At 41.6% G+C, this 115,343-nt stretch carries 93 protein-coding genes, 1 tRNA gene, 1 pseudogene and 2 riboswitches (2 of these 97 only partly in view); of the genes and pseudogenes, 74 read left to right on the plus strand and 21 right to left on the minus strand.

The window, feature by feature from the left end:
* From hrcA to HXT38_RS02110, 7 genes are all read left to right on the plus strand, one after another.
* Positions 1 to 68, plus strand: the final stretch of a protein-coding gene (gene hrcA, locus HXT38_RS02080; RefSeq protein WP_004106356.1) for a heat-inducible transcriptional repressor HrcA. Its footprint begins 949 nt before the window's first position; the window shows 68 of its 1,017 coding nt (coding positions 950–1,017); its start codon lies beyond the left edge, outside the window; its stop codon occupies positions 66 to 68.
* A gap of 91 nt (positions 69 to 159) precedes the next feature.
* The gene (dnaJ, locus tag HXT38_RS02085) at positions 160 to 1,311 is read left to right on the plus strand and encodes a molecular chaperone DnaJ (RefSeq protein WP_004106355.1); all 1,152 of its coding nucleotides are present in this window, start codon (positions 160 to 162) and stop codon (positions 1,309 to 1,311) included.
* A gap of 69 nt (positions 1,312 to 1,380) precedes the next feature.
* The gene (gene fmt, locus HXT38_RS02090) at positions 1,381 to 2,364 is read left to right on the plus strand and encodes a methionyl-tRNA formyltransferase (protein WP_004106353.1); all 984 of its coding nucleotides are present in this window, start codon (positions 1,381 to 1,383) and stop codon (positions 2,362 to 2,364) included.
* Positions 2,365 to 2,389: 25 nt separating this feature from the next.
* Complete coding sequence (serB, locus tag HXT38_RS02095; protein ID WP_004106352.1) at positions 2,390 to 3,043, plus strand: phosphoserine phosphatase SerB; 654 nt, start codon at positions 2,390 to 2,392, stop codon at positions 3,041 to 3,043.
* Between the two features lie 242 nt (positions 3,044 to 3,285).
* Complete coding sequence (locus HXT38_RS02100; protein WP_004106351.1) at positions 3,286 to 4,116, plus strand: inositol monophosphatase family protein; 831 nt, start codon at positions 3,286 to 3,288, stop codon at positions 4,114 to 4,116.
* 474 nt (positions 4,117 to 4,590) lie between these two features.
* Positions 4,591 to 10,716, plus strand: a complete 6,126-nt coding sequence (locus tag HXT38_RS02105; RefSeq protein ID WP_421791984.1) for a hypothetical protein — start codon at positions 4,591 to 4,593, stop codon at positions 10,714 to 10,716.
* Between the two features lie 236 nt (positions 10,717 to 10,952).
* Positions 10,953 to 11,489: a peptidylprolyl isomerase gene (locus tag HXT38_RS02110; RefSeq protein WP_004106348.1), complete on the plus strand. Its 537-nt coding sequence runs from the start codon at positions 10,953 to 10,955 to the stop codon at positions 11,487 to 11,489.
* Between the two features lie 363 nt (positions 11,490 to 11,852).
* Here HXT38_RS02110 and thiC read toward each other — a convergent pair whose 3' ends face one another.
* From thiC to HXT38_RS02130, 4 genes are all read right to left on the minus strand, one after another.
* Positions 11,853 to 14,510, minus strand: coding sequence for a phosphomethylpyrimidine synthase ThiC (thiC, locus tag HXT38_RS02115; RefSeq protein WP_004119078.1), 2,658 nt, complete (start codon positions 14,508 to 14,510; stop codon positions 11,853 to 11,855).
* Positions 14,508 to 14,613: riboswitch (TPP riboswitch) on the minus strand. Its footprint overlaps the gene before it by 3 nt.
* Positions 14,614 to 14,677: 64 nt before the next feature.
* Entirely contained in the window at positions 14,678 to 15,358 is a 681-nt protein-coding gene (locus tag HXT38_RS02120; protein WP_004119079.1) for a methionine ABC transporter permease, read from the minus strand.
* Between the two features lie 2 nt (positions 15,359 to 15,360).
* Positions 15,361 to 16,185: a methionine ABC transporter ATP-binding protein gene (locus HXT38_RS02125; protein WP_004119080.1), complete on the minus strand. Its 825-nt coding sequence runs from the start codon at positions 16,183 to 16,185 to the stop codon at positions 15,361 to 15,363.
* 192 nt (positions 16,186 to 16,377) lie between these two features.
* Positions 16,378 to 17,211, minus strand: coding sequence for a MetQ/NlpA family ABC transporter substrate-binding protein (locus HXT38_RS02130; protein ID WP_004106340.1), 834 nt, complete (start codon positions 17,209 to 17,211; stop codon positions 16,378 to 16,380).
* Positions 17,212 to 17,432: 221 nt separating this feature from the next.
* Here HXT38_RS02130 and HXT38_RS02135 point away from each other — a divergent pair, with 221 nt between their 5' ends.
* The 7 genes from HXT38_RS02135 (at position 17,433) to HXT38_RS02165 (ending at position 27,658) form a co-directional block, all read left to right on the plus strand.
* Positions 17,433 to 19,130: an NAD+ synthase gene (locus tag HXT38_RS02135; protein WP_410297575.1), complete on the plus strand. Its 1,698-nt coding sequence runs from the start codon at positions 17,433 to 17,435 to the stop codon at positions 19,128 to 19,130.
* A 117-nt stretch (positions 19,131 to 19,247) separates the two neighbouring features.
* On the plus strand, positions 19,248 to 21,623 hold the full coding sequence (pflB, locus tag HXT38_RS02140; protein WP_116971069.1) for a formate C-acetyltransferase: 2,376 nt from the start codon (positions 19,248 to 19,250) through the stop codon (positions 21,621 to 21,623).
* 110 nt (positions 21,624 to 21,733) lie between these two features.
* On the plus strand, positions 21,734 to 22,615 hold the full coding sequence (gene pflA / locus HXT38_RS02145) for a pyruvate formate-lyase-activating protein (protein ID WP_004106335.1): 882 nt from the start codon (positions 21,734 to 21,736) through the stop codon (positions 22,613 to 22,615).
* 106 nt (positions 22,616 to 22,721) lie between these two features.
* Positions 22,722 to 23,069 carry a hypothetical protein gene (locus HXT38_RS02150; protein ID WP_004106331.1) on the plus strand — a complete coding sequence of 116 codons (348 nt, stop codon included), beginning with the start codon at positions 22,722 to 22,724 and terminating at the stop codon, positions 23,067 to 23,069.
* A 206-nt stretch (positions 23,070 to 23,275) separates the two neighbouring features.
* Positions 23,276 to 24,706 (plus strand): HRDC domain-containing protein, encoded by a 1,431-nt coding sequence (locus HXT38_RS02155; RefSeq protein WP_421776971.1) that lies wholly within the window; start codon positions 23,276 to 23,278, stop codon positions 24,704 to 24,706.
* A 53-nt stretch (positions 24,707 to 24,759) separates the two neighbouring features.
* Positions 24,760 to 26,109 carry a trigger factor gene (tig, locus tag HXT38_RS02160; RefSeq protein ID WP_012914242.1) on the plus strand — a complete coding sequence of 450 codons (1,350 nt, stop codon included), beginning with the start codon at positions 24,760 to 24,762 and terminating at the stop codon, positions 26,107 to 26,109.
* 151 nt (positions 26,110 to 26,260) lie between these two features.
* Positions 26,261 to 27,658, plus strand: coding sequence for a chloride channel protein (locus HXT38_RS02165; protein WP_421776968.1), 1,398 nt, complete (start codon positions 26,261 to 26,263; stop codon positions 27,656 to 27,658).
* 133 nt (positions 27,659 to 27,791) lie between these two features.
* Here HXT38_RS02165 and HXT38_RS02170 read toward each other — a convergent pair whose 3' ends face one another.
* Complete coding sequence (locus HXT38_RS02170; RefSeq protein WP_064340609.1) at positions 27,792 to 28,562, minus strand: hypothetical protein; 771 nt, start codon at positions 28,560 to 28,562, stop codon at positions 27,792 to 27,794.
* 214 nt (positions 28,563 to 28,776) lie between these two features.
* Here HXT38_RS02170 and HXT38_RS02175 point away from each other — a divergent pair, with 214 nt between their 5' ends.
* From HXT38_RS02175 to HXT38_RS02195, 5 genes and pseudogenes are all read left to right on the plus strand, one after another.
* On the plus strand, positions 28,777 to 29,388 hold the full coding sequence (locus tag HXT38_RS02175) for an ATP-dependent Clp protease proteolytic subunit (protein WP_004106325.1): 612 nt from the start codon (positions 28,777 to 28,779) through the stop codon (positions 29,386 to 29,388).
* Between the two features lie 2 nt (positions 29,389 to 29,390).
* A complete protein-coding gene (locus HXT38_RS02180) occupies positions 29,391 to 30,065 on the plus strand; it encodes an ATP-dependent Clp protease proteolytic subunit (RefSeq protein WP_004106323.1) in 675 nt (224 codons plus the stop codon).
* 153 nt (positions 30,066 to 30,218) lie between these two features.
* Positions 30,219 to 30,292, plus strand: a tRNA-Arg gene (locus HXT38_RS02185).
* Positions 30,293 to 30,453: 161 nt separating this feature from the next.
* Positions 30,454 to 31,692: pseudogene (locus HXT38_RS02190) on the plus strand (Na+/H+ antiporter NhaA); the annotation flags it as partial.
* Between the two features lie 71 nt (positions 31,693 to 31,763).
* On the plus strand, positions 31,764 to 32,570 hold the full coding sequence (locus HXT38_RS02195) for a TIGR00730 family Rossman fold protein (protein ID WP_004119089.1): 807 nt from the start codon (positions 31,764 to 31,766) through the stop codon (positions 32,568 to 32,570).
* Between the two features lies 1 nt (position 32,571).
* Here the strand turns inward: HXT38_RS02195 and HXT38_RS02200 are convergent, their stop codons facing one another.
* The gene (locus tag HXT38_RS02200; RefSeq protein ID WP_421791985.1) at positions 32,572 to 33,657 is read right to left on the minus strand and encodes a succinate dehydrogenase/fumarate reductase iron-sulfur subunit; all 1,086 of its coding nucleotides are present in this window, start codon (positions 33,655 to 33,657) and stop codon (positions 32,572 to 32,574) included.
* A 94-nt stretch (positions 33,658 to 33,751) separates the two neighbouring features.
* Here HXT38_RS02200 and HXT38_RS02205 point away from each other — a divergent pair, with 94 nt between their 5' ends.
* From HXT38_RS02205 to era, 6 genes are all read left to right on the plus strand, one after another.
* The gene (locus HXT38_RS02205) at positions 33,752 to 34,549 is read left to right on the plus strand and encodes a 16S rRNA (uracil(1498)-N(3))-methyltransferase (protein ID WP_004106319.1); all 798 of its coding nucleotides are present in this window, start codon (positions 33,752 to 33,754) and stop codon (positions 34,547 to 34,549) included.
* A gap of 112 nt (positions 34,550 to 34,661) precedes the next feature.
* Positions 34,662 to 35,024 carry a histidine triad nucleotide-binding protein gene (locus HXT38_RS02210; protein ID WP_004106318.1) on the plus strand — a complete coding sequence of 121 codons (363 nt, stop codon included), beginning with the start codon at positions 34,662 to 34,664 and terminating at the stop codon, positions 35,022 to 35,024.
* 3 nt (positions 35,025 to 35,027) lie between these two features.
* Positions 35,028 to 36,221, plus strand: a complete 1,194-nt coding sequence (locus tag HXT38_RS02215; RefSeq protein ID WP_174163857.1) for a PhoH family protein — start codon at positions 35,028 to 35,030, stop codon at positions 36,219 to 36,221.
* 3 nt (positions 36,222 to 36,224) lie between these two features.
* Positions 36,225 to 36,785 carry an rRNA maturation RNase YbeY gene (gene ybeY, locus HXT38_RS02220; protein ID WP_421791986.1) on the plus strand — a complete coding sequence of 187 codons (561 nt, stop codon included), beginning with the start codon at positions 36,225 to 36,227 and terminating at the stop codon, positions 36,783 to 36,785.
* Positions 36,786 to 36,805: 20 nt separating this feature from the next.
* Positions 36,806 to 38,314 carry a hemolysin family protein gene (locus HXT38_RS02225; protein ID WP_004106315.1) on the plus strand — a complete coding sequence of 503 codons (1,509 nt, stop codon included), beginning with the start codon at positions 36,806 to 36,808 and terminating at the stop codon, positions 38,312 to 38,314.
* Between the two features lie 70 nt (positions 38,315 to 38,384).
* A complete protein-coding gene (gene era, locus HXT38_RS02230; RefSeq protein WP_004119093.1) occupies positions 38,385 to 39,380 on the plus strand; it encodes a GTPase Era in 996 nt (331 codons plus the stop codon).
* Between the two features lie 190 nt (positions 39,381 to 39,570).
* On the opposite strand, the gene HXT38_RS02235 is transcribed toward era, so the two are convergent.
* On the minus strand, positions 39,571 to 41,415 hold the full coding sequence (locus HXT38_RS02235; protein WP_421791987.1) for a CAP domain-containing protein: 1,845 nt from the start codon (positions 41,413 to 41,415) through the stop codon (positions 39,571 to 39,573).
* A 175-nt stretch (positions 41,416 to 41,590) separates the two neighbouring features.
* Positions 41,591 to 43,639, minus strand: coding sequence for an AMP-dependent synthetase/ligase (locus HXT38_RS02240; RefSeq protein ID WP_004106511.1), 2,049 nt, complete (start codon positions 43,637 to 43,639; stop codon positions 41,591 to 41,593).
* Between the two features lie 337 nt (positions 43,640 to 43,976).
* Between HXT38_RS02240 and HXT38_RS02245 the strand changes: the two genes are divergently transcribed.
* The 3 genes from HXT38_RS02245 (at position 43,977) to HXT38_RS02255 (ending at position 46,908) form a co-directional block, all read left to right on the plus strand.
* Entirely contained in the window at positions 43,977 to 44,603 is a 627-nt protein-coding gene (locus HXT38_RS02245; protein WP_004106514.1) for a 50S ribosomal protein L25/general stress protein Ctc, read from the plus strand.
* Between the two features lie 279 nt (positions 44,604 to 44,882).
* Entirely contained in the window at positions 44,883 to 46,052 is a 1,170-nt protein-coding gene (locus HXT38_RS02250) for a branched-chain amino acid aminotransferase (RefSeq protein WP_174143335.1), read from the plus strand.
* A 142-nt stretch (positions 46,053 to 46,194) separates the two neighbouring features.
* Entirely contained in the window at positions 46,195 to 46,908 is a 714-nt protein-coding gene (locus HXT38_RS02255) for a trimeric intracellular cation channel family protein (protein ID WP_032842495.1), read from the plus strand.
* A gap of 91 nt (positions 46,909 to 46,999) precedes the next feature.
* Here HXT38_RS02255 and rpsT read toward each other — a convergent pair whose 3' ends face one another.
* Entirely contained in the window at positions 47,000 to 47,260 is a 261-nt protein-coding gene (gene rpsT, locus HXT38_RS02260; RefSeq protein ID WP_004106518.1) for a 30S ribosomal protein S20, read from the minus strand.
* 722 nt (positions 47,261 to 47,982) lie between these two features.
* On the opposite strand from rpsT, the gene lepA reads away from it, so the two are divergent.
* From lepA to HXT38_RS02275, 3 genes are read left to right on the plus strand one after another with little or no spacing between them, the layout of a single operon-like run.
* A complete protein-coding gene (gene lepA / locus HXT38_RS02265) occupies positions 47,983 to 49,863 on the plus strand; it encodes a translation elongation factor 4 (protein ID WP_032842496.1) in 1,881 nt (626 codons plus the stop codon).
* The gene (gene hemW / locus HXT38_RS02270; protein ID WP_004119123.1) at positions 49,860 to 51,182 is read left to right on the plus strand and encodes a radical SAM family heme chaperone HemW; all 1,323 of its coding nucleotides are present in this window, start codon (positions 49,860 to 49,862) and stop codon (positions 51,180 to 51,182) included. Before lepA ends, hemW begins: the two co-directional genes overlap by 4 nt.
* A gap of 57 nt (positions 51,183 to 51,239) precedes the next feature.
* Entirely contained in the window at positions 51,240 to 51,695 is a 456-nt protein-coding gene (locus HXT38_RS02275) for a hypothetical protein (protein WP_004106523.1), read from the plus strand.
* 380 nt (positions 51,696 to 52,075) lie between these two features.
* Here the strand turns inward: HXT38_RS02275 and HXT38_RS02280 are convergent, their stop codons facing one another.
* The 4 genes from HXT38_RS02280 to HXT38_RS02295 all read right to left on the minus strand — a co-directional run bounded on the left by HXT38_RS02280 (position 52,076) and on the right by HXT38_RS02295 (position 55,620).
* Positions 52,076 to 52,525 (minus strand): Panacea domain-containing protein, encoded by a 450-nt coding sequence (locus HXT38_RS02280; RefSeq protein WP_064340324.1) that lies wholly within the window; start codon positions 52,523 to 52,525, stop codon positions 52,076 to 52,078.
* Positions 52,526 to 52,643: 118 nt separating this feature from the next.
* A complete protein-coding gene (locus HXT38_RS02285; protein WP_101886060.1) occupies positions 52,644 to 53,576 on the minus strand; it encodes a LysR family transcriptional regulator in 933 nt (310 codons plus the stop codon).
* 182 nt (positions 53,577 to 53,758) lie between these two features.
* Positions 53,759 to 54,409, minus strand: a complete 651-nt coding sequence (locus HXT38_RS02290) for an HAD family hydrolase (protein ID WP_004119121.1) — start codon at positions 54,407 to 54,409, stop codon at positions 53,759 to 53,761.
* A 98-nt stretch (positions 54,410 to 54,507) separates the two neighbouring features.
* Entirely contained in the window at positions 54,508 to 55,620 is a 1,113-nt protein-coding gene (locus HXT38_RS02295) for an ADP-dependent NAD(P)H-hydrate dehydratase (protein WP_421791988.1), read from the minus strand.
* A gap of 472 nt (positions 55,621 to 56,092) precedes the next feature.
* On the opposite strand from HXT38_RS02295, the gene HXT38_RS02300 reads away from it, so the two are divergent.
* From HXT38_RS02300 to HXT38_RS02370, 15 genes are all read left to right on the plus strand, one after another.
* Positions 56,093 to 57,274: a metal ABC transporter substrate-binding protein gene (locus tag HXT38_RS02300; protein WP_004106533.1), complete on the plus strand. Its 1,182-nt coding sequence runs from the start codon at positions 56,093 to 56,095 to the stop codon at positions 57,272 to 57,274.
* A gap of 144 nt (positions 57,275 to 57,418) precedes the next feature.
* Complete coding sequence (locus tag HXT38_RS02305; protein ID WP_004574322.1) at positions 57,419 to 58,141, plus strand: metal ABC transporter ATP-binding protein; 723 nt, start codon at positions 57,419 to 57,421, stop codon at positions 58,139 to 58,141.
* Between the two features lie 6 nt (positions 58,142 to 58,147).
* Complete coding sequence (locus HXT38_RS02310; protein ID WP_004574321.1) at positions 58,148 to 59,104, plus strand: metal ABC transporter permease; 957 nt, start codon at positions 58,148 to 58,150, stop codon at positions 59,102 to 59,104.
* Complete coding sequence (locus tag HXT38_RS02315) at positions 59,105 to 59,998, plus strand: metal ABC transporter permease (RefSeq protein ID WP_004574320.1); 894 nt, start codon at positions 59,105 to 59,107, stop codon at positions 59,996 to 59,998.
* A 183-nt stretch (positions 59,999 to 60,181) separates the two neighbouring features.
* Positions 60,182 to 62,212, plus strand: a complete 2,031-nt coding sequence (gene thrS, locus HXT38_RS02320; protein ID WP_421791989.1) for a threonine--tRNA ligase — start codon at positions 60,182 to 60,184, stop codon at positions 62,210 to 62,212.
* Between the two features lie 201 nt (positions 62,213 to 62,413).
* Complete coding sequence (locus HXT38_RS02325) at positions 62,414 to 63,070, plus strand: CDP-alcohol phosphatidyltransferase family protein (protein WP_116971060.1); 657 nt, start codon at positions 62,414 to 62,416, stop codon at positions 63,068 to 63,070.
* Between the two features lie 62 nt (positions 63,071 to 63,132).
* Complete coding sequence (locus HXT38_RS02330; protein ID WP_004106544.1) at positions 63,133 to 63,891, plus strand: YebC/PmpR family DNA-binding transcriptional regulator; 759 nt, start codon at positions 63,133 to 63,135, stop codon at positions 63,889 to 63,891.
* Between the two features lie 6 nt (positions 63,892 to 63,897).
* Positions 63,898 to 64,479, plus strand: coding sequence for a crossover junction endodeoxyribonuclease RuvC (ruvC, locus tag HXT38_RS02335; protein ID WP_004106546.1), 582 nt, complete (start codon positions 63,898 to 63,900; stop codon positions 64,477 to 64,479).
* Between the two features lie 87 nt (positions 64,480 to 64,566).
* Positions 64,567 to 65,196, plus strand: a complete 630-nt coding sequence (gene ruvA / locus HXT38_RS02340; protein WP_421791991.1) for a Holliday junction branch migration protein RuvA — start codon at positions 64,567 to 64,569, stop codon at positions 65,194 to 65,196.
* A gap of 94 nt (positions 65,197 to 65,290) precedes the next feature.
* Positions 65,291 to 66,295, plus strand: a complete 1,005-nt coding sequence (ruvB, locus tag HXT38_RS02345; RefSeq protein ID WP_217428681.1) for a Holliday junction branch migration DNA helicase RuvB — start codon at positions 65,291 to 65,293, stop codon at positions 66,293 to 66,295.
* A 59-nt stretch (positions 66,296 to 66,354) separates the two neighbouring features.
* Complete coding sequence (gene yajC / locus HXT38_RS02350) at positions 66,355 to 66,753, plus strand: preprotein translocase subunit YajC (RefSeq protein ID WP_004574313.1); 399 nt, start codon at positions 66,355 to 66,357, stop codon at positions 66,751 to 66,753.
* A gap of 140 nt (positions 66,754 to 66,893) precedes the next feature.
* Positions 66,894 to 67,475 (plus strand): adenine phosphoribosyltransferase, encoded by a 582-nt coding sequence (locus tag HXT38_RS02355; protein WP_116971059.1) that lies wholly within the window; start codon positions 66,894 to 66,896, stop codon positions 67,473 to 67,475.
* An 89-nt stretch (positions 67,476 to 67,564) separates the two neighbouring features.
* Positions 67,565 to 68,938, plus strand: coding sequence for a DUF6350 family protein (locus HXT38_RS02360; protein ID WP_064340529.1), 1,374 nt, complete (start codon positions 67,565 to 67,567; stop codon positions 68,936 to 68,938).
* 33 nt (positions 68,939 to 68,971) lie between these two features.
* Positions 68,972 to 70,642, plus strand: coding sequence for a bifunctional phosphoribosylaminoimidazolecarboxamide formyltransferase/IMP cyclohydrolase (gene purH / locus HXT38_RS02365; RefSeq protein WP_101886055.1), 1,671 nt, complete (start codon positions 68,972 to 68,974; stop codon positions 70,640 to 70,642).
* Between the two features lie 141 nt (positions 70,643 to 70,783).
* Positions 70,784 to 71,101, plus strand: coding sequence for a hypothetical protein (locus HXT38_RS02370; protein WP_004574306.1), 318 nt, complete (start codon positions 70,784 to 70,786; stop codon positions 71,099 to 71,101).
* Between the two features lie 8 nt (positions 71,102 to 71,109).
* On the opposite strand, the gene HXT38_RS02375 is transcribed toward HXT38_RS02370, so the two are convergent.
* Positions 71,110 to 72,081: an MIP/aquaporin family protein gene (locus HXT38_RS02375; RefSeq protein ID WP_004106561.1), complete on the minus strand. Its 972-nt coding sequence runs from the start codon at positions 72,079 to 72,081 to the stop codon at positions 71,110 to 71,112.
* Between the two features lie 246 nt (positions 72,082 to 72,327).
* On the opposite strand from HXT38_RS02375, the gene HXT38_RS02380 reads away from it, so the two are divergent.
* From HXT38_RS02380 to HXT38_RS02400, 5 genes are all read left to right on the plus strand, one after another.
* Positions 72,328 to 73,101: a pseudouridine synthase gene (locus HXT38_RS02380; protein ID WP_004106562.1), complete on the plus strand. Its 774-nt coding sequence runs from the start codon at positions 72,328 to 72,330 to the stop codon at positions 73,099 to 73,101.
* Positions 73,098 to 75,302 (plus strand): bifunctional cytidylate kinase/GTPase Der, encoded by a 2,205-nt coding sequence (gene der, locus HXT38_RS02385; protein ID WP_421791992.1) that lies wholly within the window; start codon positions 73,098 to 73,100, stop codon positions 75,300 to 75,302. The genes HXT38_RS02380 and der overlap by 4 nt, the downstream gene beginning before the upstream one ends.
* A gap of 62 nt (positions 75,303 to 75,364) precedes the next feature.
* Positions 75,365 to 77,893, plus strand: coding sequence for a DEAD/DEAH box helicase (locus HXT38_RS02390; protein ID WP_421791993.1), 2,529 nt, complete (start codon positions 75,365 to 75,367; stop codon positions 77,891 to 77,893).
* An 87-nt stretch (positions 77,894 to 77,980) separates the two neighbouring features.
* Complete coding sequence (locus tag HXT38_RS02395; RefSeq protein WP_421791994.1) at positions 77,981 to 79,348, plus strand: replication-associated recombination protein A; 1,368 nt, start codon at positions 77,981 to 77,983, stop codon at positions 79,346 to 79,348.
* 135 nt (positions 79,349 to 79,483) lie between these two features.
* Positions 79,484 to 81,196: a PASTA domain-containing protein gene (locus HXT38_RS02400; protein ID WP_421788892.1), complete on the plus strand. Its 1,713-nt coding sequence runs from the start codon at positions 79,484 to 79,486 to the stop codon at positions 81,194 to 81,196.
* Positions 81,197 to 81,384: 188 nt separating this feature from the next.
* Here HXT38_RS02400 and HXT38_RS02405 read toward each other — a convergent pair whose 3' ends face one another.
* The 5 genes from HXT38_RS02405 to HXT38_RS02425 all read right to left on the minus strand — a co-directional run bounded on the left by HXT38_RS02405 (position 81,385) and on the right by HXT38_RS02425 (position 86,748).
* Positions 81,385 to 82,512, minus strand: a complete 1,128-nt coding sequence (locus HXT38_RS02405) for a hypothetical protein (protein ID WP_421791995.1) — start codon at positions 82,510 to 82,512, stop codon at positions 81,385 to 81,387.
* 74 nt (positions 82,513 to 82,586) lie between these two features.
* The gene (locus tag HXT38_RS02410) at positions 82,587 to 83,084 is read right to left on the minus strand and encodes a hypothetical protein (protein ID WP_116442733.1); all 498 of its coding nucleotides are present in this window, start codon (positions 83,082 to 83,084) and stop codon (positions 82,587 to 82,589) included.
* 248 nt (positions 83,085 to 83,332) lie between these two features.
* Positions 83,333 to 83,638, minus strand: a complete 306-nt coding sequence (locus tag HXT38_RS02415) for a YhbY family RNA-binding protein (RefSeq protein ID WP_012914205.1) — start codon at positions 83,636 to 83,638, stop codon at positions 83,333 to 83,335.
* A gap of 168 nt (positions 83,639 to 83,806) precedes the next feature.
* On the minus strand, positions 83,807 to 86,131 hold the full coding sequence (locus HXT38_RS02420; protein ID WP_421792031.1) for an energy-coupling factor transporter ATPase: 2,325 nt from the start codon (positions 86,129 to 86,131) through the stop codon (positions 83,807 to 83,809).
* A gap of 47 nt (positions 86,132 to 86,178) precedes the next feature.
* Positions 86,179 to 86,748 (minus strand): ECF transporter S component, encoded by a 570-nt coding sequence (locus HXT38_RS02425; protein ID WP_004574293.1) that lies wholly within the window; start codon positions 86,746 to 86,748, stop codon positions 86,179 to 86,181.
* A gap of 6 nt (positions 86,749 to 86,754) precedes the next feature.
* A riboswitch (FMN riboswitch) is annotated at positions 86,755 to 86,901 on the minus strand.
* A 72-nt stretch (positions 86,902 to 86,973) separates the two neighbouring features.
* Between HXT38_RS02425 and HXT38_RS02430 the strand changes: the two genes are divergently transcribed.
* The 3 genes from HXT38_RS02430 (at position 86,974) to HXT38_RS02440 (ending at position 90,156) form a co-directional block, all read left to right on the plus strand.
* A complete protein-coding gene (locus HXT38_RS02430; RefSeq protein WP_004106577.1) occupies positions 86,974 to 88,008 on the plus strand; it encodes a glycosyltransferase family 2 protein in 1,035 nt (344 codons plus the stop codon).
* A 93-nt stretch (positions 88,009 to 88,101) separates the two neighbouring features.
* Positions 88,102 to 88,875, plus strand: coding sequence for a polyphosphate--glucose phosphotransferase (gene ppgK, locus HXT38_RS02435; RefSeq protein ID WP_004108876.1), 774 nt, complete (start codon positions 88,102 to 88,104; stop codon positions 88,873 to 88,875).
* Positions 88,876 to 88,968: 93 nt separating this feature from the next.
* Positions 88,969 to 90,156, plus strand: a complete 1,188-nt coding sequence (locus HXT38_RS02440; RefSeq protein WP_410297063.1) for a pyridoxal phosphate-dependent aminotransferase — start codon at positions 88,969 to 88,971, stop codon at positions 90,154 to 90,156.
* Between the two features lie 19 nt (positions 90,157 to 90,175).
* Here the strand turns inward: HXT38_RS02440 and HXT38_RS02445 are convergent, their stop codons facing one another.
* Positions 90,176 to 92,392 carry a beta-carotene 15,15'-monooxygenase gene (locus HXT38_RS02445; protein WP_421791998.1) on the minus strand — a complete coding sequence of 739 codons (2,217 nt, stop codon included), beginning with the start codon at positions 92,390 to 92,392 and terminating at the stop codon, positions 90,176 to 90,178.
* A 46-nt stretch (positions 92,393 to 92,438) separates the two neighbouring features.
* Entirely contained in the window at positions 92,439 to 94,040 is a 1,602-nt protein-coding gene (locus HXT38_RS02450) for an ABC-F family ATP-binding cassette domain-containing protein (protein ID WP_012914200.1), read from the minus strand.
* A gap of 284 nt (positions 94,041 to 94,324) precedes the next feature.
* On the opposite strand from HXT38_RS02450, the gene uvrA reads away from it, so the two are divergent.
* The 20 genes from uvrA to HXT38_RS02550 all read left to right on the plus strand — a co-directional run.
* A complete protein-coding gene (gene uvrA, locus HXT38_RS02455; RefSeq protein ID WP_223293644.1) occupies positions 94,325 to 97,216 on the plus strand; it encodes an excinuclease ABC subunit UvrA in 2,892 nt (963 codons plus the stop codon).
* A 102-nt stretch (positions 97,217 to 97,318) separates the two neighbouring features.
* The gene (gene uvrC, locus HXT38_RS02460; protein WP_004106589.1) at positions 97,319 to 99,661 is read left to right on the plus strand and encodes an excinuclease ABC subunit UvrC; all 2,343 of its coding nucleotides are present in this window, start codon (positions 97,319 to 97,321) and stop codon (positions 99,659 to 99,661) included.
* Positions 99,662 to 99,728: 67 nt separating this feature from the next.
* Positions 99,729 to 100,859: a GuaB3 family IMP dehydrogenase-related protein gene (locus HXT38_RS02465; protein WP_004106592.1), complete on the plus strand. Its 1,131-nt coding sequence runs from the start codon at positions 99,729 to 99,731 to the stop codon at positions 100,857 to 100,859.
* Positions 100,860 to 101,225: 366 nt separating this feature from the next.
* Positions 101,226 to 101,816: a hypothetical protein gene (locus HXT38_RS02470; protein WP_004106594.1), complete on the plus strand. Its 591-nt coding sequence runs from the start codon at positions 101,226 to 101,228 to the stop codon at positions 101,814 to 101,816.
* A gap of 287 nt (positions 101,817 to 102,103) precedes the next feature.
* Complete coding sequence (locus HXT38_RS02475) at positions 102,104 to 104,143, plus strand: AMP-dependent synthetase/ligase (protein ID WP_004106596.1); 2,040 nt, start codon at positions 102,104 to 102,106, stop codon at positions 104,141 to 104,143.
* A 64-nt stretch (positions 104,144 to 104,207) separates the two neighbouring features.
* Entirely contained in the window at positions 104,208 to 104,696 is a 489-nt protein-coding gene (locus tag HXT38_RS02480; protein ID WP_004106598.1) for a peptide deformylase, read from the plus strand.
* 309 nt (positions 104,697 to 105,005) lie between these two features.
* Complete coding sequence (gene rpsB / locus HXT38_RS02485; RefSeq protein ID WP_032842488.1) at positions 105,006 to 105,824, plus strand: 30S ribosomal protein S2; 819 nt, start codon at positions 105,006 to 105,008, stop codon at positions 105,822 to 105,824.
* A gap of 100 nt (positions 105,825 to 105,924) precedes the next feature.
* Positions 105,925 to 106,776 carry a translation elongation factor Ts gene (gene tsf, locus HXT38_RS02490; protein ID WP_004106601.1) on the plus strand — a complete coding sequence of 284 codons (852 nt, stop codon included), beginning with the start codon at positions 105,925 to 105,927 and terminating at the stop codon, positions 106,774 to 106,776.
* 175 nt (positions 106,777 to 106,951) lie between these two features.
* Positions 106,952 to 107,701, plus strand: a complete 750-nt coding sequence (gene pyrH, locus HXT38_RS02495) for a UMP kinase (RefSeq protein WP_004106602.1) — start codon at positions 106,952 to 106,954, stop codon at positions 107,699 to 107,701.
* A gap of 19 nt (positions 107,702 to 107,720) precedes the next feature.
* Entirely contained in the window at positions 107,721 to 108,275 is a 555-nt protein-coding gene (gene frr, locus HXT38_RS02500) for a ribosome recycling factor (protein WP_004106603.1), read from the plus strand.
* Between the two features lie 33 nt (positions 108,276 to 108,308).
* Positions 108,309 to 109,340 (plus strand): phosphatidate cytidylyltransferase, encoded by a 1,032-nt coding sequence (locus tag HXT38_RS02505; protein WP_004574271.1) that lies wholly within the window; start codon positions 108,309 to 108,311, stop codon positions 109,338 to 109,340.
* Positions 109,341 to 109,382: 42 nt separating this feature from the next.
* Entirely contained in the window at positions 109,383 to 110,300 is a 918-nt protein-coding gene (gene lgt, locus HXT38_RS02510; protein WP_004106607.1) for a prolipoprotein diacylglyceryl transferase, read from the plus strand.
* Positions 110,301 to 110,379: 79 nt separating this feature from the next.
* On the plus strand, positions 110,380 to 111,045 hold the full coding sequence (gene rpe, locus HXT38_RS02515) for a ribulose-phosphate 3-epimerase (protein WP_004574269.1): 666 nt from the start codon (positions 110,380 to 110,382) through the stop codon (positions 111,043 to 111,045).
* A 125-nt stretch (positions 111,046 to 111,170) separates the two neighbouring features.
* Positions 111,171 to 111,776, plus strand: a complete 606-nt coding sequence (locus tag HXT38_RS02520) for a CDP-alcohol phosphatidyltransferase family protein (protein ID WP_064340298.1) — start codon at positions 111,171 to 111,173, stop codon at positions 111,774 to 111,776.
* 19 nt (positions 111,777 to 111,795) lie between these two features.
* Positions 111,796 to 112,845 carry a DUF881 domain-containing protein gene (locus HXT38_RS02525; protein ID WP_004106613.1) on the plus strand — a complete coding sequence of 350 codons (1,050 nt, stop codon included), beginning with the start codon at positions 111,796 to 111,798 and terminating at the stop codon, positions 112,843 to 112,845.
* A gap of 2 nt (positions 112,846 to 112,847) precedes the next feature.
* Positions 112,848 to 113,180, plus strand: coding sequence for a small basic family protein (locus tag HXT38_RS02530; RefSeq protein WP_004106615.1), 333 nt, complete (start codon positions 112,848 to 112,850; stop codon positions 113,178 to 113,180).
* 3 nt (positions 113,181 to 113,183) lie between these two features.
* Positions 113,184 to 114,020: a DUF881 domain-containing protein gene (locus HXT38_RS02535; RefSeq protein ID WP_004574263.1), complete on the plus strand. Its 837-nt coding sequence runs from the start codon at positions 113,184 to 113,186 to the stop codon at positions 114,018 to 114,020.
* An 18-nt stretch (positions 114,021 to 114,038) separates the two neighbouring features.
* Positions 114,039 to 114,479 (plus strand): FHA domain-containing protein, encoded by a 441-nt coding sequence (locus HXT38_RS02540; protein ID WP_004106618.1) that lies wholly within the window; start codon positions 114,039 to 114,041, stop codon positions 114,477 to 114,479.
* On the plus strand, positions 114,457 to 115,062 hold the full coding sequence (locus HXT38_RS02545; protein WP_064340297.1) for a MerR family transcriptional regulator: 606 nt from the start codon (positions 114,457 to 114,459) through the stop codon (positions 115,060 to 115,062). The genes HXT38_RS02540 and HXT38_RS02545 overlap by 23 nt, the downstream gene beginning before the upstream one ends.
* A 118-nt stretch (positions 115,063 to 115,180) precedes the next feature.
* Positions 115,181 to 115,343, plus strand: the 5' portion of a protein-coding gene (locus tag HXT38_RS02550; protein WP_421792000.1) for a hypothetical protein. 107 nt of this gene lie beyond the right edge of the window; 163 of the gene's 270 nt are visible here — the first part of the coding sequence; its start codon is at positions 115,181 to 115,183; its stop codon lies beyond the right edge, outside the window.

The raw sequence follows: 115,343 nt of genomic DNA on the forward strand, positions 1-115,343 counted from the left end.
CTGCAACGATGACTGCTGTTAAGGCTGTTGCGCGCTACCTTAATTCGTTTATATCCGAAAATTCATAAAAACATGGCTGGTTTATGGCTGGTTATTCGGCTTATGTCTGGCTGTGCCTTATGCAAAAATGATTTTAGAAAAAGGTAAAAGGGGAATTAATTGACTGATTACTACAAAGTTCTAGGCGTTGATCACAATGCTAGCGACGACGAAATTCGCAAAGCCTACCGCAAGATGAGCCGCAAATATCATCCTGATATTGCAGGCGCTGAGTTTGAAGAAAAGTTTAAGGAAGTAAATGCTGCCTATGACGTGCTTTCTAATCCTGAAAAGCGTCGAATGGTAGACATGGGTGTTGATCCTAACGATCCTTCTGCAGGAAGTGCCGGAGCTTCAGGCGCTGGTTTTGCAGACATGGGAATGGGCGACATTTTCAGCCAATTCTTTGGTGGCTCTTTCGGCAATTCGCAAGGACCAATTTCGCGTGTGCAGCCTGGTGACGATGCGTTAGCTGAGGCTCGTATTGATTTGAAAACCGCTATTTTTGGCGGAAACGTTAGCGTACGGTTAACTACTTTTGGTGTTTGTAAGGATTGCTCTGGTTCCGGTTCTGCCGACAATTCCGCTCCAGAACAGTGCTCAGCATGTCACGGTTCCGGCTTCTGTCAAAAAGTTGTGCGCACTATGCTCGGTCAAATGATGTCTTCGATGCCTTGTGAGCATTGCGAAGGTCATGGCACGATTATTAAGAATCTTTGCCAAAACTGCCACGGTCATGGTCGCGTGCGTTCAATTCGTGAAGTTGGCGTGAACGTACCGGCTGGAATTCGTGATGGCAGTCGTTTGCGCTTAGCTTCTCAAGGAAGCGTTGGTGAGTGTGGCGGTCCTGCTGGCGATTTGTACGTTGATATTCATATTCGTGCAGATAAGCAATTTACTCGCAACGAGGATGATTTGCATTGCTGGATTACAGTTCCTATGAGCTGGGCTGTTCTTGGTCGCAGTCTTGAAATCGACACTTTTGATGGTACTCAAAAAATAACTATTCCTGCAGGCTGCCAAAACGAAGACACTATTACTTTGCCAAATCTTGGTGTAACGAAGCTTCGTTCTAAAGATCGCGGAAATATCGTGGTTCATGTGCTAGTGCAAACGCCTTCTAAGTTGAATGATGAAGAGCGTTCTTTGATTGAAAAATTTGCTAAGTTGCATGATAGTTCTGTGAAACAAGTGCAGCAACATTCGTTAAGTGAGCAGTCGAGTGAGCGTAAAGGTTTCTTTAGTAAATTAAAGGAAGCTTTTGCCGGCTGATTTTACGGATTTAATTTACTGCTTTAAACGGATTTAATTTACTGCTTTAATTTAAAATAGTGGGGAAATATGGCATTACCAATATTGTTTGCTGGAACTCCGGAAGTTGCGGTTCCATCTCTTCGCGAGTTAGCTAAAGATAGTGAGCATTTTGATGTTCGCGCTGTTCTTACGCGACCGGACGCTCCGACTGGTCGTGGCAGAAAGCTTGTGCCAAGCCCTGTGAAACAGGCTGCTCTTGAGCTCGGCTTGCCAGTGCTTGAGTCGGATCCTAAAGATGAAAATGTGTTTCTTGAACAGCTTGCGGCAACCGGTGCAAAAGCTGCAGCAGTTGTAGCATACGGTAAGATTTTGCGCCAGAATGTTTTAGACGCGTTGCCACTCGGTTGGTATAATCTTCATTTTTCGCTTCTTCCGCAATGGCGAGGTGCAGCTCCTGTGCAGCGCGCCATTTGGGCTGGAGATGACATTACAGGTGCTACTGTTTTTCGCATTACGCGCGGCATGGATTGCGGGCCTATTTTGGCGCAGTTTACTACAAAAATTGAGCCTCACGAAAATTCTGGCGATCTTCTTGCGCGACTTGCAAACGACGGCGCTCCGCTTCTTGCAGCATCTCTTCGTGGCATGGAAACTGGTGAAATTGTGCCGGTTGATCAAGATCAAACTCCTCAAGAAGTTGCGCAAAAAATCACTGTTGAAGATGCTCACATTGATTTTCATGCGCCAGCTTTTGCTGTTGATCGTCAAATTCGCGCTTGTACGCCGAATCCAGGTGCGTGGTGCGAACTTCACGCGGACGATGAGAATAACGCAGAGCCGATTACTTTGCATGTTTTGCGCGCAGTTCCTGCAGATGCTAACAATCCACATGGTGAGGAATTGATGAAGCTTGATCCTGGAAAATTACTTGCTGGTAAGAAGCAAGTTTGGGTCGGTACTTTAAGCGGCGCACTTGAGCTTTTGGAAGTAAAAGCGCAAGGTAAGAAAGCTATGAAAGCGGCAGACTGGGCGCGCGGAGCCAGGCTTTCGGCAGCAGCTTACTGCGCATAAAATTATGAGTATGAACTTTTCTTCGATGTTGCCAACTTTGTCTAAACCTGGGCTTTTGGTTATGGATGTTGATGCAACGCTTATTGAAGAAGAAGTTATCGATTTGCTCGGTGCAGAAGCTGGATGCGGAGATGAGCTTTCTGAGATTACAGCGCGAGCAATGCGTGGCGAAATTACTTTCGATACTTCCTTGCGTTCGCGCGTGTGTATGCTTCGCGATTTGAATCTTGACGAGTGCAAAAAGCGTATTATTTCTAAAATTCATGTAACTAAAGGCGCGAATGTTTTAATTGACACGCTTCATACACATGGTTGGAAAGTTGGCGCAGTTTCTGGCGGTTTTCACGAGATTTTGGACGAATTTTTGCCGAGTTTGAATATTGATTTTTGGGCGGCTCACCATTTAGAGTCTATTGATGGAAAGCTTACTGGCAACGTACTTGGAAATATTGTTAATGCTAATGCAAAAGTTGAAGCGCTTAGAACTTGGGCAACTAATCTTGGAATTGATCCCGAACAAACTGTGTCAGTGGGGGATGGAGCGAACGATATTTCAATGATTAAATTCGCTGGATTAGGCGTAGCTTTTTGCGCAAAACCAGCAGTTCAAGCGGCCACTTCTTACCGCATTCTTACTCGCGATTTAAGCGTTGTCTTGCGTTTTTTGAATGCGAATTAATAAGAGGATTTCTTGCATTTATAGAACGAAAAGTTGATGAATGTACATAAGCAATGTAAAATAATGAAGCAATGATTAAAGATTAATGATTAAATTTTTTTGTGAAAGTTCTGTATCTTTTAACCACAGAGCTTAAATGTGTTGGTGAATCTTTCTATTAAGTGAGTAAAATAAAGTTAATTTATAGGAGAGAGAGTGTGCATAAATGCGGGAATTTATGCATTTAGGGTAGGGAGTGTAAGTTGAATTTACGAGAAGTTGCGCTTGAAGTTGCGCGTATTTTGGAAGATGTTGGTAAACATGCGTATCAGGATCAATTAAGCCCTCAAGATATGACGTCGATTGCGTTGGGTGATCCTAATAAATCTGAATCTGGTTTTGGTGATAAGCTCGTGCGTTTTATTCAAAATCGTTTGACTTATGTGAATCCTTTCCAAGGTTTTTGGCAAACTAGGCCGGAGCAGTGCAATCCGGGAGACCGTTTTTGGTGTGTTGGAAACGTTGACGGCGCTATTAATTTTAATCGCGATATGGCTGAGTGGACTCTTACGGTTTCGCTTTTTGAGTTTAACGATGAAGGCTCCGCTCGTCCGGTTCTTGGCGTTGTGCACGCTCCTGCGTTGGGATTGACTTATTTGGCTGCAAAGGGTCAGGGTGCTATTCGTATTCGTAGGACTCCGCAAGGAGAGAAGCGCGAGAAGATTACGCCTTCCACAACTTCTACTTTGCAAGGATCTGTGGTTTGTTACGGAATGTCTTATATACCTGGTGAATCTAAGCGCGCACTTGGCGTAGTTGCTTCTGTTGAAGAAGGATGCCCTGCGGATATTAAGCGTATTGGGCCTGCGTCGCTCGACTTGTGCAAGGTGGCAGATGGCACTTATGACGCTTATTTTGAGCCTCACTTGCATTATTGGGATATTCCAGCTGTTTCTGCTGGTGCTGTGGTTGTGGAAGAGGCGCAGTGCCAGATGTGCCAGTGGGATGGAAGCCCTATTCATTGGCGCAAGGAAAATGATGTGGTTGCTTCTAATGGCTTGCTTATTAAAGAGTTAAAGCCGTATCTTAAGTAACTAATAATCTCGTGTGTGTCGTAATTTTTAATAAATATTATGACGTCGTAATATGCAATTCATGTGGGATTCATGCGGTAGTGAAATACAAATTACGAAATTATAGCATAAAACTACTTGCAATGTATGAACATGTGAGTATCATACAACCTGTATGAGTGTCAGTTTGCACATTTTTATGCATATTGAAACGTATTAAGAGAGTATGAAGCGTTGTGTAAATAGCAAATTGGTATGAAACAAAGAAGCGAATGCTAATTTATTGGCTGCCGCATGATTGCATATTACAAATTATGTATAAGCAGAAACATAAAGAAGACACATTATTGAAGTGAGGAATAATGACGAAGAAGATCATGAGTGCAAAGCATCTTGCTGATTTGCAAAAGTCTATGAAAAAATCTAGTAACAGCGTTATTTACGCGCCACTTTCTAAGAGCGTGTGCGCAGCTATGCTCGCAGGTGCTATGGTGATTGGGGGGGGGGGTATTCGTTTCTACTCCTTTGCCTGCGTATGCTGACGGCTATGTAAGTGGTGATGGTGCTCGCGTTTATTACGGCTACAAAGCTGACGCTGATTACAGTAAAGAGCGTTTGCTGATTAAAGTAACATATTATAAAACTAAGGCTGACGCGCTTAAAGGTGGAAACGATGGTGTTGATCCGCTTGGTAAGTTTGTGCGCGTTGAATATACTTCTAATAATCCTGAGGATGCCAATAAACAACCAGATAAGTGGGATTTAAGACCAACTTGGTGGTTTGGTGTGCCAAATGGTTTGAAAGCAGATACGATTTCCCAAATCCGCTTGGTAAGGAATGAGCGAGGAACTCAAGAGGCTTCTAGTCCATCTACTCCTGGCGCTAAAAAGTTGAAAAATGCTTCAAGGCAAGGCTATGTTGTAGCAAGTGACCACACGTATAACAGCATAGATCAGTGGAAACACAGTGTTTCACGCGATTATTACTCTGGTAGCGACAAGACCATCGATGGCAAGGGTTGGCAGCGTATGGTCGGTATTGGTGGTAAATCAGGAGATTACGATAATTCTGGTAATACCAGAGATCAGTGGAATATTTACAAGGATGGTAATGCTAACGGTCTTCAAGGTATTTTTGCTGACTGGGAGTCTGCTGGTCAACGCTACTACGAAATGTCGTATGTAGCAGAAATGACAGATGATGCTTGGAAGCAGCGCGATCAGAAGCCGCTATTGTTTGTTGCAGGCATTTACCGCGGTGTTGGTAATTGGCGTTACGTTGCAGGCAGCACGATGCGTGCACCAAAGATTGCGGATCATTTGGAATTGAAATATCCTAAGCTGACGCCTGTAAAGAATCTTGACTCGCTTGATGATAATGAACAGAAAGCAGTAAAAACTGCTATTAATGATGCTAATAAGAGTAACGATAAAGACCATCCAAATCTGTTTGATCAACTGGTAGCAGAAAACGGCATTAGTGTTGATGCTAAAGGTAATGCGACTATTACTTTTACAGACGGCACTAAGCGTGTTATGCCGGCTAGCTTATTGGTATTAAAGAACGAAACAGATAAAGACAAGTATAAGCCAACGCTTCCAGCTCGTACGCCTGTAGTGAAGTTGTCGAAGCTCACGTCTGATGAAAAGACTGCGGTAACTCAGGCAATTATTAATGCTAATGGTGGTTCTACGCCTAATGCCTTCTTGCAGAATGTGAAGAAAACTAACAACCATTATGAAATTCGCGTTCAAGAAGACGGCAGTGCAAAAGTTACTTATGCTGATGGATCAGAGCTTACTATTCCTTCTACAGATTTGGTGTATCAAGGCGCAACTATCGCCGATTGGGCACCGTATCGCGTTCCAGTTCCTACGGAAGTAGATGACCCATCTAAGTCATTAACTCAAGATCAAAAGACTACTATTGCGTCGGCATTTGATGAAGCAAATAAGAGTTTCCCTGTTTATCAAGCTGCTAAAAAGCATAACAAGAATACGTCTCCTGTAACGTTTGATAACAAAAACAATGCTGTAATTACCTGGGCAGATGGTTCACAAACTACCATTCCTGCTTGGATGTTCTTGAAGAAGAAGCCGACGCAAGCTACAAAGCCTGAGCAAAAGCAAACTACCAAAGAGTTTACGGTTGATTTGCCGGCAACACCTACGGAAGTTAATTTCGATCCATTTGATAAGAATGCAACAGTTGGTCAGGATCAACTTAACAACCTTGAAGCTTCATTGCAAGCTTTAACAGCTAAGGACGCAAGCGATAGTAATAAGACTGTAACTCTTACTTCTGCAAAGATTGATATTGCAACTGGTACGGTAACTTTTAAAGCTAAAGGATATGAAGATAGAAAGTATCCAATCGGCATCTTCTATAAGAAGAAGTCAACTGGAACTGGTACTCAGAATCCTACGCAGCAGACGCCTACGAGCAAGACCGATACTGACACAGATAATCCAAAGAATACGTTTACATATAACGTTAGAAAAATTGAGATTGATGGAGATAAGCCAAATGCTCAAGATGCCATTAAGGCACTAAAGCAGTTTGTAACAGACAATTACGATAATGTATCTGAAGCTGATCTATCTTCTATTAGTGATAGCATTACTGTTAAAAAGACTTGGACTCCAAAAAATGGTACTCACAATATGGGTGCGTATGAAGCTTCAGGTAGTAATTATGGACCAATGAGTTCGTTTAGTATAGTAGGCAATGACTTTGGCATCCAGGTGATTGGCCACCCATGGGCTGACAACGATGATAATGGTGACTGGGATTCCGCTCAGACAATGCCGTTGTTTACCATCAAACCCAGCGATTTGTATGTTAAAAAGGGTAATACTCAGCAGACTCCTACGGATAACACTATTGATCAGCTGAAGGCTCTTGCTAAGCAGCTTTTGGATGAGAAGAAAAATCTTACTAAATCTGACTTTACAAGAGCTGGTTTAGATAAAGATAAAATAACTGATAATGCTATTGATAAAATGAATGATGCCGGAGAGCTTCGTGATCTTATTAAGAAGCTGAGTGAAGCAAAGCATGCTGATCGTATGTACAACTCTGCTGGTGACGTTGTAGTTGATGATCCAAACAAGCTTACTGAAGATGATTTCAAGAAGGCTGTGGAAGCGTTCGTAAAAGCTAACTACGATAAGAGCGACAATTTCCATGCTAATACTGTTACTACAGCTTTGCCTACTGATTTAACTCCAAAGTCTGGCACTATTGATATGGAGATTGCTGACGATAATATTAAGTCAGTTACTTCCAGTAAGACTGGCGATGCCGCTGATTATAAGTCAATGGTATTTAAGGATGCCAAGGGTACTCAGCTTTTCACTGTTGCTATTAGCTACAAGAAGAAGGAAGAAACTCCAAAGCTTAGCGACGATGCTCTTAACGAGATGAAGAAGCAAGCTAAGGAGACTATCGATCATAATCCAAATCTGACTAAGACAGATAAGGATGGTTTTGATAAGCGTATTGATGCAGCAACTACTGCTGAGCAGATTCAAAACATTTTGAAGGAAGCTGCAGAGAAAGCAAATCAGAACTCAACTTCTAATGATCCTAAGATTAAGGGTGAAATAAGCGGCAATCAGAATGGTGCTGACGCTGAGAACCAGCAGAAACTCGATGCTGCTAAAGAAGCTGCTAAGAAAGCAATCGATGCTCTTACTCATTTGTCAACTGAAGAAAAGACGGAGTTTAAGAATAAGCTTAATGGTGTAGATGTTAAGGCTCCTGCAGACGTTCAAAAGATTGTTGATGCTGCAAAGCTAGCAGATGAGCTTAAGGGCGTTAAGGAAGAAGCACAAAAAGAAAAGTTTGTGTTCCTCGATCACGGTAAGGGTGGAAAAGATGATTCGTCTGATCCAAACCACGTTGAGGATGCTGCTCTTAACAGCGTACTTGGCTCTACGCCAGAAGAAGATTCTACGCTTAAGACTTTGGCTGAGAAGTTGCAAGCAAATCCTGCATCTGCATCTGAGATTCGTGATGCTCTCGAAGCTGCAAAGCTACAGAATACAAGTAATGAGCAGAATGCCAGGAATGCTGGTATTGCGAAGCTTGAAACTAAGAAAGCAGAGCTTGTTGCAGCATATAATGCTTTAAGTGCTGATCAACAGACGAAAGCTAAAGATAAGTATAATGCTGCTATTAAAGCTATTGATGATGCTGAATCTGCTGTTAACAAAGCAACTAAGCCTTCTGAAATCAAGAAGGCTGTTGATGGCGTAGATACTTCGCTTAATGCTGCTAAGGAAGATATCAAGAATAATACGCCTAAGCGCGATACTTCTAGTATCACCAACGATCAAGATTCTGCACTTGCCGAAGAGAAGAAAGCTCAGATTGCACGTATTAATGCAAGTAATCTTTCTGCTGCTGACAAGGAAAAAGCTACGAAAGAAATCAATGCTGCAACTAAGCTTGGTGATCCAACCGGTATTGCTAATCGTTACTTGAAAGCTCAAAAGATTGAGGATGCTAAGAAGCAGATTGCTGATCTTAAGTATTTGAACAAGGCTCAAAAGCAGTATTATGAGGATCTTCTTGATAGCACTGATGCTTCTGATCATGCTGACGGCAAGGATGACATCGATGATGCTCTTGAGCAAGCGTTGAACTTGAACGGTGTGATGAAGCGTTTGGCTGATCTTGCTACGAGTGCAGACGCGCTTAAGAAAGATGATAAAGATAAAAAGTATTCTTCTGCTGAGCAAACTAAGAAGGATGCTTTCGATGCTGCTTTGAAGGCTGCAAACACTCAACTAGATAAGGTTGATGGCGCAGACAGCGACAATATTAACGCTGACGGTGCTAACGCTTTGTACAACGATTTGCTTACAGCTATGCAAGGCCTTGATAGCACTGTTAAGGGTGTTGGTTTGTACACTGACGACTTGCAAAAAGAATACGATGCTGATGTTGCTTTGAAGGATAATCCTGTATACAAGAATGCAACTAAGAATGTGAAGGAAGTATTCGACAAAGCTCTTGAAGCTGCAAAAGCTGCTCTTGAAAATGCAACAAAGAATCCAACTGCGCTTGGTGCTGATGCTGCAGTTCAGCAGAATGCAATCGGTGCTGCTCTTGCTAACTTAGTGAATGCTCGCAAGGCTCTTGACGGCATTGATACAACTGCATTGCAAGCTGAAGTCGACAAAGATAAGCCTTTGAAGAATGATGTGAAGTATAAGAATGCTTCTGATGATAAGAAAAAGGCTTTCGATAAGGCGCTTACGGCGGCTGAAGATGCAATTGCGGATGCTGAGGGCAGGAAACAGTTGGCTGCCGGCGAGGATCCAAAGACTCAAGAACAGAAGCAAAAAGCTGTTAATGATGCATTGGCTGCATTGCAGAATGCTGCTAAGGATCTTGATGGTAAGGAACAAAAGCCAACCCCGGCTCCTTCTGTTGATAAGAGTGATTTGAAGGCTCTTGTTGATGCTGCTGGGCAGGTGAAGGATTCTGACGCGTATAAGTATGCTGATGCTGATAAGCAGGGTGCTTACGATAAGGCTATTAGTGATGGTCAAAGCGTGTTAGCTAAGACTGATGCTACGGCTGATGAGGTTGCTAACGCTGTTCAGGCTATTACTACTGCTAAGACTGCGTTGGATGGTAAGAAGCCAGAACCAACCCCGGCTCCTTCGGTTGATAAGAGTGGTTTGCAGCATGAGATTGCGAATAGTGGTGATGTGAAGAAGTCTGATGATTATACGAATGCTCCTTCGGATAAGAAGCAGGCTTATGATCATGCTTTGGATCACGCTAACGAAGTGAACAATAATCCGAATGCTACACAGGATCAGGTGAATCAGGCTACTGAGGATTTGAAGAAGGCTGAGAATGATTTGAAGCCAACTCCAAACCCGATTCCAACTCCTGGTGCCGGAACTGATAATACTGGAACTGGTGCTGGAACTGGAACTGGTAATGCTGGTTCTGGTTCTGAAGCTGGTTATGGTGTGAATGATAATGCGCCTACTACTGTGGATAAGGGTGAGTTGAATGTTCAGATTCAGGGTGCTGAGTCTGATTTGCAGCCTGGAAATGCTGGTAACGGTAACGCTGGTGCTGGTGCTAATACTGGTAATTCTGCCAACGTAGCTGGTAACGCTGGTGCTGGCGTAAACTCTGGTAATGCAGGTAACACTGCTAACACCAATGCTGCCAACGCTAACGCTAATAATGCTAATGGCGTAAATTCTGCTGCTCTTGATGCTGCTGTTGAGAATAATCCGGCTGTGAAGCAGGTGGATGCTCAAGTTGCTAAGGCTCAGGCTGCTCTTGATGCTGCTTTGGCTGAGGCTAAGAAGGTTGCTGTTGATCCTAACGCTACTCAGGCTCAGGTTGATGCTGCGGTTCAGAATCTTTCTGCTGCTCGTAAGGCTTTGGCTGCTGCTAAGGCTCATGCGGCTGATGTTCGTGCTTCTGTGCGCGCTCAGGTGTTGAAGAGTGGTAGTGTTGCTCAGCTTAGTAAGACTGGTAGTGACGTGTCTGTGTTTGGCTTGTTTGCTGCAACTCTTAGTGCTGCTGGTGCTGCGCTTTTCTCGGCTAAGCGTCGTGGTACTTCTCGTCATAGTAATAAGTAGGATATTTGCTAGCTGGTCTGGTTATTGCAGATCAGCTAGTTTTAGAGCTGCTTAATGTTTGCTTAATTGTATTCAGTAAGTTTGCTGAGTATTGGGTTAATTAGCATAATGAAGTTAATGTAAAATGTGCCTCACTTTGCGTCTTTCTTTACTACGCAAAGTGAGGCATTTTTGTATGCGAATATTTTTATCTAACACGAATTGAAACAGTCTTGAAAATATGGGAGAATTACCACATGACTACAGTTATTATGCATACTTCTGAAGGCGATATAAAAATCAATTTGTTTGACAGTAACGCGCCTGAAACCGTCAAAAATTTTGTTGGCTTAGCTACCGGCGAGCGTGAGTGGCTTGACCCATTCAGTGGAAAACCTTCGCATGAGCCATTTTACGATGGTTTAACTTTCCACCGCATTATTAAGGACTTCATGATTCAGGGTGGCTGCCCACTTGGTAACGGAACTGGCGGTCCTGGATACGAGTTTGACGATGAAATTGACGCATCCTTGAAGTTTGATAAGCCTTATTTGCTCGCTATGGCAAATGCTGGAAAGCGTCGCGGTCGTGACGGTCGTTTGCATGGCACTAACGGTTCGCAGTTCTTCATTACAACTGTGCCAACTCCATGGCTTGACGGTCACCATACAATTTTCGGCGAAGTTGCTGACGATGAATCGAAGGCGGTTGTCGATAAGCTCGAGGCTGTCGCAACTGATCGATCTGATGCTCCTCTTGAGCCTGTAGGTATTATTTCTATTGAAGTTTTGTGATTAAACATTATGTGATTTAATATTCTTTAATACTACAGTTCTCAATTACTAATCCGACATTTTCTATACGCTTGTGTACAGAAAAGGTCGGATTTTTGCTGTAAGGCGGCAGAAACTTTACAAGCGTGCAACGAAAAGGTCGGATTTTTGCTGTAAGGCGGCAGAAACTTTACAAGCGTGCAACGAAAAGTTCGGATTAATAGAATCTAAATGCGAATATAAAGAAAGCGAGTCTTATAGCAAGCGTAATAGCTCACTATAAAACTCGCTTTGGTTTATATCAACCTTCTTCTATTGTTATCCGTTGTAAGTATTGTTATTGAAGCACTTGCAATTCAGTTTTTGCTTCCGTACTTCTGCATTTTATGCTTTCACGCTTTGATACAGCGATGAGCCGGATTCTTGGAACTTTTTGCTCATCTCTTTCATACCATCGGCAATTGCCTGACTGCGTGCTTCTTCAACGAGCTGCTCCTGCTGAGCTGCTCCGCCAAAACGCTTACGAATATTTTGCGAAATAGCCATCGAGCAGAACTTTGGTCCGCACATCGAGCAGAAGTGCGCCATTTTTGCCGGTTCTGCAGGAAGCGTTTCGTCGTGGAAGGCGATTGCGGTATCCGGATCGTAGCTTAAGTTGAACTGATCCAACCAGCGGAACTCAAAGCGAGCCTTACTGATTGCGTTGTCGCGATCCATAGCATGTGGATGGTGCTTAGCAAGATCAGCTGCGTGGCAAGCAATCTTATACGCAATCACGCCTTGCTTCACGTCATCCTTGTTAGGCAACCCCAAATGCTCCTTAGGAGTCACATAGCAAAGCATTGCAGTGCCGTATCGTGCAATCTCCACGCCACCAATTGCGGAAGTAATGTGGTCATAGCCCGGTGCGGTATCCGTAGTCAAAGGACCAAGCGTATAGAATGGAGCATTCTGGCAAATCGCCTTCTCCATCTCAATATTCATACGCACAGTGTCGAATGGCACGTGACCAGGGCCTTCAATCATCACCTGCACGTCATGCTTCCAAGCGATCTTCGTAAGCTCGCCAAGTGTCATAAGTTCGGAAAGCTGAGCCGCATCGTTAGCATCAGCCAAGCTACCTGGACGCAAACCATCGCCCAAAGAGAATGCAACATCATACTTTGCGAAAATCTCGCATAATTCTTCAAAATGCGTATACAAGAAGCTCTCTTGATGATGTTGCAAGCACCATTCAGCCATAATTGAGCCACCACGAGAAACAATACCGGTTACGCGGTTTGCAGTAAGCGGCACGTAGCGAAGAAGCACGCCAGCGTGAATAGTCATGTAGTCAACGCCCTGCTCGCACTGCTCAATAACAGTGTCGCGGAAAAGCTCCCAGCTGAGCTTAGAAGCGTCATCCTCAACTTTTTCCAAAGCCTGATACATTGGCACTGTTCCAATTGGCACAGGGGAGTTGCGCAAAATCCATTCGCGCGTTGTGTGAATATCGTTACCGGTGGAAAGATCCATAACGGTATCCGCACCCCACTTCGTAGCCCACGTAAGCTTTTCTACTTCTTCGTCGATAGATGACGTAACAGCAGAATTACCCATGTTTGCGTTGAGCTTAGTTAAGAAGCGCGAGCCAATAATCATAGGCTCAGCTTCAGGATGGTTAATATTGCAAGGAATTACAGCGCGTCCTGCTGCAATTTCTTCGCGAACTAGCTCCACATCGCAATTTTCGCGCGTTGCAACATATTGCATTTCCGGAGTAGTAATTCCGTGACGAGCGTACCACATTTGCGTAATCGGATGATCTGCGCCCTTCATTGGCTTATGCGTGCGACCACGCCATTCTTTAGAAGCTTTGCCTCGCTTAATTGCGCGCTTGCCGTCGTCTTGAAGATTGCGCCTGCGACCCTCATATTCCACAACGTCACCGCGGTCGCGAATCCAGTCAAGTCGAAGCGGAGCCAAGCCTTCCTTCGGATCGCACTTTGGACCTTCAGTATTGTAATCCTTAAAAGGCGGGTTAGGACCTACGCCAGGAGTATCCGAAAGCTTAATTTCCGTATAAGGAACTTCCAAATCGTAAGAACCATATTCATACTCAAAATGAACTGGAGTTGTTTTGCGAATATGAGCTTTATCGCGCTGAGTGCAACCACGAGCTGCAATGTCAACTCGCTGTTGTTTAGCTAATTTCGCAGCATCCTTTGCTTCTTTAGCGTTAATAAAAGTTGGTTTCTTTTCTTGAGTTTCTGAAGATTTTGATTCAGAATTTTCTGCAACTATTACTCGCTTAGCGTAGCCGTGCTTTTCTTCGCCTCGCACAGCTTTCCAATGTTCAACAAACTCACGCATAGTTGATTCTGGTGTTTCTGAAGAATACAGTGCTTCAGAAACGAACCATCCTGCAGCCTTAGTGTGAGCGATTGTATCGATATCGTCGAGCGCAGTTCTTCCGCCAACTAGAACTGGGAAATCACTTGCGGAACAAATCGTATTAATTTTCGCTTCGTCCAGCGTTGTGTGGTTTGCTTCCAATTCGTAAGCGGCAGTAGTGCTTTCGCATCCTTCTTCAGGATTGTGCATTGCTGTTACGCAAATGTAATCAATGCATCCATCTGGCAGTTCGTTTATTACTTTAACTAAGCTTTCGGTTTCAACAGATAAGCCGATTACAGCATCTTCGCCAAGAAGTGCGCGAGCCTCTCTAGGCTCCATGTCGCTTTGTGCTAAATGCACTCCGTCAACTTTGATGCTTTGATTGCGAGCTTGCCAAACGACATCAACACGTTCATCGATAACAAAAGTTACAGAATCGCATTTGTTATTGTCTTCGATGATTTGTGCAATATCGCGTGCAATAGTAGTGATTTCTTTAGCGTTTTCATTGTTGCAATGAAGACGAATAAAAGTCGCTCCAGCGCGCAAAGCATCATCGACAATATCTGTAAGTGGACGATTATTACAAGCTTGTGGGTCTGCAATAAAGCAGGCACTTAGATTAAATTGATTACGCATTGATGCGTACGGATAATTCGATGTCATACTAAAATCGTTGCTCCCTACGTTGTATTAACTAACAGGTTCGAAGGGTTAGGCAAATTAATACCATCTCAGCCTTCTTTCGAAAGCACCCCTGCAAAATGTCGAATTACCAGTAAGTTTACACGATTATGTGCATTTAATTGGTGGTGGGTATGTTGCGAAATTCTTTAGCGTTCGTGATGATTGATTGCGCGTGAAATAAAATCTCCCAAGCTTTGCACAATCTGCACGAGGATAATGCAAAGAATAACAGCCACTGCCATCACATCGTATTGATAGCGCTGGTATCCGTATCGTATTGCAATATCTCCGAGTCCGCCTGCGCCAACTGTTCCAGCCATTGCGGAGAATCCAAAAAGCGTAATAAATGTAAGCGCAGCTCCGCGAATTAGCGAAGGTAAAGCTTCCCACAGCAACACTTTGCAAACAATTTGCAATTTGCTTGCTCCAAAGCTTTGTGCTGCTTCAATTAAGCTTCCGTCAACTTCGGCTAAAGATTGTTCAACTACTCTAGCAACGAATGGTGCAGCAGTAATTACCAGTGGCACAATAGCTCCAGGAACTCCCAAAGAAGTGCCAACTATGAGACGAGTAAAAGGAATTATTGCAACTAATAAAATAATAAACGGCACAGAACGCACGATGTTAACAATCCAGCCTAGAACTGCGTTAATTGGCGCGTTAGGGCAAATACCTTTTTTGTTTGATGTAATGAGAAGTACGCCAACTGGAAGTCCAATAAGGTATGCAAAAAGTGTTGCAACTGATGTCATTACGAGTGTGTCTTGCACGCCTTCAATAAGTAAGTCACCGTAGTCGTTAAAAAATTGTGTAGCAGCTTCTAACATTGTTATTTCACCTCATTGGTAAGCGCGTTTGTTTGTGCGTCTGTTGCCTCGTTTGCAAGCGTGTTTGTAGTTTTAGCACGATGATTTTCTTGTTTTTCATCTGCAATAAGAGTTCGCAAAATATCGCTTTGTGGATTTGCAAAAAGCGTATCCGTGTCACCTAATTCCACAATGCGTCCGCCATCAATCATTGCAACTCGGTCGCAAATATTTCGTGCTACAGCCAGCGAATGTGTAATAATAACAAGTGTTACGTTGAGTTCGCGGTTAATTCGGCGCAATAAATCAAGGATTTGCGCAGTAGTTGTGGAGTCCAGTGCGCTTGTTGCTTCATCGCAAAGCATAATCGACGGATTATTCGCCAATGCTCGTGCAATTGCTACGCGCTGCTGCTGTCCGCCTGAAAGTTGGCTAGGGTAGCGGTTTGCAAAATCTTTTAAACCAACTAAGTCAAGCAAGTAGTTTGCGCGTTCTTCTCGTTCCTTTTTTGCAGTGTGATTTAACTCTAATGGGAAAGTGACGTTTCGCAATACTGTACGTTGCTGGAAAAGGCTAAAATTCTGGAAAATCATGCCAATATTAGTGCGTACTTTTGCAAGTTCTTTATCTTTTACTTCGCTAATATCATTTCCGTCAACAATAATTTTGCCAGAAGTTGGTCGCTCAAGCAGATTCATGCAACGAACTAGCGAAGACTTTCCTGCACCAGAAGAACCAAGGATTCCGAATACTTCTCCCGATTCAATAGTCAGATTAATGTCGTGTAATGCTTCATTCGCTTTGCTACCTTTGCCGTAGCTTTTGTGAAGATGTTCGATCTGAATCATGCTTTTCCTTAACAGATTATTGCTTTCTGTGTGAAATATACTTCGTTACTAACTAGAGTTACTAACTAGCGTCATTAACTAGATTATTGACTAGCACGCACATTACGTATATTACACGCTTATAAAATAATGCCGCAAAGCATACACGAAGCATACACATGCGGCATTAGGTGGCTACATTGTGAGTATTATTTAGAAAACAGGAAGCACAGCGCCTTTGTAAGTTTTAGTAATATAGTCGCGCACTTCGCTTGTCTTCAAAGCTTTGAGTAAGGCTTTGATTTTTGCAAACTTTTCAGAGCCCTTCTTTACTACAATAATATTTTCATAAGTTTTAGCCGCAATGCCACCAACTTTTTCTGAAGTAAGTGGGTCTTTAGTTGGGTTAAAACCAGCTTGAATAGCGTAATTGCCATTCATGGCAGCAAGATCCACATCCTTAATGGCAGTAGGAACTGTTGCCGCTTCAAGTTCTTTAAACTTCAAATTCTTAGGATTCTCAGTAATATCTTTTGTAGTAGCGTTAATATCCTTTGGATTCTTCAACTTAATCAATCCAGCATCTTGCAAAAGAAGCAATGCGCGAGCCTCATTAGTAGGATCATTTGGAACTGCAACAGTTGCGCCATTTGCTAATGCTTTAATCGTCTTGGTTTTTCCTGGATACAATCCAAATGGTTCAAAATGAATTCCACCTACTGAAACAAGGTGAGTTCCCTTTTCCTTATTAAAGTTGTCAAGATAAGGCAAATGCTGATAGTAGTTTGCGTCAACTTCGCCTTCTTCAGTAGCTGTATTTGGCTGCACGTAGTCAGTAAATTCCTTTACTACTAGCTTGTAGCCTTCTTTTTGCAAGATTGGCTTTACAACCTTATTTAAGATTTCAGAATGCGGAGTAGGCGAAGCAGCAACAGTAATAGTTTTGTCATCCTTCGCGCCTGCTTTTGAGCTACCGCAGCCACTTAAAGTGAAAGTCGCTAATGCTGCCAGTGCTGTAATTGATGCAATAACTTTAATTTTTCGCATATTTCCTGCTCCTTGTTCGGTGAAATTCGTTTAAAGTTAAATCCCCTTCGCGAGTAACGAATTATCAATATAGGCGAGAAAAATCAATAATTCTATACTTTGCTTATTAGTATTATTTATGACGTGTTAATAATTCGCATACTTGCAGTGTGGAAAGAGAAAAAATAAGTTTTTCAACACGTCGCTTACTTGCAATGAAGCTATCTACTAGACTGTAATGTATGAGTTTTTTGCGATTGGCGTTAGCGCAGATAGATACCTGCGTTGGGAATATTGATAGCAACGTTGAAAAAGTTTTGAAGTATGCTGCGCGCGCAAAGCAGTCGGGTGCTCGCATGGTTGTATTTCCTGAGATGACTTTGACTGGGTATCCTATTGAAGATCTCGCCTTGCGTGCCACGTTCCGCACAGCTGCACAAAAAGCTGCAGACTTGCTTGCATCAAAACTTTCAGAAGAAGGCTTGGGGGAGCTTTACGTAGTAGTTGGAACTGTTGGCTTTGACGAGTCTGCTGGAAAGCCTCGAAACAGGCTTCTCGTATTGCATGAAGGCAAATCTGTGTTGCAATACGACAAGCATTTCTTGCCAAATTATGGTGTTTTTGACGAGTTTCGTATTTTCTCTTCTGGCAATAAGTGTGAGCTGCTGGAAGTAGATGGAATGTGTCTAGGTTTTGCTATTTGCGAAGATATTTGGCAAGATGGCGGTCCTGTTGCGCGTTTGGCAAAACTTGGTATCGATGCGCTAGTAACTATGAACGGTTCTCCATATGAGGAAGGTAAAACTCATGTGCGTTTGAGTTTGGCTCAAAAGCGCGCTGTTGAAGTCAATGCGCCGGTTGTGTATGTGAACCAGGTCGGTGGTCAAGATGATTTGGTTTTTGACGGTGGAAGTTTTGTTGTTGATTCTGACGGAACTTTGCTTGAACGCTCGGCAATGTTTGCTGAAGATTTGTCGTTTGTTGATTTTGATAACTCGCTGAAAAAGCAGAAAGTTTCAAGCATTGCTCCAAAACTTGACGCAGATGAAGAAGTGTATTGTGCGTGTGTTGTAGGTCTTAGAGATTACATGCGTAAGAATGGTTTTAAGGGCGTGTGCTTAGGACTTTCTGGAGGAATTGATTCTGCCTTAGTAGCTACTATGGCTGCCGATGCTTGCGGTGGAGCAAATGTGTATGGCATTTCTATGCCAAGCATGTACTCTTCGGACGGTTCTAAAGACGATGCGCGCGATTTAGCAGAGCGAATTGGCGCTCACTACGATGTGCAACCAATTGAACCGCTTTTTAAAGCTTTCCAATCACAACTTTCCTTAGAAGGAGTTGCTGCGGAAAACTTGCAAGCTCGCGTTCGTGGCGTAATCGTAATGGCATATTCAAATTCGCGCGGTGTTTTGGCGCTCGCAACTGGTAATAAATCGGAGCTTGCTTGCGGATATTCTACTATCTATGGCGATGCGGTAGGAGGGTATGCTCCTATTAAGGATTTGCTTAAGACGCGCGTTTGGGCACTTTCTCGTTGGAGGAATCGCGCTGCGAATGCTGGAGTAGGTATTGGTATGCTGCCAATTGTTGGATATGAGGATTCTCAGAAAGCGAAAGCTCCGCAAGATGGCGTGCTTATTCCTGTTAATTCTATTATTAAGCCTCCGAGTGCAGAGTTGCGTCCAGGGCAAAAGGATTCTGATTCTTTACCTGAGTACGATTTGCTCGATCGCGTTTTAGAGGCTCATATTGAGCTTGCTCATGGTAGAGCAGATTTGCTTGCAGATGGTTTTGACGAGCATACTGTTGACACGGTTATGCGTTTAGTTGATCGCGCAGAATGGAAGCGCAGGCAGTATCCGCTTGGACCAAAAGTAAGCGCTATTGCTTTTGGCAGGGATCGCAGAATGCCTGTTACCACAGCTTTTCGTGAATAAATGTGATATATTTCACTAGATTTTTTGCAAAACTACTCGTGTATGCGTTTACATATGCCCTAACATTGTTATTAGGGCAGCGTGAAGATGCGTTGCGGGTACAAAAGGAGTCTAAACATGACATCAGTTGATGCACCAGTTCTCAGTGAAGAGGATCTTCGTACCGAAGCGTGGAATGGTTTTACTGACGGAAATTGGAAAAAAGACATTGACGTACGCGACTTTATATTAAAGAACTATACGCCATATGAAGGTGACGAAAGCTTCTTGGCAAATGCCACTGAAAAAACGAAGCACATGTGGAAGTATCTCGACGACAACTACTTGGCTGTTGAACGTGAACGTCGTGTTTATGATGTTGAAACTCATATCCCAGCAGGCATTGACGCAATGCCAGCAGGTTACATTGAAAGCCCAGAAGTAGATAACGTAATCGTCGGTTTGCAAACTGATGAGCCTTGCAAGCGCGCTATGATGCCAAACGGCGGTTGGCGCATGGTTGAGCAGGCTATTAAAGAAGCTGGCAAGGAAGTAGATCCTCAAATCAAGAAGATCTTCACCGTCTACCGCAAGACTCATAACGATGGTGTATTTGGCGTTTACACCAAGAATATTAAGATTGCTCGCCACAACAAGATTTTGACCGGTTTGCCAGATGCTTACGGCCGCGGTCGTATTATTGGCGATTATCGTCGTGTGGCTCTTTACGGCGTGAACATGCTTATTGAGTTCAAGAAGCGCGACAAGGATTCGATTCCATACCGTAACGATTTTACCGAGACTGAAATTGAGCATTGGATTCGCTTCCGCGAAGAGCATGACGAGCAGATTAAGGCTTTGAAGCAGCTTATTAACTTGGGTAACGAGTACGGTTTGGATTTGACTCGTCCAGCTAAGACCGCTAAGGAAGCTGTTCAGTGGACTTACATGGGCTATCTTGCTTCTGTTAAGAGCCAGGATGGCGCTGCAATGAGCTTTGGTCGCGTTTCTGCATTTTTTGATTGCTACTTTGAGCGCGATTTGAAGGCAGGTTTAATTAACGAAACCGACGCTCAGGAAATTATTGATGCTCTTGTTATGAAGCTTCGTATTGTGCGCTTCTTGCGTACTAAGGATTACGACGCAATCTTCTCTGGTGATCCTTACTGGGCAACTTGGTCCGATGCAGGCTTCAGCGAGGATGGTCGCACTTTCGTAACCAAGACTTCGTTCCGTTTGCTCAACACTTTGACTCTTGAGCATTTGGGACCTGGTCCTGAGCCAAATATCACTATTTTCTGGGATCCAAAGCTTCCAGAAGCTTATAAGCGTTTCTGCGCACGAATTTCTATCGACACTTCTGCAATCCAGTACGAGTCCGATAAAGACATTCGTGAGCACTGGGGTGACGACGCTGCTATTGCTTGCTGCGTTTCTCCAATGCGCGTCGGTAAGCAAATGCAGTTCTTCGCTGCTCGCGTGAACTCTGCAAAAGCTTTGCTTTACGCAATCAACGGCGGTCGCGATGAAATGACCGGTATGCAGGTTATTGATAAGGGTGTTATTGACCCAATCAAGCCAGAAGCTGACGGTACTCTCGACTACGAGAAAGTTAAGGCTAACTACGAGAAGGCTTTGGAATGGCTTTCCGAAACCTATATTGAGGCTTTGAATATCATCCACTACATGCACGATAAGTACGCTTACGAGTCCATCGAAATGGCTTTGCATGATAGGGAAGTCTATCGTACGCTTGGTTGCGGCATGTCCGGTTTGTCTATTGCTGCAGATTCCTTGGCTGCTTTGAAGTATGCAAAGGTTTACCCAATCTACAACAAGGATGCTAAGACCACTGAAGGCCACGAGTACGAGTACATTGAGGGCGGCGACGACGACTTAATCGTTGGCTACAAGACTGTTGGAGAGTTCCCAATTTACGGTAACGACGACGATCGTGCAGACGACTTAGCTAAGTGGGTTGTGAGCACTGTTATGGGTCAGGTAAAGCGTTTGCCTGTGTACCGTAATGCTGTACCAACTCAGTCCATTTTGACTATCACTTCTAACGTTGAGTATGGTAAGAACACTGGTTCCTTCCCATCCGGTCACAAGAAGGGTACTCCGTACGCTCCAGGCGCAAACCCAGAAAACGGCATGGATTCGCACGGCATGCTTCCTTCGATGTTCTCCGTTGGAAAGATTGATTACGATGATGCTCTTGACGGCATTTCGCTTACGAACACCATTACTCCTGATGGTTTAGGTCGTGACGAAGACGAGCGCATCAGCAATTTGGTTGGCATTTTGGATGCTGGCAACGGTCACGGCTTGTACCACGCAAACATCAATGTTTTGCGTAAGGAACAGCTTGAAGATGCTGTTGAGCACCCAGAAAAGTATCCGCATTTGACGGTTCGAGTTTCCGGCTACGCAGTGAACTTCGTGAAGCTCACTAAGGAGCAGCAGCTCGACGTTATTTCTCGTACATTCCACCAGGGTTCAGTTACTGACTGATTTGGTCGATTGCTAAACACCGCCGGGAGCGAGGCTAGTTTCGCTCCCGGCTTTTGTTAATTGAGTATATTATTTATTATTTATTTATAAATAGTTTGGAGGGCAGTTAGATGGCTGAAAACACAGCGTTTCGTACTACTACTCAGCATATGCTCAAAGAGTCAAAAGAGTATGCTCGTCAAACTTTAATGGGTGGACTTTCCGGCTTTGAATCCCCAATTGGGCTAGATCGAAAAGATCGCCTTGTTGCTCTTAAAACAGGCGATATTGGGTTTGTGCATTCGTGGGATATTAACACTTCTGTTGATGGCCCGGGAACTCGTATGACAGTGTTTATGAGCGGTTGCCCGCTTCGCTGCCAGTACTGCCAAAATCCTGATACTTGGAAAATGCGCGACGGCAAGCCAGTCTACTTAGATGCGATGATTAAAAAAGTTGACCGTTATCAAAGTCTTTTTAAGGCAACAGGCGGCGGAATCACTTTTTCTGGCGGCGAGTCCATGATGCAACCAGCTTTTGTATCTAGAGTTTTTCGTGCTGCAAAAGAAATGGGCGTGCATACTTGCTTAGATACTTCGGGATTTTTGAATCGTAATTACACGGACGAAATGATTGAAGACATTGATCTTTGCCTTCTTGACGTTAAATCAGGAACTGAAGAAACGTATAAAAAAGTAACTGGCGGCTTGCTTCAGCCAACTATTGACTTTGGTCAGCGCTTGGCAAAGGCTGGTAAGAAGATTTGGGTGCGTTTTGTGCTTGTTCCAGGTTTGACTGACAGCGAAGAAAACGTTGAAAAAGTTGCTGAGATTTGCGATTCGTTTGGGGATGCTGTTGAGCATATTGACGTGCTTGGCTTCCATCAACTAGGTCGCCCAAAGTGGCATGAGCTTCGAATACCGTACCCTCTTGAGAATCAAAAAGGACCTTCTAGGGCACTAAAAGAGCGAGTTGTAAACCAGTTCAAAGACCACGGTTTTGTTGTGTACTAGACTGAACCTCGATGCGTTTTAGGCAATTTTTGCGTATTGTATTGTTTTTTTTTTGAAGGATTTTTGTATAATTACACAAACACCCTTTTTAGAGAAAGGATACGCAATGAAGCGCAGAATAGGTTGTTGGATTGCATTAGCTTTTGCATTAGCGTTAGCTATTTTTGCACGGTGTAACGATCAGTTTGGCTTTGGCACAGCGCTTATTATTTTAATTGTTTTGCCGATAATTTTGTTGCCGATAAATATCGTTGCGGCTTTCGATAAGAAACTTCTTATTGAAGTGCCAATAATATCTATTGCTATAACCATTGCTACAGAACTTGCCACTTTCCCAATAAGAGATTTAGGTTTACATACTGTCTACGTTATCCCAACAGTTTTAGTTTCGGCAGTCGCATTTACTCTTACTAGATTCCTTAAAACCAAGCTTGTTAAGAGCATAACTCAATAAGATCAAACAATAAAACAGATTGATTATTTAATTGATTATTTATTTTTTGAATAGTCGTAGTTGTGTGCGAAAGTTGAAGCCGTGTTACAAGATGCATAATCTTTAACACGGCTTAAATATATCTTGCGCAATATTTTGCAAAAAGTACAGAATAAGTTGCAAAAAACGTAAGAATTTGACTAAAGCATTCAAATCGGGAGGCGTACTTGTTCGAGGAACCAAAGCTTTTAAAAGAGCCTAGGGAAGGAGTTCCAGAAGTCATTGATACGCTTGAAGCATATAAAGAATATTGTAGCTTATTGGCAGCAGGTTCCGGTTCTTTAGCTGCAGATGCTGAGCGAGCTTCCGGTTTTAGATATGGTCATGAAGATTGGTTGATTCAGTTTAAACGCAAAGGTGCAGGAATAGGGTTACTGGATCCAATAGAACTTACAAAACTTGGAGCTGATTGGAACGAATTTAACAAGGCTGTAGGAGATGCGCCTTGGATTATTCACGATTCGATGCAAGATTTGCCAGGATTTTTCGATATTGGTTTGCGTCCTCGTGCTTTATTCGATACCGAGATTGCAGCTAAATTACTTGGAAGAAAGCGCTTTGGTTTAAGTTCTGTAACCGAATATTATTTGGGTTTGACGCTCGCAAAAGAACATTCTGCAGCGGATTGGTCTTACCGCCCACTTCCTAGAGATTGGCGAAATTACGCGGCTTTAGACGTTGAATTGCTAATCGAATTAGAAGAAGTAATGCGTGGCGAGCTAAAAAAGCAAGGTAAGCTTTCCTGGGCGGAAGAAGAATTTAAATACTTACTTAATAAGGGTGCACAAAAGAAAGCTCCGCATCCGCGTCCATGGCTTAAAATATCGCATATAAGTGTGCTTATGCACGATCGTGTTGGTTTAGTTATTGCGAAAGCATTGTGGCAAAAGCGAGATGCTTTAGCGCGTGAATATGATATTGCGCCAACTCTGCTACTTTCTGATGCTGCGATTATTGAAGCTGGTAAGCGTAAACCTAGTAATGCGCGCGCGTTTCGTGCTATTCGTTCTTTGAATGAGCGAGTGCGAGTACACACTGGCAGTGAGCAAGACAAAATGTTCGAGCGTTACGCTCCAATTCAGCGCAAAATTAAACCATCTATTTGGAAAAACGTTATAGAGAATGCTATTTTGCGCGCTAAATCTGGTGAAACAGCTATGGATGATGTGCATCCAGTATTACCGAATGGAGCTATTCAACTTAATTCGCGCGAATCTCGTAAAACGAGCGTACTTAAATCAACAGATACTGACGAGTCACAAGGTTCTAACGATTGTCAGGATTGCCATGATTTATCAGATTCGCAGTATTTACAGGATATGCAAGATTCCCAAAGCGCTCCTAGATCTATGAAATATTGGCGAGAACATCACCCTAAGCGTTATGAGCGTTTACAAAGAGTAAAAGCTGAGTTAAATCAAATTTCTGAATACACTCATACTCCTGCAGAAATTATTATCAAACCACAGATTATTCGTAATCTTTGCTGGCGTGATGATGCGCAAGATATTGATGTTAAAACATTCTTAAGTGAGCATGGTGCTCGCGAATGGCAAACCCGATTGGTAGCTGAGTCCGTAACTCGCGCTATCATGTAACGGTTGTGCCATACGGCAGAAGCTAGAAAAAACGTAATTTCAGGAGCGCAAGCGTGAAAATCAGCGTCAGGAATCTTGAGCCAACTAAAGTTAAGCTCACCATTACCGCAGATCTCGAAGACTTCAAACCATTCTTGGAAGAAGCTCGTAAGGAGATTGCTAAGCAAATTAACGTGCCAGGTTTCCGTAAGGGACATGTGCCAGGCAAGATTGTAGATCAGCGCGTCGGTTTCGCAGCTGTTGCCGGCGAAGCCGTAAATTCCGCTGTACCAGAGCTTTATTCTAAGGCTTTGGAAGAAAAGAAGATTCGCCCAATGGATCAGCCAGAATTTGACGTTCAGGAAGTTCCAACGTCGACTGATGCAGATGCAAGTCTTAAGTTTGTAGCAACAGTTGAGCGTCGTCCAGATTTCAAGTTGAACAAGTTCAAGGGCGTTGAGATTGAAGTTGAGAAGCCAAAGGTTTCCGACAAGGATGTCAAGGAGCGCTTGGAAAGCCTCCGTCAGCGTTTTGCTACTTTGGTTGGTGTTGACCGTCCTGCAGCTAAGGGTGATTACACTAACATTGATTTGGAAGCTCGTATCGATGACGAAGTAGTTGATGCGCAAGAGGGCGTAAGCTACGAAATCGGTTCCGGTGTGTTGCTTGACGGTTTGGATGAGGCTTTGGATAGCCTTTCTGCCGGTGAAGAAACCACCTTTGAGGGTACTCTCGAGTCCGGTAAGCATAAGGGCGAGAAGGCTCAGATCAAGGTTAAGGTTAATTCCGTAAAGACTCAGGAATTGCCAGAGCTTGATGATGATTTTGCTCAGGAAGCTTCTGAGTTTGATACTTTGAAGGATTTGAAGGCAGATATTCGCAAGGCTTGCGAGCAGGCTGCTGAAGGTCGTCAGGCAACTAATGCCCGTGACGCATTCCTTGTTAAGCTTCAGGAAGAAGTTGAAATTCCTGTGCCAAAGGGCGTTTTGGACAAGGCTGTTTCAGAGCATTTGAAGGGCATGACCCCTGATCCTGAAAAAGCTACCAAGAAGCAGAAGGACGAAGCTCAGCAGGCTGCTGAGAAGGAACTTCGCGACCAGATGGTTCTTGACGCTTTGGCTGAACAGATGGATGTGACTGTTTCCCAGGCTGACGTCACCAACTTCTTGGTTTCTGTTGCTCAGCAGTACGGCATGGATCCAAACCAGTTCATTAACGCAATCGTTAACAACGGTCAGCTTGGTTCCGCTGTGCAGGAAGTTGCTCGTTCTAAGGGCTTGCTTGCTGGTATGCGTGCTGTAAAGTTCGTTTCCGGCGGAGAAGCTCTTGACTTGAGTGCATTCTTGTCTGAGGATGATGACGAAGACGAAAGCGTGAAGGCTGCTTCTGCTGCTGCAGAAGTTGCTGACGAACTTTCTAAGTAGTATTTTTCAAGCAAGAAAAAAAGTTTATACTTTCTCATATTTGCTAAAAACCCAGGGCTTTTGCTCTGGGTTTTTGTGTTGTTGTTATACTTTAAAGAAAGTGAAAAACAAATAAAATGAAAAACAAATAACATAAGGAAGGCTGCTGCTAATGGAAAAACGCAATTTGCAAATGGTAGACAGTAAAAAACCTGGTAAGTGTTTGAACTATGTTTTTACATGTTTACGATTAAGTCTTATTGCTTTTTTTGTTGCAGTTATGGCTGGAGTTGGTGCAGTATTATTAACTCTGTTACTACATGCTGTGCAAAATGTAATGTTCGGATTTTCAGAATCTGCTCTTAAACCTTCGCCAGTTGGATTGCCAGTATTGCATTATGTTGCTGTTGTATTAATTGTGATGTCTGTTGCTGCAATTATTTGGATGTGGTTATGGACAAAATCTTCTAATCGTATTGTCGATATAGCTCATGCTGTTAGTGGCCAATCGATGCCATTTAATACGACGATTATCCATGTATGTTTACAAATTTTTATAGTTGCTTCTGGCGCAAGTTTAGGTAGAGAAGTTGCGCCTCGAGAATTGGCTGCAATGCTTACTCAGAAGTTACTCTGCTTTATTCGAGTCAGTGAATTTCAAGCTCGCGTTTTGGTTGCAAGTGCTGCTGGTGCTGGTTTAGCTGGAGTTTATCGCGCTCCAATAGCGGGTGCGATTATGGCACTAGGTTTGGTTGCAATTCCACGTTTTTCTCACGAATCGAAATCTTCTTTAAAGCGTTTGAAATGGTATTGGCTTATACAAAAATTTGGTATTTTTGCTATTGCGTTATGTATAAGTGAAATTGCATCATTGACTACTATTTTTGTGCTTGGGGATGAACCTTACTATTGTTTGCCAAGTCTTAATGACATCCATATTGTCAACACTACTGTGTTGCTGCTTGCAATTATAGTTGGCATTGCTTGCGGTATTGTGGGTATTCTTTTCCATAAGATGATTCGTTGGGCTCGCTCTAAGTGTGCTCACAATTACCAAATCTTATATTTTTTGCCATTAATGGGCTTAGTAACGGGATTAGTTGCATCGTGGAATCCAGCAATTATGGGCAATGGCAGAGCTTTAGCACAATACGCATATAATATTGCAAAAACAAGTATTGCAATTGACAAAAACTCTTTGGTAACTTTGCTTCTACTATTTGTTGCAAAAATAATTTTAACAAGTTGCACTCTTCGAGCTGGCGCAAGTGGTGGTGTGCTTCAGCCGAGTATGTCGTCTGGGGCTTGCGTAGGGCTGATCGTAGGTTTTATAAGTATGAACATTCCAGTTGTTGGTGGCATGTTATCAAGTCAGCCAAAATTATTGATAATAGCTGCTATTTTTGGCGCTGCAAGTCTGCTAACTGCAAGCCGAAAGTCATTGTGGTTTGCGCTTTTTTTGGTAGCGCAATTAGTGAATGTGCCTATGATTATGATTATTCCGATGGCTGTTTCTTGTGCTGTATCTAGAAGCATAGCGATAATACCAAAAATTTTTATGCGCAAATAATGTTTGAATTTTTAGTATGGAAAATACAATATGTGCAAAATAAATGCGCCTATGCTAGTTCAGTATTAGCAAAGGCGCATTTGTTATTAGTAAATATTTTTTAGTTATGTTGGTTATTTTAGTTATTTTTTAATTAATTATTAGAACTGAATTCTTTATCTGCGATAAAAGTTCCATCATCGTTTGAGAAGGAGAAATGTATGCGTATTGGTGCAATAATTTTTTCTTTCATTTCATCCGATGCTGATTGTGGCATCAAGTTCGAGAGGCTATCGCCGTATGTTTGCATTCCAGTCTTTAACGCTGTAATTTCTAAATCAGATAGGTGCCTTTTGAACTTTGCATTTATATTGAGCTGATCACCTTTAGTGTCAAACGTTATGTTGAATGGTGAGCTGCTAGTGGCATCATTAAATCCATTAGTGAGTTTTTTAGCTTCTTCTGGATGGCAATGTACGTATTCTTCAATATTTGCGCTTTTTGGTGCAGCGCAATTGTAATGCGGTTTAAGATTAGTTGAAATTACGTAGCCACCTACTGCAACTATTGCTACTACTATGACAACAATAAGCCAAATGTATTTTGACTTATGAGCACTTGTATTTGTTGCATTTGGATAAGCGTTTGCAGGATAGTTGTTGACTGGTTGTTGATTATTCTGATATAAGTTTGGTTGGTAACCATTATTTGGATTTACATTATTAGGGTAATTGTTGTTCTGGTATCCGTTATTTGGGTATCCGTTGTTCTGGTACCCATTGTTTCCATAACCATTGTTTGGGTATCCGTTATTTGGATTTACATTATTTGGGTATGTATTATTTTGGTAACCATTATTTGGATACTCGTTATTTGGCATCGGAGCAGGCGAGTAGTTGTTGTCTGGCAATTGGTTAGGATCCATAATTACTCCTTATAATGAATTGATAATCCAATAAAAATATACTCAATAATGCATACTAACGTGAGGTAATAAGTAAAAATTACATCTGTTGATATGAATAAAATTTTAGAAATTTGGCGTAAAACATTCAATTCAAATCATATTCGCAATATTTTCTATGCGGTCATGCGCACAAGGTAGTGTAGAAATAATTACGTGGTAACAAGGAGATATAGTGACTGAGCTTTTTACAGCTTCTCCTGTGATGGAACAGGCTGAAGCGCCTACATCAACTGATTCTATTTTTAATCGGTTGCTAAAAGATCGCATTATTTGGTTGGGATCTGAAGTAAAAGACGAGAATGCCAATGTTATTTGCGCGCAAATGTTAATGCTTGCTGCGGAAGATCCTAAGAAGGATATTTGGTTGTATATTAATTCGCCTGGAGGTTCAATTACTGCTGGTATGGCAATTTACGATACTATGCAATTAATTGAGCCAGATGTTGCAACTATTGCTGTTGGCATGGCTGCATCTATGGGTCAGTTCTTGCTTAGTTCTGGCACTCCTGGTAAGCGTTATATTACCTCACATGCTCGTGTGCTTATGCATCAACCTTCTGGCGGTGTCGGTGGCACTGCTACGGATGTGCGAATTAACGCAGAGCTTATTATGGATATGAAAAAAACGCTTTCTGAATTGACTGCAAAGCAGACTGGTCATACGGTAGAGGAAATTTACCGAGATAACGAATACGATCACTGGTTTACAGCTCAGCAAGCTTTGGAGTATGGTTTCGTAGATAAAATTGTGACCACTCCTGCTTCTATGCGCGGTGAGGAGTAATTATGGCAAGTGAAGAAGCAAAGTTTGTTGCGCGTGCTGAGCGTTTAGCTGGTTTTGGCGGCGTTACTTCTGCTCAGCGCATTACTAATCGTTACGTGTTGCCTCAATTTGGCGAGCAAACTCCATATGGCATGAAAACGCAAGATCCTTACACTAAGCTGTTTGAAGATCGCATTATTTTCATGGGTGTGCAAGTAGATGACACTTCTGCTGACGACATTATGGCTCAGTTGCTTGTTTTAGAAAGCATGGATTCTGATCGCGATGTGATGATGTACATTAATTCACCTGGCGGTTCGATGACTGCTATGACTGCGATTTATGACACAATGCAATACATTAATCCAGATGTTCAAACTGTTTGCTTAGGTCAGGCTGCTTCTGCTGCTGCTATTATTCTTGCTGCTGGAGCTGCTGGTAAGCGCATGATTTTGCCAAATGCTCGTGTGCTTATCCATCAGCCTGCAATGGGTCAAGATTTTGGTAAAGCTACTGAAATTGAGCTTCAAGCTAAGGAAATGTTGCGTTTGCGTTCTTGGTTAGAATCAACTCTTGCAAAGCATACTGGTCAAGATATTGAGCGCATCCGTAAAGATATTGAAGTGGATACTATTTTGACTGCTCCAGAAGCTAAAGCTTATGGAATGGTTGACGAAGTGCTTGAGCGCAGAGCATAATTCAATTTTTACAACTTAGCGAGTATTTATCAATTCTTGCATTTCTTAACAACAAACCCCGGTCGACACGCCGGGGTTTGTGTTTTAGTGCGGATGGTTGTATATTAGTCAAGTTGCCGGAAACAAGGACATGGTTCTTGAGACTGGGGACATGCGCCAGTAGCCCAACGGATTAGAGCATCTGACTACGGATCAGAAGGTTGCAGGTTCGAATCCTGTCTGGCGCACAGACAAAACGCGAAGCTTTTGCTCCGCGTTTTTTTTTAATTCGAATACAACTCGCTCGGTTTATGCCTCTCAGTTATACTTAAAAGTGCGAATCACATATTTTGCACTATAAAACGTTATAAACGTTATAAATGCATTTAGTGGAGGAAATATTTACAATATGATACGACGCAGTTGGAGAGTAGCACGCAAGATAGCAAATAATGAGCGAATTTCTGGCTTAATTATGCTTGGTTTCGCTCTTACCGGCTTATTGCTTGCAAATATTCCTTTAACCGCACCAATATTTGAAGCCGTATCGCATACTCATGTAGGCATTCCGTGGACGAATATACACATGTCGATTGGTCACTGGGTACAAGATGGCGTGCTTACTATTTTCTTCCTTTCGGTTGGTTTAGATTTAAAACATGAGCTTATTGCTGGTTCGCTTTCTGACCCTCGCGCAGCTGCAATGCCAATGATTTGTGCTGTTGGTGGAATGATTGTGCCTCCTTTGCTGTTTGTTGCTACAGTAACTGTATTTTCTGAATTGCATGCTGGGCAGGAGATTATGCGTCTTACTTCTGGCGCTTTACCTTCGCTTGATATGGTTCGTGACGGGTGGGCAATACCTACAGCAACGGATATAGCTTTCTCTCTTGCTGTTCTTGCTTTATTTGCAAAAACTTTGCCACACGCTTTGCGCGCATTTCTTATGACTCTTGCTACAGTAGACGATTTGCTTGGAATAGCACTTATTGCTGTCTTCTTCTCGTCTCTTAACGCATGGTATTGGTTTGCTGGAGTAATTGCTTGCGGTTTGGTTTGGACTACTTTAGTGCGTTTGAAGCGTGTTCCATGGCCGTTGGTTGCAATAGTAGGAATTATGGCTTGGATTATGATGTATGAAGCTGGCGTGCATCCAACTTTAGCTGGAGTAATGGTGGGTTTGCTAACTCCGGCGCATTTAGTTCATGGTGAAAAAACGCTTCGGGCTGAACGCTATCGTGAAAAAATTCAGCCTGTTTCTGCGTTATTGGCTCTTCCAATTTTCGCTCTTTTCGCTACAGGAGTGCATTTTGAAACATTGACTTGGGAGTTGTTCTTCTCGCCAATTTTGATTGCCATCACTATTGCTCTTGTTGTTGGTAAACCTGTTGGAATTATGGCAACTGCTTGGATATCAAAGCGTGTTCTAGGTTTGAAAGTTCCTGATGGTCTTCGCGTAGTAGACTTAATGCCTACAGCATGTGCGTGTGGAATTGGTTTCACTGTTTCTCTTCTTATTGCCTCGCTTGCGTATTCTGACGCAGATCTGTCTGCTGAAGCACGTTTTGGCGTTCTTGTTGCTTCTATTATTGCTGCAGGAGTTTCTGGCTTCTTACTTTCTATGCAAGCAAAGCATATGGAAGAAGAATTAGATGAAGTTGAAGACTAGTTTTAATTATTATTTTCAATATATTTGAAAGTAAATTTCTAGGAGAAATCATGTTTAATAGTAATAAAGAAGATTTTTCAGTAGATGTTCCACCTTGGAATAACACGTATCATCGTGGTTCTGTTGTGATGCGCGGTTCTATGATTCCTAAGGAGAGCACTACAGAGACGCTTCTTCGTAACGATAACAATCAGCAGCTTGCTTCTGGAGTTGGTGTAGAAGTAGATAAGAGATGGGATTGGCGTAGCGCGGATCCATGGCGTGCGCTTCGTATTCAAGCTGAGTTTGTTGATGGTTTTGACGCGCTCGCATCGTTAGGTAAAGCTGTTAGTATTTTTGGTTCTGCTCGAATAAAAGAAGATGATCCTGAGTATTCTTTAGCTCGTACTATGGGTTCAGAGCTTGTAAAACGCGGTTTTGCTGTTATTACAGGTGGCGGTCCTGGAATTATGGAAGCTGCAAACCGTGGAGCTGCAGAAGCTGGTGGTACGTCTGTAGGATTGGGGATTGAGCTTCCTCATGAGCAGGGTTTGAATAAGTGGATTAATCTTGGCATGCAATTTCGGTATTTTTTCGTGCGTAAAACAATGTTTATGAAGTATTCTTCTGGAATTATTGTGTGCCCTGGCGGTTTTGGCACGATGGATGAAATGTTTGAAGCTTTGACTTTAGTGCAAACGCATAAAGTTGCGCGCGTGCCTGTTGTTCTTTTCGGTACTTCGTATTGGAATGGTTTGATTGACTGGCTGAAGTCTACAGTAACTCAACGAGGTTTTATTTCTTCACTCGATCCGCACTTGTTTGCTGTTACAGACGACCCAATAGAGGCAGTGCGCATAGCATCTGGAATTGAATAATCTAAGAGTTTTTGCGCTCGTTTACAAGCGTTGTAAGCTGCCAAATTTCTTCGCCAATATCAATTCCGCGAGGGCACTGTCTTGAACATGCTCTAACTGACTGGCATGCGCTAATACCGTCACTGCTGTCTATTAGATCAAGGCGATGCTCTGTTGCGTTGTCTCTGGAATCGTAAATAAAACGAGCCGCGTTAACTAATGCTGCAGGCCCAATAAAGGCTTCTCCGCCTGCGTAAATTGGGCAAATTCCTTCGCAAGCACCGCACATAATGCAATTGCTCAAAAGTTCAAATTTTTTAAGTTCCTCAGGATGTTGCAGAAACTCAATAAGCTGGAGTTTCCCTTCAGTATTCCTCGTAGAAACGTTAGATGCTTGCAAATAAGGTTCTAAGCGTTTTATTTGCGAAATCATAGGCGAAATATCGCAAATAAGATCTCGTTGAACTGCAAATCCTGAAAGTGGAGCAAGCTCAATAACACCAAAAGTGCCATTTTGCAAAGTGGTAGTCTCTTTAGATTTTTGCTGTAAAGTTGGCGATTTTGTCGACTGTGAGGAGCTGCTAGTAGTGCCAGTTTTTCTAAAGCCTCGAGATTGCACGCTATTTGTGCTTTCAAGACGTGCGTTTGCACCAATAGTTGCACTGCATAGTAAGGTTGGCATGCCATTTACGTTTGCAGCGTCGGAACCGCAAACGCCGTGACCGCATGAGTAGCGGAAAGCTAAAGTTGGGTCGATTGTGCGTTTAATAGTCAGTAAACAGTCAAGAATAGTGTCAGTAGAATGAACGCGTAAACTGTAATCTTGAACCCAATGCTTACCTTGAATTCGTTTTGGAGAAGATTCGTAAGATTCACCGGATTCACTAGATATTCTGGATTCACTAGATTCGGAAGAATTATTTATGTTATTTTCTGAAGAATCTAGTTTTGCGAAAGGATTACTGCGCTTTCTGCGCGCAAAAGGACTTTCTCTGCGCTTGCGCTCTGTCTGTTTACTGTTTGCATCATCTTCAGATTTATTACATGGAGTAAAGCGTGAAATACGCAAAGTAACAAGCGCAGTGTTATCACCAAGCTCATTACTCATTGCAAACCTCCAATACGTACTGTTCTAGTTTGCCACAATACTTGCACAGAAACATTTTTTAGTACTTGGCGCATCCTCACGTTAGGCTTGAACTATGACTGACGCTTTATTTTTGCTTGATACTGATCACGATAATGCTCCTGTGCTTGCAGAAGGAATCGAAGAAGGGTGGACGATTGCGCTTCCATCTCAAGTAAAACGTCACGCTATATCTGCCATGCGACTATTAGAAGGCGATGCTTTGCAACTTTCTGACGGCAAAGGCTTGCGCATTCATGCAAAGGTGACGGATGTTGAAAATGGCTTAGTTCGTGTAGAAGCGTTTACTAGGGAAGCTCCGCGAATGACTAGACTTGCACTTGTTCAAGCTTTGGCAAAAACAGGGCACGATGAGCAAGCAATTGATATGGCTACGCAAATTGGCGTGGATGAAGTAATCCCTTGGTGCGCGGATCGTTCAATTGCAAAGTGGAAACCTGGTCGCACAGATAAGCGTTGGAGCCAAGTTTTACAGTCTGCCACAGAGCAATCTCGTCGTGCATGGATGCCTGAACTTCAAGAATGTGTTTCGAGCAAGCAAATAGTTGCAATATGTAGGCGTGCGTGCGTTTACGGAAATCTCGTAATCGTATTGCATCAAGACGCAACTGATTGCTGGAATCAAATAGAACAAGCAGTAAATACTCTTAGCGAGCGCTGTTTGGAGGATGGTAAAGAGCGCACTATTTACGTTTTAGTTGGACCAGAAGGTGGTATTAGTGACGATGAAGTGTCAATGTTTATTGATGCTGGTGCTAAAAGCTGCGTTTTAGGTAGCAATATTCTTCGTGCATCTACTGCAGGACCTGTAGCTCTTTCTCTTCTTTCGCGTGTTTTAGGACGTTACGAATAATCGCATAAATCGTATCTAAAAGTGCTCATAATTGTGTAAAATAATAAGAAGAGTGTCGATTGCTTTTGGCTTAAGGCATTGATTTCATTTAGTAGCAAATAGGGGAGAAACCATGAGTGATATCACTTACAATACTGATGCTGATTGCATTTTTTGTAAAATTGTTGCTGGAGAAATACCGAGCAGCAGAGTTTATGAAGACGATTCGGTAGTTGCTTTTAAAGATATTAATCCTCAAGCAAAAGTGCATGTGCTGATTGTGCCACGCAATCACTATAAGAATGTTGCTGAGCTTGCTAGTAAAGCTCCTGAAACTTTGGCCCATATTGCTGGTGTCGCACAAAAAATTGCTGATGATGAATTCAACGGTGATTATCGACTCGTATTTAATACTGGTATTGATGCTGGTCAAACAGTGTTTCATGTTCATGCTCATGTATTAACTGGCGAAAAACTTGTAGAAGGTAGCTTGTAAATCGTGACGAAAAGTACTACGCGTTTTGTGCAAATTCCTAGCGAATTAAGCTCGGTTGCAGTTTTAGGTGCTGCAGATGCTGGTTTGCGTGAGGTGGAACATGCTTTTCCAGAAGCAGATATTACTGTGCGAGGCAAAGATGTTCAAATTGTTGCTCGTTCAGCTAGAGCAGATGAAGATGCAGCTAAAGCTGAGTATGCGTTTAGGCGCATGATTGATGCAGCTTACGAACAACCTATGGATGCATACGAAGTAAGACGCATGCTTGAGCGTGATATTTTGCATAACGATGAGCACAATGTGCGCATAAACCGTATCGGTCATGATGGTGGAGTGCTTGGAAATAGTATTATTTCTTCATCCTATGCAATTAATAATCCTGTTTCGCGCGCTGAAAATGAGTTTTCAAGAGATTCAAGTGAGCTGTTGCCTTCTAGCGAAGAAGCGCATCGCCGTGCTATGAGCAGAAGAGCTCGAATGAGTAAAGGCGTGATCACGTTTGCTGGAGGAAATCCTGTTCGCGCAAAAACTGCTGGGCAAACAGCGTACGTGCAAGCAATGGATTGCAATATTGTAACGTTTGGAATTGGTCCTGCTGGTACTGGAAAAACGTATTTAGCAGTTGCTAAAGCTGTTCGTGCATTGGAAGATGGAAGAGTTCGCAGAATTGTTCTTACTCGTCCTGCTGTTGAAGCTGGTGAAAACTTAGGATTCTTGCCTGGCACTTTAAACGATAAAGTTGATCCATATTTGCGCCCACTCTATGATGCGCTTTCTGATATGCTTGGATCTGCACAACTAAAACGCTATCTTGACGAGAATGTTGTTGAAGTTGCTCCTCTTGCTTATATGCGAGGTCGCACATTAAACGATGCTTTTGTTATTCTTGATGAAGCGCAAAATGCGACTGTTCAGCAATTAAAAATGTTCCTAACTCGACTTGGTTTTAATACAACCATGGTGATTACAGGAGATAGCACGCAGGTTGATTTAGCAGTTGTGCGTTCTGGTCTTGTTTCTATTGAGAAGATTTTGGGCGAAGTTAAAGATATTGCTTTTGTGCATTTGCAAGCAGAAGACGTTGTGCGTCATGCTTTGGTTGGTCGTATTGTGGAAGCATACGAAAATTATGATGCAATGCTTGAGCGTAAAAAACGTGAACGTACTAAAGAATCTACTGAGAGGAATAACGGATAAATCATGAGCGTTGAAGTCATGAATGAAACAGTGTGGAATATTGACGCTAAAATCTTCTCAGATCTTGGAATGTGGGTTCTTCAACAAATGAGAGTAAGTACGCATTCGGATTTATCGATTACTTTTGTTGATCCAGAGCCAATTGCCTGTTTGCATGAACGTTGGATGAACCTAGAAGGCCCAACGGATGTTATGAGTTTCCCAATGGACGAGCTTACTCCTGGAAGCGATGAAAAAGTTTCTGAAGGAATGCTTGGCGACTTGGTGATTTGCCCATGGGTTGCTCAACAGCAGGCGCTCGCAGCTGGGCATAGTACTATGGAAGAAATGTTGTTGCTAACTATTCACGGCATTTTGCATTTGCTTGGCTACGATCACACTACTCCGGAAGAAGAAAAGCAAATGTTTGGTTTGCAACGTCAACTAATGCTTACTTTTTTCGCTGCTCGATCTGGAGAATTGTATGATGCAACTTTGCCAGAAGGTGCAGTAAACGAGCTTGAGCGTTACGATGCTGAGCATGAAGCGAGTAGCGTCAAAAATAAAAATAAAAAACAGCATTAAAGCGCATTAAGAGCATAATTATGGAATATATTAAGCAAATATTTTCTAGCATATCAGTTCCGCAATTGCCGTTGCATATCTGGATTGGCTTAGCTGCATTGCTTGTGCTGGCAATGCTGCTTGTATGGCTTTCGCTTGCTATGGCTGCTGCAGAAGGGGCAGTGCCTAGAGTTACTCGTGCAAGCTTAAATAATCTTATGATTGAAGCGCAAACGCATGATGATGAAACTAGTGCCATAGTGCGTATGCGTCGAATTGCTAGAATCCATCGTGTAAAAAAACTGATTGCTGACCGTTATACAACTTCTGGAGCATGCGCTTTTGTGCGTGTGCTATGTAACGTTTTAGATGGAGTTTTGTTTGCTTCTTTAGCTGCATTTTTCGGCTCGCCTTTATGGGTAACTCTTATTATTGGTGTTGTTGTTTCAGTAGCTGTAGCTGTGATTTCTATTCTTGTTCGTCCACGTTCAGTTGGTGCGGCTCAACCTGTAGCAAAGTTGATGCGACTTTCTCGCATTGTGTCTATTGCTATTGCGATTAATCCTTTAGTGCATATTGCTAGCGATGTTGACGTCACTTCTAGGAAAAAGCATGTTGATCTTTCAGATGATGAAGCTTTGGAAGATATTCAGCTAGATCAAGCAAAGGCGAGTATTGATCGACTTGTTGAAGCGAATGATTTCGATCCGGAAGTTTCGGAAATGATGCGCAATGTGCTCACGCTTTCAGATACTTTGACTCGCGAAATAATGGTACCTAGAACCGATATGATTTGCGTAAAAAGTGACGAAACGCTGGAAAATTTCCTTAAATTATGCTCTCGTTCAGGATTTTCTCGAGTTCCCGTTATTGGAGATTCTGTAGATGATTTAGTAGGTGTTGCTTATTTGAAGGATGCTGTACGCGCTACTGTGTTTAATCCTGCAGCATCTTCTAGAGCAGTTGAAACAATTAGCCGAGACCCTATGCTTGTTCCTGAGTCGAAGCCGGTTGACGATTTATTCCATGAAATGCAACGAATTCGCCAGCATGTGGCAGTAGTGGTTGACGAATACGGCGGTATTGCAGGCTTGGTTACTATTGAGGATGCTATTGAGCAAATTGTTGGCGAGTTGGAAGATGAGCACGATCGCACTCAGCATGCAGATCCAGAAGAAATACGTGACGGCGTGTGGAAGATGCCTGCTCGAACGTCAATCGCAGATTTGGAAGATATTTTTGAAGTTCATATTGACGAAGACGATGTGGATACTGTGTTTGGTTTGCTTACGAAGTTGATTGGTAATGTGCCGATTGTTGGTTCCAGCGCTGTTACAAGAGGACTAAAATTAACTGCTGTAGATTCAGCTGGTAGGCGAAAGAAAGTATCTACTATTTTAGTAGAACGAGATGCACAAGTTTTGGAAGAGTCTAAGGATTCTAAGGATAATCAAAATGACATTAGCTCTTCCGAAAAATCTGCTGAAAGCAAACAAACCAATGCTTTGAAGCAAGCTAGTACTATGAAACAAACGAATATGCTGAAATAAAGAACTGGACGGTAAGAATAACGTGAATAATATTAACAACTTCGACGACACTGATGACTTCGACGACGAGATGTTTGCAAATCTAGACGCTTCAACTCGCGCAACGATTTCTACTCCTGATTTTCACGGTTATCGTTCCGGTTTCGTAGCTGTAGTTGGTAGACCAAACGTTGGTAAGTCTACGCTTATGAATGCTCTTATTGGTACGCAAATTGCTATTGCGTCGTCTCGTCCGGAAACTACGCGTAAAGCTATTCGAGGGATTGTTACTACCGATAATGCACAAATGGTGTTGGTTGATACGCCTGGTATTCACCGTCCTCGTACGCTTCTTGGTCAGCGTTTGAATGATATTGTTGACGAGTCACTTTCAGATGTTGACGCGATTGCATTCTTGCTTCCAGCAGACCAGGAGATAGGACCTGGAGATAGGCGAATTCTGAGTCGACTTCGTTCTGATTTTGCTAAAAAAGATGAGAAGGGCAATTGGACTTGGAAAGTTCCGCTTATCGGTATTGTTACGAAAATCGATACGCTTAGTCGCAGTGAATTAGTTGAGCATTTGCTTCAAATTCAGCAGTTTGCTGATTTTACGGATATCGTGCCGGTTAGTGCGTTGGAACGCGACAATGTTGACGAAGTTAAGAATGTTTTGATTCAAAACTTGCCGGAAGGTCCGCAAATGTATCCGGCGGATCAGCTTAGTGAGGAAAGCCCAGAAAGCATGATTTCGGAGCTTATTCGCGGCGCATTTTTGGAAGAGTTGGACGACGAGTTGCCTCATTCATTAGCTGTTGTAGTTGACGATATTGTGTATCCGGGTGGTGGCGAAGATACTCAATACGACGACAATAAAGCGCATGTGCTTGTATCTGTTTATGTTGAGCGTGATTCTCAAAAGCCGATTATTATTGGCCATCGTGCGGAGCATTTAGTGCGCGTAAAGAAGCGTTTGCGCACGGCTGTAAATCGCATTACTGGTACAAAAGCTGTACTTGAATTGCATGTGAAGGTTGCAAAAGGATGGCAGAGCGATCCTAAGAAGCTTGAGCGTTTGGGGTTCTAGTAGAGCATATTTTACTTATTTTGTGACAATCTACTTATAAGTAATAATGGTTTCTGTGGAAGTGATTATGAGAGTAACCTTACTCAAGTTGAAAACACAATTCTTTGCAAATAAGTTGTAATAAAAAGTGACGCAACGGTGAATGCCGCTGCGTCACTTCATTTTTGTTTGTTAATTAGATTTCAGCTTCTTACAGAAGTGTGTCAGGATCAACTACAGGGGTATCCGTAGTGCTAGATGCAGGTAAAGTAGTTGAAGCGTTGGAGCCGTTTAAGTCTCCGAAGTTGAAGTCTCCCAAGCTAGAGTCTCCGATGTTGGTTCCGCTGAAGTCGGTGGTGTTGCCTAAGCCGAAGTTGAAGTCTCCGATGTTGGTTCCGCTGAAGTCGGTGGTGTTGCCTAAGCCGAAGTTGAAGTCTCCGATGTTGGTTCCGCTGAAGTCGGTGGTGTTGTCTAAGCCGAAGTTGAAGTCTCCGATGTTGGTTCCGCTGAAGTCGGTGGTGTTGTCTAAGCCGAAGTTGAAGTCTCCGATGTTGGTTCCGCTGAAGTCGGTGGTGTTGCCTAAGCCGAAGTTGAAGTCTCCGATGTTGGTTCCGCTGAAGTCGGTGGTGTTGCCTAAGCCGAAGTTGAAGTCTCCGATGTTGGTTCCGCTGAAGTCGGTGGTGTTGCCTAAGCCGAAGTTGAAGTCTCCGATGTTGGTTCCGCTGAAGTCGGTGGTGTTGCCTAAGCCGAAGTTGAAGTCTCCGATGTTGGTTCCGCTGAAGTCGGTGGTGTTGCCTAAGCCGAAGTTGAAGTCTCCGATGTTGGTTCCGCCGAAGTCGGTGGTGTTGCCTAAGCCGAAGTTGAAGTCTCCGATGTTGGTTCCGCCGAAGTCGGTGGTGTTGCCTAAGCCGAAGTTGAAGTCTCCTAAGCCGAAGTTAGAAGAATTGATATCTCCTACACCAATATTGTAATCGGAATGGCTAAAGCTTGGATATTCTTCTGGAATATTGATATTTGGCATAACATCTGGTGTAACAGTATGATCTACTTCAGGATCTGACGGCACGGTGTGGTCAGGAACTGACGGCACGGTGTGATCAGGAACTGACGGTGTTGGTGTTTGGCTGGAAGATCCACCATTACCATTGATGTACCTGTCAATAAGTTGTTTGTATTGTTCGATTGTGAAAGGAGCGCTTTCTGTTGAAGCATCCCATGCTGCAATGCTACCGTACTCATTACTAATGTTTCCAGTAGTGAATCCCATTGAACCAAGTGAGCCGTTAATGAAGTTCAAATAGTGACCAACTTCGCCTTCTGGAGCCTCTTGTCCACGTGACTTGTATTCGTCGTAAACTTTCTTTTCGTCTGTAATCCACTGCTTCATTGCGCCAGTCATTGTTTCAGGTGTTGTGCCACCGGTGTATGAACCATCGCCGTAATCAGCCCAAGCCAAATTTTCATAAGTATTATAGTGACGAGCATGACCGATGTAGTTTGCAGAATAGAATGCATCGTTAATTGCATCAGCGGTTAATTGGAGGCTTACGCCCATAGGACTTAATCCTATGCTTTGGCGATAAGCATTAATTGCTTGCATATAAGATATTGCTTTGCTTAAGCGAGAAAGAGAATCTGGGTAAATATCTCCTTTTCCTAAAGTCACCTTTGAGTCGTACCAGCTTGGCTTATTTAATTGTCTGGTCAAAGTTTCGTAAGCTTTGCGAGCATCTTCGCGCTGTGCCGCAGTAAGAGAAGGATCGTTCATTGCAAATCTAAAAAGACCTGCGGCAGTCTTTTCTACACTGCTTTGTGAAGTTGTTGCGCCTTTTGTTAGTGGAGCTGATGCTACATTGTAAGTGACTTTATTGTTAGGAATGAGAACAGTAGGTTGTTTTAAATCAGTTTCGTTTGCATATGCACTATTGGCAGTAACTGCAAACATTGAGATAGAAGCCCCAGTTAAAATTACCGCTACGCTTGCGGCAGTAAGTTTCTTAGAAAAAGTATTTGAATAAACTTTTCTTTCAGATTTTATAGTTTTGTTTTTATTCATAATTGTTCTCTTTCTTGTAGGAAAAATTCCCTTGCACGCATAATTTTAATAAGTATGTGAAACATTTTAAATGTGTATTTTTTATGCAATTTACCCCGCATTTGTAGAGTTAAATATATTAACTTTCCAAATACGGGGTAAATTGTGTGCGTTCAGCTGAGTTAATTTAAACAAACTACTTTTTGCGCGTCGTATACATTTGTGTATTAAGTAAAGTAGTGTAGCGCTTAATAACTCGTGGACGAATAATCTTCATAGACGCAGTCATTAAGCCGTTTTCTTGCGTAAACTCTTCTGGCAAAATAATGAACTTTCGCACAGATTCTGCGCGTGACACGCCTTCATTGGCAAGATCTATAAATTTTTGCACTTCAGCACGAACGACAGCATTATTAGCAGCCTCTTCCATGCTCATAGTAGCGTCAAGACCCTTGAGTTTAAGCCAATTTCGTAAAGTTTCTTCGTCTAAAGTAACAAGTGCAGAAATAAACGGACGCTTATCTCCAAGAACGAGAGCCTGAGACACAAGTTCGCATCTCTTAATCATCTCTTCAATAGGTCCAGGAGCAACATTCTTACCGCCAGCAGTAATAATCAAATCCTTCTTACGTCCGGTAATATAAAGCATGCCATCGTCGTCAATTCGTCCCAAATCGCCTGTTGCGTACCATCCGTCTTTAGTAAATGAAGTTTCTGTTGCTTCATCGTTTTTGTGATACTTATGGAATACGCAAGTGCCTTTAATTTGAACTTCGCCGTCGGATGCGATTCGCAAAGTAAAAGCTGGGAATGCAATGCCAACAGAACCTTCTCGGAATGGAACTCCAATAGGAGTAAACGCGCATGGTGCAGTAGTTTCTGTAAGACCATAACCTTCGTAGACAGGAACTCCTGCTCCGCGGAAGAATGAAAGCAATTCAGGATCTAGAGGAGCTCCACCTGCAACAATCCAGCGTGCGCGACCGCCAAGAGCTTGGCGAAGTGGACGATAAACAAGCGGATCGTAAGCAGTGCGGCGAGCTTTAGTAAGAGCCTTAGCGTCACCAAATTCCTGAACTTCCTTCATATACTGCTGTGCTGTCACAACAGCACCCTGGAAAGCCAAGCCTTTAGCACCGTGACCAGCCTTCTGCGAAGCTGCGTTATAAACCTTCTCAAGAACTCGAGGGACAACAATCATAACCGTAGGTTTTGCAACTTGCAAATCGGAAATCAAAGTAGGAATACCTTGAGCAATATAAATGCGCAACGTACTTGCAACAACAATATAGTTAATTGCTCTTGCAAAAGAGTGTGCTTGAGGAAGGAACAGAAGCACAGAGCCGTCTTTTTCGCTAAGCAAATTCGGCAAGTAAACAGGCAAATTCAACGCTGTAGTGCAATAGTGTTCGTGAGTCATTTCCACACCTTTAGGTGCAGCTGTGGAGCCAGAAGTGTAAACAATAGAGCACAAGTCTGTTTTCTTTACAGAATCAATGCGAGCATCTAGTTCCTCATCGCTAACAGCGTATCCGAAAGCTTGAAGTTCTGCTAAACCGCCTGTTTCAATGCAAATAATGCGTTCCAAACTTGGGCATTCTTCAATAGCTCCATCAGCTTTATCTCGCATGTCAGTTGTTTCAACAATAAGGAAACGCGAGTCGGAATTATTCACAATATTGCGAATTTGCTCAGCTGAATCCGTGTCATAAATAGTTGCAAGAACACCGCCGCAAGCCATAACTGCTGCGTCTGTTACATCCCACTCGTATGATGTTTTGCACATAAAAGCAACAGCGTCGCCTTTGCGCAATCCGTAGTGCATCAAACCTTTTGCGGCATCGCGTACTTCTTGAAGGAACTGATTAGCTGTTTTTGTGACCCACTTATCGTTTTCTTTATAAGTGTAAAGAGGATCGTCGCCCATACGTGCTGCGCGATCTGCGTATAAGTCATAAATGCTTGTGCCATCGTCAAGAGGTGCTGCGCTTTCGGTTTTTGTGGTCAGCAAGCCTGTTTCCGGATCGATAAACGTCGTTGTTGGCATTTGCGCACCCCACTCTTCTACGTGTGGAAGGCGTTGTTTTTGTGAAAGTAAAGTATTTGTGTTTTCTTGATCCGTATTAAGGTAGTCTGGTCCGCCTGCACGGTCATCGCTGACTGGGTGCGCGAAGTTACTGCCAATACGCAATGCTTTACGGGCAAGATTAAACGCTTGCTGTTGGAGTGCATTAAAAACGGACACATTTGCTCCTTCATTATGCCAAACGGCTTGCGGATTAAGCGCACATCATAGTATCATGCTATGCACTTACATACTATTAACTATAATAATCGTTTGTATGCTCAAGTAGCAGTTATATTCGATTTGATTAGTAATAATTTTGTATTTGCTATAAGTCGTAGCCTGTCGTTAGAATAGCAAAGTTGCTTTGGCGAGGGAATATGCCACTAGCTTGTGATTAGTTTGTTGGCAGAGTTCCGTTATCGACTGGGCTGATAGCCTCTTATGGTTTTCGGCGCGTCGGTGCGCCTGAAGCTGGATTAACAAACTAAACTATCCAGACCATAAGGAGACCGATATGGCTACAAAAATTACTCTTGAAGGCGAATTGCGCACTGAGTTTGGTAAGGGTGTTGCTCGTCGTTTGCGCGTAGCTAAGCTGATTCCAGCAAGCCTTTATGCTGGCGGTGCTGAACCAGTGCATGTTACTCTTCCAATGCGCGAGACCACTTTGGCTTTGCGTCACGCTAATGCTTTGTTCACTATTAAGTTTGGCGAGGAATCTCGCATTGCAGTTGTTAAGGATGTTCAGCGTAACCCTGTTAAGCGCATTGTAGAACACATTGACTTCTACGAAGTTAAGGCTGGCGAAAAGATTGACGTTGAAGTTCCAGTCTTCGTTGAAGGCACTCCAAAGGGTGCTGCAGTTGCATTCGTGGATGTCCAGGAGCTCAAGGTTCGCGCAGACGTTGCTAACTTGCCAGAGCGTTTGGTTGTTAACGTTGATGGTTTGACCGACGGTACCAAGGTGTTTGCTAAGGATGTCAAGCTTCCTCAGGGTGTTGAGCTCGATATGGATGGCGAAGAATCCGTGGTGAGCGTCACTGTTCCTGAAGATGCTGCTACAGCCGAAGCTGCTGCTCCAGCTGCTGATGCTGCTGCTGATGCTGCTCCTGCTGCCGCTCCAGCTGCAGAAGAAAAGTAAGTTATAAAATAAGTTAATGTATTTGATTACTAATTAACTTATAATTCATAACTTATAAAATAGTTTAAAATTTTAAGCCGCATAAGTCAGTTCTTATGCGGCTTTTTTCATATAAAATCAACAAATTTGCTAAATAATTTTTATTTTAAAGCATATTTTTTGAAATATTTCTTAAGATATTTTGGCGTGTAAGTTTTGCGAAAAACAAGAATCGTATTAATCTATACGTTAATTGCGGTAAAAGGCAAGTAGAAATAATCCACATAGAAAAGAGACATAATGGCTGATTTAGAAGTAGCTCCAGAGTTTTCTGACGCTTATGAGTCTTATGATCATAGCGATACAGCTCTGTTGAACAAATTGGCTGGCAACTTTGAAGTTCTGCCGAATGATAATCCAGTTTCGGATGCAAAACGCAACGAACTTATTGATAAGCCTGCTTTCGGTCAGATTTTCTCCGACAATATGGTTCATATGTCTTGGACTAAAGGTGAAGGATGGTCTGATCGTCGTGTAGAGCCTTATGGTCCATTGAAAATGGATCCAGGTGCATCTGTGTTGCACTATGCTCAGGAGTGCTTTGAAGGTTTGAAGGCTTATAAGCGCGCCGACGGCTCTATTTGGCTTTTCCGCCCAGATATTAATGCTGCTCGTTTCCAAAATTCTGCTAAGCGTTTGTATTTGCCGGAACTCTCTATTGATGATTTTATTGGATCGGTTGCAGCCTTGGTAAAGCGAGACAAGCAATGGGTTCCGAGCCGTCGAGAGTATACGCTTTACATGCGTCCATTCATGTTTGCTTCCGAGCCGTTCCTCGGTGTGCGCGAAGCTCACGAAGTTGAATACTGTGTTATTGCTTCTCCATCCGGCCCATACTTCAAGGGTGGTTTGAAGCCTGTTAGCATTTGGGTTGAAGATCAGTGGTTCCGCACTGGTCCTGGTGGTACTGGTTTTGCTAAGTGTGGTGGAAATTATGCAGCTTCCTTGCTTGGTGAATACAAGGGTATTGAGCATGGTTGTGAGCAAGTGTGCTTCGTTGATGCTGCAACTAAGACATATTTGGAAGAGCTTGGTGGCATGAATATGTTCGCACTCCACAAGGATGGCCATTTGGAAACTCCATCTCTTACTGGCAGCATTCTTCCTGGCGTTACGCGTCGTTCTTTGATTCAGCTTGCTGAGGAAGCAGGACATAAGGTTGTTGAAACCATGATTCCTCTTCAAGGGTTGCTTGACGATATTCGTTCTGGCGAGGTTACTGAAGTCTTTGCTTGCGGTACTGCTGCAATCATTACGCCAATTGGTCGTTTTAAGTCCGATGAATTCGATCTTAAGGTTGCCGATGGTGGCGTTGGTGAGTTAACTCAGGATTTGCGCGATGAGTTACTTGGCATTCAGCTCGGTGATGTCGAAGATAAGCATAACTGGATGTGGAAAGTTTGCGACTAATTTATATAAGTTAGTTAATATTATCTCATCTAATGTTGCTTATGGCGCGTTGTACTCTATATATTTAGATATCGTATAGAGTACAACGCGTTTGTTTGTTATACACGTAGTGTTTTGGCGAATTTATTTGAAGGGAAATGCTTTGGAAGGTGCGTTAGGGGATAACGTCTTTTTTCTTATAGTTGAGTATGTTGCTATGGGATGTTGTGGCATGGTTGGCGGCATGTGGGCTATTCGTAAGAATTATGATGTTTTTGCGATTATTACTACGTCTTGGATAACTGCATTGGGTGGCGGTATTGTTCGTGATGTGTTGCTTGGAGCATTGCCGCCTGTTGGTATTGCTGATCGTGGTTTTGTTATTACAGGTCTGCTTTCTGGTGTTATTGTGGCTGTTGCTCACCCTGAGATTGATAAATGGCGTTGGCTTATGCTTACGCTTGATGCCTTGGCGTTGGGTCTGTTTGCTGTGAATGGCACAGCAAAAGGTTTGGATTTTCACATGTCTGGTATGGCTTCAGTATTTTTAGGAATGGCAACTGCTTTGGGTGGCGGTTTGATTCGCGACATGATTTTGAACCAAGTTCCTGTTATTGTGCGAGATAAGCATTGGTACGCTTTACCTGCTGCTCTTGGATGTGTATTAACTGTTTTTGTTGTAAAAGCAAAGCATGCAGGTTACTTTGGTTTAACTGTTGAAATATTGCTTGATGTTCTTATTGTTGTTCTTGTTGTTGCAATGCGCTTGTTGTCTGTGAAACTAGATTTAACTTTATTTGGAGCAATGAACCGCACGGAACCTATTAAGGTTAGACGTCCTCGTATTCGTCGTATTAATAATCGTCGTCACCGCTAATATTGCATACGATGATAAAAATAATCCCCAGCACCGATTGGTACTGGGGATTTTCCTTACATGCTGTGTTATGCAGTTATCTGCACAAACTTCACAGAGCGTTAATCGCTACAGCAAGACCAGACTTGCGGTTTGCAGCCTGATTCTTATGAATCACGCCACGACCTGCAGCCTTGTCAAGCTTCTTAGCGGCTACTGCGAAAGCGGCCTGCGCTGCAGCCTTATCACCAGCGGTGATGGCTTCGCGAGTAGCACGAATAGCGGTCTTCAAAGCAGACTTTACTGCTACGTTACGCTTATGTGCTTTCTCGTTAGTGAGAACACGCTTTTTCTGCGACTTAATGTTTGCCACTGTTACTCCAAACGACGTTTGCTATATAAGGACATACAAATAGTAAGTGTATCATGCTTATTAGATAACGTTATTCGTTTCTATTGTTCGTTTTGGGATTTCCTCCTCAATGTGGCGCGAGTTTTGGGGGATTTCTCTCCTCGCACGTCCCGTCCTTCGTGCGCTCTGGCTGCTAAAAGAGCTTAGTGTGTTCGTCTTTCTTTAAAGAATGTAGCTTCTCAGTCCTCTTTTAGTGCTCGTAGAGAAATCCCCCAAACTCTGCGTGTTTAATCTTTAATAACCGTGTTAATCGCAGAGATTTTTCGATTTTTCTTCTTCGCTTGGCGAATCAGCAGCCTGCGGCTCTGCGCGACGACCTGCCTGAGCGCTTAAAGCGTAGCGCGCGAAGGCAACTCGGAGCGGAAACTCGCTTAAGTTGGAAGTCCAGTGGACTTCCAACGCGAGTTTCGTAGCAAGCGCGTTACCCGCGCGAGCGTCCGCGCTCAGTGCGAAAAATCTCAAATCTCTACCACGTGAATACTTACTTAACTGATAACGACGAATATTAAGTCAAATAAGCTATTAGTTTTTTGCGTAGCGTTATTTTGTATTGTCAAAACTCAATAAGTGCTAAAAATATTGATTTATATTATAAAATAGGGTAGTAGAGTTGGTAAGATTAATTACTTGCGTAGCTTACGCAATTTAATACTATCCGCGTATTTAATAAGGAGATGCTTGCTTTGATTACACCGCATAACCAGCCAGGATTTACGGATCAATCGTTGATACGCAATTTCTGCATTATTGCGCATATAGATCACGGCAAGTCCACTGTAGCAGATCGCATTTTACAACTTTCAGGAATCGTGCCAGAGCGTGAAATGCGAGACCGTTTCTTGGATCGCATGGATATTGAGCAAGAGCGCGGTATTACTATTAAATCGCAGGCTGTTCGCGTTCCTTGGACTTTTGAAGGCAAAGAGTATTCGCTTGGAATGATTGATACTCCTGGACACGTCGATTTTACTTACGAAGTTTCGCGCGCGTTAGCAGCATGCGAAGGTGCGGTGCTGTTGGTAGATGCAACCCAAGGCATTGAAGCGCAAACGCTTTCTAATCTTTATATGGCAATCGACCATAATTTAACGATTATTCCTGTTCTTAACAAAATCGATTTGCCTAGCGCTGAACCAGATAAGCATGCTGAAGAAATAGCTGGTTTAATTGGTTGCAAGCCGGAGGACGTGTTGCGCGTTTCTGGTAAAACCGGCGAAGGTGTTAAAGACTTACTTGATCAAATTGTGCTGGAAGTTCCAGCCCCAAGCGGAAATCCTGATGCTCCTGCTCGCGCTCTTATTTTTGATTCAGTATACGATTCGTATCGCGGAATCGTCACCTATATTCGTATGGTTGATGGCGAACTTAAGTCGCGCGAAAAGTTGCATATGATGGGAATCGGCATGACGCACGATCCTATTGAAATCGGCGTTATTAGCCCAGATATGACTCCAACTAAGGCGCTTGGAGCCGGAGAAGTAGGCTATGTAATTACAGGCGCAAAAGACGTGAGTCAATCTAAAGTCGGCGACACCATTACCAGCGCTATAAATCCTGCATCTGAGCCTTTGGATGGTTATCGCGATCCTAAACCTATGGTTTACGCAGGTCTTTTCCCAATTGATAACGCGCAATTCCCGGATCTTCGAGATGCTCTCGACAAGCTAAAACTTAACGACGCTGCTCTTATTTACGAGCCAGAAACCTCGGTTGCGTTGGGCTTTGGTTTTCGTTGCGGATTCTTGGGTCTTCTTCATATGGAGATTGTTTCCGAGCGTTTAAGCCGAGAGTTTGGCTTGGATCTTATTTCCACTGCTCCTAACGTAACTTATGACGTTACTAGCGAAGATGGTAAAGAGCATCATGTAACGAATCCTAGCGAGTTTCCAGAAGGCAAGATTAAGCGCATTATTGAGCCAATGGTTGCTGCCGATATTATTACGCCGAAAGAATTTATTGGTGCTGTAATGGATTTGTGTCAGGAACATCGCGGAGAAATGGGCACAATGGAATATATTAGTGCCGACCGCGTGGAGATGCATTACAGGATTCCTCTTGCAGAAATCGTTTTTGACTTCTTCGATCAGCTTAAAAGTCGCACAAAAGGCTACGCTTCTCTCGACTACCATGAAGACGGCGAGCAGTCTGCGGATCTTGTGAAGGTTGATATTCTTATTCAGGGAGATAAGGTTGACGCTTTTAGCGCAATTGTGCACCGCGATAAGGCTTATTCTTACGGCGTTATGATGACGAAGAAGCTTCGTGGACTTATTCCTCGACAGCAGTTTGAAATTCCAATTCAAGCTGCGATCGGCTCTAGAATTATTGCTCGCGAAACTATTAGCGCACTTCGAAAAGACGTGCTCGCTAAATGCTACGGCGGCGATATTACGCGTAAACGTAAGCTTCTCGAAAAGCAGAAGGCTGGTAAGAAGCGTATGAAGATGCTCGGCCATGTTGAAGTTCCTCAAGAAGCGTTTGTTGCTGCATTAGCTACAGACGAGAGCGCAAACGATCGCGATACTAAAGATAAGATTCGTGCAGCACAAAAGTCCGAGGGATGAGTTTAGAGTTGGATGCTGAATTAAATAAATCAGCTATGCAAACTAAAAGTATGCCTTTTGAAGTGTACGTGCATGTGCCGTTTTGTTTGCGTCGTTGCGGTTATTGCGATTTTAATACGTATACTGCTCGCGATTTAGGAGAGGGAGCAAGTCGCGAAGGGTACGCGGATGTTGCGATTCGTGAAATGCAACTCGTAAAAAAATGGCAGGAATATCACGGGATTTTCGAGCCTAAAGCGCAATCTGTTTTCTTCGGCGGCGGCACTCCAACAGTTCTTAAAGCGCGCGACTTAGTGCGAATTTTGCAAGAAATACGTAACTTGTGGGGATTGAAAACTGGAGCGGAAATAACTACTGAAGCAAATCCGGATACTGCAGATGAAAAGTATATTGAGACGCTTGCAGAAGGTGGATTTACTCGAATATCTTTTGGAATGCAATCGGCTGTTCCGCATGTTCTTAAAACTCTTGACCGTACTCATACTCCAGAAAATGTAACTCGCGGTGTAAACGCAGCAAACGCATGTGGCTTGCGTTCAAGCGTTGACTTGATTTATGGAGCTCCGGGGGAGAGTTTAGACGATTGGCGAAAGTCGGTAGAAATGGCTTTAAGTCTAGGCGTTAACCATATTTCTGCATACGCGCTAACGGTAGAGCCGCGTACAAAAATGGGCCGTCAAATCGCTGCTGGCACTATTCAAGCGCCAAATGATGATGATGAAGCCGCAAAATACGAGTTGGCAGACGAACTTTTTAACTCTGCTGGATTACAATGGTACGAGATTTCTAATTGGGCGCGTCCTGGTTTTGAGTCTCGTCATAATCTTGGCTACTGGCGAAATATTGATTGGGCTGGAATTGGTCCTGGAGCACATTCGCACTACAATGCTGCAAATCACATTAGTAAACAAAGCATGGATGATAGTGCTTCTTTAGCTAATACAAGTGAGTTTTATAACCTTCGCTCATGGGATATTTTGCACCCAAAACATTGGGCTCATGCTATTAACGCAGGAAACGTGCCGTGGCAAAACTACGAGTGTATAAATGCTGAAGACGCGCTTATTGAAGAGGTAATGCTTGGGCTTCGCATTAAAGAAGGGCTTGATATTTCGCAATTGTGCGAAAAAATGCGCGAAACTAATAAGGTGTTCGATGATTCACATTTGCAAAAAGTGTTACGCGAAGTGTGTAAGGAAGATTTGGCAGTGTTGCACGAAAATCGCATTATCGCAACACGCAAAGGTAGGCTGCTCAACGATTTATTAATAGAAAGAATTGTTGACGCGTGTGAAGAAGGTATGACCGTGCTAAAATAATGCGTATTGTGTCATAAATGCTTGATATAAGAAAATTCAATGTAGAAAGGAACAATCATGGCAAACCGCAAAGAGCGTCGCGCGAAGGAAAGGCAGAGCCGCAAAGGGATTCCTTCTCAATATGATGAAACAAAAGGTCGCGCTCGCGGAGGCATGATTGACGAATACAATTTACAAGAACGCTCTAGAAGACTTCAAGAGAGGGGAACTGGTCCTTGGAAGCCAACGTCTAACGTGACAGCTGAGGAGGAGAGATTGGCTCGCAATGTTAAGCGATCTCAGGTTGGCGATGATACTTGGAATGTTGTTCGTAAAGTTGTTGGAGTGTTTTCCTGGGCTGTGATTTTGCTTTCAGCGCTTGCTTTCTTGGTGATTATGTGGCTTCCTAATCAGCCTATTGTGCTTGTTGTGGTAGTTTCTGTTTTGTTTGCATTAGGCGTGTTTGGCTTGTTCTTTAGCTTTAGTAATTCTAGGCAGAATCCGCGCCTTGACGAGCACGGCACTGCGATTTAGATGTACTTATAAAATAAGAATGTTTTTAATAATTAAGGCGGGCACTTGCTAATAACAACGTGCTCGCCTTAGTTATTTGTGTGCGCTCCGACCTGCTTTCGCGCTTAGAGCGTAGCGCGCGAAAGCAACTCGGAGCGGAAAGTCGCTTAAGTTGGAAGTCCAGTGGACTTCCAACGCGAGTTTCGTAAGCGAGCGCTTATTCCTCACGGCTATTGGTAGCCGTTCGGCTGATTTGGCATGTGAAGCACACCGTGCTTCACAATTGAGCCAAATCACGCTTTGAAAGAGCTTGAAATCCTGTTGATTTCAAGCTCGGCCAAAGCGCGCGAGCGCATACTGCGTTACGGTCTCTAGTTGGCGCTCTTCGGACATTCGCGCATTTACACAATAGGATGCTTAATGTAGTAATCTCGCATTGACTTCTTGGAAATTATTTCCTCGCTGCCTTGATTTGCAGATATGCCGATTCTCGCGCGAATCCACGGATCTTCTTTATGTGTTCTTTCGCTGAGCTGATTTCCTGTAAGATTTCCAAGTTTTGCGCACACTTCCTCTATAATCTTCACCTGCTCATATTCTAAAGTTGCGCATCTTTCTGGAAGAGAAATCAGTAGTTCCTCTTTGCGAATTGTGAATCTTCCTCGATGCCTGTTAAATAATTCCAATGAAACTGGACCGTTCGTCCAAGCTTCAAAATCTTCCGGAAATAGCGACAATCCAGTTGTAGCTAAGCTGTGCGCTTGAGAATAATACACAAGCTTTTGCAGCTTCATAGTTGTCATTGGCCCCATAATTTCCAATATTTTTGCCGCTACGTTAATAATACCCATCGCGCACCTCCTTTTTCTCTGCAACAAATTAATAGCGATTTTATGAATGGAAAAAGTGAGCGTCAATTCGATTAAAGAAATGTGGACAACTTTTATTATGCGTAGTTTTTGGCTTGCGTTAATTTTGTGAATCTATAAGCGCGTAGCCATGTCTTACAAGCACAGATTTAAGTTGCGTAAGATAAGCGAGTGAAGCTCTTGAAAGCTTCGTGCGCTCGTTGGTAATCCAGCCAACAAGCATAGTGTCATCACATTCAAGCGGAATAGTGACGATTTTTTCATTGTTTAAATCGCCGTTATCTATTCCAGTGCAAACAGTATAACCATTCAACCCAATAATAAAGTTTAAAATGGTAGCGCGGTCAGAAACGTTGATTTTTTTCGGTGGGCGAGTAGGCCAAACAGCCTCTTCTGCGAAGAAGAAACTTCCTTCTTCTCCCTGTTCGTATTGAATAAACGGGTACGGTTTTAAATCTTCCAAGCTCAAGCTTTTTCGCACTGCAAGCGGATTATTTCTAGAAAGAAAAACATGCAATTTTGCACGGAAAAGCGGGTGGAACTCCAAATGTTTTTCACGAAGCAGCTTGCCGATTACATCCTTGTTGTAGTCAGAAAGATAAAGAATTCCAAGGTCTGCGCGCATATCGCTTACTTGCTTAATAATATTTTTTGTGCGTGTCTCGCGAATTGAAAACTCGTATTCATCAGAATGAATACTGCGAATCATATCGACGAATGCTTCAACGGCAAACATATAGTGTTGTGTTGCAACGCTGCATAATTGTGGGCGAGGCTTCGTACTTTTGTATCGTTCTTCAAGAAGATCTGCCTGCTCAATTACTTGTCGAGCGTACGTCAAAAATTCCGCTCCATCAGCTGTTAATGCAATTCCTTGAGTGGACCTAGTGAAAATTTCAATGTTAAGTTCTCTTTCAAGCTCTTTTACAGAAGAGCTCAATGCTGGTTGTGAAATATATAGTGCTCGTGCTGCTTCGTTCATTGAACCGCAGTCAACGATTTTTACAATATATTTCAGTTGTAGCAAAGTCATACGAGCTTCTTTCGTGAGCTAAAAGTTACGATAATCATCAAAAATCACATAAATGAACCGCTAACGAATCTAGCAAAAGGTATAGGCATAACTTAATTTTTAGTTGCCATAACCATAGTTTCACATAACCATAGTCTCATACATGATCTTAGTAATATAAGCTAAATATTTAAGCAATATTATTAAAGATTTACTCCCACTGAAGCTAAATCCTTACGCGCCTGCTCTGCGGTTGTAAAAACAAAGCCATGCATGCCAACTCTATGAGCTCCATCAATATTTGCTGGTTTGTCGTCGAAGAAAACAGTTGTTTGCGGATTCAATCCAAATCTACTTATAGCAAGTTCAAAAATTTCCGGTTCTGGCTTATGCAAATGCTCAACACCGGAAATAATAGTTCCTTGTAAAAGAGTAGAAAGTTCTGGGAATTTACGTAAAGCAAGTGGGAAAGTTTCTTTAGACCAATTCGTTAAGCCCCACACGCCGTATCCAGCTTTACGCAGATCATGCAATAAATCAACCATTCCAGGCATCATGCGCGTCAAAACTTGGTCATAATGAGCACAATACCAACGGAAAGCTTCAGCAAGTTCGCTTCCAAAGCGACGTTCGTATTCAGGCATAAGATCTTTCAAAAGCTCGCCGCCATCCATGCGGTCCTCAAATTCATAGAACCCGGCTAAATCGTTCTTTCCAAAGCTTCCATTAGGGCAAATAGTATCAACTAAATTCGGGAATTGCTTTTGCAAACAGTTTCGGCAATTCCATTCGAGTAGAACTTTGCAATAGTCAAACATAACGTCATGGATTTCAATATTTTGTGCGTTAGTCATTTGTTTCTACTCCTTCTATTTTGTTTCATACGTTATTTTACATTTGCGTATTTTGTTTCATGCGTTAATTTTGCACGCTATTGATATTATTCTGCGCGCTACTTTATATTAATAAGAATCCCAAGAACATGCGGTAATGCATTTATAATGTCGCTTGCCACAATTGGATGTTCCAAAGTTAAAGCATGCTTTGATTTCACTATGTCTTGCACTAGTTGAGTGTAATTGTTTCCTCCGCTACTGCGTGATGCAAATACTGCGCAAATTCCATGAATCACAGCTGCGCTCGCTGCAATAAGTGCGTAATTTTCGTTATTTGCGTTGTCGTTCTTGTCGGCGTTTTCGTTATCTTTTTCGTACTGTGCTAGCAATGCTCCTAGAATTCCTGCTAGCACATCTCCTGAGCCTGCAGTTGCTAGCCAAGATGGAGCGTATTGTGCAATATAAATAGGAGAGTGCAGCGATGATGGTGAAGCAACTGCTGTTGTTGCGCCTTTAAGAAGCACAGTTGCTCCAGTAAGATTTGCTGCTTTTTGAGCGTAGTGTGTTGGGTTGCTAGATATTTGTTGTGCGCTTACTTCTAAATCATATCTAGTAAAAAGCGAGCTTAATTCTCCTGCATGAGGTGTGAGAACTACTTTTTCGCAAACTTGTTTTGGTAGTAAGTCTAATGCTCCAGCATCTACGCATATTGGCGGAAGATTGTTATTTAATTGCGTTTCAGCGTTGTCGTTTTCGTTGGAGTATTTTGCAAGTATGCTAGCAATGTATTTTCTTTGAGATAAAGCAGTTTCGTCGTTGCAATGGCTTTCGTCTGGTATGCCGCATCCAACTGTTATTGCGTCTATTTTTCCGTTTAATTGTTCAGATGCTACTACCTCAGGCGATGCTTGCAATACTAAGTTTTGTGCGCGAAGAGGACCTGAATAACGAACCATTCCAATATTTGCATGTATTGCAGCGCTTGTACTTAACACTGCTGCTCCGGGATAGTCGTTTGAACCGGTAATTACGCCTAGAACACCTCTTGAATATTTATTATCGCTTGCGTGAGGCGTGCGCAATGGTGTGGAAGCAAGATGAATATCTACTGATATTTCATTAGTTGCAGAGTTTTTATCGTCAGTGCGTGAACTGTCGGGTTTTGCAATGTAATTCATACCATCTGTATTGCCAAACATAGTATTAAGTGTAATTGCTGTTAAGCACATGCAGAGTTGGCTAAACATGTGTATTATTGTCTAAACTTATGTATTGTTACAATTTGTAAACATTTTGAAAATATTTGTAATTTTTTTGTTATTCTGCGTGTCGTGAGTGTTACGGCGTGTCGCTACTAGTTTTGCGTAAAAAATAAACAAAAATGCCTGATTAATAAATTTGTTCAAATGTTATAATCACATTTATTTTTTCGTTGGTATATTAACGTTTTTTAATGCAAGATAAAGCAGAAAGTAGCACGGTCTTTTTTGAAATTTTGCATTATAACAGATGGAAAAGTCGCGAAACGCATTTTTGCAAAAATAATTATATTTTTTCACATTTTTTATTGACCGTCACGCATATTTTTCTTATGCTATAAGCGTTATTGCGAATGATTATTTTTTTCATGAATAGCTTTCATGAGTACCTCTCACAATCAACCCATGCAATAACAGTTAAAGATTCCCGAAAGGAACGAGTGTGAAAACTTCACGAATTTTCGCAACTGCAGCTGCGGTTGCATTATTAGCAACTTCTATGGGTGCTTGCGGCTCTGCAAAAAATGCCGAAAATAAGGCGAAGGGCAATCAAGTAAATGTAGTGGCAACTACAACTCAAATTTGCGATTACGTAACTCAAATCGCTTCAACTGCTGACGCAAAATCTGGATTGAGCCTCAATAAGACTGATTCTCAGGGCAAGAAGTCTGTAATCGGAGCTCCTCAAGACAAAGCAAAGTCAACAATTAATTTGACCTGCTTGCTTGCGCCAAACGCTTCTGCTCATGAGCATGAAATGACTCCAGCTCAATCTAAAGCTCTTTCTAAGGCTGATTTGATGCTCGTTTCTGGTGTAGATCTCGAGCACTTCTTGGATCAAGCTGTGAAAGCTACCGGTTTTAAGGGCACTATGGGTGTAACTTCCGGTATTCTCACTGCTGATGAAATCAAGGATTCAAAGGCTGAGGCTGCTAAGGAAAAGGATCTTCCATACAAGGTTGATCGCGGTATCGCTAAGGTGCATGCTGAAAAGTGGCCATTCCCTCCAGAAGAAGGCGAGAAGGAGCCTGAATTCCAGTACGATCCACATATTTGGACCAGCACGAAGAACACGATGATTCAGGTTAAGAATATCGGTTATTTCCTCGGGAAAGCTCTTCCTAAGAGCAAGTCTATTTTCGATGAGCATGTTGAAAAGTTCGTTAAGTCTTTGACTGATTTGGATGCTTGGGCAACTAAAGCTTTGAATAGTGTGCCACAAAAGCATCGTGTTCTTTTCACTTCTCACGATGCCTTTGGCTACTTCTCTCGTGACTACAATGTGAAGTTCATTGGTGCAGCACTTTCTGATTTCAACAGCCAGCAGGATGCTACTGCAGATCATATTCAGAAAGCTGCAGAAGATGTCAAGAAGTCCGGAGCTGTTGCGATTTTTGCTGAGAATTCTAACAATTCCAAGTCTATCAAGGCTGTTGCTGCAGCAGCAGGAGTAAAGGCTGTTATTGGCGACGACGCACTTTATGGAGATTCGCTTGGACCAGTCGGATCTGCCGGAGAAACTTACATCGGTTCCATTGTTCACAATGTTGAAACATTGGTGAAAGCTTGGAATGGTAATGTTCCTGAACTTCCAGATTCAGTTAAGACTGCATTGAAGAAGTGACATATAAATAACAGTAAAAATAATAGTATCGTAACAGTAACTTTAATAGCGAAAGTTTAATAGCGAAAGCAGGAAGTTACTGTTACGAATACTTATTAATAAACTGAAAAGACTGGAAATATAGTGAATAAGAGCGTCCTTGCAATGAAAAATTGCGACCTGGCATACGGTTATAAAACTGTAGTGACTGGTATTAATGGCAGTGTGCAAGCCGGGGAAGCTTTGGCTTTAATAGGTCCAAATGGTTCTGGAAAAACAACGTTTTTGCAGGCTATTATTGGTATCGTGCGCGTAAGTCGCGGTGAACTGAAAATGCCTAAGGCTTTGTCTATTGGATATGTGCCACAGCAGGTTGATTTGGATTTAACATTCCCTATTACTGCACGGCAAGTTGTTGCAATGGGCTTAAGTAGACAGACAGGTTTTCTTGGATTGCTTAAAAAAGATCAGAAAAAAGCTGTTGAGGATGCTCTTAATCATGTTGGTTTATTAAATCGTGCAGATGTGCGATTTGGTGACCTTTCTGGCGGTCAGCGCCAACGCATTCTTCTTGCGCGCGCTATTGTTGCAAAGCCAACGCTTATTTTGCTCGACGAACCTTTTAATGGTCTTGATGAACCGAATCGCCGAGAACTTCTTAATATTATGAAATCAGCAAAGCAAGAAGGTATTGCTTTTGTTGTGTCTACGCATGATTTAGTTATTGCAGATGCTATTTGTGAAAAAGCGCTACTTTTAGCTGGCAAGCAGATTGCTTTTGGTGCGCTTAAAGAAGTAATGACTAAAGAAAATATTACTCGCGCATATGGTGGAAGCATGCCTGCTGCTTCTGCAGGTCTTACTTTTTCGGAAATTGCGGAAGGCTGATTTTCAATGCTTGCCCAATTAGTTGAGTCATTAAGAGAAGCTCTGGAACCAATTCCAGGTTTTGATTTTATTGCTTCTGCTCCTTATATTTTTCGCCCGTTCTGCTTACTTATAGTTCTGTCTATAGCTAGCGGAATCGTTGGTGTATTCGTGAACTTGAGATGTGCTGAATTTAATGCGGAAGCTATTGTGCATGGCATATTTCCTGGAATTGTTGTAGGCGCTTTGTACGGTGGCATAGATCAAATTATTCCTGGTGCTGCAATTTGTTCAGTATTTTTAGTTGCTGCGTTAGTGTGGGCTTCTCGTTCAGCTCGCATAAATGAATCGATTATCGCAACTGTTTTAACTACTTTCTTTGCTCTTGGTGTAGTAATTTCACTAAAAAAAGGTGATATGTCAGGTCAGCTCGAAGCGTTGATGTTTGGTAGGCTGCTTGATGTCACTGATGAGCGAATGACTCAAGCAATGTGGATTTGCTTGTTTGCAATTATTGTGCTTTTGGCAACTTGGAAACAGCAGATTATTGTTGCTTTCGATCGAGCAAGTGCTCCATTAATGGGAGTGCATACTCTTTTTGTAGATATTGTTCTTAACGTTGGTATTGCTGCGGTTGTTGTTTCTGCATCTTCAGCTGTTGGCGTTCTTCTTGTGATCGGATACCTTATTATTCCAGGAGCTAGTGCTCGTTTAGTGTCTAGAACAGTTGGGCGCATGGTTGCAGTTGGTATTTTTGTTGGTATTGCTGGAGTTGTTCTTGGTATGTACGTTATGAATTTGGAGCTTGATCATCCTATTTCTCCTCAAGCAGCAATTGCATTAAGCATGTGTGCAATGTTCGTAGTTGTGCTTGTTGTGCGCTGGCTGTTCCAAGTTATTTCATCTATAGTTTTTGCGCATAAAACTCATACAAGCGATAGCGATATGCAAGTTTTAGCAAAATCTTATAAAGGTAGGGCATAGATGGTAAGTATTTGGCAAATTATCGCTCTACCTATAGTTGAAGCAATTGTTGTAGGTGCTCTATGCGGTTTTGTTGGCTCTCTTGCTCTTCTTAATCAGCGAATATTCTTTACTGAATCTATTACTCATGCTGCATTTCCTGGAGCAGTATTAGGTGTAGTTTTAACTTCTGCTTATACAATAGATCAAAATATTTTGTCGCTTGGGCTTTTTGTTGGTGCTGCTGTTGCGTGCGTTGTACTTTCCTTAGTAATGTATGCACTTTCGCATCTTAAAGGCATTTCTTCGCAAGCTGCAGCTGGCATTACTTTAACTGTCGGCTTTGCTAGTGGATACTTTTTAAATAAGTGGTTTGCTCCATTGCCATTGCGTATTGAGGGATTTTTAACTGGATCATTGCTTAATTGCACTCCTGCAGACGTGATTTCAGCCTCTGTTGCTTTCTTACTTGTTTTGGGATTATGGGTTTTTAATTCTGCTAATCTTGTGCATTGCTCGTTTGACCCTATTAATTACCGTGCTGCAGGCGGAAGATCAGGTTTTATACAGGGCATGGTTCTTGCTTTGATTATTATTACTGTTTCCGTTATTATTCCAGCAGTTGGTACAGTTGTTTCAGTATCTCTTATTGCTGCTCCTGCTGCAGCATTAAAGGGAAGAATTGCTTCTATAAATAAATTCGTGCTTGCATGCGTAATTACTGCTGTTTCGATTGCTTTAATTGGACTAGCTTTGGCTGTAATACTGAAACTTTCTGCCGGCGGCACTATTGCTATCGTAGCTGGAGCTTTCTTCTTAATAGTCAAGATTAGTGAAAGCATTTTTATAAAAATTAATGATTTTTCATCAAGATTGCATGCAAGGCGAGAAAAAGTAGCCGAAAACGCTATTTAGCAAAAGTTCCTTAAAAGTCGCTCTGTTGTCCTAGAATATCAACGAATTGCGCGTGAAAAATGCGCGCGATTGACGTCGTTTTTTGCGCGTTTTATTTATGTTTTAATCGCGTAAGTTTATCGACGCCACACAAGTCCAGGTCTGCACATTAGTAACGCAAGACCCCGATAGAAAAGGACAATTATGGCTGAAAATACCATCTCCATCACCGTAAACGAGGAACGCAAGGAGGTGGATGCAAGCTTCACTGGCGTTGAACTTTTCGCGGAAGATAAGAATATTATTGCCGTGCGTTTAAATGGCGAGTTGCGTGATTTGTACACGCCTCTTCATGACGGCGATACCGTGGAATCAGTAGCCCTTGATAGTGAAGATGGCATCGCAATCATGCGTCATTCCGCTACTCACGTGATGGCTCAAGCTGTTCAAGAAATTCGACCAGACGCAAAGTTGGGCGTAGGTCCTGTAATTAAAGACGGCTTCTACTATGATTTCGATGTTGATACTCCATTTACGCCAGACGATTTGAAGCAAATCGAAAAGCATATGCAGCGCATTATTAAAGAGTCTCAAAGCTTCCGTCGTCGCGTTGTAACTGAAGATGAAGCGCGCGCTGAAGAAGCAAATCAACCTTATAAGTTGGAGTTGATTGGGGATAAGGAAGCTGCTCTTGATCCGGCTGCTGCTGGCGAAATTAGCAAGCATGAGCTTAGCATGTACGACAATTTGGATCGCGAAGGCAATAAAGTTTGGAGCGATTTGTGCCGTGGACCTCATTTGCCAAACACTCGCTATATTAAGGCTTTTAAGCTTGAGCGTGTTGCTGCAGCTTACTGGCGTGGCTCGGAGCATAATCCTATGCTTCAGCGCATTTACGGAACTGCTTGGCCTAGCAAGGAAGAGCTTAAAGCTTATACAACTCGCATGGAAGAAGCTGCTAAGCGCGATCATCGTAAGCTCGGTCAAGAGATGGATTTGTTCTCATTCCCAGATGAGATTGGTCCAGGCTTAGCAGTGTTCCATCCAAAAGGTGCTGCAATTATTAACGCAATGGAAGATTATTCCCGCGAACAGCATCGCAAGCATCACTACAGCTTCGTACAAACTCCGCACATTACTAAGGGCGGCTTGTATGAGACTTCCGGCCACTTGCAGTGGTACAAGGATGGCATGTATCCTCCAATGAAGCTTGACGAAGAGCGCGACGAAAACGGTAACGTAACTCGCCAAGGTGCTGACTACTACTTGAAGCCAATGAACTGCCCAATGCATAACTTGATCTTCAAGTCTCGCCAGCGTTCTTATCGCGAGCTTCCTTTGCGCTTGTTTGAGTTTGGTACTGTGTATCGCTACGAAAAGTCTGGCGTTGTGCATGGGTTAACTCGTGTTCGTGGCTTGACTCAGGATGATTCGCATATTTACTGCACTCGCGAGCAGATGCGCGATGAGTTGAAGAGCTTGCTTAACTTTGTGCTTGGTCTTCTTAAAGACTTCGGTTTGAACGACTTCTACTTGGAGCTTTCCACTAAGGATGAACACAAGTTCGTTGGTTCCGACGAGATTTGGGAAGAAGCAACTAATACTTTGGCAGAGGTTGCTAAAGAGTCTGGTTTGGAACTCGTGGACGATCCAGGTGGAGCTGCATTCTACGGCCCGAAGATTTCCGTGCAAGCTCGCGATGCAATCGGCCGCACTTGGCAGGTTTCTACTATTCAGCTCGACTTCAACTTGCCTGAGCGCTTTAAGTTGGAATACATTGCGGCTGACGGTAGTCACCAGCGTCCTGTGATGATTCACCGCGCACTCTTTGGCTCTATTGAGCGTTTCTTCGCTATTTTGCTTGAGCACTATGCAGGCGCATTCCCAGCATGGTTGGCTCCAGTCCAGGTGACTGGCGTTCCTGTTGCAGATGAGTTCGCTCCACACTTGCAAAAGTTGATTAGCGATTTGGAAGAGAATATGGTTCGTTGCGAAATGGACAACTCTGACGATCGCTTCGGCAAGAAGATTCGTAACGCTTCTAAGTCTAAGGTGCCTTTCACTTTGATTGCTGGCGAAGAGGATGTGAACAACAATGCTGTGAGCTTCCGCTTCCGCGATGGCAGCCAATTGAACGGCGTTCCTGTTGATCAAGCTAAAGAGTGGATTTTGTCCATCATTAAGCAGCGCGTTCAGGTAAATAGTGCAGAAGATTTCGAGCGTTACACTAAGTAATGTAAGTTATTTAAGTAACGTTACTTAAATAATGCAGTTTCGCTTGAAAACTAAATTGCAATAAATAAACGAAATAAGCAAAAGCCCACACTTCTTAAAGTTGTGTGGGCTTTTGTGTGTATTACAGCCGATTGACTAATATGGGATTGTTTATTGAACCCAAGTTTTATTTGCTTGATTACGCTAGGAAGGTTGCATTCAATGTTGGAATCATTACGCAGTGGGTTTAAGCGCACTATTTCTCCAATTGCAAAATTGCTAGTCCGATTAGGCATAAGTGCTAACTGTGTAACAATTGTCGGCACAATAGCTGTAGTTATTATTGCTTTTGTTACTGCTTTTACTAAACAGTTTGTTGTTGGCACTATATTTTTAACTATTTTTGTGCTTGCAGACAGTTTAGATGGTTCTGTTGCTGCAATAACTACAGGCGGTACTAAATTTGGTGCATTTCTTGACTCAACTCTCGATCGTATTGCAGACTGGTCATTGTTTTCCTCGGTATGCATTTGTTTGTATAACTCTCACGAAAAAGAAATGTGCACTTGGATTTCAACTTTGAATGGCAATGCAATAAAGTATGTAGGCTTATTAAGCTGTTTGGTTGCTCTTATGGCAGCTTTCGTAACTTCATACACTCGCGCTCGCGGTCAGTCAATAAATGTAGATCCTAAAAAAGGTTTAATAACTCGTGCAGATAGAGTTGCTGTGATTCTTGTTGCTATGGGGCTTGTTGGTCTTACAAATCAACTTTTTTGGTTAAGTTTTGCCATGATTCTGCTTGCTATTGGCGGTATTATTACAGTTTTCCAGCGTATTTTTGAAGTAAAGCATGGGCTTGATATAAAAGATAAATAAAATTTGTCGCGAAAGCGCAATAAAATCGTTTCGTTTGATTAACTGTACGTTTTAGGAGTATCATGTCAGGTCATTCCAAGTGGGCGACTACAAAGCACAAGAAGGCCGCTATCGACGCAAAGCGTGGCAAGCTTTTTGCCAAGCTTATTAAGAACATTGAAATTGCTGCACGTTTGGGTGGTGGCGATCCTGATGGTAACCCTACGCTGTACGATGCCATCGTTAAAGCTAAGAAGGCTTCCATGCCTGCTGACAACATCAAGCGCGCTGTAAAGCGTGGTTCTGGTGAAGAAGCTGGCGGCGCAAACTATGAAGAGATCGTTTACGAGGGTTACGCTCCTGCAGGTGTTGGATTGATTATTGAATGCCTTACTGATAACCGCAATCGTGCTGCTGCTGATGTGCGTTCAACTCTTACTAAGGGCAACGGTTCTTTGGCAACAAGCGGTTCGGTGAGCTTTAACTTCGAACGTAAAGGTTTGATTGAAGTTCCATCCGAAGGTGTTGACTACGATAAGCTTTTCGAAGTTGCAGCTGAAGCTGGAGCTGAAGATGTTGCTGATGATGGCGATGTTTATTCTGTTTACACCAATTCCAGTGATTTGGTAACTGTGCGTAAGGCTTTGCAGGAAGCTGGTTTCGACTATGATTCTGCAGATATCATTATGCATCCAAACAATGAGGTTGAATTAAGCTTCGAAGATGCTCAAAAGGTTTCTCGCTTAATCGATAATCTCGATGACTTGGACGATGTTCAGAATATTTACAGCAACTGGACCGCTTCAGATGAGGTTATGGCTCAGCTTGAGGAAGATGAATAGTCTCCTATGATGATTTTGGGCGTTGACCCCGGGCTTACTCGCTGCGGGGTCGGCGTGATTGAAGCCGGCGTCTCGCGTCGGCTTTCTTTTATTCACGTCGATGTGTTGAGGTCTGAGCCTGATCTTTCGCAAGATTTGCGACTTTTAAAGATTTATAACGGATTAGTTGAAAAAATTGAGCGTTTTTCGCCTGATACTGTGTCTATTGAACGTGTTTTTGCGCAAGAAAATCGAAATACTGTTCTTGGCACTGCACAGGTTGCTGGTATCGCAATGCTTGCTGCAGCTCAGCGCAATATTCCTGTTGCTTTACACACTCCTACTGAAGTTAAACTTGCTGTAGCTGGAAACGGAAAAGCTCAAAAACCTCAAGTAGAGCGCATGGTAGCGCGACTACTTGGTCTTAATGTTTTGCCTACTCCTGCTGATGCTGCCGACGCTTTAGCTCAAGCTATTTGTCATGCTCTTCGTCCTTCTGGTGCTTTGCAAGGTGGCGAGCGCGAGCAGCATCTAACTGCTGCACAGAAACAATGGGCTTTAGCTCAAGCTCAGGCGCGTAAATCTTCTTCTGTCGTTCGAGACATGTAGGATATTAATAGAACAGATGTTCTATTATAATTGTATTTGACTTTATGTGCTTTAAGTTATGAGTTTTTGTTAAGTAGGAGTGAGCTTATGATTGGAATGCTTGTTGGGCAAGTTGCGTCAATTGATGCTCGTTCTGCTCTTATTGTTGTTTCTGGAGTTGGCTACGAGACTTATATGCCTTCTCAAGATTTGTCTTCTTTGCATGAAGGGCAGGAAGTTCGCGTTTATACGTCGCTTCAAGTTTCGCAAGATGCTTTAACTCTTTATGGTTTTACAACTCAAGCTGCTAAACGAATATTTTTGCAAGTGCAAAAAGTTAGTGGAATTGGTCCTAAAGTTGCTCTTTCTATGCTTTCAACTTTGAATGTTGATCGTCTTTTACAAGCTATTTCTGAGGGAGATGTAACTTCTCTTTCTTCTGCGCCTGGTTTAGGGAAAAAGGGTGCACAGAAGATTATTTTGGAATTGAAGGGTTCTCTTGATCCTTCAATACTGGCAGATAGTTCTAATGATTCTACTCAATCTAATAAGCAGATTGTTGATTCTAGCGTGCAATGCGTCATAGAGGGTCTTGTTTCATTGGGTTGGAGACAAGTTGACGCTCAAAGAGCAGTTGAGCAAGTCTGTGCAGAGAATAATATTTCAACTCCTATATCTGATGCAGATTTGCCTAATGTCTTACGAATGGCATTAGCTTCACTTGATAGAGGTAGGTAATCATGTTTGTAAAGAATCTAGTATTGGGGGAGTTGAAGTGAGTGAAAAGTATGCTTCTGCGCTAAATACTGGTGTTGCTGAAGAATCCTTACGCATGGTTTCTTCAACTCCTTTAGGAAATGAGCAACTCAGTGATGAGGAGCTTCGTCCTCACGCATTAGAAGGTTTTATTGGCCAACCAGTTTTAAAAGCGCAATTGCAACTGTTTTTAGATGCTGCTAAAAAGCGTGATGTTGCGCCTGACCATATGTTATTGGCAGGCCCTCCTGGATTGGGAAAAACTACATTAGCAATGATTGTTGCTAATGAATTGCAAGTTCCTATTCGAATTACTTCAGGTCCTGCTATCCAGCATGCTGGAGATTTAGCTTCTATACTAAGCGCGCTTGATGCAGGTGAGGTGTTGTTTATTGACGAAATTCATCGTTTGCCTCGTGCTGCAGAAGAGTTGCTTTATATTGCTATGGAAGATTTTCGCGTTGACGTTATGGTGGGTAAAGGTCCTGGCGCCTCATCAATACCGTTAACTCTTCCTCGTTTTACCGTAGTGGGAGCTACTACTAGGGAAGGAATGTTGCCTTCTCCATTGCGTGCTCGTTTTGGTTTTACTGCTCATCTTGATTTTTATCCTCACGAAGAGCTTGAAAAACTTATTGAACGATCTGCTAAAGTCTTAGGGATTCGTCTTGTTGATCAAGCTGCTAAAGAGCTATCATTGCGCTCTCGTGGCACTCCTCGTATAGCGAATCGTTTGTTGAGGCGTGTCAGAGATTGGGCTATTGTGCATGATTTGTCAGAAGTAAATCATGAAGCTGTTGTTGAAGCGTTAGCTTTATACCAGATTGATACGCAAGGTCTTGATCGACTTGATATTGCAGTTTTGAAGGCTATGGTTTGTCAGTTTAACGGTGGACCGGTTGGTCTTAATAATTTAGCTGCAATGGTTGGTGAAGAAGCTGAAACTGTTGAAACAGTATGTGAACCATATTTAGTGCGTGAAGGATTCTTAATTCGCACTCCTAAAGGTCGTGTTGCAACTAGTAAAGCTTGGAAACATTTGGGCTTTAAAGAGCCTAGTAATGTCAGTGAGCTAGCTTAAAATAATTAACTTGGACGGCATTTCGACCGTCTTAGGGTTGGATACTTAAGGAGTTTACTTTGCCTCAATTTTTCCAGCAGTATGGCATGCTTATTATTCTCGTTGTAGCAATGGTTTGCATGATGATGTTCCAGACTCGCAATGCTAAGAAGCGTCAAGCTGAAATGCGTTCCTTCCATGAATCTTTGGAGCCAGGCACTGAAATTATTACAATTGGCGGCATTATCGGCAAAATTGTAAGCGTAGATACGCAGTATGAAGAGATTGTTATCGATTCAGAAGGTAGCTTGATGCGAGTATCTTTCCGCGCTGTAAATAGATTGTATGTGCGTCCAGCGTTTATTAGCGATGAAGAGGCAGAAGCTGCACAAGCAGAAGAAGCTAAGCAGGATGATGCAAATAAGTCTGTAAACGAAGATAACAAGCCAGTATCAGAATCTGCAGAATCTGAAAAGTAATAACTTTTATTTCATAAATTTATAATTTAATACTTAAGTCGTGATGTGTGAGTCAGCGCATGTCTCACACATCACGCGAATATGTGACATTCTTTCCATATTCCAATAACAAGTCTTGTGAAGAAAAGAACGTTAGAATTATGACAGCAACGGATATTACAGTGAAAACGTTGAAAACAGTAAGTAACGATGACGCCGCTTATCTTGCTTCTTTGATTCGTACCGTTCCAGGATTCCCCAATCCTAGTATTATATTTCGTGATTTTCTTCCTATATTTTCAAATGCTCGCTCTTCGCGAATTCTTATTGATTCTTTGATTGATGCATTGCCTGTACCAGCTGATTCAATTGATTTGATTGCTGGGCTTGAAGCTCGAGGTTTTCTTTTTGGACCATTGTTGGCATCTCGGTTAGGCAAAGGTTTTCTTGCTATTCGTAAAGCTGGTAAGCTACCTCCTCCAGTTATTACTGAGTCGTACATGCTTGAGTATGGTCAGGCAAGTATTGAAATTGAAAACGACGCTATTAAGCCAGGTCAACGTGTGCTTATTGTTGACGATCTTATTGCAACTGGAGGCACTGCAAAAGCTGCTGCAAATATTATCAAGCGCGCTCAAGGAATAGTTGCAGGTTTTAGTTTTGTTATTGAACTTACAGGTATTAGTGGAATGAGTGAGTTATGCGATTATCCTTGCAGTAGTTTAATTACTATGCCAGCTTAAAAGTTTATTATTATCGCTTATTATTAAAGTAATATCCTATTTAAAGCAATATATTGGTTTTGCACCTAAAAGAATTGAAAGGAAAAGGCATGGTTGAGAAACTTAAGTCATTCTTAATAAACATGTCTAAAGGTGTAATAACTCCTATTATTGTCATTTTTATTTTTTCTCTTACAATAGGTCTTTTCCTATCTCTCACACTTCTTGTGGTTTCTATCGAAGAGGGAGCAGGCAATCTTTCTGAATCTGCAATGTCTATGACTTGGGCTGTGTTTATGTTTGCTCAAGGCGTAGGTCTTACTTTTGGCAATTGCATTCTTACGATTATTCCTTTAGGTCTTACTTTTCTACTTATTGCAACACTTGTATGTTTAATTCGCCGTATTCGAGGTGGAGATATAGCATATTTTACTGGGCTTGTAGTCTGGGCTGTTATTAATGCGATACTTTCTCAAAATACGCATGTTACTTTATTGGATTCTACTTTTATTGTTGCTTGTAAATCTTCTTGTATTTATTTAATTTCTTTGCTTATAGCGGTTTTTCCAAGCAGCTCATTGTTTATGTCGTTAAAGCAGCGCTACAAGCAAATGTGCCCTGAGTATATTCAAAAAAATATTCGTATTACTAAGCGTACAGCAGTAATTTTATTTGGTTTATACGCTTTCGTTGCGTTAATAACTGTTGTAGTTTGGGCTTGCACAAATTTTGGCTATGTTAATTCATATTTCAATAAATTAGGCATGCAAAATGGTTCTCGTATTCTTACAACTATTGCTTGCTTAGTTTGGCTGCCAAATATTGCTATTTGGGCATTATCTTGGATTTGTGGATCTGGATTTAATATTGGATCTGTTGCACAATTTACTTTAGCAGTTTCTCAGCGTAAATCTTTGCCTCCTATTCCGGTTTTTGGAATATTTCCTGATGCTATTGTTGATGTTATGCATCGCACTGTTTTTTACTCCATAGTTCCAATTTTCTGCTTTATTGTAATGCTTATAACTTTATTGCATAAAAGCGGCTGTGGCTTGCGTTTAAAAAATATTATTGACAAAACCGAGCGTGAGTCTTTTATGTTGAATGCTGTAGAAGCTGCAACTGATAGTGTAGGTGTATCCGCTTTAATTACAATTATGTGGACTGTTGTTTTCTCAATAGCAAATGGTTCATTGGGTGAATGTCGACTTTCTTATATTGGAGTTGACATTATTGAAAGTACTAGAGCTGTTGGTCATCTTACTCTATACGCTTCTGCTGTAGCATGGGTTATTTCGATTTTTAGTATCCTACTTATTTGTGGCGTGCGATATTGCTTTAATCTTATTGCTGCTAGTAAGTCGAATAAACCTGTAAAATCTGCAGAATTAATCGAAAATAAGACTAGTAATAAAAAGAATCAACCTTTGCCTTTGAAAAAAGCTGCTCCTAGGACGGTTTCATCGAAGGCTAAAAGAAAATAATTCCTCACTACTATTTTGGGAAGGAAGGCCGCCGTGCAACAGACACAGAGCAAAGAATCAAACGCAAATGTGCTGATAACCACAGGTGAAAAGCAAATTCGTAGAGTTCTTGTTTCAGTTTTTCATAAAGAGGGACTTGAAATATTAGCTGAAGCATTTAGAAAGGCTGATACTGAAGTAGTTTCAACCGGCTCTACTGCTGCTAAATTGGCTGAACTTGGCGTTCATGTTACTGAAGTTTCTGACGTTACTGGTTTCCCAGAAAGTCTTGATGGAAGGGTGAAGACTTTAGATCCGCATATTCACGCTGGAATTCTTGCAGATATGAGTAATGCTGATCATGTAAAGCAACTTGAAAAGCTAAACATAAAGCCGTTTGATGCTGTAGTAGTTAATTTGTATCCATTCGTAGACACTGTAATGAGCGGTGCTGATAGTGACGCAATTATTGAGAAAATTGATATTGGTGGACCTTCTATGATTCGTGCTGCAGCAAAGAATCATAAGTCTGTTGCCGTTATTACAGATCCTGCAGATTACCAGCTTTTAGCTAATAGAATCGTTTCAGGTGAAGGCTTTAATTTGCAAGAGCGCGAATATTTGGCTGGCAAAGCATTTGCTCATACAGCAGCTTACGATGCTTCTATATCTGAGTGGACAAGTAAAGCATGGCAGAAGCCTGAAAGTTTGAACACAAATGATGAAGAAGATAATCAAAATGCTGAAGCTGTGAAGCTTCCTGCAAACTACACGCGCACTTGGAGTTTAGAGCATACGCTTCGATATGGTGAGAATCCCCATCAGCAAGCAGGATTGTATTTAGATCCTTTGCATAAGGGTGGTTTGGCTCAGGCTGAGCTTCTTGGCGGAAAACCTATGAGCTACAACAATTATGTAGATGCGGATGCTGCTTGGCGTGCAGTTTGGGATTTTGCTCCACAAATTGCGGTTGCTGTTTGCAAGCATAATAATCCTTGCGGCTTGGCAATAGGCGCAACTGCAGTAGAAGCGCACAAAAAAGCTCACGCTTGCGATCCTGTAAGTGCTTACGGTGGCGTGATTGCTGCAAACACTACTGTGACTTTGGAAATGGCAGAAAGTGTGCGCCCAATTTTCACAGAGGTTATTGTGGCTCCAGACTATGAGCCTGAAGCTTTGGAATTGCTTCGCACTAAGAAAAAGAATCTTCGCATTTTGAAGGTTGCAACTCCGCCAGTCTTAGATTTGCAAGTTCACCCTATTGACGGTGGTGCTTTAGTTCAGTCTGCAGATAAGATTGATGCAGTTGGTGATAATCCTGAAAACTGGACGCTTGTTTCTGGAGATCCTGCTGATGCTGACACTTTGCGCGACTTGCAATTTGCGTGGCGTTCGCTTCGTTGTGTAAAGTCTAACGCAATTCTACTTGCGCACGACAATGCTACTGTTGGCATTGGAATGGGGCAGGTTAATCGCGTGGATTCATGCCATTTGGCTGTTGAGCGTGCGAATACTTTGGCTGATGGTGCTGAACGTGCTCGCGGAGCTGTTGCGGCTTCGGATGCTTTCTTCCCATTTGCTGACGGTCCGCAGATTCTTATTGAAGCTGGCGTTCGCGCAATCGTGCAACCTGGTGGCTCTATTCGCGATGAGGAAGTGTTCGAAGCTGCGCGTAAAGCTGGTGTAACGATGTACACTACCGGTACTCGTCACTTCTTCCACTAAAATTGCTTTAACTAAGATTTATAAACAAATAAATTAATCAATATTATGGATGCAGCGTTTGTGTACTTCAAGCGCTGCATCTTTGTGTTAGTGCATAAAACAACTTATGTTTTCTTATCGCGGAGCAGGTATGATACAAGTATGACAGATAGTGAGCATCAGACTAGAAGTGCTAAAACGGAGCATCCGTACGTGTCGGAAAAACGTGAGGGTAAGCCTTATGCTGAATGGATTGTAGCAATTATTATTGCACTTTGCGCATTATTGGCATTTATAGGATATGTAAAAGCCGCCACAGTTGTTATTTCTGTGACGGCTGTACTTCTAGGAGTTATGCGCTTAATTATGCGTCAGCGTAGCCCTTGGAAAGTTCGCTCAGTTGGCTTTGATTCTTTCATAAGTATTACGCTCGGCATAGGTTTGCTTATAACATACGCTTCAATTATATTTTTGCTATAACTTTATTTTTAAAGATTGTTCGCAACGTTATTGTCAGATACGTTTTGAACGTACTCATAGCTCATATCTGGCGCTGCAGGAGCATCTGCTTTTGTGTCTGCAAAATTTTGTATTGGTGCAGGATTTGTTTCATTTGATACAGCAAGTTTTTGTGCTGAGTTTGAAAGAAGCTTTGTTAATAGCAAAACTAGGCTAACAAGCGCTGCGGCAAAAATTGGAGCAATCCAGAATACCCACAATTGACTTAGTGGTTTAACTTCCAAATCATGAGAGTTTGCGAATAATGCGATGCCGGTAGAACGAGCAGGATTCAAACCAGCTCCTGTAATTTGATACGTAATGAAAGCGCCAGCTGCGTATGCAATACCGATGTGTGTTGCATAACCGCATTTAGTATTACCTTCATGGTCTGTGCTGCGCAATGCAGTGGCAACAATCAAAATAACAGCAATAACTTCAACTAATAACGCAGATACTATTCCGAAAGACAAGTTTATTTCTTTTAGTTGACGTGCAGAAAGGGATGCCTTTTCGAATCCGTTTACTATTGAAACAAACCAATACTTTTTGTCAAAACCTGAGCCTTGACCAACTTGTGACGGATCAATGCTTGAATCCTGCTGAGGAATAATAAGAATAAACAATCCTGCAGCTGCAATAGCACCAAGAACTTGGGCAACAATGTAGCATAATCCTGCAGTATATGAAGTGCGTCCAGTAAGCATCGAAGCAACTGTCACTGCAGGGTTAAGGTGGCCTCCAGAAACTTTAGATGCAATATATGTCGCTGCAGCATAAGCGATACCAGTGCCGGCGGCAATCATTAAAACGTTGATTCCGTACATTACGGTAGTAAGAGAATAAAAAGTGTAAACAACGAACATCGCTAAAGCTGTAGCAATAAATTCAGTGCCAATACGAACAATAAGTGGCGCAGCAGTTTTAGTTGTGCTGCACGGCGTATCTGTAGTTTTAATCATAACTTTCCTTAATTTTAGTTGTGCCGCTTTGTTAATGATTGCAACACAATGAAACCTAGGCTATACTATCACGGCTATGCCATACGGTAACATAGGAAGACGTGGTGTTTTTTGATTTATTGCAAATTTAATAAATTGCCACAGAAATTAGTAAGTTAATGAGTAATGAATTGCTTATATTGCGTATTCTTAAGTAAATTCTGGCGCAAGTATGTATGTAATTCTTTAGGTCACGTTGGGAGAACGATGCCAAACGCATATTCCCGCGCCAATCAGGCGCATTCAGATGACAACAACGCCATTCGACTGCAGAAGCTGCTTGCTGAAGCGGGATTTGGTTCAAGACGCAAGTGTGAAGAGATTATTCTTGACGGGCGTGTTGAAGTAGACGACGAATTGGTTACAACACTTGGTACTCGAGTAGATCCAAAACGTCAAAAAGTGCGCGTTGATGGATCTCGCGTAAAGTTCAATACAAAGCTAGTAACGCTCGCATTGCATAAGCCTAAGCGAGTTCTTAGCGCAATGGACGATCCAAAAGGTCGCTTTACTTTAAGAGATATTGTTGGAGACAAGTACGAGCGAATTTTCCACATGGGACGCTTGGATTACGATTCTGAAGGTCTTATTTTAATGACCAACGATGGCGAGCTAAGCCAGCACGTAATGCACCCAAAGTATGAGGTTGAGAAAACTTATATTGCAACTGTTGAAGGCAAAATTAACGGTATGGTTTGCCGCCGCTTGGTTTCGCAAGGCGTAAATCTTGAAGATGGTTGGATTAAGCTCGACCGTTGCGCAATAATCGACCAGAATCACGACACAACCATGGTAAAAGTTGTGTTGCATTCTGGCAAAAATCGTATTGTTCGCAGGATTTTTGGAGCCGTAGGATACCCTGTAAAGCGTCTTGTTCGTACGCAAATTGGCCCTATTAAATTGGGTGACTTAAAAGCTGGATCGTATCGCGTGCTTTCTCAAACAGAAGTGCGCTCGCTTTCTAAGGAGGTTGGCCTGTGATTTGTGTAGCAATTGATGGACCAGCAGGAGTAGGTAAGTCTTCTACTTCTCGTGCTTTAGCGCAATACTATGGTTTTGCGTATTTAGATACGGGTGCGATGTATAGAGCTGCTGCTTGGTGGTGCTTGAAACAAGGTATTGATTTAAGCACGCAACTTGAATTGGATGAAGAAGGAAATCCTGTAAATCCAGCGGATGCTGAACGTTTTAATCAAATTGTTGAAGCTGTTGGAGCCTTATTTACTGAAAGTGACGCTGACTTTAGTGTTGATCCTAAGAATCCTGTAGTGACTGTCGAAGGTGAGGATATTAGCGAAGAATTGCGTTTCAGCGAAGTTTCTTCGCATGTGTCTACTGTATCTTCGATTCCTGCAGTTCGCCGTATGCTTATTGCTGCTCAGCGTGCGTATATTGCTTCAGAGTCAGATGAAGATTCTTTCTCTAAAGGTGAGGGAATAGTTGCAGAAGGACGCGATATTACTACTGTTGTTGCTCCTAATGCTCAAGTTCGAGTGCTTCTTACTGCACGCGAAGAAGTGCGTCAAGCTCGCAGAAACAAGCAGAATATTGCGCAAGAAAATTTGCAAAATAATGAATCTAAAAATAATGAATCTGAAGAAGACGATATTCGCGCTCGTGATGCTAAAGATGCTAAAGTTACGCATTTTCTTCAAGCAGCAGACGGTGTCACAACGCTCGATAATTCTGATTTGACTTTTGAACAGACTCTCGATGCTCTTGTTGAAATGGTTGACGCTGCTATTGAGCAAGATGAGTACGACCGCTATGCTGCTAATCTTGAAGGCTACGATCTTGACGATGAAGATCGTGCGCTTCTTCGAGGCGACGAAGTAAATCAAGACGATGCAAAAGACTCTAAAGCTGTTGGAGTAATCGCCATTATAGGACGACCAAACGTTGGAAAATCAACGCTTGTAAATCGTATTTTGGGTCATCGTGTAGCTGTTGTAGAAGATACTCCAGGTGTTACAAGAGATCGCGTAAGCTACGACGCTGAGTGGGCTGGAACCAACTTCAAGCTTGTTGACACTGGCGGCTGGGAAGCAGATGTTGAAGGTATTGATTCTTCTATTGCTCAACAAGCGCAAGTAGCAGTGCGTTTAAGCGATGCTGTGATTTTCCTAGTAGATGGTCAAGTTGGTTTAACAGCTACAGACGAGCGTATTGTTTCAATGCTTCGCGCTGCAGGTAAGCCTATTACTCTGGCAGTTAACAAGGTTGACGATGCTAGAAGCGAGTATTTGACTGCAGAGTTTTGGAAGCTCGGAATGGGTGAGCCTTACGGAATTTCTGCAATGCACGGCAGAGGCGTTGGAGATTTGCTTGATGCAGCGCTCAATTCTTTGAAGAAAGCGAATAAAACTTCAGGATTCTTAACTCCAGAAGGACTTCGCAGAGTTGCTTTAGTAGGTCGTCCAAACGTTGGTAAGTCTTCGCTTTTGAATCATTTAGCTCATGAAGAGCGATCTGTTGTAAACGATTTGGCTGGAACTACTCGTGACCCTGTTGATGAGGTTGTGCGAGTTGACGGCGAGGATTGGCTGTTTATTGACACTGCTGGTATTAAGCGCAGGCAGCACAAGCTTACGGGTGCTGAATACTATTCTTCACTTCGTACGCAAGCTGCGATTGAACGCTCGGAACTTGCTTTGATTCTTTTCGATTCTTCCCAGCCGATTGCAGAGCAGGATTTGAAAGTTATGAGCCAGGCTGTAGACGCGGGTCGAGCAATCGTACTTGTGTTTAACAAATGGGACTTGATGGACGAATTTTCCAGACAGCGCATGGAACGCTTATGGAAAACTGAGTTTGAGCGCGTAACTTGGGCTGAGCGCGTAAATCTTTCCGCAAAAACAGGATGGCATACGAATCGTCTTGCGCGCGCTATGCGAACAGCTTTAGACAGCTGGGATAAGCGCATTCCTACAGGCAAGCTTAATGCTTTCTTAGGTCGTATTCAGTCTGCTCATCCGCATCCTTTGCGAGGCGGAAAGCAAGCGAGAATCTTGTTTGCTACGCAAGCTTCTACGCGCCCACCGCGTTTTGTAATATTCACAACTGGCTTCTTAGAGCACGGATACCGTCGCTTTATTGAGCGATCACTTCGAGAAGAATTTGGATTCGAGGGAACTCCTATTCAAATCTCCGTAAAAGTACGAGATAAGAAGAAGCGCAAGTAAAGCGCAAAGAAATCGCGATTAAGCCACAAGTAAGTTAGTGTTAAGTAAAGTAGGAGCGCAATATGGCTGGTTTGAGCGAGTTAGCTTTCGATTTGCATCATGCTAGCGAAGATGAGATTTTTCAAGCATTTGTTGATTGGGTTAAAGATAACAAACATGTAGATTTGTGGCCGCATCAAGAAGAATCCGTTATGGATTTGCTTGCAGGAGACCATGTTATCTTAAACACTCCAACGGGTTCTGGAAAGTCGCTTGTCGCGCTCGGCATGCATTTTGCGGCACTCGCCACCGGCAGACGCTCCTACTATACTGCGCCAATTAAAGCTCTTGTATCCGAAAAATTCTTCGATTTAGTAGCTATTTTTGGGCGTGACAACGTTGGTATGATTACAGGCGACTCGCATATTAATGCGGATGCTCCAATAATCTGCTGCACGGCGGAAATCTTAGCAAATCAAGCTCTGCGTGAAGGCGCAAACGCTGAAGTCGATTGCGTTGCAATGGACGAATTTCACTACTATGGAGATCCAGAGCGCGGATGGGCTTGGCAAGTTCCGCTACTTACACTTCCAAATACGCAATTCTTACTTATGAGCGCAACTCTTGGAGACGTAACGGATATTGCGGAACGCTTAGAAAAATCAACAAAAAGAAACGTCGATATTATTGCAGACGCTCCAAGACCAATCCCGCTCGAATACGAGTACACAGATAAGCCGCTTGCAACAACTGTAGAACTCTTATTTAACAAGGGTTTAACGCCAATTTACGTAGTTCATTTTTCGCAAGACGCAGCTCTTGAAACAGCGCAAGCGCTCGCAAGTACTGGAGTTTCAAGCAAAGAGCAGCGAGACAAAATTGCTCAAGCCATTAAAGGTACTAAATTTACTACAGGTTTCGGCAAAATTTTGCAAAGGTTACTGCGCACTGGTGTAGGCGTACATCATGCTGGTATGCTTCCGCGCTACCGTAGGCTTGTCGAACAGCTCGCTCAGCTTGGACTTCTACCAGTTATTTGCGGTACAGACACTCTCGGCGTTGGCATTAATGTGCCAATTCACTCGGTTGTGCTTACAGCTCTTACAAAATTTGATGGGAATCGTAGTAGAAAGCTTCGCGCTCGCGAGTTTCATCAAATTGCAGGACGTGCAGGCAGAATGGGATTCGATACTGAGGGCTTAGTAGTTGCAGAGGCTCCAGAGTTCGAGATTGAGAATGCGCGCGCTGTTGCAAAAGCTGGAAATGATCCTAAAAAGCTTAAAAAAGTTAAGCGTAAGAAAGCTCCAGAAGGCTTTGTTGTTTGGGGCGAGCCAACGTTTACTAAGCTTATTGAAAGCGCTCCCGAAACTTTGAATCCTCACATGGTTGTAACGCACTCAATGATTTTGAACGAAGTTACGCAAGGTGGGGATGCTAGAGCGCGCGTCGAAAAACTTATTGAAGATAGCGCACAAAAGCCGCAAGATAAAGAAAAATTGCTTGAGCGTTGTGATGATATTTTCCAGACTTTGCTCGATACTCAAGTCATTGAATGTAGAGAGCGCGTTGACGGTTCTTGTGATTATGATCTTGATGTTGCTATGCCAGACGGTTTTGCGCTAGATCAGCCGCTTTCTCCATTCTTACTCGCAGCTTTGGAACTTCTAGCCCCAGAATCTGAAAGCTATGCGCTTGACGTAATTTCCATGGTTGAAGCAACTCTGGATGATCCTAAGCCTGTTCTTCGTGCTCAAGAGCGCAAAGCACGCGATGCTGCAATGGCTGGTATGAAGGACGATGGCATTGACTATGAGGAGCGCATGGAACGCTTAGCTGAAGTTAGCTATCCTAAGCCTCTTGAAGACTTACTAGCTCCTGCTTTTGCGCAATATCGCAAGGATGTGCCGTGGGCGAACGACTACTGGATTAAGCCTAAATCTGTGCTTCGAGACATGGTTGAAACAGCATCTGATTTTACTGGATACATTTCTCGTTATGGCATTGCTAGAAGTGAGGGAACGCTTCTTCGTTACCTTTCGGACGCTTACCGTTCTCTTGCGCGCACTGTGCCTGAAGATATGCTTAACGAAGAATTGCGTGATATTATTTCGTGGCTTCGTCTTGTTGTGCGCTCTATTGATTCAAGTCTTGTTGACGAGTGGGAGAGTGCAGGAGGATCGGATGCTGAAGCTAGCGCTGTAACTACGGCTGCGCCTTCAACTTCTGAGTCTGTAGTTGAGGATCGTCGTGGACTTATTGTGTTGATTAGAAACGCAATGTTCCGCCGTGTGCAGCTTATGGATTTGGAAGATGCGGAATCTTTGGGAGAGCTTGACAAAGCTTGGGGTTACGGCGTTCACGAGTGGAATGATGTGCTTGACGACTATTACGATGAGCACGAGTATGTTGGAATAGATGCTAAGGCTCGAAGTGGCGACTTGTTTATTTTGGATGATTCGCTTGAGAAAAGTGAACATTCGTGGAAAGTTCGGCAGATTATTGACGATTCAGATGGGGATCATAATTGGGCTATTACTGGCGTTGTCGATTTAGATACAACTCAAGATGAAGGCGAAGTTGTGTTCTTCGATTACCAAGTTTCGCACGTGTGATTTTTAAAAATGTGTTAACAGAATACGAAATGCAAGACGCAAAATGCAATCGAACGTTTGTTCTATATGTAGTGTAAGCTGGTATTTATGGAGCAGGATTTATTTGCAGCAAGTAGCGCGCCGAGTGATGTAACTCGTCCGTTGGCAGTGCGTATGCGCCCGAGCAGTATTGAAGACGTGCTAGGGCAGTTGCATGCTCTAAAAGAAGGTTCTCCTTTGCGTAGGCTTGCAAATCCGCAATCTAAAGGTTCTCTTACTGCTCCAAGTTCTGTTGTGTTGTTTGGTCCTCCGGGAGTTGGCAAAACTACGCTCGCTTATATTGTTGCTCGTCAGTCTGGTCGCGTGTTTGAAGAACTTTCTGCTGTAACTTCTGGAGTTAAAGACGTTCGAGCTGTGTTAGATCGCGCGCATGAGCGTTTAGTTAGTAATGGTCAAGAAACAGTTTTATTTATTGACGAAGTTCACCGTTTTTCTAAATCTCAGCAGGATGCTTTGCTTCCAAGCGTTGAAAATCGCGACGTAACTTTTATTGGAGCTACTACCGAAAACCCAAGCTTTTCAATTATTAAGCCGCTACTTAGTAGATCAGTAGTTGTTAAACTTGAGTCACTTAGCGTTGAAGATTTGCATACTCTTATAGAACGTGCGCTAACTAGCGAAAATGGTCTTAATAATCAGCTTAAAATCGACGATGACGCAATAGATTCTATTATTCGCTTAAGCGGGGGGGACGCTCGCAAAACTCTCACTATTTTAGAGGCGGCTGCAGGGGCAGTAACAGGAGATGTTGCGTTGCAGCATGGCAAAAAGAAGCCTGTAATTACTGCTGATATTGTTTCTAACGTAATGGATACTACTACAGTTCGTTACGACAAAGACGGCGACGATCATTACGATGTGATTTCTGCTTTTATTAAGTCGATGCGCGGAAGTGATGTTGACGCTTCTTTGCATTATTTAGCGCGAATGCTTCGAGCTGGTGAAGACCCGCGTTTTATTGCAAGGCGAATTATGATTGCTGCTGCCGAAGAAGTTGGTATGGCAGCTCCGCAAATTTTGCAAGTAACTGTTGCAGCAGCTCAAGCAGTTGCTTTAATCGGTATGCCGGAAGCGCGTATTATTCTTTCGGAAGCTGTGATTGCTGTAGCAACCGCTCCTAAATCAAACGCAAGCTACAATGCTATTAATCAGGCTTTGCAAGATGTTGATGCTGGAAATATTGGTCAAGTTCCTCTTCATTTGCGTAACGCTCCAACTGCTTTGATGAAAAGTTGGGGAAACCATGACGGGTACAAGTATGCTCACGATTATCCGGGTGCTGTAGCATCCCAACAGTACATGCCAGATGAGCTAGTTGGTCGCGAATACTATCAGCCGTCGAATCGCGGCTACGAGCAGGAGATTTCGCAACGTTTATCTCAAATCCGTGCCATTCTTCACGAATCTAACAAATAAATAAGTGCTGTGTTTGTTATTGCATCTTTGTGTTTATCGGACAGTGTAACTAGAATCGTGTGTAGATATTTCACTTAAGAGGGATTTGCTGTGTTAAAAACTCGGTAAGTGCGAGCACAGTTAAGAGAGGGAATTATGGCATTTTGTGAAAATTGTGGAAATAAACTAGAGCAGAATAGTAAGTTTTGTGATTCATGTGGCAATGTTGTTGCAAATTATTCGGATGTTGCGAATGAAAATTATAATGTGCCACCTGTAAAAGAAACTTATACTCAGCCTGGGTATATTGCAAAAAGTAGTAGCGAGAAATCTTTTACTAAATCAAAGCAATTTAAACTACTGATTGCTTCAATTGTTGCTGTAGTACTTGTTATTGCTGCTGCGGTTGCGTTTATGGTATTTTATTTACCTTCACAAAGTAGTCATACTGTTCTTATTCCTAAAGCTAGTGCATTAAAAAGTGCGCCATTGCAAAAAACTGTAGACGATCTACGTAAGCAGGGTGTGAAAGTTATTATTGTTAAAGAGTTTTCTTCTGTTAAACGTGGTGGTTTTGTTCGTTTTACTAATGTTCGTCCTGGTCAACGTGTGCAAAGTTCATCGCATGTTACTGTTATAGAATCTAAAGGTCCTGGAATTCCTAAAAAGGGTGTAGTAGGTCAGCCTCTCGAAAAAGCTAAGAAAATAGCTGAATCTATGGGCGTTCCTGTTGAAACATACAATATTATTTCTACTAATACTGGAAAAGTTATTGCAACTGACCCTATGCCAGGCTTCCCAGTTTCGAGCGGAAGTAGTGATGATGGTGTGATTCGTATTGCTGTTGGAGTTAAAGACAAAGGTATTCCTGCTGACTTGTTCGGCATGGATAAAGACGAAGCAGTAAATAAGTTGCGAGATTTAGGATTGAAAGATGTTTCATTGCACCCGCATTTCTCGTCAGAAAAGAATCTTGGTAGGATTATTTCTTCTAAGCCTGCTTTAGGTACAAAGTTTTCAGGTGGGCATGTTGACTTGTACTACGGTGTTGACGCTTCTGAAACCAAAAATGTGATGACAAAAGAAAGCGATAGCGACGATAAGTCACTCTGGGCAACGAATACCAATCCTGTAATTGGCACTTGGTGTACTAATGATGGTGACTGTATAGATTTTCAGCCATATTATTATCCGCAAAAACATCCAATGTTTACATTTTTGCGGTTACCAAATGACCCTGTATATCCTGAAGACTCTCATTTCTATGAGTATCTAACTTTGGGTAATGGCGCTCATGATCCTGGTGGGGTAATTTTTTATAAGGATAATAATAAAAACAAAGACAGTCAGATGAAGAATCATTTGATTGTTGGAGACACTGGCGCTTTTGAACTTTATCGTGGAATGGGATTGCCATATTGTGGTGAAACAGCTAATGACAATATTGGCAATATGTGTGTTAATGGTAAGTGGGTTGACGCGTTTGAACCTCCTGAAGACATTAAACAATATGGAAGTCCTGATAAAATTCCTGGCTATTGGAAAGACTCTTCGTTTAGAATGCGCGACTTCTTCCTTGTAGTTCCAGTTCATGCAAATCTTAATAAGATTGAATCTTCTGGCTATTTTGAAGGAAAAGGCAATAAAAAGCCAGATACTACAAGACCGTTTATTTTACGCAGAAATCCGAAACTGTATTCTAAAACAACTGTTGATGCTGAGCCTTACAAAGGTGCAATAGAAGATAACCCGTTCGTGCCAACAGTTAAGCACAAGGCTGTTCCGTTTAAGCCTGCTCCAGACGATAGTGTTGCATACTACTTGGTTGAAAAGCCTTTCGACTGGAGTAAGCTTCCTGAACGTGACTAAACTGCATTACATGCATCAAGCGAAGTGATATTCATTTAAAAATGAAATTTATTCGCGCAAATAAAATGCTCCATGATTGCAAAACTACTGAGACAGTTCAACACTCATGGAGCATTTAATCTATGTAATTATGTGTATTTACATACTTCATAGGAACAGAAAGTTTTGCGATGATATATTAATGTATATTACGGAATAATATGCATAGCATCAAAAGCTTCCGGAGTTCCTGAAAGATCTTCATCCCAACAACAATATCTAGAATCTTTAATAGCTATGGTAAATTTATCCCCAGTTTTTGCGTATTTTGAAAAATAAGCATCTAATTTAGAATTATCTTCTTCAGAATTTCCTTGAAGTATTAAACCTCTTGCTACAGAGGAACCTGGAGCTGAAAAACCACTTTCTGTTCCATGAAAATTAGTAACAATAAGAAGACGTTTAGTGAAAATAAATTCATTTTCACTAGATATTGTACCGTCGAAAACCTGATAACCTTTTTCTCGCCATTTCAGCACTTCTGCTTCATGCTGACGCTCTTTAGAAGTTAATTTAGTTATATTAATTAACTTATTAATTTCGCTAAGATCATCAGATTCCAAATAATTTGGCGCAGTTACTTTACCTAACTCATTACTACCTTTAGTTAGATTTGTGTCGATAGGATATTCAACTAAATAAGTTTTTTTAACAAAATCATTATTTTGCAGTTTATATATTGTTTTTTTCCATGGGAAATGAGGATCTTCCGACCAGTTATGGATCTCAGAATAACCGCCATCTGGTACTTTATTTTCAAGGAAAACAATACCATCATGATTTTTGTCAAAAAACATAGTTCCAAAATTAGTGCCATAACTAAGTATGGTTGAGGGAATGACTAACTTTTTCCCATCATATGAAAATAACCGAGCTGATATTGGTCGATCATTTTCACAAGTCTCACCATTTTGTGCTGGCAAACAATTTGGATCTACAACTTTCGCAGCAGTTACAATCAACTCAGGAATTTTGTCATTGTTAACATCCCAAAGCGAATAATAATATTTATCTGCATCACCAAATTTATACTTGCCGTTGAGATTAGTTAGTACGTCTTTATAAGCGCGGCCAGCTTGAGAACGAATGTCATCTGCATTGCGAGTATGCGGTTTTGTGATAGTGCTTATGGCACTACTGGCAACATGTTGCAGTGAAAAACCGCTATTTTGTGCAGTGTCGGCAACAAAGCAAACATACACAACCCATGTTGTAAGCCAGCATATAAGTACAACAGTCGATACGCAATAATACAGAAAATCACTATTCTTTTTCATGCCCAGCATCTCTACTTTCACAAAGTTGCAATTGTTTAATCGTATTTTGGCAAAACCTACGTTTTATGTGTAACTCATTCACCGTAATTGGAAGAAACGTCTTTCATTAAACCTGCCATGAGTGAGCCGTTGTCTATTTTGGAAAGATTATTAGCATTTCCAACAATCATAACGTCACCAGCAGTAGTTGGGAAAATCATTACAGAACATGGGTCGCTAACAATAAAAATATGATTGTCGTCATTCATGTCGAATGGGTTGCCGTTTTTATAAAGAATATTTTCTAATTTTTTATGATTTGCGTCAGAAGAAGGAAACTCATCAAGTACGCATGATGCGGCTTGTTGAAAATTGTCACCAGTTCCAACTTTTATAATCGCATTATCTCCTCCGAGAGCGTAGCTGCGTTTTATTGGTAAATGGCACTTTTCGCTAATAGCGTTAAGATCTGGTTTTATATTAAGTAAGTGGCGCAATCCGCTAAAAGAAGGATTGTGCTGAACGCAATAGCACAAACCAGCTAATATAGCGACAACAACGAATCCCCAAAAATAACTTTTAGCTTTACTCATAATAAACCTCCATCTCAAGCATGATACAAAATAAGCATCGCTGACTCAGTTTTCGAATCAATCAATCTCTCTTAAGCGAAATTCTTACATGCAATTCTATCTATATGCGCTGATAAGAAAACATGCAAAAATTATGCGTATTTTTGGCTTGATTACGTAATTTATATAGCTTCTCATAAGCAAAATGGACCTCTCAAATTAGAGAAGCCCATTCGTATACGATTTAAACGGCGTGTTAATCTAAATCATTATTCACGCACAAGCATAATGTGGTCAACGCTGTCTAATGGAGATACGCGGAACAAAACAAAACGATTGCCAATTACTTGCACGACTTCGGCGCCGAGCTTTTGAGCAAGTGCATCAGCAGCTTCTTTAGCGCTTAATCCGGAACCATCTTGCACAGAGCACTTCATGAGCTCGTGGTACTGCATGGTTTCGTCTGCTTGCTTCACAGCTGCATCAGTAATATCGTTCTTGCCAACGTATAAAAGTGGGCTAAGCGTATTAGCGAGCGCGCGGAGCTGCTTAATCTGCTTTTTTGTCAATGCCATAAGGCGTCCTTTCAAATGCAAGTTTTATAACGCAAATATTACATAAATTACATAGTGCTTAACGGATTATACAGTATATTGCGAATTGTTGTATGTGATAATGCAAATTTATTTATTCCGTATTTATTGCGCTTGCTGCAAAGGGTGAAATATTTTCAAAATTTTTTATTACAAAGGTAGCATTTTGCACACAATAATCGCGCTTACAACACCAAGAGTAACTACTGATAGCAGCACATCTTTTATACGCATTTTCCATGAGTGCAAGTGAGTTCTTTCAGCTCCAGGCGTGTAACAGCGTGCATCTAATGCGAGCGCAAGAGTGTCAGCATGGCGAATTACTCCTGCAAAACCTGGCACTATTAAAGCTGTTATAGCGTGTACTCGTTGCTTAAAAGAACCATCTCGAATGCTACTTCCTCGAGCGATTTGCGCTAGTGCCACAGAGTGCGCTTCTGCACTGAGTGTTGGTAAGAACCGTAGCGCTAGGCTCATAATAAGTGCTATTTCTTGCGTTGGTATTCCAATATGTCGAAGTGGTGATAGTAATCGTGTGCAAGATTCGTTAAGCGTTGTCTGACTCATTGTTAGCACTAGAACTGCTCCAATGATAATAACAAGCGAGAATCGTGTTGCAAAAAGTATTGCATAATTAATTCCATCAGTTGTAATAGGAATAGTTGCAATATTTGCTAGCACTGTACCAGTTCGCACTGCCAGAATGTTAAGTAATCCAGAGAAAACAAATATTGCAATAATCATGTGCAGTGAAGCAATAAGCTTAACAAATGGTATTTTTGCAGCAACAGTTAGAGTAAATGTTACAAAAGCAAGAATAGCTAACTGTATGTAGTTAGTAATACTAAAAGCACTTAGCATAAGAATAAAGCATGATAGCAGCGTCGCGCGTGGGTCAAAAGATTGAAGTAGCGAAGTTGTTTTTGCTTTTGCGGAACTTTCTTTGTTTTTGGTATTTTCAATATTTTTTGCTGTGCTGCATTCTTTATTGCTTGCTTTATTCCTTGTTTTCAATGTTACTAATCTTGCGCCTAAATCTTCTACTTCTTGAAGATTATGCGTAATAAGTATTATGGTTACGCCTTGATTGTGTAGCATTCCAAGAATTTCTCGAATACGTAACGCAGCTTCAAAATCTAATCCAGCTGTTGGCTCATCCAGTACGAGCACGCGTGGCTTGCAAGCTAAAACGCCAGCTATTGCAACAAGACGCTGCTGACCTCCAGAAAGCGCAAAAGGTGATTTTTCAGCCAAATTCTCAAGGCTCAATAAGCGTAGGGTTTCATCCACACGTTCTTTAAGAGCATTGCCTTTCAGCCCAAAATTTTTTGGCCCATACGAAACATCGTTCCGTACTGTATCAGCAAAAAGCTGTTGTTCTGGCAGTTGCATAACGTAGCCAATTGTTTGATGTAGCTTTTGTCGTATTATTTTAGATGTTTTACCTCTAACAGATATACCATGCACTGTTATGTTTCCTGAATTGGCTTTTAACAATCCACACATTGTTTTAACAAGAGTTGATTTACCGCAGCCGTTTTCGCCCATTATTGCAACTGTTTCGCCACTTTTAACAGTGAGTGAATAATCGTCAATAACAGCTGGAGAAGTTTTATCATATTTAACAGTTAGTCCGGAAATTTCTACAGCGATATCTGACTCATTTTCTTTGAATCTGCTATCTGTTAAGTTTTTGTTCTTGCTGATTTTAGTTAAATGATTATTAGCCAACTCAATATTAGAAAGGTAAGTTTTTAAACCATTAAAGCTTACTTCTTTCAGTATGCCATTTTTTAGTAGAAGTATGCGATTTGCTCGTTTGCATTCCTCAAAATTGTGTGTAATTTGAACAATAGTAGTGCCATTTTTATGCAAATTATCGAATAAAGCATCAACGTCTTTGCGAGCGAACGAGTCGAGCATAGAAGTAGGTTCGTCAAGAACAAGCAGTTTAGAATTCATAGCAATAGCGCTTGCTAAAGCTACTCGTTGCTGCTGTCCTCCGCTCATAGTGCTAGGGTCATCGTAACGCTTATCTTCCATGTGAACAGTTTTTAAAGCTTCACTGATACGCTTATACATTGTTTTTCGAGGGAATTGCAAATTTTCTAGTCCGAAAGCAATATCTTCTTCAGTAATTGTTGTAATAATCTGGTCTTCAGGACTTTGGAAAAGTGCGCCAATATATTTTCGTGCATTTTTATATGATTCAGCACAAGCAGTAGTATTTTCAAAAACTTTTTCACCGCATAATGTAACGTAACCGCTATCTGGTGCCGTTAAACCTGCAATAATTTTTGCCAAGGTTGACTTACCAGAACCGTTTAATCCCACAATTGCCACGCGCTCGCCAGCATTAATTGTAAGACTTAAATTATTAAGCGTCCAAGTTTTTCCATCATCGTAGCTAAAGCAAATATTTCGCAACACTACTTGCGCATTGTTTTCAATCATGTGCTTTTTAGCTTCGTTCATGCTACTACTTGTGCTGATATTATGCATAATTATGCCGCTTAGAATTATTATTTATTTTCGTGTAGCAGGTTGGAAATTGGTTTGTAAATAAGCATAGTTACTACAACGTGAAGTGCAAGTTTAATAATATTAAACGGTAGCAGTGCTGGAATAATAAGAGCTACAACCTGTGAAACAGTCATGTGAGCATAAAGTGGCGTAATAACAAGATTTCCAGCTATTGCAAGAGCAATAGCAATAATTGATCCTGCCAAAAGTCCGATTATTGCGCCTTTTCTGGTATGCATTTTTTTGTAAATTAATGCCGCTGTGACGCTAGCTCCTAAAGATACTAGCACTGCCATAACTGTGCCTAGTGGATTGGTAAATAAGTGCGGTGCGAAACCTAGTATGCTTACTATTGCTGCAGCTGCAGGACCATATGCGAATCCTGCAACTAGGCATACTATTCCTGAAGGATCATATTTTAAATACGACAAGTCTGGAATAAGTGGAAATTCTATGAAACTTACAGCCATTGAAAGTGCCACGAATAGAGCGTATTTTGCTATTTTTTCGCTAGACCAGTTAGAGTTCTTTGCATAAGTTTGGTGATTATTTGTATTAGAAATGCCCATGATGGGTCTCCGTTTCTTTCATCCGGACTGTAACCGTTGGCTTCGGAATTTAACCGAATCAGCAGCTTGTAAGCCGCTCGCGGGCTTCAAAAACGCATGAAATACGTATTTTGTTACCGCCAGTAAGGATTTTCACCTTCCCTGAAACTAACTATTCTTTTGTATCTCATGCTAAGAACATTGTTGTGATAATTGTGTGGCGAGGGTAGGTGCGAGAATACAAGTATGAGCAATACGAGTGCATCAAAAAAAATTACTACTAATAACGCAACTAGCATTGATAAATTAGCTATTGTTGTTGTCACTTATAAGCGTCAAGAGCTTTTGGAGAATTTATTCCATTCGTTTGAATGTTTAAAAGAATGCCCTTGGCGTATTGTCGTTGTTGACAATGAGTGCAGTGACAAAACCGGCGAAATGGTTGCTCGTCTTGAAGCTTCTTTAACTAATCGTTGGGGTAAAGCTCAAAAAGATTGTGAAGGCAATGAACTTCATGTTGTGTATGCTCCTCAAGATGAAAATCTTGGTGGTGCTGGCGGTTTTAGTGCTGGTGTTAAAAAAGCTTATGAACTTGGAGCTAAGTGGTTCTGGGTTATGGATGACGATGTTGAAACAGTGCCTGAATCTATTGAGCGTCTTGCTCCTTGGACTAAGCGTCATGCTGTTGTTCAAGGAAGTCGTTTAGATTATGACGGTGGTAAATTCTACTGGCAGTACGATTTTTTGGTTCCGCTTGGTATTCCAAATCCTATTGCGCCTGCTGCTTTCGGCAGAGCTGGATACAAAGTTATGAATACGATGTGTTTTGAGGGCGGTTTGATTCGTCGAGATATAGTTGAAAAAATCGGCTTCCCGGATTCGCGCTACTTTATTTACTGGGATGATACTACTTACGGGTATCTTGCGAGTAAGGTTACGAATCCTATTGTTGTTCCGGATATTATTCTTCGTCGCACTCGTGATATTCCTAATTGGGATATTGCAGGAGTGCGTCAGCTAAATTCAACATCGGACATGAATCGTTATCATATTATGCGAAATAGAGGCTTTATGGCTCGCTACTTTATGGTTCATGGCGATTTTCGTCCGTTTATGTTTGCGCTTGGAACTGCTTTAACAGCTGCTAAAGAGCTTATTCGTTTGATAGCTGTCGATCGTGAGCATATTATTTCGGGTATTGGTAAATTGTTTACCGGTTGGATTGATTCTCGAAAAATTTTGCACGATCAAGACTGGAAACCTATGCCTTCGTTGAAGTAGAAGTTAGTAAACAGTAAGCGTGTCGTATCAAATATACGATAGAATACTGGTAATTGTCCATACAGCACACATTCAGAGGGGAGTGTTAGTGAAATGATTGACACTGCACAAGCATTTGGCGTCGATATTGGTGGATCCGGTATTAAGGCTGCTCCAGTAAATTTGGAAAAGGGAGAGTTCGCAGAACCTCGATACAAAATTCTCACTCCTGCGGTTTCTACGCCTCAAGCAGTTGCAGATATTGTTCGTCAGCAGCTTGAACATTTTGAAGTACCTGCAGATGTTCCTGTTGGAATTGCATTCCCTGCTCCAATTAAGCCTGGTAAGAAGCTCGATTTTATGGCAAATCTTGACCAGTCTTGGATTGGTGTTGATGTTACTGAAGTCTTTAGCGAGGCTTGTGGTCGTCCTGTAACAGTAGTTAACGATGCCGATGCTGCTGGTTTAGCTGAGCAGCGTTTTGGTGCGGCGAAAGACAAGGATGGCTTGGTTATTGCTACTACTCTTGGCACTGGTATCGGCACGGCTTTGATTTACAACGGTGTGCTTATTCCAAACACTGAGCTTGGTCATATTCAGCTTGAAAAAGGTAAGGGCGATGCTGAAAAGTACGCTGCTTCTTCTGTTCGTGAAAAGTTGGATATGGGCTATAAGAAGTGGGCTAAGCGTTTGACTAAGTACTACGGCCTGATGGAAAAGTATTTCAACCCAGATTTGTTTGTTGTTGGTGGCGGTGTTAGCCGCGTAAGCGAAAAGTTCTTGCCGCATATCGATATTAAAACTCCTATTGTTGTTGCAACATTGCATAATGAGGCTGGAATTATTGGTGCAGCTTACTATGCAATGCAAAAGATGCAGCAAAACTAAAAAATAACTAAATATTATTTGTTATCTATTGAGCTGGGTGAGCAGTTTATGCTGCAGCCCAGCTTTTGTTATGCCAAGTGTTAGGGTAGTTTCGTGCGATTTTCTTCTAGAGTAGATGTGAGTGAGCCAAATCCTATTATTTTAGCTCAGAGAAAAGCTATTTTTAATGGTGTAAAGCTTACTAAATTAAACGATTCCAATCCAACGTCTCACGGCTTAGCGCCTAAATGTTTAAGTGGACGTTACACAGCAGACCCTAGGGGTCCTAAGGAAATTCGCGATATTCTTTCGAACTTTATCAATAAGCGAGATAACCGCACTGAAAAGTCTGTTCCATCAAAGCTTAATCCAGATCAGCTTTATGTGCTTTCTTCAACTTCTCAAGCTTACGCATGGCTTATGATGCTTTTATGTGATGCAGGGGATGCCGTTATGGGACCAACTCCTGGATATCCTCTTATAGAGTCTATTGCGCGCTTGCAATGTGTGAATGCAATACCGTATCCTTTGCACTATGATGGTTCTTGGACTATTGATATTGCGCGTGTTAGAGAACTTTTAGAAGATGCGTCTTTGCGTATTAAAGCTCTTGTGCTTATTAATCCAAATAATCCTACAGGCTCATATGTCAAGCCTGAAGAACGTGGAATACTATTGCAATTATGTCGTGATAATGGTGTTGCGATTATTGCAGACGAAGTATTTTATGAATATTCGCTTGAACCTTTTGCTGGAAATGCTCGTCTTGCTGGAGAATCTTCTACTTTAGTTTTTGCGCTTGATGGATTCTCCAAAATGCTTGCTGCTCCTCACGCAAAAGTTGGTTGGATTGAAGTTTCAGGTCCTAAAGATGATGTTTATGAAGCACAAAAAAGGCTTGACGTTATAGCGGATGATTTTTTGCCTATTGGTAATACTGTTTCTGAGCGAATACCAGAATTATTGCAATATGCATCTTCTCAAAGCGCTATTGTACGAAATCGTATTATTAATAATCTGCATACGCTTCGAGAAACGTTGGCATCCACGCCTAAATGCTGTGTTAGCGCGTTGCGTGCGGAGGGCGGATGGAATATTTTATTGCGTGTACCATCTTGCATTGACGATGATGTATTAGCTTTGAGATTGATGAAAGATTATAATTTAGTTTCTCAACCTGGATATTATTTCGATATGCCAGTTAATGGGTATTTAGCATTGTCATTATTGCCAGAGCCGCAACAGTTTATTAGCGGATTGCATGCGCTTCTTCGAACTGTAGATGCATTGTTAGAAGAATAGTAATTATATAAATAATTATTTAAAACAATGTCATCCAACTTCTAAACGCGAACCATAAGTTTGGGTTAAAACGAAGCGTGCTGTCTTCACGTCCTGTAACAAACCAACTGAGTACAGCGATAGCAATAGCAGCAAATAGCAATACTGCTACAAGTAAGCGTATTGTGTAAGCAATAGTTTTTTTATGTAAAGAATTTTCTGATTGCAAAGTGGATGCATATTCTAAAAGCAAGCTAATTCCAATTGCGGCAGCTATAGCAAAAGACCACGCAAAATCAGCAATATATCTCCATCCGATACCAGCTTTTAAGCTGTCAAAAACAATAAGAACAAGCCCAACTATTATAGCTATTACGCTTGTTTGCCAAGCAATATGCGTGCGGCAGCGTTTTTTCATAATAAATACGCATATTATGCCAACTAATGCCAATGGTGAAAGTGTAAACATTCCGCCAATCATAGGCTCTGCATATTGCCAACGGTCAAATGCAATAGGCTGAATACCAATCCAAGGAAAAGTTGGAATAAAACGCAAAGGTAGCGCAATATAGCTGAAAATAGACGGCAAAATATTTTGTGACGGCAAACGCATAGTCGTCATGTCAGTAATAGTTATTTGATACTCATTGCCAAAATTTAACGGTGAGCCAAAGCGCAAAAGATTATAAACGCCAAATGGAATTGCAGTAATTACGCATGGCAGTATCCAAGCTGCAAAATATTTAAAAGGCTTATGCCATGAAGAAACTTGTTTCCAGTTGCGCAAAATATTTGGTAAATCTTTTTCTATATGCGAATAAATTGCAGGAAGTGCAAAAAGAACGGCTATAGAAAAAGTAGGTCTACATCCTAAATTTAATGCAATAAAGAAAGAACCTAAAACAATATTTAGCAAAGAGTGTGTTTTATTAAAACCTAGGTAGCACCACAATCCAAGAGATGTGAAGAAAAGTGAGGCTGCCATAGGTACGGAATAAAATGACGTTCTAAACCACAAATACACTGTATTTGAAGTAATGAAGAATAAAGCAAGAACAATGGATGTCGTTCCTAAAGATACTTTTTTTGAAGTCTGCTCAATAATTCGAATAACCAATAGGGAGCCTGCGATAAGAAAACCAATTAAGAATATTATCGTAGCTACTGTTGTTGGAAGCATAGAGCCTTCAGGAGTCCATAGTCTTGAAATAATGCGATAAGGCAAAAATAGCAATATTGCTGGAAGAACTCCGAAGTAGGAATACCAGTGACCTTTGTAGTATGCGTAATCCCAATACATATGTTGTACTGAGTGGTTTAACAAATTATTTCTAGCCGTAGGGTCGTAAGGATTTTGCAAGTGTTCTAACTCATTAGGAACAGGAAGATTTAAATGCACCTGACCTTTTAACAATGCGTCTGCAGTGTGGGCATATTGATCAAAATCATATGCATAATTACCGTTTGTGTAAAAATGCATAGGAGTTGCGTTTCGTAAATTCCAAAAAATAGTTATTAACCCAACAGCAATAAATGGAAGAAGAGAAGCAGCAAAGCAGCAACGTTGAATAAGACTATGAGTGTTGAGTTTAATTTTCCAAAGCTTGGACCAAGGATTCCAAAGCGTAACAAGAAATGCAAAAATAGCAAGTATTAATACGCGACCCCATGACCACCTAAAAGGCACTCGAACGTTTGCTCTTGAGTCTTCAATATTCAATATTGATCCTATTGGATGTTGCAGCCACACTCTAACAATGCAAGATTTTCCTACTGCTTGTTTTGGAAGTTTAAGCAAAGATGGGTTTAGAGAAGCAGTGTTTGTGCTTTGAGGTTTGCTTAAGTATTTGTTTGCTTCAACTAAAACATTGATGTTTGAAATAAGATTATTATTTTTGCTTTTCTTTTTAATAATCGCAGGCTCTAAGCGAATATAAGGCGAACTTCCATCGGATGTTACTTCTAAATATGCTTCTGAAGGATCCGTTATAAGAATGCCGCCGGAAGCTAAGCGTCTAATTCCAGAACCTATATCGTTGTGTGCAGAAATGCTATCTGTGCTTCCTGTAACACTACTCCAAAATGGCAGATTTCCAATAGAACATTCAAATAAGGTTATAAGAATTATTACGATGAATGGTATTCGCAAAAAATGTAGCGTACGTTTTATGCAATGTTTGTCAATTTGATTGCTTATACGACTGTTGTCACTATTTGCCGTATTTGGCAAAGTCTTAGACGCGTACGTTGAAATCACTGCTTAACCATTCTATTGCACAATTCAAGTAATTCAGTTCAACATTTTACTCTTCGGCAACTAAATCGAGATATTCGTCATTCCACAAGTCTTCGTCGCCATCAGGCATGAGTAGCACTCGCTCAGGTTGTAAGGCTTGAACTGCACCCTCATCGTGTGTAACAAGAACAATTGCTCCCTCATACTTTGCAATAGCTTTAAGTATTTCATCTCGAGATGCTGGGTCTAAGTTGTTAGTAGGTTCGTCTAGTAGTAGCACATTGGCCTTGGAAGTGACTAGTGTTGCAAGTGCTAGACGCGTTTTTTCGCCACCTGAAAGCACTCTTGCAGGCTTCATTGCGTCGTCGCCGGAAAACAGGAAGCTGCCAAGCATAGAACGTGCTTGCGTGTCATCCAGGTTTGGTGCAACATGCTGAAGGTTTTCCAAAACTGTAGAATCCAAGTCTAATGTATCGTGTTCCTGTGCAAAATAACCGATTTTGCATCCGTGTCCGTATTGAACTTCACCAGTATCTGCTGTTTCTTCTCCTGCCAAAATGCGTAATGTTGTTGTTTTTCCAGCACCGTTATAGCCTAGAATGACAACGCGTGAACCTTTGTCTATAGCAAGATTAATTCCAGCGAAAACAATATTAGAACCATACGCTTTGGAAATATCTTTTGCCATAATTGGAGTTTTTCCGCATGCAGCTGGTTCTGGAAAACGAATATCTGCAACTTTTTCTTGTTTTTGAGCTTCACTTGTTTCGCTTAATAGGCGTTCAGCTCTTCGCATCATGTTTTGAGCAGCAACTGCTTTTGTAGCTTTAGCATGCAAGCGAATGCCTTGTTTCATAAGGCGTTCAGCTTTCTTTTCTGCAACTTCTCGTTCGCGACGACGTCTTTCTTCGTCTACTACGCGCTGATGCAAGTATGCTTTCCAACCCATTGAGTACATGTCTATTTTTGCAAGTTGCGCATCTAAATGCCATACTTTGTTGACTACTTCGTCTAGTAATTCTGTGGAGTGAGAAATTACTAGGAATCCGCCTTCAAATCGTTTAAGATAATTGCGCAACCATATTATTGAGTCTGCGTCTAAGTGGTTTGTAGGCTCATCGAGAATTAATGTATCTGCGTCAGAAAACAGAATTCTAGCAAGTTCTATGCGGCGACGTTGACCACCTGAAAGTGTTCCTAAAGCTTGTTGCATAACTTCTTGTGGAAGTCCCAAGCTTGTTGCCATCGATATTGCTTCAGATTGCACTGAATAACCGCCTGCTTTTTCAAAATCTTGCATTGCTTTGTCGTAGCGGTTCATAGCTTTAGTCATTATGTCTGGATCTGGATCTGTCATTTCTTTTTCCGCTTTGCGAATACGCGAAACGATAGAAGCAATATCTCGAGCACTCATAATGCGATCTATAACACTTTGCTCTGGGTCTGCTGCGTGCGTGTCTTGAGGTAAGTAGCCTAAACCTCCACTAACTCTAACCGAGCCTCCTGCTGGCAGCATGTCTCCTGTAATAACGCGAGTAAGCGTAGTTTTGCCTGCGCCGTTTCTGCCGACTAAACCGATCTTATCTCCCTTTGTGACGTGAAAATCGGTAGGATTTAACAGCGTTCGCGCACCAATCTGAATGGTTAAAGCTTGTGCGTCAATAGGCATAATGTCTGTTCCGTTCCCCAAAATTTAGGCTGTTAGTATTTATTACTTATAAAAGTCATAACCAAACTCACCATTATACTGCTTACTGGTAACGAATACAGCATGTGGTTGATAGTCAAATACTTTACTTTTTCGAACACTTGTTCTATAATTTTCTTGTTAGTAATAAAATTGGGTATTGGTTGGGAATATTCAAGTGATTATGGGGAAGTGTGGAGGTAATTGTGTCAAAACAGGCGAATGAACAAAATGACTCGTTGCAAGAATTGCTTGATAATGCTCCTATGAGCGCTAACAACGGTACTTTTATAGCTGATTTATCTAGTATTCCTTCTGAATGGAAAATAACTATCCAGGGTGCTAGAGAGCATAATCTAAAAAATGTAAGTTTATCGATTCCTAGGAATCGTATGGTTGTTTTTACTGGTCTTTCTGGATCTGGTAAGTCCTCGCTTGCGTTTGATACGCTTTTTGCAGAAGGTCAGCGACGCTATGTTGAGTCGCTTAGTGCTTATGCTCGCCAATTTTTAGGACGTATGGATAAGCCTGATGTTGATTTTATTGAGGGCCTAAGTCCTGCTGTTTCTATTGATCAAAAAACTACGAATCGTAATCCTCGTTCTACTGTTGGAACTATTACAGAAATATATGATTATTTGCGATTATTGTTTGCTAGGATTGGTGTGCCTCACTGTCCTGAATGTGGTCAAATAGTAAGCTCTCAAACTCCTCAGCAAATGACTGATTCGTTGCTTGCTATGCCAGAACGTACGAGGTTACAAATTCTTGCTCCAGTAGTTCGTGGTCGTAAAGGAGAATTTAAAGACACGCTTGAGCTTTTGCGCTCAGATGGTTATGCTCGTGCGATTATTGACGGACAAATGCATGAGCTTTCTGAAGATATTACTCTTACTAAACAGAAGAAACATACAATTGAAGTAGTAGTAGATCGTTTAGTTATTAAAGATGGCATTCGTGTTCGATTAACTGATTCGATTGAAACAGCATTAAAACTATCTAAGGGAGTAGTAATTGCTGATTTTGTTGACGAACCAGAAGACTCACAAACGCGTCGTAAATCATTTTCGGAGCATCGCGCATGCCCAAATAATCATCAATTAGAGCTTGATGAGATTGAGCCTAGAACATTTTCATTCAATGCTCCTTATGGTGCTTGCTCTGAATGTTCTGGCATTGGATACAATCTCGAAATTGATCCTGAACTTGTTATCCCAGACCCAGACAAATCTCTTGCGCAGGGAGCTATTGAGCCGTGGGCAATGAATAAGTCAGCTGGAATGTATTATCAGCACATACTTTCAGGACTTGCTAAAGATTTGCATTTTGATATGAATACTCCGTGGAAGGATCTAGCGGAAGACGTTAAACATGACATCATGTATGGTCATGATTTCACAGTTCAAGTTTCCTACACAAATAGGTGGGGGCGTCAGCGTGAATATTCTACTGGCTTTGAAGGTGTAGTTCGTACGCTTATGCGCAAACATGACGAAACTGATTCTGATCAAATGCGTCAATATTATGAGTCGTATATGCGTGAAGTTCCATGCCAAAAATGTAATGGAAAGCGTTTACGTCCAGAAGTTCTTGCAGTTACAGTATCTAATACTTCCATAGCTGAAGTTTGCGATATGCCAGTAGAGCGAAGTCTAGCATGGGTAAATGCTTTGCATTTGGATGGTTCTCAAGCAGTAATTGCAACAGAAATATTAAAAGAGATTCGTGCTCGACTTGGTTTTTTGAACGATGTGGGTTTAAGCTATCTCACTCTTTCAAGAGCTGCAAAAACTTTGTCTGGTGGAGAGGCTCAACGTATTCGTTTAGCTACTCAAATTGGATCAGGTTTAGTTGGTGTTATGTACGTGCTTGATGAGCCGTCTATTGGATTGCATCAAAGAGATAATGAGCGTTTGATTGCAACATTGCATCATCTGCGAAATCTTGGTAATACGCTTATTGTTGTCGAGCATGATGAAGATACTATTCGTCAGTCCGATTGGCTTGTTGATATTGGTCCAGAAGCTGGCGAGCATGGAGGAGAAGTAGTATATTCAGGTCCGTCTGATGGAATTATTAAAGCTCAGCGTTCAATTACTGGAGATTATATTGCTCACAGACGCTCAATAGATGTGCCAAAACAACGTCGTAGTGTAGACGAAAATCGTATGCTCCATATAATTAATGCCCATGAGCATAATTTAAAAAATATTGATGTAAGCATACCTTTGGGAGTATTCACATGCATAACGGGTGTATCTGGATCTGGTAAATCAACACTTATAAACTCAATTTTATATCCTGTTCTTGCAGACAAACTAAATGGTGCTCGAATTGTTCCAGGAAAGCACAAACGTATTGATGGTATTGAGCTTTGTGACAAAGTAGTGCATGTCGATCAGAATCCTATAGGAAGAACTCCTCGTTCTAATCCAGCAACTTACACTGGTGTTTGGGATAAAATACGTTCATTGTTTGCTCAGACTCCAGAAGCAAAAGTTCGTGGCTATGGTCCTGGTCGCTTCTCGTTTAATGTTAAAGGAGGCAGATGTGAAGCATGTCATGGCGACGGTACTTTAAAAATAGAAATGAACTTTTTGCCTGACGTATACGTAGAGTGTGAAGTTTGTCATGGTAAACGTTATAACCGTGAAACTTTGGAAGTTACATATAACGGAAAGTCTGTTGCAGATGTTCTTAATATGCCTATTTGTGAAGCTGCAATATTTTTCAAAGCATATCCTTCTATTTCTCGATATTTAGATACTTTAGTAAAAGTTGGCTTGGGCTATATTCGTCTTGGTCAAAGCGCAACAACGCTTTCTGGCGGTGAGTCTCAACGAGTAAAGCTTGCTACAGAGCTGCAGAGAAGATCTACTGGTAAAACAGTTTATATTCTTGATGAACCTACTACTGGACTGCATTTTGAAGATGTTAGGAAACTTCTAGCGGTTTTGCAATCTCTTGTAGATAAAGGCAACAGTGTTATTGTAATTGAACATAATCTTGATGTTGTGAAATCTGCAGATTGGATTATTGATTTAGGTCCAGAAGGAGGAGATAAAGGCGGAACCTTAGTTGCAGAAGGTAGTCCTGAGAGCGTAGCGCGTAATGGCGAGAGTTGGACAGGTAAATTCCTTAAGCAAATGTTACATTAAGCGTTCAAAAAAGTTACCGATCTGTAATTTGCTGAACTGAGAAATTTACTCGACAAATCTTATGAATAGTTGCATAAATCTTGTTTAGGAAAGGAGGTGAAAATGAAAGATAATGATCTTAATAAAAATTCTTATAAAGCATATGATTTGCAAGAAGAAAATAGGATGAGAGATAGTGAAAAATGGCGTAAAACGCAAGCAATAATAGATGAACAGTTTTCGAAAGATTCATCATTTGATGATGAAAGAGTAAATGCATTAGGAGCTCCATTGCTTGGTGATACCCGTGATTTATTCCGTCCAGCTTCTCGTGATATTCCAGCGCAACCTGGAGTATACAAGTGGCGTGATGGCGAGGGGCGAGTTATTTACGTTGGAAAAGCAAAAAATTTACGCAATCGTTTAGCGAATTATTTTCAACCTCTTTACCAACTTCATCCTAGAACTCAATCTATGGTTCTTACAGCTCGCAGTTTGGAATGGACTGTTGTAAGCACTGAATTTGAGGCTCTTACACTTGAATATACTTGGATTAAAGCTTTTAATCCTAGGTTTAATGTAGTTTTTCGTGACGATAAAACATATCCTTATGTTGCAGTTTCGCTAGAGGAAACTTTTCCAAGAGTATGGATTACTAGAAATCGTAGTGCGCGGCATGCTAGATATTTTGGTCCGTATGCAAAAGTGTGGCCTCTTCGTCATAGTTTAGATTCTTTACTTAAAACTTTTCCTATTCGCACATGCTCATCCTCTGTTTTTAGCAAAGCTCATAGGACTGGTAGACCTTGCTTATTTGCTTCGATTGGTAAATGTTCAGCTCCTTGTATAGGAAACATAGATCCTAGCGAACATCGCAAGATGGTAGAACATGTAGTTGGCATACTTACAGGCAGTGTTGGAGAGTCTTATATTTCACAAATTAAGAATGAGATGAAAGAAGCAAGTGAAGAGCTAGAATTTGAGCGTGCAGCTAAATTGCGTGACGAAATTGCTGTTTTGAACACTATTTTGCAACAAAATGCAGTTGTGTTTGACAATGATGTAGAAGCAGATGTTTTTGGATTCTGCGGAGATGAGCTTGAAGCGTCAATTCATGTATTTTTTGTCAGAGCTGGAATGATTCGTGGAGAGAAAAATTGGTCGGTAGAACGAAATGAGCATATCAGTGACAGTGATCTTATAGCTGATTTATTAACTCGCGTATACGCAGAATATGAGCAAAATTACACACAAAACCATGAAGATACTATTAGCATTAAGAAAGTTCGCGACGCTGTTAGCTCTACGCAGCAAGCTACTGCAACTGATGTAATATTGCGAGCGCAAGCTACTAAAACTCGTCGTGAACGTCAAGAGAGAACAGGTCGTGAGGATTTACTTGCTCCTATTTCGCCTGTTCCTCGTGAGATTATAGTTCCAATTAAAATTTCTGATGAACGTAAGCAAGAGCTTGAATTGTGGCTTAGCAATATTCGTGGTTCTCAAGTAAGTATTAGAGTTGCAGAGCGCGGAGAAAAACGTGCTCTTATGGATCGTGCAAACGATAATGCTAGTCAGGAATTGAAACGAATAAAATCTAGCCGTATTAACAGCATAGATATGAGAACAGAAGCTATGAACGAAATAGCAAAAGCGCTTGGAATGAGTAAATCTCCTTTGCGAATTGAATGTTATGATATTTCAAATACAGTTGATGGCAGTTATCAAGTTGCTTCTATGGTTGTTTTTGAAGATGGTGTTGCTCGTCCTAGTGAGTACCGTCATTTTGCGGTTCGAGGTGAACATGGTGATGGTAAAATAGATGATTTAAGTGCTGTTTATGAAACATTATTGCGAAGGTTTAAGCATAAAGATGTTTATGCAGAAAATAGGCTTGATGCATCAGATTCATCAGATACATCAGATACATCTGACTCATCTGATATTAATATTTGCGATGCTAACAGTATTTCTAATAAGCATTTTTCAGGTAATTCATTGACTAGTGCGCGGCATTTTGCTTATAAACCTCAATTAATTATTGTCGATGGAGGAAAAGAACAAGCAAAAGCTGCTAAAAGAGCTATGAGAGATGCTGGCGTAAGTGATATTACTGTTTGTGGTTTAGCTAAGAAGCTTGAAGAAGTGTGGCTTCCTGACGAAGATTATCCAATCATTTTTAAGAGAAGCTCAGAAGGATTGTATTTATTGCAGCGTGCTAGAGACGAGTCTCATCGTTTTGCTATTTCGTATCATCGTAAATTGCGAAGAAAAGGTTCATTGCATTCTACTTTTGATGCAATTCCTGGAATTGGAGCAGTGTATCGCAAGCGTTTGCTTGCATCTTTTGGTTCAATAAAATCTTTGAAAAATGCTTCATTAGAAGATTTGCAAAAAGTACCTGGAATTGGCGAGAATAAAGCAAAAGCTATATACAGTGCTTTGCGTAAAAATAATGATAAATAGCTTTTGAATTACTATGAGTCTTACTATGAGTCGTAACTCGTCAGCATAAGGCACTAGCCTAAGAAGTATGTCTCAGGAAATTGAAATTGGTTTGGGCAAAAAAGCCCGAGTTGCATATTCGCTTGACGATATTGCTATTGTTCCTTCGCGCCGCTCGCGTGATCCTCAAGCTGTATCTACTTCATGGCAAGTAGATGCTTACACGTTTGATATCCCAATTATTGCTGCTCCGATGGATTCTGTTACTAGCCCGGATACTGCGATTGCAATTGGTCAAATGGGTGGTCTTGGAGTTCTTGATCTAGAAGGTTTATGGACTCGATATGAGAATCCAGAACCTTTGTTAAAAGAAATAGCTGAGATGCCGTCAAATATTGCAACCCGCCGCATTCAGGAGATTTATACTGAGCCAATCAAACCAGAATTGATTGCAAAGCGTTTGCATACAATCAGAGATGCTGGAGTGACAGTAGCAGGAGCTCTTTCTCCACAACGCACGCAAGAATTATATAACACTGTGCTAGAAGCTGGTGTTGATTTATTTGTGATTCGCGGAACAGCAGTATCTGCGGAACATGTTTCTAAAGATCATGAACCTCTTGATTTAAAGAAGTTTATTTACGATCTCGATGTCCCTGTTATTGTTGGAGGTTGCGCGGATTATACTTCTGCTCTTCATTTGATGAGAACTGGAGCTGCAGGTATTTTAGTCGGATTTGGCGGCGGAGCAGTATCCGCAACAATGAATACTTTAGGTGTGCAAGCACCTATGGCTACTGCCATTGCGGATGTTGCTGAAGCTCGTAGGGATTATATGGATGAATCCGGCGGTCGTTACGTGCAAATTATTGCTGATGGAGGAATGGGTAATTCCGGCAGCTTTATTAAGGCTCTTGCAGTTGGAGCTGACGCAGTTATGCTTGGTACTCCATTAGCTCGCGCAACTGAGGCTCCTGGTCATGGCACTCATTGGGGTGCTGAGGCTCGCCATTCATCACTTCCTCGTGGCATGCGCTCAAATGTTGGCACTGTGGCTCCGTTAGAAAATATTCTTTTCGGTCCAAGTCATGAAGCAGATGGTACTACAAACTTTGTTGGTGCATTGCGCAGAACAATGGCTTCTACAGGTTATGTTGATGTTAAGAGCTTCCAGCGTTGCAACGTAGTATTTAACCCATTCCATCAGGATATTCGTTAGTGTTATAAGTATGATGCTTATTGCATAAAATATGGCGGTTCAGTAATTTGCTCTGAGCCGCCATTTTTGTTTTCAAAATTGTTATATCTATATGAACATTCTATTGATTTATGCATAAATATGATTTTTTAGCTATATTTGCTATTCTTTTAAACCGTAATGTGTATAATTCAACACGCATAAAATCGTTTATTTTCAATAAAAACGACGAATATTTTGTAATTTATCCACATTTTTATTAATTACGCAGTTAGAGAAAAATTACGTTGTAAGCTTTTATCTAAACTCGTTTAGTTTGTAGAAATATAAGCTTAACAAGTTTTAAATAACAACAGTTTTAAATAATTGTTAAAACAGGAGAGAAACATGAAGATAGATTTTGCTGATGCCTATGGCATGGAAGATAACGATTACAGTGATGATGAGCTGAAAGATAAGTCCTCAAAGACTAAGAAAAACAATGACGAGGATCCTCCACATGTTTTCTGTAGACCTCGTATTAGCTTGCCTGTATATGAGGGTGAAGTTAGTGTTGGTTTTTCGCGTGAATGCTTGAAATACCATGTTGGAATGTGTTATTTCGACAGTAGAGATGAGCAGGCTTTTGTTAATTTAGCTTTAAAAACTTGTCAAATTGCTTGCATAGCTGCAGATATTTCGAGAGGTAGGCCTATTTCTCCAGCAATGTCGCAGCTTTTAACAAAAAGTTGTATTACTAAATTAACTAACATGTGGAAACTGATGGATGAGTATTTCACTGATAATAACGATTCGGAAACTCGCTCTGCTGTGCGTAGTTTTCCTGCAGTTCCGAGTTTGTTTAATGGAATGTTAGTCAGCCCGAATCATTTTGAAGGTGTTGTGCGCATTTGTGCAGGACCTGTGAAATACTGGGCGTCGTTATCTTTGGAATTGAAAAATAATCGTTGGATTTGCACGTATGCAGATCTAGGATAAAATCGTCGCTTATAGTAGGTAGCTGAAATAAGACATCTATGATAATGCGTTTGAAGACTTATGTACATATATTCAAATAAATATGAGCCCCTTATTGCTTGATTTGCTGATTTTTCAACAATTTTAGCAATAAAGGGGTTCACTTTTGTAAGATTAAACATTCTACCTTGCACGACTTGTAGAATCTAAGTTTTTTCCCAGTGTTTGTTTGTAAATGACAATATTAAGTATTATTTTTTGTACTTCGTGCAGTCGTGTCGATTCTGTTATCAAGTACAATAAATAATATGCTCCGAGAATTTGCTGTAGAAGCCATTCACCCAACTCAAGACGGTGATACCATTTATTCCTTACTCGCCAATCGTGCTATGCGTAGCCCACAAGACTTGGTTGCTCAATGGCAAGACGATGAAACTCGTCGTTGGCATGATGTTACTTCATCTGAAATGCTCGCGAAAGTTCGTGCAGTAGCTCGAGGCTTAATAGCACTCGGAGTTCAGCATGGCTCCAAAGTTGTTATTTACTCTGCTACATGTTATGAGTGGGGTATTGTCGATTTTGCTTGTGCATGTATTGGTGCTGTAAGCGTTCCTATTTATGAAACAGATTCAGCATTGCAGGCAGCTGACATTATCGATGAAGTTAAGCCAGTTATTGCTTTTGCTGGAGACGATGCGCATGCTCAATGCTTAGAGCGTGTTCGTCAGGATCATAAACATATAACTTTGAAAACCGTATTTAATTTCAAAGCTGGTGGCTTGGAAGCAGTTGTTGATTTTGGTAGATCTATTACTGAGGATGAGCTTAATAAAGCTGTTGATGTTGTTAAGGCAGATGATTTAGCTACTATTGTTTACACCTCTGGCTCGACTGGTAGACCTAAAGGCGCAATGCTTTCAAATCGTAATTTTACGCATATTGTTTTTGCTGGTTACGATGTTCTTAACGATATGTTATGCAAACCAAATCGTTTGCTTTTATTCCTTCCATTGGCGCATTGTTTTGCTCGGTACATTCAATATGTTGCTATTGGTGCTCACGGTGTTATTGGATATGTGCCTAATGCTAAGCATCTTTTGGCTGATTTGCGTAGTTTTAAGCCTACGTATTTACTTGGCGTGCCTAGAGTTTTTGAAAAAGTTTATAATGCTGCGTCACAAAAAGCTGGTGCTGGCATAAAGGGTCGTATCTTTGCTAAAGCTGTAAAGCATTTCATTCAATGGTCTCGCGACAATGTTGAAGGTAAAACTCATTCTCTTGCTGCACGCATGAATCATGCGATGTACATGAAAACAGTTGGTTCTTCTATTCGTTCAGCTTTAGGTCCTAATCTTTCATGGTTAGCTTGCGGTGGAGCTCCAATGGATGCTGATTTGGCTCATTTCTTTAATGGTCTTGATGGTATTACTTTTATTCAAGGGTATGGAATGACTGAAACTGCCGCTCCTTGTGTAGTTAATTTTGAGCATGCAAATCAAGTTGGATCTGTAGGTCGACCTGGTCCTGGTATAGCTATCCGTCTTGCTGACGACGATGAAGTGCTTATTAAAGGTCCTAACGTATTTATGGGATATTTCAATAAGCCTGAGCTTACTGCAGAAGTTATTGACGAAGATGGATGGTTGCATTCAGGCGATCTTGGCTCAATAGATGATGAAGGATTCTTGTCTATTACTGGTCGCAAAAAAGATATTATTATTACTGCCGGTGGCAAGAATATAAGTCCTGCTCCTATGGAAGGTATTATTGCTCAATGCCCATTAGTTTCTCATGCTGTAGTAGTGGGCGATGGTAAGCCATTTGTTTCTGCTTTAATTGAGCTTGATCCAGATATGGTTCGTTCTTGGCTAAAGAATAAGGGTATGGATGTTAACCTTACTATGAGTGAGATTGCTACTAACGAAGCAGTGCGTTCAGTAATTCAGCAATTTATTGACCAAGCTAATAGTACTGTTTCTCGCGCTGAGTCTGTTCGTAAGTTTGTTATTTTGCAAGATGAATTTACTCAAGATGCTGGAACCTTGACTCCAAGTATGAAGATTGTTCGTCCGAAGATTCTTGCTCGCTATGCTGATATTATCGAAACGCAATTGTATGCTCCAAAGCCTAATACTCGTCCTTTGCCAGCAACTGTAAAGATTCTCGATAAAACTACTGAGACTGTTAAGCAAGCACAGGAGACTGTTAAGCAAGCTCAGGAAGCTGTAACTCCTCGAGTACGTCAAGCTATCGATCAAGCTGCGAATCATTTGAAGCGTTTTGGTGAAGAATCTTCATCAGATTCCTCTTCGACATCGCATAGTGATCATAATGAACATGTCGAGTAAAAAGCTTACATATTTGTAGTTGTTTTTTCGTTATTCCTACTTACATAAAAGAAAGAGTAATCGAGTGTCTATTAGAAAAATTCGTATTGTTCCGGATCCCGTATTGCGAACTCCTTGTGATGAGATTCGTGAAATTACGCCAGCTGTGAAACATTTAGTTGATGATTTATTGGAAACGGTAAATGATCCAGGTAGAGCTGGATTGTCTGCTAATCAGATTGGTGTAAGTTTTAGAGCTTTTTCTTACAATATAAATGGTCGAATTGGCTATATTCTAAATCCAGTAATTGAAGAGCTAAAAGGTGAACAGTACGACGACGAGGGTTGCCTTTCTGTTCCGGGATTATGGTACAAAACTAGGCGTGCAAATTATGCTAGAGCTCGTGGAATTGATTTAGATGGTAAGACTGTAGTGCTTGAAGGTGAAGGTCTTATGGCTAGAATGATTCAGCATGAGTGTGATCATTTAGATGGTCATATTTATTTAGATAGGCTTGAAAAGGATGTGCGCCGTCAAGCGTTGCGTGAGTTGCGCAATAATATGCGTAGCTAAGTTTTAGTTTTTATGCGTTATGTGTAAATAATTTTTTAAAAGTTATCGGCATTTTTGTTGCTTTTATTGCTACAAGGATGCCGATTTTTGGTATTGAGTATCTGATATAATCACTCTCTGCGTGTCCATTTTGAGCATGAGTATTGCCGCGTTATATGATTGCTCGCTTTTTATTGTCTACACGGATTCGCAAATACGCGCCATGTACGCGTCCGTTCGTGTCGGTCGGCTTGGATTTAGGCATGTGTCAGCCAAGTTGCATGCGAACAGACATGGCCAGGAAATAACCGACAAGAAAGGTATATAGATATGGCACAGATTACCATGAGCGAAATGCTGAAGGCTGGTTTGCACTTCGGTCATCAGACTCGTCGCTGGAACCCAAAGATGAAGCAGTTCATTCTTACCCAGCGCAATGGTATTCATATCATCAATTTGTTCAAGTCTCTCGACATGATCGACAAGGCTTATGACTTCATCAAGCAGACTGTTGCTCACAACGGCACTGTTCTCTTCGTGGGCACTAAGAAGCAGGCTCAGGAAGCTGTACAGAATCAGGCAACTCGCGTAAACATGCCTTATGTTTGCGAGCGTTGGCTTGGCGGTATGTTGACCAATTTCCAGACTGTTTCTACTCGCGTAAAGCGCTTGAAGGAACTTGAGGAAATGGACTTCAGCGATGTTCGTGGATCCGGCTTGACTAAGAAGGAACTTTTGCTTCTCGAGCGCGAGAAGGACAAGCTTTCCAAGCAGCTCGGTGGTATTCGCAACATGAACCGCACTCCATCCGCCATGTTCGTTGTTGATATTAACAAGGAAGCTTTGGCTGTTGAAGAAGCCCATAAGCTTGGTATTCCAGTTGTGGCAATTGTTGATACCAACACTGATCCTGAGGCTGTTGAGTATCCAATTCCTGCTAACGACGATGCTATTCGTGGCATTGAGTTATTGACCAGCTTGATGGCTGATGCTGTAGCTGAAGGCTTGCTTGAGCATGCCGGTAAGGGCGCTAAGTCTGAAGGTAATGATGCTCAGCCAATGGCAGCTTGGGAGAAGGAATTGCTCACCAAGGAAGGCGAAGCTGAAGCTAAGCCTGCCAAGGAAGAAAATACTGAGGCAAATGCCTGATAAGCTAATTTGCAACCAGATTCTTATCTAGAAGCTGCAAAATCCAATTGATTTTGCTTTTTGCAGCTTTTAAGAATCATATTGATACGAGGAGAACAAAATGGCAGCAATTACTGCAGCGTTGATTAAGCAGGTGCGTGAAGAAACCGGCGCCGGCATGATGGACGTTAAAAAGGCTCTTACTGAAGCTGAAGGCGACGTTGCCCGCGCTAAGGAAATCATCCGCGCTAAGGGTATTCAGGCAGCTGGTAAGCGTGAAGGTCGTAAGGCTCAGGAAGGTACCATCGCTTCTAAGGTTGTTAAGTCTGCTGAAGGCGAAACTGGTTACGCAGTTGAGTTGAATTCTGAAACTGACTTTGTGGCAAAGACACCAAAGTTTGTGGAATTCTCAAACACTGTTCTTGACCATGCTGTTGAAGCTAATGCTTCTACTGCTGAAGAAGTACTTGCAGCACCAGCTGATGGCGCAACTGTTAAGGAATCTGTTGAAGAAGCAGCAGCTTTGTTTGGCGAGCACGTCAAGGTTGGTCAGGTTGCTAAGGTAAGCGGTCCACACGTTGAGATTTATGCTCACAAGAAGTCTGTGGAATTGCCTCCAAGCATCGTTTCCATGATTGCTACTGACGAGGCTGGTGCAAAGGTTGCTCACGAAGCTGCTTTGCAGATTTCCGCTATGGGTGCGCAGTGGCTTCGCCGCGAAGATGTTCCAGAAGAAGTTTTGGAATCTGAGCGTCGCGTTGCAACCGAGAAGTCCTTGGCTGAAGGCAAGCCAGAGAAGATTGTTCCAAAGATTGTTGAAGGACGTATGAACGCTTTCTTCAAGGAAACTGTACTTCTCGAGCAGGCATATGTTAAGGATCCATCCAAGAGCGTTGGTGACTTGTTCAAGGAAGTTGGCGGCACCGCTCTTGCCTTTGCTCGCGTTGAGGTTGGCAAAGGTGCTGCTGAATAAGCACTAATTATATAAGAATTTATTTTTGTTCTTGTATATAGGGTTGCGTGCACAAGTTGTGCGCAACCCATTTTTTATATTCATTTTCCAGCTTAACGTGCGTTTTGAGTGTCGTTATTGATAGATAAACTGACAAAGATATACCTCATTCGCCGTTATGACTGGAGGAATCTGTATGGCTATTGCACAAACGGATGAAGGAAAGTCCCGTAGGGTTTTATTAAAGCTTTCTGGAGAAGCATTCGGTGGTGGCGCTGTTGGTATTGATACTAATGTTATTCGTAGGATTGCTGGCGAAATAGTAGCTGCAGTGAATCAAGGCGTTCAGGTTGCTATTGTTGTCGGCGGCGGTAACTTCTTTAGGGGAGCAGAACTGCAGCAAGCAGGTATTGATCGTAGCCGTGGCGATTATATGGGTATGTTGGGCACTGTAATGAACTGCTTGGCTCTTCAGGATTTTCTTGAGCAAGCAGGGCAAGCAACTCGCGTACAAACTGCTATTACAATGGGTCAGGTTGCAGAACCTTATATTCCGTTGAAAGCAATTCGTCACCTTGAAAAGGGTCGTGTGGTTATTTTTGGTGCTGGTGCCGGAATGCCATATTTTTCTACTGATACTGTTTCTATTCAACGTTCATTGGAAATTCATTGCGATGAAGTTCTTATGGGCAAGAATGGTGTGGATGGCGTATATAGTGCTGATCCTCGTAAAGATTCTACTGCTCGTAAGTTCCTAACATTAAACTACAATCGCGCTATCGTTGATGGTTTAGCTGTTATGGATGCGTCTGCGCTTTCTATGGCTCGCGATAATAATCAAAAAATTCGTGTGTTTGGTCTTGAGGGCGAAGGTAACGTAACTAGTGCTCTTGTTGGAGAATCTATTGGCACATTAGTGTCTAATGCAGAGCCAACATTTGCTTAAATATTATAAAGGAGAACACATGTCAGCAATAATTGATCAAGCCCGTGAACAGATGAATAAGTCTGTTGAAGCTACTAAAGAGAATTTTATGGGTATTCGCACCGGTCGTGCTAATCCTGCTTTGCTAAACGGAATTATGGTTGATTATTATGGTGCTCCAACTCCAATTAAAGCTGTTGCATCTATTGGTGTTCCAGAGCCTAGAACTCTTTCAGTTACGCCTTTTGACGCTTCTCAAGCGAATGCTGTTGAAAAGGCTATTCGCGATTCTGATTTAGGTGTAAGCCCTAATCGTGATGGCAATGTTATTCGTGTTACTATGCCAGAGCTCACGGAAGAGCGTCGCAAGGAATACGTCAAGCTTGCTAAGAATAAAGCAGAAGAAGGCAAAGTTGCAGTTCGCAATATTCGTCGCAAAGCTAAGGAATCTATTGACAAGTCTGTTAAAGATGGTGAACTTGGCGAAGATGAAGGCGATCGTTTACAAAAAGAGCTTGATAAAGTAACTAAGCAAGTTACTGATTCCTTAGACGTTTTGCTTGAAGGTAAGCAAAAAGAAATTATGGAAGTCTGAGATTTTTGTAGTTTCAAACTGAATGGGTGCCGTATGAGTCAAATAAAACAGCATAATTTTGCCAATGAAGTCAGTAAAGCAAATGCTGAAAAAACTGCATTAGAAGTAGGATTGTCTTCTGACAAAGCAGATACTGCTACACATGGCACCCATGAAACTTTAAGTGATATTAATCGTCGCACGGGCAGGAATATGCCTCAAGCAATTGCTACTGCCGCAATACTAGTTGTAGCAATTGTTTCTTGCTTAATTATTAGCATTGATGTCTTTATAGTGCTTATGGCCATTTTTATGGTTCTGGCATTGTGGGAATTACATGTTGATTTTGCAACTCTCGGTTTGCGTATTCCTTTCGTAACGTTATCAATATGTTCGCTTGTAACTATTTTTTCAACATACTATGCAAAATGGCATGCTGTTGCTATGGCTAGTGGAATTACTGCATCTTTGCTTCTTACAGTAATTTGTGCGACTCTTAGCAGTACTATTTCAGATAGAACGATGCAAGCTGTAGAAAAAAAGCTCGATGGTTCTAACCGCTCATCATACGAACATACTTTATTTACGAATACGTCTGTTTCGCTATTCGTGGTGTTGTACATTCCACTTTTAGCTTCTTGCATTGTATTAGCTCTTACAAATACAAAATACGCAGTTGCTCACGCTATGCTTTTGGTATTTTTACCTGCATTAAGTGACACTGGCGGATTATTTGCTGGTGCATGGTTGGGCAAACATAAGCTTTCTCCGCGAATCTCTCCTAAGAAGTCTGTAGAAGGCTTAATAGGCTCAATGCTTTTTGCAATTATAGGAGCATATGCAATTATTGCAGGTTTTTATGGTTCCTCTTGGTTCAATTTCTGGTGGATGCCATTAGTCATGGGTATTTCTTCTGGAATCATTGGCACATTCGGTGACTTGTGTGCTTCTATGCTTAAAAGAGATATTGGTATTAAAGACATGGGGCATTTGCTAAAAGGTCATGGTGGTGTTCTTGACCGAGTAGATTCTATTTTGCTGTGCGGTCCTGTGCTGCTTGTGCTTTTGCAACTTGCTCATTTCTGAATTTATCTGTCGCAATCGTGGGCTTAGACTAATATCGACGCCATGACAGTCTGTTTTATCCCGTCGCCAAGTATTTCGCAATTTTCTCTTGGCTTTGTAAACATAAAGTTTTACGCTCTTAGTATTCTTGCCGGTATTTTGGTTGCAATGTGGATTACTACGCGTCGATGGAAGCGTCTTGGAGGAGATTTTAACCAGATACTTGATCTTGTTTTAGTCAGTCTTCCTGCTGGAATAATTGGCGCGCGTTTGTATCACGTTATTACAACTCCAGAAAAGTTTTTTGGCTCTAATGGTGATTTTTTAGAAATATTTAGAATTTGGAATGGTGGTCTAGGAATTTGGGGCGGCATATTCTTAGGCGCATTGGCTGCTTGTGTGTTATGCAAGTATCGTAAATATCCTATTGGATTACTAGCTGATTGTGCAGCTCCTGCAGTGCTTATTGCTCAAGGTATAGGAAGATTGGGGAATTGGTTTAATCAAGAACTTTACGGAGCTCCTACTAACTTGCCATGGGGTTTGAAGTTAAATTATGATACCACACAAGCAATAGGTCATAGTGAAAGATGTTATGATGGGTTAACGTGCCCAGAAGGCACATTATTTCATCCAACATTTTTGTACGAGATGATTTGGAATTTCATCGGTGCTGCATTGCTTATTTATTTTGGCAAAGTTATAGCTAAGAAGTTAAAAGCCGGTTCCGTATTCGCACTTTATGTTATGTGGTACACAATCGGACGAGTATGGATTGAGGCATTGCGAATTGATTTTTCACATGTTTTCTTAGGTGTTCGCATTAATGTTTGGGTTTCTATTATCGTATTTATTTGTGCAACTATTGTTTTTGCTTTGCTGCAAAAGAGTGCTAGTACTCGTGATTCTCTTGTTGAACGACTTATAGATATAACTTCAGACGAAAGAGAACGTGAGTCTCAGAATACTTCTAGTAAATAAGATTCAAGTATTTGAAAAAGCAATTTTAAAAATTTTGTTTTTATAAAACTAGTCGCTTGCATTTTCTAGAATAGTACACATGAATATACAAATAGCACCTAGCATTCTTTCCGCAGATTTTTGCAATCTTGAGCGTGACCTTGATGCAATATCTAATGCGGATCTTGTTCATGTCGATGTAATGGATCATCACTTTGTACCTAACTTGACTTTAGGTGAACCAATTGTTAAGCGAATTTGTGAGGTTACTAAACTTCCAGTTGACGTACATTTGATGATTGAGGATCCAGATCGTTGGGCTCCAGAATACGCTAAGCTTGGAGCTGCTTCTGTGAGTTTTCATATGGGTGCTACTCATGCTCCAGTGAGATTAGCTCGTCAGCTTCGCGATATGGGTTGTAAAGCTTGCTTTGCTGTGCGTCCTGCAGAACCAGTTGAACCTATTTTCGATATTCTTGATGAATTCGATATGGTTCTTATTATGACTGTTGAGCCTGGTTTTGGTGGACAGAAGTTCTTAGCTAATCAAATGAATAAGGTTCGCCGTTTACGTGACGAAATTACTCGTCGCGGATTGCAGACTCATATTCAGGTCGATGGAGGAGTTAGCCCTTCAACTGCAGCAATAGTTGCTGAAGCTGGTGCTGATGTGCTTGTTGCAGGTTCTGCAGTTTATGGAGCAGAAAGTCCTAAAGAGGCGATTGAAGCTATTCGTAATACTGCAAAAGCTGCTTGGCACGAATAAATATTAGATGTATGTTGGGGACATGAAATATGTCCCCAACATATTAAGTATTGCACAACAAGCGAGTTTTTTTTTGATGCGAATATATGCTGATTAATTGAGTGATTTCGTATGAGGAAGATATTATGACTAAGTTCGTTATTAATCAGGAATATAGTCCTGAAGCAATGAATCGAGTTTTGACAATACCTAATCTAATCAGTTTTTTGCGCATATGTTCAATTCCTTATATTGCTTGGCTTATTACACAGCATCAGATGACTTTTGCTCTTATTGTTTTAGCAATATCTGCGTTTTCTGATTGTCTTGATGGTTATATTGCTCGTACTTTGAATCAAGTTAGTAAGTTGGGTCAAATCCTTGATCCTATAGCTGATCGTCTATTGATTTTTTGCAGTACGTTAGCTTTAGCTGTTGCAATGATTATCCCTTGGTGGGCACTTTTATTAGTAGTATTGCGTGATGTTATTATGGCTGTACTTGTAATAGTACTTGCGCAAAGAGATTATGGTCCTTTGCCTGTTAACTTTGTAGGTAAAGCTGGTACAGCGCTTCTTATGCTTTCGATCGTTTCTTTAATGATTGTTTATGCTGTAGCTACTGAGTCTATGTTCCTGCTTTATGCTGCTGCACTTGCATGTGGAGTGTGGGGTATTGCTCTATATTGGTATGCTGGCTTGCTTTACTATATGCAAGCTTATTTGTTACTTGCTAAGTCAAGAAAAAACTAAATAAGGCGTGTACGCACATATGACTAAGCAAGATGAATTTGTTAGTTTAAAAGATAGTATCAAAGATTTAGATGTAAAACATACGTCTCATAAAAGCACTATGCCAATGTCTTTTGCTGCTCCTGATGGAATGTTGTTAACTAGGCGTAGAGCATTATTCTCGCACTCATTTACTGGTATTTCAACGCATCATGTTGTAATGTCTCCCAGTGGTTTTGCTCACAATCATGATCGTAGACGTTATATTGACGATTATGCTTTGCGTCTTATTGATGATTTAACTAATCGTCCGGTTGATCCAATGTTTATGGATGCAAGATTAAGTAAACAACCTGTTAAACCGTTTAATCTGTGGTTCACTAGAGCTATAGTATTTTTATTGTGTGTTTCTATCGGTACTGTTGGGAGTCAGTTTGTTCGTAAGTTACACACTGATCCTAGAAAAGCAATACGTTCTTCATTAGCTAATGAGTTGTCAGGTTATACGTCTCGTTTCGATAAGCTTGTAGAAGAAGTAACGTTATTGAGAAATAACGTAGATCATGAGTCGCAAAAAATTACTACGCCTGAAGAGGATGAAGTTAGTAAATCAGATGATATGGTTAATGGCACTCATGCTGTAGAAGGTTCTGGGATTACTGTAACTATTGCTAATCCTATTTCTGCTTCGAGCGATGTGAATAGCGGTTCTTTGCCTCGCGAGAGTAATGGCGCAAGAATGCGATTAGTTACAGATCGCGATATTCAACAATTTGTATCATTATTGTGGAAAGCAGGCGCTGAAGCTATTTCTGTTAATGGGCATAGACTTGGAGCACAAACTTCTATTCGTGTTGCTGGTCAAACTATTCTTATTGGAGTTAATCAAACTCAAAGTCCATATGTTATTGAAGTTATTGGCGATTCTGATGATTTAATTAAACAGTGTAATGATATGAAACGCATGAAATGGTACGCATCTTTAGCTAATGCAGGCATTAATCCACAGGTTTCACCTTCGAGAGTTATACGACTCAGCGCAGCAAACACAGGCGATATCAGTTTTGCCAACGAGAGAATTAGGAGATAAGCATGGCAGCGATTTTTGGATTAATTTTGGGAGTATTAATTGGAGTTGTTGTTCATCCAGATATTCCTATTGTCATTCAGCCTTATTTACCTATTATGGTCGTTGCAGCACTAGATGCGTTGCTTGGTGCCGCACGTGCATATTTTGAGAGAAACTTTTCGGATAAAGTTTTTGTTATTTCATTCTTCTCAAACGTTATAGCAGCTACGTTGCTTGTTTTACTTGGAAATCAGCTTGGTGTAGGTGCACAATTACAAACTGCAGTTATCGTTGTTTTAGGAATTCGTATTTTCTCTAACGTTTCTGCAATTCGTCGTTTCATCTTCAGGAGTTAGCATATGGTTTCAATGTTTTCTCATTCTCCACAAGGTGATGATATTCTTCATAAAATGCGTCGTCAAAAAGCGCATGATCGTGAAAGTGATGAAACTCAAACTGGATCTTTCCCAGCAGTTCATCGTAAAGTAAAATCTTCACTAAGTGGTCATGTGACGCGGGCGCGTATATTTACGGGCTTTTTAATGATGTTGCTCTGCGCTTTATTAGGTTTTGCGTACATGATTCAAGTTAATCGTAGTAACTCACTTTTGTATGAAACAATGAGTGAAGAGGAGTTGACACGTCTTATTACAGAAACTCATTCTCAAATTCAGAGTTTGGAAAGCCGGAAAAGTGAATTAACAGGTCAGCTTAATTCGTTGCGCGAAGCAGTAGATAAACAAGATGAAGCTCGTCGTATTGCTCAGCAGAATGCTCAAGCAAATGGTCTTATTTCTGGACGTCTGCCGGCAGTAGGTAAAGGTATTGTAGTTCACATTACTGCAGGTGAAAAAGAGAATATTGATGCTGCTACGATGTTTCAGCTAATAGAGGAATTGCGAAATGCTGGCGTAGAAGTTATGTCTATTAACGGTGTGAGAATAGTTACTTCAAGCTATATTTCACAAACTAAGCATGGTCTTATATGTGACAATATTATGATTGATCCTCCTTATATTGTGAAAGCAATTGGCGACCCTCAGAATTTGCAAAATGCTGTTAATATTGCAGGCGGTGTTGGGTCGCGTTTAAAAATTAAATTTGGTTCTTCTGTAATGGTTTCAGTGCCTGATGAGGTAGAAATTACTTCGACACGCGAACCAAAACAGTACGAATATGCAAAACCAGTCGAGTAACAAGGTAGAATAGCAAGTATGACTGAACCGATTCCTACAGCTGGCGAAACCACTATTATTGGTATGCCAGCTATTCATATTCCAATGAATACAACTTCAGATCGTCCTATGCAGCAGGATGATTTTGATACTATAGCGAAACTACGTCCTGGTACTGCGTTGTTGATTTCAACTAGGGGAGCAGTGTCTGGTTCTCGCTATCTTCTCGATGAAGACTTAGTAACAGTTGGGCGCGATTCGCATGCTGATATTTTGTTAGATGATTCTACTGTTTCGCGTGCTCATGCAGTGTTTAAGCGCCATAATGGCGTGTTTAGCATTTCAGATTCTGGAAGTCTAAATGGTACGTATGTAAATCGTGAACGTGTTGATGAATCAGTGCTGCATAATGGCGATGAAATTATGATTGGCAAATTCAGACTGGTATTTTTCGCACATGACGCAGTCACAGTCCGATAATGTGATTAACGCAGTACAGGGGGAGCTTTTTAATTTTTCTCTGTCTGCTGATCACGCTTCAGGATACCGTGGTAGTGTCGCTATGAAGGTTGCCGGTATTACTTACCGGCAACTCGATTATTGGGCTCGTAAAAGCATTATAGAGCCTTCAATTCATGCATCTAGCGGTTCTGGTTCTCGTCGTTTGTATTCTTTTAAGGATATTGCGATTATGGCTGTAGCTAAAAGGCTGCTTGATGCTGGCGTTAATTTAGTTAATGTTACTACGGCTATTATTTTTCTTAATCGATACTCAGAAGAGCGTTTGAGAAATATGACTATTATTTGTGATGGTCAATCTGTTCAAGAGTGCGATGAGAATCAAGATAATATGCGTCGTATGCTTGCTTCTGGTTTAGCAGTATTTGCTATTGCTGTTGGCCGCATTGTTTCTAGAGTTGAAGAGGACTTATCTTCTGAAAATTCTGTTGATGCTACGCAAGTTGAAGAAAAAAGTAGTAAGTCTACTCGCAAATCTTATTCAAAACCTACTTCTCATACATCTTCAAACTCATGGAGTCTTGTTCAGGAAACGTGGGGATAATGGCATGTTTGTAGTTGTTATTATCGCTGTTATTTGCTGGTTTGCTTCAGTATCATTGTTTTTCTATAGTTTATTTGCTTGCGTGCGTTTTTTAGTAAAATTTCGAAAAAATGCTTATTTGAAGGCAAATAGTATTAGCAATAGTAATAAGAGAAATTCTATTGGTTTAATGCCTTGGAGTATTGTTATTACGCATTGTTGTGGGCTTCCTTGCGCAATGCTTGCGTACATGCTTTTGCATATTGTTCGCGATTTTGGATTTGTTCGCGATGATTATTGGT

The organism is Gardnerella sp. DNF01157, assembly GCF_049244225.1.
GTDB lineage: Bacteria > Actinomycetota > Actinomycetes > Actinomycetales > Bifidobacteriaceae > Bifidobacterium > Bifidobacterium leopoldii.

Bases quoted from the DNA above. Each gene is read 5' to 3' on its own strand.
- HXT38_RS02305 (WP_004574322.1), top strand. From the start codon at position 57,419: ATGAAAAATTGCGACCTGGCATACGGTTATAAAACTGTAGTGACTGGT.
- HXT38_RS02235 (WP_421791987.1), bottom strand. From the start codon at position 41,415: ATGAATAAAAACAAAACTATAAAATCTGAAAGAAAAGTTTATTCAAAT.
- hemW (WP_004119123.1), top strand. From the start codon at position 49,860: ATGAGTTTAGAGTTGGATGCTGAATTAAATAAATCAGCTATGCAAACT.
- HXT38_RS02250 (WP_174143335.1), top strand. From the start codon at position 44,883: ATGGCTGATTTAGAAGTAGCTCCAGAGTTTTCTGACGCTTATGAGTCT.
- serB (WP_004106352.1), top strand. From the start codon at position 2,390: ATGTTGCCAACTTTGTCTAAACCTGGGCTTTTGGTTATGGATGTTGAT.
- HXT38_RS02295 (WP_421791988.1), bottom strand. From the start codon at position 55,620: ATGTGCTTAACAGCAATTACACTTAATACTATGTTTGGCAATACAGAT.
- HXT38_RS02315 (WP_004574320.1), top strand. From the start codon at position 59,105: ATGGTAAGTATTTGGCAAATTATCGCTCTACCTATAGTTGAAGCAATT.
- HXT38_RS02200 (WP_421791985.1), bottom strand. From the start codon at position 33,657: ATGAGTAATGAGCTTGGTGATAACACTGCGCTTGTTACTTTGCGTATT.
- HXT38_RS02530 (WP_004106615.1), top strand. From the start codon at position 112,848: ATGGCAGCGATTTTTGGATTAATTTTGGGAGTATTAATTGGAGTTGTT.
- uvrA (WP_223293644.1), top strand. From the start codon at position 94,325: ATGAGCGCTAACAACGGTACTTTTATAGCTGATTTATCTAGTATTCCT.
- HXT38_RS02450 (WP_012914200.1), bottom strand. From the start codon at position 94,040: ATGCCTATTGACGCACAAGCTTTAACCATTCAGATTGGTGCGCGAACG.
- uvrC (WP_004106589.1), top strand. From the start codon at position 97,319: ATGAAAGATAATGATCTTAATAAAAATTCTTATAAAGCATATGATTTG.
- HXT38_RS02180 (WP_004106323.1), top strand. From the start codon at position 29,391: ATGGCAAGTGAAGAAGCAAAGTTTGTTGCGCGTGCTGAGCGTTTAGCT.
- HXT38_RS02275 (WP_004106523.1), top strand. From the start codon at position 51,240: ATGGCAAACCGCAAAGAGCGTCGCGCGAAGGAAAGGCAGAGCCGCAAA.
- HXT38_RS02205 (WP_004106319.1), top strand. From the start codon at position 33,752: ATGACTGACGCTTTATTTTTGCTTGATACTGATCACGATAATGCTCCT.
- pflA (WP_004106335.1), top strand. From the start codon at position 21,734: ATGGCTGAAAACACAGCGTTTCGTACTACTACTCAGCATATGCTCAAA.
- HXT38_RS02360 (WP_064340529.1), top strand. From the start codon at position 67,565: ATGGTTGAGAAACTTAAGTCATTCTTAATAAACATGTCTAAAGGTGTA.
- HXT38_RS02525 (WP_004106613.1), top strand. From the start codon at position 111,796: ATGACTAAGCAAGATGAATTTGTTAGTTTAAAAGATAGTATCAAAGAT.
- HXT38_RS02535 (WP_004574263.1), top strand. From the start codon at position 113,184: ATGGTTTCAATGTTTTCTCATTCTCCACAAGGTGATGATATTCTTCAT.
- HXT38_RS02285 (WP_101886060.1), bottom strand. From the start codon at position 53,576: ATGACTTTGCTACAACTGAAATATATTGTAAAAATCGTTGACTGCGGT.
- HXT38_RS02225 (WP_004106315.1), top strand. From the start codon at position 36,806: ATGGAATATATTAAGCAAATATTTTCTAGCATATCAGTTCCGCAATTG.
- HXT38_RS02195 (WP_004119089.1), top strand. From the start codon at position 31,764: ATGTTTAATAGTAATAAAGAAGATTTTTCAGTAGATGTTCCACCTTGG.
- HXT38_RS02540 (WP_004106618.1), top strand. From the start codon at position 114,039: ATGACTGAACCGATTCCTACAGCTGGCGAAACCACTATTATTGGTATG.
- HXT38_RS02470 (WP_004106594.1), top strand. From the start codon at position 101,226: ATGAAGATAGATTTTGCTGATGCCTATGGCATGGAAGATAACGATTAC.
- HXT38_RS02505 (WP_004574271.1), top strand. From the start codon at position 108,309: ATGAGTCAAATAAAACAGCATAATTTTGCCAATGAAGTCAGTAAAGCA.
- ybeY (WP_421791986.1), top strand. From the start codon at position 36,225: ATGAGCGTTGAAGTCATGAATGAAACAGTGTGGAATATTGACGCTAAA.
- rpe (WP_004574269.1), top strand. From the start codon at position 110,380: ATGAATATACAAATAGCACCTAGCATTCTTTCCGCAGATTTTTGCAAT.
- HXT38_RS02400 (WP_421788892.1), top strand. From the start codon at position 79,484: ATGGCATTTTGTGAAAATTGTGGAAATAAACTAGAGCAGAATAGTAAG.
- ruvA (WP_421791991.1), top strand. From the start codon at position 64,567: ATGATTGGAATGCTTGTTGGGCAAGTTGCGTCAATTGATGCTCGTTCT.
- HXT38_RS02545 (WP_064340297.1), top strand. From the start codon at position 114,457: ATGACGCAGTCACAGTCCGATAATGTGATTAACGCAGTACAGGGGGAG.
- HXT38_RS02110 (WP_004106348.1), top strand. From the start codon at position 10,953: ATGACTACAGTTATTATGCATACTTCTGAAGGCGATATAAAAATCAAT.
- HXT38_RS02520 (WP_064340298.1), top strand. From the start codon at position 111,171: ATGACTAAGTTCGTTATTAATCAGGAATATAGTCCTGAAGCAATGAAT.
- HXT38_RS02410 (WP_116442733.1), bottom strand. From the start codon at position 83,084: ATGAGTAAAGCTAAAAGTTATTTTTGGGGATTCGTTGTTGTCGCTATA.
- pflB (WP_116971069.1), top strand. From the start codon at position 19,248: ATGACATCAGTTGATGCACCAGTTCTCAGTGAAGAGGATCTTCGTACC.
- HXT38_RS02405 (WP_421791995.1), bottom strand. From the start codon at position 82,512: ATGAAAAAGAATAGTGATTTTCTGTATTATTGCGTATCGACTGTTGTA.
- ruvB (WP_217428681.1), top strand. From the start codon at position 65,291: ATGGTTTCTTCAACTCCTTTAGGAAATGAGCAACTCAGTGATGAGGAG.
- HXT38_RS02370 (WP_004574306.1), top strand. From the start codon at position 70,784: ATGACAGATAGTGAGCATCAGACTAGAAGTGCTAAAACGGAGCATCCG.
- HXT38_RS02380 (WP_004106562.1), top strand. From the start codon at position 72,328: ATGCCAAACGCATATTCCCGCGCCAATCAGGCGCATTCAGATGACAAC.
- HXT38_RS02355 (WP_116971059.1), top strand. From the start codon at position 66,894: ATGACAGCAACGGATATTACAGTGAAAACGTTGAAAACAGTAAGTAAC.
- HXT38_RS02375 (WP_004106561.1), bottom strand. From the start codon at position 72,081: ATGATTAAAACTACAGATACGCCGTGCAGCACAACTAAAACTGCTGCG.
- HXT38_RS02210 (WP_004106318.1), top strand. From the start codon at position 34,662: ATGAGTGATATCACTTACAATACTGATGCTGATTGCATTTTTTGTAAA.
- HXT38_RS02325 (WP_116971060.1), top strand. From the start codon at position 62,414: ATGTTGGAATCATTACGCAGTGGGTTTAAGCGCACTATTTCTCCAATT.
- HXT38_RS02465 (WP_004106592.1), top strand. From the start codon at position 99,729: ATGTCTCAGGAAATTGAAATTGGTTTGGGCAAAAAAGCCCGAGTTGCA.
- tsf (WP_004106601.1), top strand. From the start codon at position 105,925: ATGGCAGCAATTACTGCAGCGTTGATTAAGCAGGTGCGTGAAGAAACC.
- HXT38_RS02395 (WP_421791994.1), top strand. From the start codon at position 77,981: ATGGAGCAGGATTTATTTGCAGCAAGTAGCGCGCCGAGTGATGTAACT.
- HXT38_RS02130 (WP_004106340.1), bottom strand. From the start codon at position 17,211: ATGCGAAAAATTAAAGTTATTGCATCAATTACAGCACTGGCAGCATTA.
- frr (WP_004106603.1), top strand. From the start codon at position 107,721: ATGTCAGCAATAATTGATCAAGCCCGTGAACAGATGAATAAGTCTGTT.
- HXT38_RS02430 (WP_004106577.1), top strand. From the start codon at position 86,974: ATGAGCAATACGAGTGCATCAAAAAAAATTACTACTAATAACGCAACT.
- HXT38_RS02120 (WP_004119079.1), bottom strand. From the start codon at position 15,358: ATGTTAGAAGCTGCTACACAATTTTTTAACGACTACGGTGACTTACTT.
- HXT38_RS02135 (WP_410297575.1), top strand. From the start codon at position 17,433: ATGAGTTTTTTGCGATTGGCGTTAGCGCAGATAGATACCTGCGTTGGG.
- thrS (WP_421791989.1), top strand. From the start codon at position 60,182: ATGGCTGAAAATACCATCTCCATCACCGTAAACGAGGAACGCAAGGAG.
- HXT38_RS02330 (WP_004106544.1), top strand. From the start codon at position 63,133: ATGTCAGGTCATTCCAAGTGGGCGACTACAAAGCACAAGAAGGCCGCT.
- pyrH (WP_004106602.1), top strand. From the start codon at position 106,952: ATGGCTATTGCACAAACGGATGAAGGAAAGTCCCGTAGGGTTTTATTA.
- HXT38_RS02310 (WP_004574321.1), top strand. From the start codon at position 58,148: ATGCTTGCCCAATTAGTTGAGTCATTAAGAGAAGCTCTGGAACCAATT.
- HXT38_RS02390 (WP_421791993.1), top strand. From the start codon at position 75,365: ATGGCTGGTTTGAGCGAGTTAGCTTTCGATTTGCATCATGCTAGCGAA.
- ppgK (WP_004108876.1), top strand. From the start codon at position 88,102: ATGATTGACACTGCACAAGCATTTGGCGTCGATATTGGTGGATCCGGT.
- HXT38_RS02245 (WP_004106514.1), top strand. From the start codon at position 43,977: ATGGCTACAAAAATTACTCTTGAAGGCGAATTGCGCACTGAGTTTGGT.
- HXT38_RS02420 (WP_421792031.1), bottom strand. From the start codon at position 86,131: ATGAACGAAGCTAAAAAGCACATGATTGAAAACAATGCGCAAGTAGTG.
- HXT38_RS02170 (WP_064340609.1), bottom strand. From the start codon at position 28,562: ATGGATCCTAACCAATTGCCAGACAACAACTACTCGCCTGCTCCGATG.
- rpsB (WP_032842488.1), top strand. From the start codon at position 105,006: ATGGCACAGATTACCATGAGCGAAATGCTGAAGGCTGGTTTGCACTTC.
- HXT38_RS02280 (WP_064340324.1), bottom strand. From the start codon at position 52,525: ATGGGTATTATTAACGTAGCGGCAAAAATATTGGAAATTATGGGGCCA.
- fmt (WP_004106353.1), top strand. From the start codon at position 1,381: ATGGCATTACCAATATTGTTTGCTGGAACTCCGGAAGTTGCGGTTCCA.
- HXT38_RS02475 (WP_004106596.1), top strand. From the start codon at position 102,104: ATGCTCCGAGAATTTGCTGTAGAAGCCATTCACCCAACTCAAGACGGT.
- HXT38_RS02150 (WP_004106331.1), top strand. From the start codon at position 22,722: ATGAAGCGCAGAATAGGTTGTTGGATTGCATTAGCTTTTGCATTAGCG.
- HXT38_RS02125 (WP_004119080.1), bottom strand. From the start codon at position 16,185: ATGATTCAGATCGAACATCTTCACAAAAGCTACGGCAAAGGTAGCAAA.
- HXT38_RS02425 (WP_004574293.1), bottom strand. From the start codon at position 86,748: ATGGGCATTTCTAATACAAATAATCACCAAACTTATGCAAAGAACTCT.
- HXT38_RS02415 (WP_012914205.1), bottom strand. From the start codon at position 83,638: ATGGCATTGACAAAAAAGCAGATTAAGCAGCTCCGCGCGCTCGCTAAT.
- ruvC (WP_004106546.1), top strand. From the start codon at position 63,898: ATGATGATTTTGGGCGTTGACCCCGGGCTTACTCGCTGCGGGGTCGGC.
- HXT38_RS02290 (WP_004119121.1), bottom strand. From the start codon at position 54,409: ATGACTAACGCACAAAATATTGAAATCCATGACGTTATGTTTGACTAT.
- HXT38_RS02165 (WP_421776968.1), top strand. From the start codon at position 26,261: ATGGAAAAACGCAATTTGCAAATGGTAGACAGTAAAAAACCTGGTAAG.
- lgt (WP_004106607.1), top strand. From the start codon at position 109,383: ATGACAGTCTGTTTTATCCCGTCGCCAAGTATTTCGCAATTTTCTCTT.
- era (WP_004119093.1), top strand. From the start codon at position 38,385: ATGTTTGCAAATCTAGACGCTTCAACTCGCGCAACGATTTCTACTCCT.
- thiC (WP_004119078.1), bottom strand. From the start codon at position 14,510: ATGACATCGAATTATCCGTACGCATCAATGCGTAATCAATTTAATCTA.